General features: G+C 65.1%; 85 protein-coding genes (2 of these 85 only partly in view). 46 read left to right on the top strand and 39 right to left on the bottom strand.

What is annotated here, in order from left to right:
* The 9 genes from MRBLMS1_RS26835 to corA all read left to right on the top strand — a co-directional run.
* Positions 1-636, top strand: the 3' portion of a protein-coding gene (locus tag MRBLMS1_RS26835; RefSeq protein ID WP_485883304.1) for an FAD binding domain-containing protein. The gene continues 324 nt to the left of window position 1, outside the view; the window shows 636 of its 960 coding nt (coding positions 325-960); its start codon lies off the left edge, out of view; the stop codon is at positions 634-636.
* A 4-nt stretch (positions 637-640) separates the two neighbouring features.
* Positions 641-2,839 carry an aldehyde oxidoreductase molybdenum-binding subunit PaoC gene (paoC, locus tag MRBLMS1_RS26830; protein ID WP_485883302.1) on the top strand — a complete coding sequence of 733 codons (2,199 nt, stop codon included), beginning with the start codon at positions 641-643 and terminating at the stop codon, positions 2,837-2,839.
* A 123-nt stretch (positions 2,840-2,962) separates the two neighbouring features.
* Positions 2,963-4,600, top strand: coding sequence for a response regulator (locus MRBLMS1_RS26825; RefSeq protein ID WP_485883300.1), 1,638 nt, complete (start codon positions 2,963-2,965; stop codon positions 4,598-4,600).
* Entirely contained in the window at positions 4,597-5,625 is a 1,029-nt protein-coding gene (locus MRBLMS1_RS26820; protein WP_485883298.1) for an ABC transporter substrate-binding protein, read from the top strand. Before MRBLMS1_RS26825 ends, MRBLMS1_RS26820 begins: the two co-directional genes overlap by 4 nt.
* A gap of 10 nt (positions 5,626-5,635) precedes the next feature.
* Entirely contained in the window at positions 5,636-8,152 is a 2,517-nt protein-coding gene (locus MRBLMS1_RS26815; protein ID WP_485883296.1) for an ATP-binding protein, read from the top strand.
* Positions 8,153-8,288: 136 nt separating this feature from the next.
* Entirely contained in the window at positions 8,289-8,807 is a 519-nt protein-coding gene (locus tag MRBLMS1_RS26810) for a sigma-70 family RNA polymerase sigma factor (protein WP_485883294.1), read from the top strand.
* A complete protein-coding gene (locus MRBLMS1_RS26805) occupies positions 8,804-9,778 on the top strand; it encodes a FecR family protein (protein ID WP_485883292.1) in 975 nt (324 codons plus the stop codon). Before MRBLMS1_RS26810 ends, MRBLMS1_RS26805 begins: the two co-directional genes overlap by 4 nt.
* Before the next feature lie 94 nt (positions 9,779-9,872).
* Positions 9,873-12,245 carry a TonB-dependent siderophore receptor gene (locus tag MRBLMS1_RS26800; protein WP_485883290.1) on the top strand — a complete coding sequence of 791 codons (2,373 nt, stop codon included), beginning with the start codon at positions 9,873-9,875 and terminating at the stop codon, positions 12,243-12,245.
* Between the two features lie 107 nt (positions 12,246-12,352).
* Positions 12,353-13,339 (top strand): magnesium/cobalt transporter CorA, encoded by a 987-nt coding sequence (gene corA, locus MRBLMS1_RS26795; RefSeq protein ID WP_485883288.1) that lies wholly within the window; start codon positions 12,353-12,355, stop codon positions 13,337-13,339.
* A 9-nt stretch (positions 13,340-13,348) separates the two neighbouring features.
* Here corA and MRBLMS1_RS26790 read toward each other — a convergent pair whose 3' ends face one another.
* Positions 13,349-14,047: an alpha/beta hydrolase gene (locus tag MRBLMS1_RS26790; RefSeq protein ID WP_485883286.1), complete on the bottom strand. Its 699-nt coding sequence runs from the start codon at positions 14,045-14,047 to the stop codon at positions 13,349-13,351.
* A 230-nt stretch (positions 14,048-14,277) separates the two neighbouring features.
* Here MRBLMS1_RS26790 and MRBLMS1_RS26785 point away from each other — a divergent pair, with 230 nt between their 5' ends.
* A complete protein-coding gene (locus tag MRBLMS1_RS26785) occupies positions 14,278-14,655 on the top strand; it encodes a c-type cytochrome (RefSeq protein ID WP_485883346.1) in 378 nt (125 codons plus the stop codon).
* 22 nt (positions 14,656-14,677) lie between these two features.
* On the opposite strand, the gene MRBLMS1_RS26780 is transcribed toward MRBLMS1_RS26785, so the two are convergent.
* The 7 genes from MRBLMS1_RS26780 to MRBLMS1_RS26750 form a co-directional block, all read right to left on the bottom strand.
* Positions 14,678-15,523: a universal stress protein gene (locus MRBLMS1_RS26780; protein WP_485883284.1), complete on the bottom strand. Its 846-nt coding sequence runs from the start codon at positions 15,521-15,523 to the stop codon at positions 14,678-14,680.
* A gap of 35 nt (positions 15,524-15,558) precedes the next feature.
* A complete protein-coding gene (locus tag MRBLMS1_RS26775; protein WP_485883282.1) occupies positions 15,559-17,364 on the bottom strand; it encodes a PHA/PHB synthase family protein in 1,806 nt (601 codons plus the stop codon).
* 62 nt (positions 17,365-17,426) lie between these two features.
* Positions 17,427-20,924 carry a PAS domain S-box protein gene (locus tag MRBLMS1_RS26770; protein WP_485883280.1) on the bottom strand — a complete coding sequence of 1,166 codons (3,498 nt, stop codon included), beginning with the start codon at positions 20,922-20,924 and terminating at the stop codon, positions 17,427-17,429.
* Positions 20,921-22,063, bottom strand: coding sequence for an FIST signal transduction protein (locus tag MRBLMS1_RS26765; RefSeq protein WP_485883278.1), 1,143 nt, complete (start codon positions 22,061-22,063; stop codon positions 20,921-20,923). The genes MRBLMS1_RS26770 and MRBLMS1_RS26765 overlap by 4 nt, the downstream gene beginning before the upstream one ends.
* A gap of 14 nt (positions 22,064-22,077) precedes the next feature.
* Positions 22,078-23,136, bottom strand: coding sequence for an HD domain-containing phosphohydrolase (locus MRBLMS1_RS26760; protein ID WP_128139465.1), 1,059 nt, complete (start codon positions 23,134-23,136; stop codon positions 22,078-22,080).
* Between the two features lie 52 nt (positions 23,137-23,188).
* Entirely contained in the window at positions 23,189-23,692 is a 504-nt protein-coding gene (locus MRBLMS1_RS26755; protein WP_456149532.1) for a chemotaxis protein CheW, read from the bottom strand.
* Between the two features lie 60 nt (positions 23,693-23,752).
* Positions 23,753-24,655 (bottom strand): sensor domain-containing diguanylate cyclase, encoded by a 903-nt coding sequence (locus tag MRBLMS1_RS26750; protein WP_485883275.1) that lies wholly within the window; start codon positions 24,653-24,655, stop codon positions 23,753-23,755.
* A gap of 356 nt (positions 24,656-25,011) precedes the next feature.
* Here MRBLMS1_RS26750 and MRBLMS1_RS26745 point away from each other — a divergent pair, with 356 nt between their 5' ends.
* Positions 25,012-25,245 carry a hypothetical protein gene (locus tag MRBLMS1_RS26745; protein WP_034751303.1) on the top strand — a complete coding sequence of 78 codons (234 nt, stop codon included), beginning with the start codon at positions 25,012-25,014 and terminating at the stop codon, positions 25,243-25,245.
* On the opposite strand, the gene MRBLMS1_RS26740 is transcribed toward MRBLMS1_RS26745, so the two are convergent.
* Positions 25,242-26,144, bottom strand: a complete 903-nt coding sequence (locus MRBLMS1_RS26740; RefSeq protein ID WP_485883273.1) for a LysR substrate-binding domain-containing protein — start codon at positions 26,142-26,144, stop codon at positions 25,242-25,244. The genes MRBLMS1_RS26745 and MRBLMS1_RS26740 overlap by 4 nt on opposite strands.
* Before the next feature lie 125 nt (positions 26,145-26,269).
* Here MRBLMS1_RS26740 and MRBLMS1_RS26735 point away from each other — a divergent pair, with 125 nt between their 5' ends.
* A complete protein-coding gene (locus MRBLMS1_RS26735) occupies positions 26,270-26,920 on the top strand; it encodes a glutathione S-transferase family protein (RefSeq protein WP_456149535.1) in 651 nt (216 codons plus the stop codon).
* A gap of 18 nt (positions 26,921-26,938) precedes the next feature.
* Positions 26,939-27,964, top strand: a complete 1,026-nt coding sequence (locus MRBLMS1_RS26730; protein WP_485883271.1) for an LLM class oxidoreductase — start codon at positions 26,939-26,941, stop codon at positions 27,962-27,964.
* Positions 27,965-27,970: 6 nt separating this feature from the next.
* Here MRBLMS1_RS26730 and MRBLMS1_RS26725 read toward each other — a convergent pair whose 3' ends face one another.
* From MRBLMS1_RS26725 to MRBLMS1_RS26690, 8 genes are all read right to left on the bottom strand, one after another.
* Positions 27,971-29,257: a DUF445 domain-containing protein gene (locus MRBLMS1_RS26725; RefSeq protein ID WP_485883270.1), complete on the bottom strand. Its 1,287-nt coding sequence runs from the start codon at positions 29,255-29,257 to the stop codon at positions 27,971-27,973.
* A 59-nt stretch (positions 29,258-29,316) separates the two neighbouring features.
* On the bottom strand, positions 29,317-30,714 hold the full coding sequence (bcaP, locus tag MRBLMS1_RS26720) for a branched-chain amino acid transporter BcaP (protein WP_485883268.1): 1,398 nt from the start codon (positions 30,712-30,714) through the stop codon (positions 29,317-29,319).
* Positions 30,715-30,925: 211 nt separating this feature from the next.
* The gene (locus tag MRBLMS1_RS26715; RefSeq protein WP_485883266.1) at positions 30,926-32,713 is read right to left on the bottom strand and encodes an MFS transporter; all 1,788 of its coding nucleotides are present in this window, start codon (positions 32,711-32,713) and stop codon (positions 30,926-30,928) included.
* Positions 32,714-32,748: 35 nt separating this feature from the next.
* Positions 32,749-33,843 (bottom strand): N-acetylglucosamine-6-phosphate deacetylase, encoded by a 1,095-nt coding sequence (locus MRBLMS1_RS26710; RefSeq protein WP_128139456.1) that lies wholly within the window; start codon positions 33,841-33,843, stop codon positions 32,749-32,751.
* 3 nt (positions 33,844-33,846) lie between these two features.
* Positions 33,847-34,614 carry a DeoR family transcriptional regulator gene (locus tag MRBLMS1_RS26705; RefSeq protein ID WP_034751280.1) on the bottom strand — a complete coding sequence of 256 codons (768 nt, stop codon included), beginning with the start codon at positions 34,612-34,614 and terminating at the stop codon, positions 33,847-33,849.
* Positions 34,615-34,649: 35 nt separating this feature from the next.
* A complete protein-coding gene (locus tag MRBLMS1_RS26700) occupies positions 34,650-35,993 on the bottom strand; it encodes a D-tagatose-bisphosphate aldolase, class II, non-catalytic subunit (protein ID WP_485883344.1) in 1,344 nt (447 codons plus the stop codon).
* A 5-nt stretch (positions 35,994-35,998) separates the two neighbouring features.
* Positions 35,999-36,946, bottom strand: a complete 948-nt coding sequence (locus MRBLMS1_RS26695) for an ROK family protein (protein ID WP_485883264.1) — start codon at positions 36,944-36,946, stop codon at positions 35,999-36,001.
* A complete protein-coding gene (locus MRBLMS1_RS26690) occupies positions 36,933-38,081 on the bottom strand; it encodes an AgaS family sugar isomerase (protein WP_485883262.1) in 1,149 nt (382 codons plus the stop codon). Before MRBLMS1_RS26690 ends, MRBLMS1_RS26695 begins: the two co-directional genes overlap by 14 nt.
* A 347-nt stretch (positions 38,082-38,428) precedes the next feature.
* Between MRBLMS1_RS26690 and MRBLMS1_RS26685 the strand changes: the two genes are divergently transcribed.
* The 5 genes from MRBLMS1_RS26685 to MRBLMS1_RS26665 all read left to right on the top strand — a co-directional run bounded on the left by MRBLMS1_RS26685 (position 38,429) and on the right by MRBLMS1_RS26665 (position 51,274).
* The gene (locus MRBLMS1_RS26685) at positions 38,429-41,788 is read left to right on the top strand and encodes a TIM-barrel domain-containing protein (protein ID WP_485883260.1); all 3,360 of its coding nucleotides are present in this window, start codon (positions 38,429-38,431) and stop codon (positions 41,786-41,788) included.
* A 98-nt stretch (positions 41,789-41,886) separates the two neighbouring features.
* Complete coding sequence (locus MRBLMS1_RS26680; RefSeq protein WP_485883258.1) at positions 41,887-44,832, top strand: TonB-dependent receptor plug domain-containing protein; 2,946 nt, start codon at positions 41,887-41,889, stop codon at positions 44,830-44,832.
* Between the two features lie 493 nt (positions 44,833-45,325).
* Positions 45,326-48,367: a TonB-dependent receptor gene (locus tag MRBLMS1_RS26675; protein ID WP_485883256.1), complete on the top strand. Its 3,042-nt coding sequence runs from the start codon at positions 45,326-45,328 to the stop codon at positions 48,365-48,367.
* A gap of 66 nt (positions 48,368-48,433) precedes the next feature.
* Positions 48,434-49,825, top strand: a complete 1,392-nt coding sequence (locus MRBLMS1_RS26670) for a Gfo/Idh/MocA family protein (protein WP_200873015.1) — start codon at positions 48,434-48,436, stop codon at positions 49,823-49,825.
* Between the two features lie 129 nt (positions 49,826-49,954).
* Positions 49,955-51,274: a DUF3472 domain-containing protein gene (locus MRBLMS1_RS26665; protein WP_485883254.1), complete on the top strand. Its 1,320-nt coding sequence runs from the start codon at positions 49,955-49,957 to the stop codon at positions 51,272-51,274.
* Between the two features lie 10 nt (positions 51,275-51,284).
* On the opposite strand, the gene MRBLMS1_RS26660 is transcribed toward MRBLMS1_RS26665, so the two are convergent.
* Entirely contained in the window at positions 51,285-51,797 is a 513-nt protein-coding gene (locus tag MRBLMS1_RS26660) for a hypothetical protein (RefSeq protein WP_485883252.1), read from the bottom strand.
* Positions 51,798-52,072: 275 nt separating this feature from the next.
* Between MRBLMS1_RS26660 and MRBLMS1_RS26655 the strand changes: the two genes are divergently transcribed.
* Positions 52,073-52,714, top strand: a complete 642-nt coding sequence (locus tag MRBLMS1_RS26655) for a hypothetical protein (RefSeq protein ID WP_485883250.1) — start codon at positions 52,073-52,075, stop codon at positions 52,712-52,714.
* 73 nt (positions 52,715-52,787) lie between these two features.
* On the opposite strand, the gene MRBLMS1_RS26650 is transcribed toward MRBLMS1_RS26655, so the two are convergent.
* Positions 52,788-53,165: a SirB2 family protein gene (locus tag MRBLMS1_RS26650; protein WP_034751260.1), complete on the bottom strand. Its 378-nt coding sequence runs from the start codon at positions 53,163-53,165 to the stop codon at positions 52,788-52,790.
* Positions 53,166-53,249: 84 nt separating this feature from the next.
* Positions 53,250-53,696 carry a GNAT family N-acetyltransferase gene (locus MRBLMS1_RS26645; protein WP_485883248.1) on the bottom strand — a complete coding sequence of 149 codons (447 nt, stop codon included), beginning with the start codon at positions 53,694-53,696 and terminating at the stop codon, positions 53,250-53,252.
* 283 nt (positions 53,697-53,979) lie between these two features.
* Between MRBLMS1_RS26645 and MRBLMS1_RS26640 the strand changes: the two genes are divergently transcribed.
* From MRBLMS1_RS26640 to MRBLMS1_RS26630, 3 genes are all read left to right on the top strand, one after another.
* Positions 53,980-55,224 (top strand): MFS transporter, encoded by a 1,245-nt coding sequence (locus MRBLMS1_RS26640; protein ID WP_070305910.1) that lies wholly within the window; start codon positions 53,980-53,982, stop codon positions 55,222-55,224.
* A complete protein-coding gene (locus MRBLMS1_RS26635) occupies positions 55,221-56,606 on the top strand; it encodes a NarK family nitrate/nitrite MFS transporter (protein ID WP_139091861.1) in 1,386 nt (461 codons plus the stop codon). Before MRBLMS1_RS26640 ends, MRBLMS1_RS26635 begins: the two co-directional genes overlap by 4 nt.
* A 61-nt stretch (positions 56,607-56,667) precedes the next feature.
* Positions 56,668-57,360, top strand: a complete 693-nt coding sequence (locus MRBLMS1_RS26630) for a carbonic anhydrase (RefSeq protein WP_128139447.1) — start codon at positions 56,668-56,670, stop codon at positions 57,358-57,360.
* Positions 57,361-57,506: 146 nt separating this feature from the next.
* Here MRBLMS1_RS26630 and MRBLMS1_RS26625 read toward each other — a convergent pair whose 3' ends face one another.
* Positions 57,507-57,878, bottom strand: coding sequence for a hypothetical protein (locus tag MRBLMS1_RS26625; protein WP_034751248.1), 372 nt, complete (start codon positions 57,876-57,878; stop codon positions 57,507-57,509).
* Positions 57,879-58,123: 245 nt separating this feature from the next.
* Here MRBLMS1_RS26625 and MRBLMS1_RS26620 point away from each other — a divergent pair, with 245 nt between their 5' ends.
* The 9 genes from MRBLMS1_RS26620 to MRBLMS1_RS26580 all read left to right on the top strand — a co-directional run bounded on the left by MRBLMS1_RS26620 (position 58,124) and on the right by MRBLMS1_RS26580 (position 70,582).
* The gene (locus MRBLMS1_RS26620; RefSeq protein WP_139091859.1) at positions 58,124-61,822 is read left to right on the top strand and encodes a nitrate reductase subunit alpha; all 3,699 of its coding nucleotides are present in this window, start codon (positions 58,124-58,126) and stop codon (positions 61,820-61,822) included.
* 1 nt (position 61,823) lies between these two features.
* Entirely contained in the window at positions 61,824-63,374 is a 1,551-nt protein-coding gene (narH, locus tag MRBLMS1_RS26615) for a nitrate reductase subunit beta (RefSeq protein ID WP_034751243.1), read from the top strand.
* A 9-nt stretch (positions 63,375-63,383) separates the two neighbouring features.
* Entirely contained in the window at positions 63,384-64,052 is a 669-nt protein-coding gene (gene narJ, locus MRBLMS1_RS26610) for a nitrate reductase molybdenum cofactor assembly chaperone (RefSeq protein WP_485883244.1), read from the top strand.
* 27 nt (positions 64,053-64,079) lie between these two features.
* Positions 64,080-64,766: a respiratory nitrate reductase subunit gamma gene (narI, locus tag MRBLMS1_RS26605; RefSeq protein ID WP_128139446.1), complete on the top strand. Its 687-nt coding sequence runs from the start codon at positions 64,080-64,082 to the stop codon at positions 64,764-64,766.
* Between the two features lie 15 nt (positions 64,767-64,781).
* On the top strand, positions 64,782-65,528 hold the full coding sequence (locus tag MRBLMS1_RS26600) for a peptidylprolyl isomerase (protein WP_072453801.1): 747 nt from the start codon (positions 64,782-64,784) through the stop codon (positions 65,526-65,528).
* A 102-nt stretch (positions 65,529-65,630) separates the two neighbouring features.
* Positions 65,631-66,617 carry a GTP 3',8-cyclase MoaA gene (gene moaA / locus MRBLMS1_RS26595; RefSeq protein WP_485883241.1) on the top strand — a complete coding sequence of 329 codons (987 nt, stop codon included), beginning with the start codon at positions 65,631-65,633 and terminating at the stop codon, positions 66,615-66,617.
* Positions 66,618-66,662: 45 nt separating this feature from the next.
* On the top strand, positions 66,663-68,549 hold the full coding sequence (locus MRBLMS1_RS26590; RefSeq protein ID WP_235194215.1) for a type IV pili methyl-accepting chemotaxis transducer N-terminal domain-containing protein: 1,887 nt from the start codon (positions 66,663-66,665) through the stop codon (positions 68,547-68,549).
* Between the two features lie 24 nt (positions 68,550-68,573).
* Positions 68,574-69,236, top strand: coding sequence for a response regulator (locus MRBLMS1_RS26585; protein ID WP_034751227.1), 663 nt, complete (start codon positions 68,574-68,576; stop codon positions 69,234-69,236).
* Between the two features lie 134 nt (positions 69,237-69,370).
* Positions 69,371-70,582: an NnrS family protein gene (locus tag MRBLMS1_RS26580; protein WP_485883239.1), complete on the top strand. Its 1,212-nt coding sequence runs from the start codon at positions 69,371-69,373 to the stop codon at positions 70,580-70,582.
* Here MRBLMS1_RS26580 and MRBLMS1_RS26575 read toward each other — a convergent pair.
* The 9 genes from MRBLMS1_RS26575 to MRBLMS1_RS26535 all read right to left on the bottom strand — a co-directional run bounded on the left by MRBLMS1_RS26575 (position 70,579) and on the right by MRBLMS1_RS26535 (position 82,088).
* Positions 70,579-74,010 (bottom strand): response regulator, encoded by a 3,432-nt coding sequence (locus tag MRBLMS1_RS26575; RefSeq protein ID WP_485883237.1) that lies wholly within the window; start codon positions 74,008-74,010, stop codon positions 70,579-70,581. The genes MRBLMS1_RS26580 and MRBLMS1_RS26575 overlap by 4 nt on opposite strands.
* A 57-nt stretch (positions 74,011-74,067) precedes the next feature.
* Positions 74,068-75,759 (bottom strand): sensor histidine kinase, encoded by a 1,692-nt coding sequence (locus MRBLMS1_RS26570; RefSeq protein ID WP_485883235.1) that lies wholly within the window; start codon positions 75,757-75,759, stop codon positions 74,068-74,070.
* Between the two features lie 121 nt (positions 75,760-75,880).
* The gene (locus MRBLMS1_RS26565; protein ID WP_485883233.1) at positions 75,881-77,398 is read right to left on the bottom strand and encodes a response regulator; all 1,518 of its coding nucleotides are present in this window, start codon (positions 77,396-77,398) and stop codon (positions 75,881-75,883) included.
* A complete protein-coding gene (locus MRBLMS1_RS26560; protein WP_485883231.1) occupies positions 77,395-77,757 on the bottom strand; it encodes an Hpt domain-containing protein in 363 nt (120 codons plus the stop codon). The genes MRBLMS1_RS26565 and MRBLMS1_RS26560 overlap by 4 nt, the downstream gene beginning before the upstream one ends.
* Before the next feature lie 34 nt (positions 77,758-77,791).
* Positions 77,792-78,418 (bottom strand): response regulator, encoded by a 627-nt coding sequence (locus tag MRBLMS1_RS26555; protein ID WP_485883229.1) that lies wholly within the window; start codon positions 78,416-78,418, stop codon positions 77,792-77,794.
* Positions 78,419-78,491: 73 nt separating this feature from the next.
* Complete coding sequence (locus tag MRBLMS1_RS26550) at positions 78,492-79,406, bottom strand: HDOD domain-containing protein (RefSeq protein WP_485883227.1); 915 nt, start codon at positions 79,404-79,406, stop codon at positions 78,492-78,494.
* Complete coding sequence (locus MRBLMS1_RS26545) at positions 79,403-80,047, bottom strand: hypothetical protein (RefSeq protein WP_128139436.1); 645 nt, start codon at positions 80,045-80,047, stop codon at positions 79,403-79,405. The genes MRBLMS1_RS26550 and MRBLMS1_RS26545 overlap by 4 nt, the downstream gene beginning before the upstream one ends.
* A gap of 49 nt (positions 80,048-80,096) precedes the next feature.
* Positions 80,097-81,776 (bottom strand): methyl-accepting chemotaxis protein, encoded by a 1,680-nt coding sequence (locus tag MRBLMS1_RS26540; RefSeq protein ID WP_485883225.1) that lies wholly within the window; start codon positions 81,774-81,776, stop codon positions 80,097-80,099.
* A gap of 111 nt (positions 81,777-81,887) precedes the next feature.
* The gene (locus tag MRBLMS1_RS26535) at positions 81,888-82,088 is read right to left on the bottom strand and encodes a hypothetical protein (protein WP_456149560.1); all 201 of its coding nucleotides are present in this window, start codon (positions 82,086-82,088) and stop codon (positions 81,888-81,890) included.
* On the opposite strand from MRBLMS1_RS26535, the gene MRBLMS1_RS26530 reads away from it, so the two are divergent.
* Positions 82,087-84,528 (top strand): membrane-bound PQQ-dependent dehydrogenase, glucose/quinate/shikimate family, encoded by a 2,442-nt coding sequence (locus tag MRBLMS1_RS26530; protein ID WP_485883224.1) that lies wholly within the window; start codon positions 82,087-82,089, stop codon positions 84,526-84,528. The genes MRBLMS1_RS26535 and MRBLMS1_RS26530 overlap by 2 nt on opposite strands.
* Positions 84,529-84,629: 101 nt before the next feature.
* Here MRBLMS1_RS26530 and MRBLMS1_RS26525 read toward each other — a convergent pair whose 3' ends face one another.
* The gene (locus tag MRBLMS1_RS26525) at positions 84,630-88,115 is read right to left on the bottom strand and encodes a DUF748 domain-containing protein (RefSeq protein ID WP_485883222.1); all 3,486 of its coding nucleotides are present in this window, start codon (positions 88,113-88,115) and stop codon (positions 84,630-84,632) included.
* Positions 88,116-88,361: 246 nt separating this feature from the next.
* Between MRBLMS1_RS26525 and MRBLMS1_RS26520 the strand changes: the two genes are divergently transcribed.
* The 3 genes from MRBLMS1_RS26520 (at position 88,362) to MRBLMS1_RS26510 (ending at position 93,121) form a co-directional block, all read left to right on the top strand.
* Positions 88,362-90,506: a TonB-dependent siderophore receptor gene (locus MRBLMS1_RS26520; protein ID WP_070305883.1), complete on the top strand. Its 2,145-nt coding sequence runs from the start codon at positions 88,362-88,364 to the stop codon at positions 90,504-90,506.
* Between the two features lie 51 nt (positions 90,507-90,557).
* Positions 90,558-90,953 (top strand): DUF2946 domain-containing protein, encoded by a 396-nt coding sequence (locus MRBLMS1_RS26515; protein ID WP_485883220.1) that lies wholly within the window; start codon positions 90,558-90,560, stop codon positions 90,951-90,953.
* An 89-nt stretch (positions 90,954-91,042) separates the two neighbouring features.
* Positions 91,043-93,121 carry a TonB-dependent receptor gene (locus tag MRBLMS1_RS26510; RefSeq protein WP_485883218.1) on the top strand — a complete coding sequence of 693 codons (2,079 nt, stop codon included), beginning with the start codon at positions 91,043-91,045 and terminating at the stop codon, positions 93,119-93,121.
* Positions 93,122-93,265: 144 nt separating this feature from the next.
* On the opposite strand, the gene MRBLMS1_RS26505 is transcribed toward MRBLMS1_RS26510, so the two are convergent.
* The gene (locus MRBLMS1_RS26505; RefSeq protein ID WP_485883216.1) at positions 93,266-93,454 is read right to left on the bottom strand and encodes a hypothetical protein; all 189 of its coding nucleotides are present in this window, start codon (positions 93,452-93,454) and stop codon (positions 93,266-93,268) included.
* 259 nt (positions 93,455-93,713) lie between these two features.
* Here MRBLMS1_RS26505 and MRBLMS1_RS26500 point away from each other — a divergent pair, with 259 nt between their 5' ends.
* The 4 genes from MRBLMS1_RS26500 to MRBLMS1_RS26485 all read left to right on the top strand — a co-directional run bounded on the left by MRBLMS1_RS26500 (position 93,714) and on the right by MRBLMS1_RS26485 (position 97,683).
* Positions 93,714-94,451, top strand: coding sequence for an NYN domain-containing protein (locus MRBLMS1_RS26500; protein WP_485883214.1), 738 nt, complete (start codon positions 93,714-93,716; stop codon positions 94,449-94,451).
* A 118-nt stretch (positions 94,452-94,569) separates the two neighbouring features.
* On the top strand, positions 94,570-95,901 hold the full coding sequence (gene dsdA, locus MRBLMS1_RS26495; RefSeq protein ID WP_485883212.1) for a D-serine ammonia-lyase: 1,332 nt from the start codon (positions 94,570-94,572) through the stop codon (positions 95,899-95,901).
* A 20-nt stretch (positions 95,902-95,921) separates the two neighbouring features.
* Positions 95,922-96,824, top strand: coding sequence for a DNA-binding transcriptional regulator DsdC (dsdC, locus tag MRBLMS1_RS26490; RefSeq protein WP_485883210.1), 903 nt, complete (start codon positions 95,922-95,924; stop codon positions 96,822-96,824).
* A gap of 43 nt (positions 96,825-96,867) precedes the next feature.
* The gene (locus tag MRBLMS1_RS26485; RefSeq protein ID WP_485883208.1) at positions 96,868-97,683 is read left to right on the top strand and encodes a ferritin-like domain-containing protein; all 816 of its coding nucleotides are present in this window, start codon (positions 96,868-96,870) and stop codon (positions 97,681-97,683) included.
* 6 nt (positions 97,684-97,689) lie between these two features.
* Here the strand turns inward: MRBLMS1_RS26485 and MRBLMS1_RS26480 are convergent, their stop codons facing one another.
* A complete protein-coding gene (locus tag MRBLMS1_RS26480; protein WP_485883206.1) occupies positions 97,690-101,061 on the bottom strand; it encodes a hypothetical protein in 3,372 nt (1,123 codons plus the stop codon).
* Between the two features lie 264 nt (positions 101,062-101,325).
* Here MRBLMS1_RS26480 and MRBLMS1_RS26475 point away from each other — a divergent pair, with 264 nt between their 5' ends.
* On the top strand, positions 101,326-101,556 hold the full coding sequence (locus tag MRBLMS1_RS26475) for a hypothetical protein (protein WP_485883204.1): 231 nt from the start codon (positions 101,326-101,328) through the stop codon (positions 101,554-101,556).
* Here the strand turns inward: MRBLMS1_RS26475 and MRBLMS1_RS26470 are convergent.
* The gene (locus MRBLMS1_RS26470) at positions 101,510-102,625 is read right to left on the bottom strand and encodes a DNA topoisomerase IB (RefSeq protein ID WP_485883202.1); all 1,116 of its coding nucleotides are present in this window, start codon (positions 102,623-102,625) and stop codon (positions 101,510-101,512) included. The genes MRBLMS1_RS26475 and MRBLMS1_RS26470 overlap by 47 nt on opposite strands.
* Positions 102,626-102,717: 92 nt before the next feature.
* On the opposite strand from MRBLMS1_RS26470, the gene MRBLMS1_RS26465 reads away from it, so the two are divergent.
* Complete coding sequence (locus MRBLMS1_RS26465; RefSeq protein ID WP_046685558.1) at positions 102,718-103,101, top strand: YkvA family protein; 384 nt, start codon at positions 102,718-102,720, stop codon at positions 103,099-103,101.
* On the opposite strand, the gene MRBLMS1_RS26460 is transcribed toward MRBLMS1_RS26465, so the two are convergent.
* From MRBLMS1_RS26460 to MRBLMS1_RS26445, 4 genes are all read right to left on the bottom strand, one after another.
* Entirely contained in the window at positions 103,098-103,268 is a 171-nt protein-coding gene (locus tag MRBLMS1_RS26460) for a hypothetical protein (RefSeq protein ID WP_175444627.1), read from the bottom strand. The two genes, MRBLMS1_RS26465 and MRBLMS1_RS26460, sit on opposite strands and share 4 nt — an antisense overlap.
* 91 nt (positions 103,269-103,359) lie before the next feature.
* Positions 103,360-104,541 (bottom strand): serine hydrolase domain-containing protein, encoded by a 1,182-nt coding sequence (locus MRBLMS1_RS26455; RefSeq protein ID WP_485883199.1) that lies wholly within the window; start codon positions 104,539-104,541, stop codon positions 103,360-103,362.
* Positions 104,542-104,650: 109 nt separating this feature from the next.
* Entirely contained in the window at positions 104,651-105,946 is a 1,296-nt protein-coding gene (locus MRBLMS1_RS26450) for a cation:proton antiporter (RefSeq protein WP_485883197.1), read from the bottom strand.
* Positions 105,947-105,997: 51 nt separating this feature from the next.
* Complete coding sequence (locus MRBLMS1_RS26445; protein WP_485883195.1) at positions 105,998-107,113, bottom strand: mechanosensitive ion channel family protein; 1,116 nt, start codon at positions 107,111-107,113, stop codon at positions 105,998-106,000.
* 260 nt (positions 107,114-107,373) lie between these two features.
* Here MRBLMS1_RS26445 and MRBLMS1_RS26440 point away from each other — a divergent pair, with 260 nt between their 5' ends.
* Genes MRBLMS1_RS26440 through MRBLMS1_RS26430 form a run of 3 tightly spaced genes read left to right on the top strand, consistent with a single transcriptional unit; the run spans position 107,374 to position 112,244 of the window.
* Complete coding sequence (locus MRBLMS1_RS26440; protein ID WP_485883193.1) at positions 107,374-109,638, top strand: alpha,alpha-trehalose-phosphate synthase (UDP-forming); 2,265 nt, start codon at positions 107,374-107,376, stop codon at positions 109,636-109,638.
* On the top strand, positions 109,638-110,399 hold the full coding sequence (otsB, locus tag MRBLMS1_RS26435; protein ID WP_485883190.1) for a trehalose-phosphatase: 762 nt from the start codon (positions 109,638-109,640) through the stop codon (positions 110,397-110,399). Before MRBLMS1_RS26440 ends, otsB begins: the two co-directional genes overlap by 1 nt.
* Before the next feature lie 3 nt (positions 110,400-110,402).
* Positions 110,403-112,244 (top strand): glycoside hydrolase family 15 protein, encoded by a 1,842-nt coding sequence (locus MRBLMS1_RS26430; protein ID WP_456149575.1) that lies wholly within the window; start codon positions 110,403-110,405, stop codon positions 112,242-112,244.
* 66 nt (positions 112,245-112,310) lie between these two features.
* Here the strand turns inward: MRBLMS1_RS26430 and MRBLMS1_RS26425 are convergent, their stop codons facing one another.
* Complete coding sequence (locus MRBLMS1_RS26425; RefSeq protein ID WP_485883188.1) at positions 112,311-113,231, bottom strand: LysR family transcriptional regulator; 921 nt, start codon at positions 113,229-113,231, stop codon at positions 112,311-112,313.
* A gap of 118 nt (positions 113,232-113,349) precedes the next feature.
* On the opposite strand from MRBLMS1_RS26425, the gene mdcA reads away from it, so the two are divergent.
* Both mdcA and MRBLMS1_RS26415 read left to right on the top strand, forming a co-directional pair.
* A complete protein-coding gene (gene mdcA, locus MRBLMS1_RS26420) occupies positions 113,350-115,023 on the top strand; it encodes a malonate decarboxylase subunit alpha (protein ID WP_485883186.1) in 1,674 nt (557 codons plus the stop codon).
* Positions 115,023-115,343, top strand: partial view of a triphosphoribosyl-dephospho-CoA synthase gene (locus MRBLMS1_RS26415; protein ID WP_485883184.1) — the beginning only. 567 nt of this gene lie beyond the right edge of the window; the window shows 321 of its 888 coding nt (coding positions 1-321); it begins with the start codon at positions 115,023-115,025; its stop codon lies off the right edge, out of view. Before mdcA ends, MRBLMS1_RS26415 begins: the two co-directional genes overlap by 1 nt.

Below are 115,343 nucleotides of genomic sequence, written 5' to 3'. Positions count from 1 at the left end.
ACGGCGGGCAACCTGCTGCAGCGCACGCGCTGCCCGTATTTCTATGACACGAACCAGGCTTGCAACAAGCGCGTGCCGGGCAGCGGCTGCTCGGCCATAGTCGGCTTCAGCCGGCCGCTGGCGATTCTGGGCGGCAGCGATGCCTGCATCGCCACGCACCCGAGCGACATGGCCGTGGCCATGCGCGTGCTCGACGCCGGCATCGATACGGTGCGGGCCGATGGCAGCACGCGCAGCATCCCCATCGCCGACTTTTACCGCTTGCCGGGCAACACGCCGCACGTGGAAACTGTGCTGCAGCCGGGCGAACTGATCACCAGCGTGACCTTGCCCCCGCCCGTTGGCGGCACGCACGTCTACCGCAAGGTGCGCGACCGGGCCTCGTACGCGTTCGCGCTCGTGTCCGTGGCAGCCATCATTTTGCCCAACGGCAAGGGCAGGCTGGCCTTGGGCGGCGTCGCGCCGCAGCCGTGGCGCGTGTCCGCCGCCGAGCAGGCGATACCCGATGGTGCCGCCGCCGTGAGCGAACGCCTGCTGGCCGGCGCCCATCCCACTGACGACAATGGCTTCAAGGTGACCCTGGCGCAGCGCACGATTGCCTCGGTGCTGGCGCAAGCACAAGCGAAGAAAGGCTAGGGCCATGAAATTTTCGACACCGGCGACCACCAATCCCATCGACCAGCTGAAAATCGTGGGCCGCCCCACGGACCGCATCGACGGCCCCCTGAAAACCACGGGCACGGCGCCGTATGCATATGAACAGAACAAGGCCGCGCCGCATGCGGCCTATGGCCATGTCGTCGGCGCGGCCATCGCCAAGGGGCGCATTGCCTCGATCGACACCAGCGTCGCGCGGCGCGCACCGGGCGTGCTGGCCGTGGTCACGGCCGAGTCGGCTGGCAAGCTGGGCAAAGGCAAGATGAACACGGCAAAGCTGCTGGGCGGGCCGGACATTGAACATTACCACCAGGCCATCGCGCTGGTGGTGGCGGAAACCTTCGAGCAAGCCCGCTCGGCCGCACAGTTGCTTGACGTCAAGTATGTCGAGCAAACGGGTGCGTTCGACTTGGCCAGGGCCAAGGGCGGCGCCGCCAAGCCGAAGGAGGGCAAGCCCGACAGCAAGACGGGCAACTTCGCCGGCGCCTATGGCCATGCCCCCGTGCGCCTGGACGCCATGTACACGACACCCGACCAGTCGCACGCGATGATGGAGCCGCACGCCTCGATTGCCGCCTGGGAAGGCGACAAGGTGACGGTGTGGACGGCGAACCAGATGGTGGACTGGGGCCGCAGCGACCTGGCCCGTACGCTTGGCATACCGAAGGATAAAGTGCGCATCGTTTCGCCGTATATCGGCGGCGGCTTCGGCGGCAAGCTGTTCGTGCGCGCGGAAGCCTTGCTGGCGGCTCTGGGCGCGCGCGCGGCCCAGCGTCCCGTCAAGGTCGCCCTGGCGCGGCCCTTGATGATCAACAACACGACGCACCGGCCCGCCACCATCCAGCGCCTGCGCATCGGCGCCACGCGCGACGGCAAGATCACGGCCATCGGCCATGAATCGTGGTCCGGCGACTTGAAAGGGGGTCAGCCGGAAACGGCCGTGATGCAGACGCGGCTGCTGTATGCGGGACCGAACCGCATGACGGCCATGCGCCTGGCCGTGCTTGACTTGCCGGAAGGCAACGCCATGCGCGCGCCGGGCGAGGCGCCGGGCATGATGGCGCTGGAAATCGCGATGGACGAGATGGCGGACAAGCTGAAAATGGACCCCATCGTCTTCCGCATCCTGAACGACACGAAAGTGGACCCGGAAAAGCCGAGTAGGCCGTTTTCCCAGCGCCGCCTGATCGATTGCCTGCGCACGGGCGCCGTGGAATTCGGCTGGAAAGAACGGCAAAGCCAGCCCGGCACGCGGCGCGACGGCCGCTGGCTGGTGGGCATGGGCGTGGCGGCCGCCTTCCGCAACAACCTCGTCATGAAGTCCGCCGCCCGTGTGCGTCTTGACGGCAACGGTATCGTGACCGTGGAAACGGACATGACGGACATCGGCACGGGCAGTTACACCATCATCGCGCAGACGGCGGCGGAAATGCTGGGCGTGACCTTGAACAAGGTGGTCGTGCGCCTCGGCGACTCGGATTTTCCCGTCTCGGCCGGTTCGGGCGGGCAGTGGGGCGGCAACAGTTCCACGGCCGGCGTGTACGCGGCCTGCGTGCGCCTGCGCCAGGCCATCGCCGGCAAGCTGGGCTTCGATGAGAAAGAGGCGCGCTTTTCCGATGGGCAAGTGAGCCAGGGCGAGCGCAGCGTGCCGCTCGCTGCCGCCGCCTACCATGGCGACGTCGTCGCGGAAGACCATATGGAATACGGCGACCTCGATAAAAAATTCCAGCAATCGACGTTCGGCGCCCATTTCGTCGAAGTGGGCGTGGACGGCGACACGGGCGAAGTGCGCGTGCGCCGCATGCTGGCCGTGTGCGCGGCCGGCCGCATTTTGAACCCGAAAGCGGCGCGCAGCCAGGTGATCGGCGCCATGACCATGGGCGTGGGCGCGGCCCTGATGGAAGAACTGGTGGTCGACCAGCGCCGCGGCTTCTTCGTCAACCACGACCTGGCCAGCTACGAAGTACCCGTGCACGCCGACATCCCGCACCAGGACGTCATCTTCCTCGATGAAACGGACCCCACGTCTTCGCCCATGAAAGCCAAGGGCGTGGGCGAGCTGGGCATCTGCGGCGTGGCGGCGGCCATCGCCAATGCCGTCTACAACGCGACGGGGGTGCGCGTGCGCGACTATCCGCTGACGCTCGACAAGCTGCTGCGGGGGCTGCCCGTGACGGGCTGACATCTGCCTGGCGCCTGGCGCGCGTGACAATGCGTGTATTTTTGGTAATTTTCAAGTGCTATGCTCGGAACGCATGTTGCGGGGAAATTTCCGGTCCGCAAGGCCATGCCGCCAGGAGAATGCATGAACAGCTCATCAATGCCGCCGCGGTTACTGATCGTCGATGACGAGCTGGCGCATGTGCGCGCGCTGTGCGACACCTTGCGCGGCCAGGCATACGACACGACGGGGCTCGCTTCGGGCGAGGCGGCGCTGTCGCTGCTGGCCGTCGAATCGTTCGACCTGCTGCTGGTCGACCTGATGATGCCGGGCATGAACGGCATCGCCGTGGTGGAAGCGGCGCGCAAGATCGATCCCGACCTGGCCTGCATCATCATGACGGGCGAAGGCACGATCGCCTCGGCCGTGCAGGCCATGAAGGCGGGCGCGCTCGATTATGTCGTCAAGCCGTTCAAGGTGTCGGGCATACTGCTGATACTGGCGCGGGCGCTGGAAACGCGCCAGCTGCGCATCGCCAATGCGCGTCTGGAACTGCTGCTGCGCCAGCACACGGCCGAACTCGACGCCATGAACAAGGATTTGCAGCTGGCCCGCGAAGTGGCCGAGCGGGCGAACCAGGAAAAGACCAATTTCCTGTCCAGCATGAGCCACGAGCTGCGCACGCCGCTCAACGCCATCATGGGCTTTTCGCAGATGCTGATGTCCGATTCCATCCCCTCGACGGGGCAGGAAAAGAAAACCTTTGCCTCGCACATCTTCGGCGCCGGCCGGCATTTGCTGACCCTGATCAACGACATCCTCGACATCGCCAAGATCGAGTCGGGCAATATGTCGCTGTCGATGGAACCCGTGAGCCTGGCCGACATCTACCACGAATGCTGGCAAATGATGGAACCGCTGGCGCACAAGCGCGGCATCACCCTGACGTTCGTCGAAGCGGGCGGCGTGCATGTGCTGGCCGACCGCACGCGCCTCAAGCAGGTTCTGATCAACCTGTTGTCGAACGCAGTCAAGTACAACCGCGAACAGGGCGAGATCCACGTCGATTGCCAGCCCGTCGACGCGCGCCAGCTGCGCCTGTCCGTGCGCGACACGGGCGGCGGCATGAGCGCCACGCAGCTGGAGGCGCTGTTCCAGCCCTTCAACCGCCTGGGACGCGATGCGCGCGACGAGGAGGGCACGGGCCTGGGCCTGGTGGTCAGCAAGCGCCTGGCCGAAGCCATGCAGGCCAGGCTGGGCGTGGCCAGCACGCCCGGGCGCGGCAGCACTTTCTGGCTCGATATCGCCAGTTGCCCGGCGCGCCAGCCGCCGCAGGACAGTGCGCGCCTACCCGTCATTGCCCGTCCCGCCGAAATGCTACGGCTGCCGGACCGCAAGACGCTGCTGTATGTGGAAGACAATCCCCTGAATGTGACCCTGGTGGCGGGTTTGATCCATTTCCGTCCCGATCTCGACCTGCTGTCGGCCGGCGACGGGCAGACGGGCCTGGACATGGCGCGCCGCCACGTGCCGCAGCTGATACTGATGGATAGCGACCTGCCCGACATCAGCGGCACGCAAGTCATGCAGCTGCTGCGTGCCGATGCCCGCACCGCGCATATCCCCGTCATCGCCCTGACGGCCGTGGCCGGGCCCGGCGATATTCGCCAGGGACTGGCGGCGGGCTTTTACCGCTATCTCACCAAGCCGATCGACGTAACGGCGTTTTCCGAGGCCATCAACAGCGCGCTGGAGTCGGCCACGGCGCAGTGCAGCGCATGAGCGGCCTTGCACCGGGGCGGTGGATGGCCAGGCTGGCGGTCATCGCGCTGTTGCTGGCGCTGGTTGCCGTGGCCATCTGGCAGCTCCATGCCCGTCCCGCCGCGCCGCCCGGCCCCGTGGAAGTGCTGCGCCTGGCCGTGAATGCGGAATACGTGGGCAGCTGCCCCGTCCTGGCCGCGCACGGGCAGGGGCATTTCGCGCGCGAAGGCATCGACGCGCGGCTGCAGCCGTATTCCTCGGGCAAGGCGTCGATGGAAGCCGTGTTGCAGGGCAAGGCCGACCTGGGCACGGTTTCCGATATTCCCGTCGTGCTGGCCAGCCTGCAGAACCAGTCCGTCGTCATCATCGCCAGCATCTTCGAGGCCGAGCGCGACCACGGCATCGTGGGGCGCCTGGACCGCGGCGTGTCCACGCCCGCCAGCCTGAAGGGCAAGCGCATCGGCGTGACCCTGGGCACGTCCGGCCAGTTTACGCTGGACGCCTTTTTGAACCGCCAGAAGCTGCTGCCCACCGAAGTCACCTTGCGCAACTACGCGCCCGAGCAGCTGGCCGGGGCGCTGGCGCGGGGCGAGGTCGACGCTGCGGCCGGCTGGGAACCGTTCCTGACGGGCATGACGCATGCCATCGCGGGCAAGGCGGCCATCTTCTATGGCGAAGACGTGTATGCGGGCCTGTTCAACGTGGCCGGCACGGACGGCTATGTGCGCAGCCACCCGGCCACGGTGCGCAAGGTGCTGCGGGCGCTGATTGCCGGCGCCCGCTTTTGCCAGGATGAGCCCGACGCCGCGCGCGCCCTGTTTGCCAAGGCATCGGCCAGCGAGACGGCTCGCCTGCAGGCGGCCTGGCACGGTTACCGCTTCGGCGTCGTGCTCGACCAGGGCTTGCTGCTGGCGCTGGAAGACGAGGCGCGCTGGGCCATCAGGAACCGGCTGGCCGAGCGCGGCACCATGCCGAACTTCCTCGACGCCGTCTACCTGGACGGGCTGGAAGCCGTGGCGCCATCGGCCGTGACGGTCATTCATTGAGAAGGCCACCGTGAAAATCGTAACGCGTTTCAAGCTGGCCGAACTGTTTTGCGTGGTGCTCGTGGCCATCATCGTCGCCATGCTGTTTTCCACCACCATGGCGATGCAGCGCGAACTGGCGAAGAACAAGGCGGCGGCCGATATCCTGCAAGCCGTCACGTCGCTGCGCTACCTGTCGATCGAATATGCGTTGCACCATGGCGAGCGCACGCGGGCCCAGTGGCAGCTGCGCAGCGAATCGCTGTCATCGGGCCTGCTGGCCACGCCCTCCTTCAGCACGGACGAGGAGCGCGCGCTGCTGCTGAAATTGCAGGGCGACCTGGCCGGCGTGGGCGGCCTGTTCCACCTCTTTGTCGCGAACCACCGCGAGCTGGGGCAGGACCCGCAGCGGCGCGAAGTGCTGGACGAGCTGGAGTCGCGCCTGTCCGGCCAGATCATGGGCAAGGTGCAGGGCATGATTTCGGAGGCGATGCGGCTGTCCGAGTTGAGCAGGCAAGGCGTGCTGGAGGCGCAGCAGCGGGCCAACGTGGCCGTGATGCTGTTTGGCGGCATGATCATCGCGCTGGTGGCCGGCCTGATTTACTTCACCATCACCAGCGTCACGGGACCGCTGGAAAAACTGCGCCAGGGTACCCTGATCGTCGGCGCCGGCAAGCTGGACTTTTCGCTCGGCGTGCACACCAAAAATGAAATCGGCGACCTGGCGCGCGCCTTCGACGGCATGACGGAAAAGCTGCGCCGCACCACCGTCTCGCGCGACGAGCTGGCGCACACGAATGCGGCCCTGGAAACGCAGATCGCCGAACGCCAGCTGGCCGAGCGCAAAGTACATGAGCAGGTCGAACGCCTGAACCTGCTGCAGCAGATCACGCGCTCGATCGGCGAGCGGCAGGATTTGCGCAGCATCTTCCAGGTGGTCGTGCGCAGCCTGGAAGAGCAGCTGCCCATCGATTTCAGCTGTATCTGCCTGTACGAACCGTCGCAGCACGCGCTGCAGGTGACGTGCGTGGGCGTGCGCAGCGAGGCGCTGGCGCAGTCGTTCATGATGAGCGAACATGCGCACATTCCCATCGACGAGAATGGCCTGTCGAGCTGCGTGCGCGGCAAGCTCGTATATGAAGCCGACATCGCCGGGGTGGCGTTTCCGTTTCCGCAGCGCCTGGCGCAAGGGGGACTGCGCGCCCTCGTCATGGCGCCGCTGCTGGCCGAAAACACGGTCTTCGGCATCCTGATCGTGGCGCGCCGCGCCGCAAACAGCTTTACCAGCGGCGAATGCGAATTCCTCAACCAGCTGAGCGAACACGTGGCGCTGGCCGCCAACCAGGTGCAGCTCTACGGCGCACTGCAGCGCGCCTATGACGATTTACGCCAGACGCAGCAGTCGGTGATGCAGCAGGAACGACTGCGCGCGCTGGGGCAGATGGCCAGCGGCATCGCGCACGACATCAATAACGCCATTTCCCCCGTGGCCCTGTACACGGAATCGCTGCTGGAGACGGAAACCAATCTCAGTCCGCAGGGCCGGCATTGCCTGGAAGTGATCGAACGTGCCATCGACGACGTGGCCGCCACCGTGGCGCGCATGCGGGAATTCTACCGCCAGCGCGAGCCGCAACTGGCGCTCTCGCCCATCGATGCAAACTTGGTGGTGCAGCAGGTGCTGGACCTGACGCGCGCGCGCTGGAGCGACATGCCGCAGCAGCGCGGCATCGTCATCGCCCTGCGCACGGAGCTGACCGACGGGCTGCCCATGCTGCCCGGCAGCGTGGGCGAATTGCGCGAAGCACTGACGAACCTCGTCTTCAATGCCGTCGACGCCATGCCCGATGGCGGCACCCTGACCGTGCGCACGGCTAGCGTAGGTGCACCCGGCCAGCTGACGCGCCAGGTGCTGATCGAAGTGGCCGACACGGGCGTCGGCATGGACGAGAATACGCGCCGCCGCTGCCTGGAACCGTTTTTCACCACCAAGGGCGAGCGGGGAACGGGCCTGGGCCTGGCCATGGTGTACGGCATGATGGAGCGCCATGGCGCCAGCATCGATATCGTCACGGCGCCGGGGCAGGGCACGGCGGTGCGCCTGGCATTTCCCGCCTGCGCGGCGGATGCTGGGGAGCCGGCGCCCGACGCGGCCCACGCCGTGCCGCCGCGCCTGCGCATCCTCGTCGTCGATGACGACCCGATGGTGCTCAAGTCCCTGCGCGACATCCTGGAAATCGATGGCCACGACGTGGTGTCCGCCGATGGGGGCCAGGCCGGCATCGACAGCTTCCTGGCCGCGCGCGACCGGCACGAGGATTTCGAGGTGGTCATCACGGACCTGGGCATGCCCCACGTGGACGGGCGCAAGGTGGCCAGCGCCGTGCGCCAGTGTTCGCCGGCCACGCCCATCATCATGCTCACGGGCTGGGGCCAGCGCCTGGCGGCCGACAGCGACTATCCCGAACATGTCAACTGCGTGCTGGGCAAGCCGCCCCGGCTGAAGGAATTACGGCGCGCCCTGAATGCGGTCATCTCGACGGCTTAGCCTGCTGCGGCATTCCTTGTCCTTCAAGACCGCTGCTGCGTTGTCGGCGCCTGACAACAATGGCAAAATTGCGGGACATCCTCCAGTCCCTGCAATATAATGAGAATCATTATCATTAAAGCCGCCGGATCCGCTCTTGTCTGCCTTGCCTTTTCCCTCGAATGACGCCACCCTGGCAGCCGGCCTGTTTACGGGCCACCATGGCTGGCTGCTGCAGCGCTTGCTGTTACGCCTGCGTAACCGGGCGGAGGCGGAAGATGTCACATCGGAAACCTTTGTGCGCGTGCTGCATGCGGGGCGGCTGGCCGCCATCCGCGAGCCGCGCGCCTATCTCACGACGGTAGCGAAAAGCATCTTGCTGCAGCAATGGCGGCGGCGCGATATCGAGCAGGCCTATCTCGACACCCTGGCGCTGCTGCCGGACGCCGTCCAGCCATCGCCCGAGGAACGCGCCGTGCTGCTCGAAGCGCTGGAGCGGCTGTCGCGCGCGCTTGATACCTTGTCCGTCAAGGCGCGCAGCGCCTTTCTCATGAGCCAGCTCGATGGCCTCACGTATGCGCAGATCGCGGCGCAATTGGGCGTATCGGCCAGCATGGTGCGCCAGTACATGGCGCAAGGCTTGCGCTGCTGCCTGGCCGCCGCGGAGTTGGCATGAGCATGTCCCCTGCGGTACAGGACGCCGCCATCGGCTGGCTGGTCGAACTGAGTTCGGGCGAGGCGGACGCGGCCCAGCATCAGGCCTTCGCCCGCTGGCTGGCCGCCGATGCGCGCCATGCGGCCGCGTGGCACACCTTGGGGCAGGCCGTCGAGCACAGCGTCGGCCCGCTGCAGGCGGCGGGCGGGGCGGGGACCGTCGGGCAAACCTTGGCGCGCGCCGCCCGGCACGATCAGCAGCGGCGCCAGTGGCTGCAGGGCGCCCTGTGCCTGGCGGGCGCGGCGTTCGGCGGCGCCTGGCTGCTGCGCGGCAGCCCGTTCTTGCCGGACTGGAGCGCCGACCTGCATACGGCCACGGCCAAGCGGGGCCGCTACACGCTGGCCGACGGCAGCGTGCTGACTTTGGATGCCCGTTCCTCGGCCGATACGGACGTCACGCATGGACATCGCCACGTCACCTTGCGCCAGGGCCAGCTGCTGGCGCGCGTGGCGCACGCGGCAAATGCGCCATTCCTGCTGCGCAGCGCGCACGGCACGGTGACGGCGCAGGGCGGCGAACTGATGCTGCGGCGCGAAGCGCAGGGCACCGTGGCGCTGGCCGTGCGGGGCGATCTCGACGTGCGTCCGGCCGGCAAAGGACTGGCGCGCGTGCTGCGCCAGGGCCAGGCGGCGCGCTTCGACGCGGACCGGCTGACCATGCTGCCCGGCATGGCGCCAGGGCAGGCGACGGCGTGGGAGCAGGGCATGCTGGTGGCCGTCGACCAGCCGCTGGGCGAAGTGGTGGCCGCCTTGCGTCCGTACCGCCACGGCTACATCGACATCACGGCGCAGGCGGCGGCGCTGCGCGTATCGGGCAATTACTCGCTCGACGATAGCGGAGCGACCTTGCTGGCGCTGGCCGAAACCTTGCCCGTCACCTTGCGCCAGGGGCCCGGCGGCTGGTGGACGGGCCTCGATGTGAAGCGGGCCTGAATTATTTTTGCGCCGGCACTGTCACTTTTGGCGCGCCGCGACTCATACCTGGTGTAGCCCCACTTTTCCTTCACCACCAAGATAGAGTCCCAGCATGCCACCATTGTTGATGCGCCAGATTCCCCTGGCTGTAATGTTACTTTCCTGCGCCGTGCCCACCGTCCTGGCGCAAACGCCAGCGGCGCAAATGGCGCCAGCCACCGTGCGCTATGACGTGCCGGCCCAGTCCCTGAACGCCAGCCTGATCGCGATTGCCAGCCGTGGCGGCGTGCGCATTTCCATCGATGCGGATCTGGTGCGCGGCGCCAGCGGGGCGGCCGTGCACGGCGATTTCACGGCGGAGCAGGCCTTGCGCCGCGCCTTGCAGGGCACGCAGCTGGTCCTGCTCAAGACCGATAGCGGCGTCTATACCGTGCAAGCGGCGGCGCCACAGGCCGCCGCCCATCCCGAGGCAACGATGCCGGAAGTGGTCATCACCACCAATTACCTGGGCCAGGTGACGGAAGACACGGGTTCCTATACGACGGGCGCCGTCAGCACGGCGAACCGCCTGGTGCTGTCGCCGCGCGAGACGCCGCACGCGGTCAGCGTCGTCACGCGCCAGCAGATGGACGATTTCGGCCTGGTGCAGCTGAGCGAAGTGCTGAACCACACGCCGGGCGTGTACGTGCAGCACATCGACAGCGAGCGCACGATTTACTATGCGCGCGGTTTTTCGCTCGACAATTTCAGCTACGACGGCTTGCCGTGGACGCGCGACGCTTCGCTGAACCTGGGCGAGTCCCTGGCCAATATGGACCTGTACGACCGGGTCGAGGTGCTGAAAGGCGCGAATGCGCTGATGAGCGGCGCCGGCACGCCGGGCGCCACGGTCAATCTGATCCGCAAGAAGCCCACGCGTGAATTGCGCGCGCTGGCCGACCTGGCGGCTGGATCGTGGAGCAATTACCGTGGTATGGTTGACGTGGGCGGTCCCCTGGATGACAGCGGCAGCGTGCGTGCGCGCGCCGTGGCGTCCTATCAGGACAAGCATTCGTTCGTCGACCGCTACCAGCGCCGCTCCGAACTCGCGTATGGCACGCTGGAGGCGGACCTGTCGCCGCGCACCTTGCTGACCGTGGGCGCCGACTACCAGCACACGGTGCCGCGCAATAGCGACTGGGGCGGCGCGCCGCTGTTCGACGCGGACGGCAACCGATTCACCATGCCCCGTTCGTTCAACGGCGCGCCCACCTGGAGCACGCAGCAGACGCAAGCCAAATCCGTCTTCGCTTCGCTCGAGCACACCTTCGACAATGGCTGGCTGGCCAATCTGCGCCTGATCCACCAGGCCAACGCCCTGTATGCGCCCGTCGCCTACCTTGACGGTTTTCCGAAGGCGGACGGCAGCGGCACGTCCGTCACGGCGCGCCAGTACAACAGCGACGCCACCAGCAATGGCCTGGACGTGTACGCCAAGGGGCCGTTTACCTTGCTGGGCCGCACGCATGAACTGGTGGTGGGCGCGAACGCCTACCGCAAACAGTCGGACGACGTTTTCAGCCCGTATTCCTTCATCAAGGTCGATAACATTTACACCTACCGGGGCATAGTCGCTGAGCCGAAGTGGGAACTGGACACGGCGCGCGAAGTCATCCGCCAGAAGGCCGTGTATGCGACGGGCCGCTTTTCGCTGCCGCAGGGCGTGCACGTGATCGTAGGCGGGCGCCTGTCGTCCTACGTCAACCCAACGGCCGAGATCGATGAAGCGTCGATCTTCACGCCGTATGCGGGCCTGACGTGGGACTTCGCGCCTAACCTGACGGCGTTTGCCAGCTACAGCGACATTTTCAGTCCGCAAAACAGCCGCGACGTCGACAACAAGACCCTGGACCCCGTGCTGGGCAAGAATATCGAGGCGGGCGTGAAGGGCGTCTTCCTCAACGGCCGCCTGAACGCCAGCGCGGCCGCTTTCGAGGTGCGCCAGGATAATTTTGCCGAGTCTGTCGATGCCGTGAACAAGGTGACGGGCATGGACGCCTACCGCGCCATCGACGGCGTGCGCTCGCGCGGCGTGGAGCTGGAAGTGTCGGGCCAGCTGATGCCGGGCTGGCAATTGCAGGCCGGCTACACGCACAAGATCGCGCGCGACGCGGCCGGCAAGGTCAATACCCTGGCGCCCGAAGACCAGCTCAGCCTGTACAGCACCTGGCAGCCGATGCCGCGCCTGACGCTGGGCGGCGGCGCCCGCTGGCAATCGCATACCTGGCAGCAAACCCGGGCCGTGCGCGGCGGCACCACCACCGTGCACCAGGGCTCGTACGCCGTGTTCGACGCCATGGTGCGCTACCAGGTCTCCGATCGCCTGGCCCTGTCGCTCAACCTCAACAACCTGGCCGACCGCAGCTACTACGGCATCAGCACGGGCCGCAGGGTCAGCTATGGCGACCCGCGCAACGCGATGCTGAGCTTGAACTACCGCTATTGAGGTCGTGCGGGCCGGGCCGCCTTGACCCGGTCCACATGGCGGTACAGCGAACATGGTCTTTCCGCTATACTGGCCCCCCGATATTGCCGTCATTTTCCGAAAACACCATGGACTTGAGTACCCACGCCGCCGTCGTCAATTGCGAAGCGTATCGCGACGGCAGGAAGATCGCCCACTTCGACATCGACAAGGTGGGCGACTTTCTCGGCGACCCCGATTGTTTCGTCTGGATCGGCATGGCCAGCCCCGACGCCACGGCCATGCAAGCGCTGCAATCGGCGTTCGGCTTGCACGAACTGGCCGTCGAGGATGCGCAGGGCGCGCACGAGCGGCCCAAGCTGGAAGAGTACGGCGACACCCTGTTTATGGTGATGCATACGGCCACCCTGGACGGCGAGGCCATCGTTTACGGCGAAACCCACGTCTTTCTCGGCCCACGCTTCATCATCACGGTGCGCCATGGCCCCTCGGCCGGCTATGCGAAGCTGCGCGAGCGCAAGGAAAGCGTGCCCGAGAAACTGGCCAGCGGCCCCGGCTACGTGCTGTATTCCATCATCGATTTCATCGTCGACCAGTACCAGCCCTGCATCGACCATTTGCAGGCCCGCTTCCAGCACTATGAACTGCAGCTGTTCAAGCCCAGCCTCTCCGAAGACAAGCTGCAGGATTTCTACCAGCTCAAGACGGAGCTGCTCAAGCTCGATGCGGCCGTTAATCCCCTGCACGACATCTGTACCCAGCTGATCCGTTTCCATGGCGACATCGTGCCCAAGGAAAACCGCATCTATTACCGCGACATTCTCGACCACGTCAAACGGGTCACGCACACGGCGGGGCAGATGCGAGAGCTGGTCAATTCGGCCATGCAGGTGGCGCTGGGGCAAATCTCGATCCGCCAGAACGAGGTCGTCAAGCGCCTGGCCGCCTGGGCCGCCATCCTGGCCGTGCCCACCATGGTCTTCAGCCTGTACGGCATGAACTTCGAATTCATGCCGGAGCTGAAGTGGCGCGGCAGCTATCCGGCCGTGATCGCCGTCATCATCGCCGGCTGCTTCTGGCTGCACCGGCGGCTGAAGCGCGAGGGGTGGCTGTAGCCAGCAGGCTTAGTTGCCCGCCACCGCGCCTGCCGCCTCGAGTATCAGCGCCGCCACTTCGACGGGGCGCGAAGCCAGCGAGGCGTGGCTGGCGTTCAGCGTGATGACTTTCCGCGCATTCAGCCGCGCCGCCATGCGTTCCTGGTTGACGGGGGAAATCATGCGGTCGGCGCTGGAAATCTGGTACCAGCTTGGCTTATGCTTCCAGGCCGGGTCGCTGACGGTGTCGCCGAAGGTGCTGGCCAGCGGCGCTTTCTGCACCACGCCCAGCACGGCGCCTTCTTCCGCGTCGAGGTCCTGGCAAAAGCTGTCATGGTATTGCTCGGGCTTGACCCACAGATAGCCGTCGCTGTCGCCCTCGAGGCTGGCCGCGCCGATGGGCGGGTGTTCCTGCGTGATGCTGCCCGGGCTTTCGCCCGCGTCGGGCGCGAAGGCGGCGATGTAGACGAGGCCCGCGACATTCGGCGCATTGCCGGCCACGCTGATGACGGCGCCACCGTAGGAGTGTCCTACCAGCAATACCGGGCCATCGACTTGCGCCACCATTTTGCGCGTGCGCTCGGCGTCGTCGGCCAGCGACGTCAACGGCAGTTCGACGGCACGGATGGCCGTGTGGCCATGGCGCCGCAATTCGGCAATGACGCGGCTCCAGTGGGCGGCGCCGCCCCAGAAACCGTGGACGAGGACGATGGTGGCTTGCTTGCTCATGCGAATACTCCTTGTGGCGGTAGCGCCGACGGGGGCGACACAGGCCGCGCGGCCCGTCAGCAGGCAGCCACGCAGTGTCCAGCCTGGTTATTGTAGGCCGTTCCCCGGCTGCACGCATTGCTTATCGAATGAGCAATCCCGGTTAAAATATGATCTGGAGCGTTGCTGCGGCACTCACCGGGTTTGCCCAGATTCCGCTCCGATTGATATCCATAACAAACTACATGACAATGAAATTAGTATTCACCGCTACGCTGGGCCTTTTATCGCTGCTTCACACATCGACCTCCTTCGCGGAGAACGTCAATGGAAAAAATCTGTATATGCAGCGATGCGCCGTGTGCCACGGAGCGGAGATCAAGGGAACAGGGCCGCTGGCAAATAAAAGCAATCCCCGTACCCCTGATCTGACCACCTCCGCTTTCAGGAAACGGCTCAATGATTATCCGGGCGTGATCGTCTCGTCGGTCATCCTTCGTCCGAATGGCGACCTGATTCCGAAAACCTTGAAAGAAAATGGCGTCAAGATTGCGCCGCACGCTTGGAGCGTGAAGGATTTTCGCGATCTGAATCAATACATGAGCGGCGTGATTTTGAAAAATCGATGACACCATTCGACTGCACGGCCGCCTAGTGCGACACCAGCACCGGTAACGTCATCTCCTGTAGCACCGTGCGCGTGACGCCGCCCAGCAGCGCTTCGCGCAGGCGCATGTGGCCGTAGCAGCCCATCACGAGCAGGTCGCAGCTGCGCTGGGACGCCATGGCCAGCAGGGCCGTGCCCACGTCCTGGCCCGGCGGCGTGTCGTGCTGCACCACCTCGACGTTGACGCCGTGGCGCGCCAGGTACAGGGCCAGGTCGGCGCCCGGCTGCTCGCCATGCGCGGCCGGCTGGGCGTGCGAATTGACGACGGCCAGGGTCACCTGCCGCGCCCCTTGCAGCAGCGGCAGCGCATCGGTGATGGCGCGCAGCGCTTCGGCGCTGCCGTTCCAGGCCAGCAGCGGATGCTGCGCGATGCCCGCTGGCGCGGCGGAAGGGGCGTGCGGCACCATCAGCACGGGCCGGCCGCAATGTAGCATCAGGTATTCGGGCGTGCCGGCGATGACGCGCGACGGCGTATCCTGCGCATCCGTCTGGCCCAAGATCAGCAAGTCGCAATAACGGGCCTGCAGCAGCAGCGCGCCTTGCGCGTCGTCGTCGACGAAGCGCGTTTCGTAGGTTCCCAGGCCTTCTTCGCGGGCGATGCGCTCGAAGTCGTGCAAGGCCTCGCTGGCCTGGGAGCGCAGCGCCTGCATCTGCGCCGGCGCAAATTGCAGCGCGTTGACGCCGCCGCCATACGCGTAGCGCGAGATGCCGCTCATGGCCGAGCCGATCAGGTGCGCGCCTTCGGCAACGGCCAGGCGCACGGCCAGGCGGATGCGCTGGGCGCAGTGGCGGGAATTGTCTACGTGGACCAGCAGGGTGGTGTAGGGCATGGCGTTTTCCTCGGTTGTCGCTCGGTTGTCGGTAGTCAGGATTGCAGTACGTAGCGGCCCGGCGCATCGCCCAAGGCAGCCCCCATGGGCGGCGGCGCCACTTGCGCGTCGGAGTGCTGCGCCAGCCACGCCTGCCAGGCGGGCCACCACGAACCGTCGTGGTGCGGCACGTCGCGCTGCCAGCTGTCCGCGTCGATGTAGGGCGCGTCGTGGCGGTGCGTGGCCAGCTGGTAGCTGCGGCGCGGCTGGCCCGGCGGCGAGACCACGCCCGCATTGTGGCCGCCCGAGGTGAGCAGGAAGGTGACGTCCGTGTCGGTCAGCAGCTGCAGCTTGTACACGGAGCGCCACGGCGCCACGTGGTCCGTCAAGGTGCCGACGGCAAAGATGGGCGCGTCGATGTCGGGCAGGGCGATGTGGCGGCCCGCCGTGCGGTAGCGGCCTTCGGCCAGGTCGTTGTGCAGGAACAGACGGCGCAGGTATTCCGAGTGCATGCGGCAGGGCATGCGCGTGGCATCCGCATTCCAGGCCATCAGGTCGCTGTCCTGCTCGTCTTCGCCAAGCAGATAATGGCGCAGCTGGCGCGACCAGATCAGGTCGTTCGAGCGCAGCAGCTGGAAGGCGCCCGCCATCTGCTTCGTATCGAGGTAACCCTGCTTCCACATGGCCGCTTCCAGGAAGCTGACCTGGCTCTCGTCGATGAACAGCGACAGTTCGCCCGGCTCCTTGAAATCCGCCTGCGAGGCCAGCATGGTGAGGCTGGCCAGGCGCGCATCGCCATCGCGCGCCATCGTGGCGGCGGCGATCGCCAGCAGGGTGCCGCCCAGGCAGTAGCCGGCCGCGTGCACCTGCGGCGCGCCCGTGATGCGTACAACGGCGTCGAGCGCCTCCATCACGCCCAGCTGGCGGTAGTCTTCCAGCGACAGCTCGCGGTCTTCTTGCGTGGGGTTTTTCCAGGAAATCATGAATACCGTGTGGCCCTGGCCCACCAGGTAGCGCACCAGCGAATTGTGCGGCGACAGGTCGAGGATGTAGAACTTCATGATCCATGCGGGCACGAATACCAGGGGCGTGGCATGCACCTTGGCGGTCGTGGGCGCGTACTGTATCAATTCGATCAAGTCGTTGCGGTAGACCACCTTGCCCGGCGTGACGGCAACGTTCCCGCCCACCTTGTAGCGGCGCGTGTCGGGCGCGTACGGTCCCATGGCGGCGCGCTGCCAGTCTTCGGCCAAGTGCTGCGCGCCGCGCGCCAGGCTGACGCCGCCGCTCTCGAGGGCCGCTTGCTGCACCACGGGATTGGTCAGCATGAAGTTCGACGGCGCCAGCATGTCGAGCCACTGGCGCACGGTGAACGTGACGACATCCTCGTGGTGCGGCGTGACGCCGCGCACGCCCGTGGTGGCGCGGTGCCACCATTGCTGCTGCAACAAGAAACCCTGGTAGACGAGGTTGTACGGCCAGCGCCGCCAGGCCGGATCGTCGAAGCGCCGGTCCTGCGGCAGCGGCGCGATGCACGACGGCTCCCAGGCACCGCCGGCCATGGCCGATTGCAAGGCATATTGCTGCCAGCGGCCTATCTTCTTCCACGCTTCCTGCAGCAGGGTTTGCTGCTTCGTTGGCGCCAGCGCCAGGTGGCCGAGCCAGTCGGCATAGGCGTTGCCCAGCGCGGCCGGCGAAATGCCGCCCGTAAACTTGCCCAGCCAGGCGTTCAGCAGCAGGTCCAAGGTGGCGCCTTCCGGCGCGGTCTCCGGATAATCGGGCGCCGGCACGCCTTGCCAGGCGCTGCCCATGCGCTCATGTTCAACGTCGTGTTCCGCATGGCTCGGCTGCGTCTTGCTCATCCAGGGCTCCTGTCATTTTTTTACAGGATAGCAAGAGCTTGTTTAAAAAATTATGATCTACATCAAGTTTGGCCGGATGCGTGCAGCATGTGGCTTGCCGCCTGGATGGCCGTGTCCGTTTCCTGCACAAACAGCCGCAGCTGCCCTTCCAGCGCATCGAGCCGCGCCAGCAACGCGCCCTGCGGCGCCTTTGCCGCTTCGCGCTCGATGGCGGCGGCGATGGCGACGGCCGGTGCGGCGCGGAAATTGGCCAGCAAGCCGGCCAGGGTGTGCGCCTGCCGGCTGACGGTGGCCCGGTCGCCCGCGCGCAGGGCCGCGCGCAGGGCTTCCAGCTGCGCCGGCAAGCCGGTCAGGAACGATGCGCCGATGATGCCGATCACGTCGGCGTCGGCCTGGGCCAGCGCGGCGCCGTAGCCGAAGCGCGGCGTTTGCTTGTTTATCTGCAACACATGCTGCTCGATCAGGCTGTGGAAGGCAGCCGTGCGGAATGGCTTGGACAGGTAGTCGTCCATGCCGCCGGCGATGCAGCGTTCGCGGTCGCCTTCGAGGGCGCTGGCCGTCATGGCGATGATGACGCTCCTCGGCATGCCTTGCGCTTCGCGCGCGCGGATCTGCGCGGTGGCTTCGAAACCGCCCATTTCCGGCATTTGCAAGTCCATCAGGATCATGTCGAAATGGCCGGCGGCCTGGCAATCGAGGGCAATGCGGCCGTTTGCCGCATGCGTGACGCGGTGGCCCGCATTCGACAGCAGCACGGTGGCCAGTTCGCTGTTCATGGCGTTGTCCTCGACGAGCAGGATGTCCAGGCCCGGCATGCTTTCGCGTACGGCCTGGCGCGCCGCCACGGGCGCGGCGCTGGGCATGCCGCGGCAGGTGCCCAGCACGCTCATGGCGACGGTCAGCAATTCCTCGGGGTTGGCAGGCTTGAGCAGGTAGCCACCGATGCCCAGTTCGCGGCAGCGCGCCGCGTCGCCCAGGCTGCCGCAGGACGACAGCATGACGATGGGCACCTGGCTCCAGTGGGGCAGGGCGGCCAGCGCCGACGCCGTGTCGAAGCCATTCATGCCGGGCATGGCGAAGTCCATGATGATGCAGTCCGCCGGCAAGGCGCTGCGGCAGTGCGCCAGCGCCGCCTCGCCCGACTCGCAGGCGGTGACCGTGGCGCCGCTGTGCTCGAAGATACGGCGCAGGATGGTCAGACTGCTGGGATTGTCGTCCACCAGCAGGATGTTGCGCGCGGCCAGCGAGGCGCCGGGCGGCGGCGCCAGGGGTTGCTGCTCGCCGATGGGCAGGGCCAGGTCCACGGTGAAACAGCTGCCCTTGCCCAGTTCGCTCGTCAGGCCGATGCCGCCGTCCATCATCGTCACCAGGCGGCGCGTGATCGACAGGCCCAGTCCCGTGCCGCCGAAGCGCCGCGTGGTCGACCCGTCTTCCTGCTGGAAGGCGTCGAAGACGGCCTCCTGCATGTCGGCGGCGATGCCGATGCCCGTGTCGCGCACGCTCAGGCGCAGGCGGGCCACGCCATCGCCGCTGGCGCGCAGCTGCGCGCCGACGATCACTTCGCCGTGCGGCGTGAACTTGATGGCGTTGCCCGCCAGGTTGGTCAGCACCTGGCGCAGCCGGCCCGGGTCGCCGAGCAGGGTGTGCGGCAGCGCGGGATCGACGTCGAGCACCAGTTCCAGGCCGCTGGCCTGCGCCCGCATGGCGTGCGCGCGCATGGTTTCCTGCAGCAGCTGGCGCAGGTCGAAGGGGATGCTTTCCAGGGTCAGCATGCCCGCCTCGATCTTCGAGAAATCGAGGATGTCGTTGATGATGCACAGCAGGGCGTCGGCCGAGGCCTTGACGATTTCCAGGTATTTGCGCTGGTGGGCATCGAGCTCGGAATCGAGCACCAGGTCCGTCATGCCGAGGATGCCGTTCATCGGCGTGCGGATCTCGTGGCTCATGTTGGCCAGGAATTCGCTCTTCGAGCGGCTGGCCGATTCGGCCACTTCCTTGGCCAGCAGCAGCGCGCGTTCGGCCGCCTTTTGACTGGAAATGTCGACGATGGTGCCCACCAGGCCGTGCAGGCTGCCGTCGGACTTCAGCAGGGCCGCCTTGCTGCACAGGACATCGACCTGCCGCGTGCCGACGGTCAGCCGGTCTTCATACGACTGGTTGCCCCGGTCCTGCAGCAGTGCCAGGTCGTGCTGCAGCGCTTGCTGCGCCTGCTGCTGCGGCAGGATGTCGGCCACCGTCAGACCCGGAATGCGCGCCTGATCGAGCTGGAAGAAGGCGCAGAAGGCGCGGTTGGCGCGCAGGTAGCGGCCCTGCACGTCCTTCAGGTACAAGGGGATAGGGATGGTTTCGATCAGCGCATCGACGAAGTTGAGGTTGTGGCGCAGCTCGCGCGCCGCCTGGCGCCGCTCCGTGATGTCCGTCAGGCTGCCCGTGATGCCGGCCAGCTGCCCCAGGCCATCGCGTTCGGCGCGCGCGCACACATCGATCCAGCGCACGTCGCCGTCGCGGGTCACGTAGCGCGCTTCATGGCGCATGCTGTCGACCTGGCCGCCCAGCAGCTGGGACAGGCCGGCCGCGGCGCGCTCGCGGTCGCGCGGGTCGACGAATTGCAGCACGCTCTGGCCCAGGCTGTCGGCGGCGCCGAAGCCCGTGATGGTGTGCCAGGCGGGATTGAGGAAGGTCCAGGCGCCGTGCAGGTCCGTGCGGAAGACCACTTCGTTGAGGCTGTTGACGACGTTGCGGTATTCGCGCTCGCTTTTCGCGATGGTCTCGGCCATGCGCTTGCTGTCGCTGATTTCCGTGCGGATGGCAATGTACTGATACGGCTTGCCGGCCGCGTCGAGGAAGGGCACGATGGTGGCGTCGACCCAGTATTGCCCGCCATCCTTGGCATGGTTGCAGATTTCGCCGTGCCACACGTGGCCGGCCGTAATGGTTTGCCACATCTGCGCAAAGAAGGCGTCCGGATGCGCGCGCGAATTGATTAGGCGGTGCGTCTTGCCGACCAGCTCTTCGCGCGCGAAGCCGCTGATGGCGCAGAACTTGTCGTTGACGTAGATGATGACGCCGGCCGTGTCCGTGATACTGACGATGGCGTGCTGGTCCATCGCGAAGCGCTGGTTCTGCAATTCGATGCGGCGCAGTTCCTGTTGCGACACCAGCTCGGCCAGCAGCACCGACAGGCCTTCGATATCGTCCTCCTGCGGCAGGCGCAGGCCGGAATCGTTGTTGTCGAGCAGGCGCACGGCCGCCACGCGCAGCGACTGGATCACGCGGTTGCGGCTGGCCAGTTCCGTGCGCAGCAGGTCATTCGTCATGCTCAGTTCATTCGAACTCAGTTCCAGGCTGCGCGAGCGCAGGTCCAGGTCGCGTTCGGACTGTTCGTAGGCGCCGTCGATGCGCTGCAGCAGGGCTGGCAAGCCGGCCAGGAAACCGGCCAGTTCGGGCGGCGTGTCTGCCTGCCCGCACAGTGCTTGCGCCTGTTCCAGCAGGGTGGCGCAGGCGTCGTCCGATTCGATATCGCAGACGCGGTTCAACTGGCGTGCCAGGGTGCGGTTCATGCTTCGCTCAATACAGTCACGGTCATCGTCTGGTTGTGCAGCTGGCAGGCGCCATGCGGCTGGGCGATGCCGATTTCGCCGTTCGAGTAAAAGCCGGCGATGCAGGGCGCGCCGCCCAGCAGGTCGGCCACGGCTTCGACCTCTTCCTCGGCCCGGTCGCCCATCACCAGCTTGCGCCCCACGCAGCTGACCAGCAGGGCCAGCTGGTCGCCCTGCGCATCGGCGTGGGGCGCGACGCCGCGCGCGGCCGTCTCGGCCCCGTCGATCAGCCGGTTGGTACTGGAATGCATCAGCCTCAGGTAGCCGTCGGCGAGGATGTCGCCGGCCAGGGTCAGCGAACCTTGCTCTTCATCGATGGCGAGGATGGTGCGAAAGACATTGCTTTTTTCATGCGCGGCCGTGAGCATTTCAAACGGGAACAGCAGGCCTGAAGCGGGCAGGTCGCGCGCATGGTCGCCCAGGTACAGCTTGTAGATGTCGAGCGCCCGCGCGCCATCGAGGCCATACAGCACGTTGTCGACGCAGCGCGTCACCTTGCGCGCGGGGCCGAACGCTTCCCAGCCCGCATGGCTGCCGTAGCCGAGGCGGATGCGTTCGCCGTACAGGCCGACGGCGACGATGGTATTGTCGGCCGCGCCGCGCGGGCCCAGGGTCCACGTCTGGCGGAAGGCGCCGCCGTCCGCCGCCAGCCCGCCCGACACCGTCACGCCAGGCGGCAGGTTCGACTGCAGGCCCGCGATCAGGGCGCTGCCGTTGATGGCCACGCCCGTGCCCAGCATGAAGACGGCCGTCAGGCCACCGTGCGGCAGGGCCTGCGCCAGGCGCTCGCCCGTGTCGTGCGAATCGGCCATGTCGCAGATAACGGCGTCGGCAATCGCCACCGTGGTGTGGGCAAAGCGGATGGCCGTGATGACGCAGCTGTCGTCGTAGACGCGCTTGCCGGCGATCTCGCCTGCCGTGGAGCAGCCGGTGATGATGGCGCCGGGCAGCTGGCGGCGCAGCGCCGCCGTGAGGTCGGGCGTGGCAAAGTAGGGGCAGGCGCCGAAGACCAGCACCAGGTCGGGGCTCATGGCGGCCAGCGGCGCCAGGGCCGCATCGATGTCGGCACGGTTTTTCAGGATCAGTTGTTGCACGCGCATGGCAGGCTCCTCGCTTACAGTGGGTGGGCGTGTTGCTGGACGGGATCGGGCAGGCTGTCGCGGATGGCGAGCACCTCGTCCCAGGCGCCCAGGAAGGCGTCGAGGCACAGCGGGCAGAAATGGCTGCCCCGGTTTTCCTCGAGGTACTGGCGCGCCTGCGCCAGAGGCCAGGCCGGCTTGTACGGGCGCTCCGAGCTGAGCGCGTCGAAGACGTCGGCCACGGCGACGATGCGCGCCGACAGCGGTATCTGCTCGCCCGCCAGGCCGTCCGGGTAGCCGCTGCCGTCATATTTTTCGTGGTGGCCGCAGGCGATTTCCTCGGCCAGGCGGATCAGCGGCGAATCGCTGCCGGCCAGGATATGGCCGCCGATTTTCGCATGCAGGCGCATGATGGCCATTTCATCGGGATCGAGCCGCCCCGGCTTGAGCAGGATATGGTCGGGCGTGGCCAGCTTGCCCACGTCGTGCATGGGCGCTGCCTTGAGCAGCAGGTCCTGCCATTGCGCATCCATGCCCAGGTTCCTGGCGATCAGCGCCGAGTAGCGCGCCATGCGCATGATGTGGGCGCCCGTTTCCGGGTCGCGGAATTCGGCCGCCCGCGCCAGGCGCGTGACCAGTTCCATCTCCCTGGCCGTGACGTTGGCGATGGCCTGGGCCACTTCGTGTTCGAGCAGCTTGGCGCGGTCGGCCAGCATGGTTTGCGCCGTGCGCAGGGCCAGCAGGTTGCGCACGCGCAGGCTGAATTCGATGGTGTCGACGGGCTTGGTGAGAAACTCGGTGACGCCCAGCGAAAAGGCCTGCTTGCGCACGGCGCGGTCGTTTTCCGTGGTTACCATGATGATGGGGATGTCGGCCATGCCGCCCATCTTGCGGAAAATGCTGAGGAACTCGTTGCCCGACAGGCTGGGCATGCGGTAGTCGAGCAAGACCAGGTCCGGTACGTGCGATTCGCACCAGTACAGCGCATCGACGGGATCGCTCATGCAGACCGTCTCGATGCTGCTGGCCTTGCACGCCAGGGTCGATAGCAGGCTCAGGTTGGTGTCGTTGTCATCGACGATCAGGATGCTCATGGTGTCTCCGGCGGATGGCGGTCAGGTGGCGGACGGGACGGCGGTGGCTGGTTCAGGCCGCCAGCTCGCCCGTGGCGTGCATGCCCAGGCCCGCCAGCAGGCTGTCCATGTCGAGCACGATCAGCATGCGCTCGTCGAGGGCGCCGATGGCCGTCACGTGGCCGGCCATGGCCGAGCCGTGCAACTGCGGCGGCGGCTTGATCTGTGCCGGCGCCAGCGGCACCACGTCGGCCACGCGGTCGACCACGATGCCGGTGGCGCCATGCGCGAAGACGAGGATGATCACCACCGTCGAGGCATCGTACGCGGGCTCGGCCTGGCCCAGCGCGATGCGCAGGTCGACCAGCGGCACGATGCTGCCGCGCAGGTGGATGAAGCCCTTGAGGAAGGCGGGCGCGTTGGCGATGCGGGTGACGGCGCCGTAGCCGCGGATTTCCTGCACCAGGCCGATGTCGATCGCGTATTCCTCCTTGCCCAGTCCAAAGACCAGCAATTCGCGGGCGCGCGCTTGCGCCGGTTGACCCGCTGCCGCGGCATGTGTCGTGGTCGTTTCCATGTGCTTGCTCCTGTCAGGTGCTGCGTACTGCATGAGACTGCGAGAATCGCCGGGCGGGGTTCAAGCCTGCTCGACGCGGTTACGGCCATTTTTCTTGGCCTGGTACAGGGCGGCGTCGGCCTGCGTGAAGCCGGCTTTCCAGTCGCCGTCCGCCGGCAGCGGCGCCAGGCCGATGCTGATCGTCGCCGTGATGGGCGCGTGCTCGAACTCGACCTGCGCCGCGGCCACGGCAAGGCGGATGCGCTCGGCCACCTGGCGCGCCCTGGCCAGGTCCGTATGGGGGAACAGCAAGCCGAATTCCTCGCCGCCCACGCGGGCGACGACGTCGGCGGCCCGTGCCTGGGCCAGGATGATGGCCGCGATGGCTTGCAGCACGGCGTCGCCGGCCGCATGGCCATGCTGGTCATTGACATGCTTGAAGAAGTCGATGTCGGCGATGCCGATGGTCATCGGGTGGCCCGAGCGCCTGGAGCGCGCCGCCGTGCGCACGGCGTCAATTTCGAAGGCGCGGCGGTTGGGCAGCTGGGTCAGTGGATCGCTGAGGGCGATGCGCTGCAACTGCTGCCAGCGGGCCGCGTTCTGCTGTTCGATGGCCAGTTCGCGGCGCTGGTCGATGAAAAAGGCGCCCATGAAGTTTTCATCGTCGAGGGTGCCCAGGTCCATGGCCTTGAGCACGATGGGCAGCATCGTGCCATCGCGGTGGCGAATGGCGAAATGGCGCTTGTGGCCCAGCACCCGGGACTTCTTGTAGCCGGCCAGATATGCGCCGATCTGTGCGCCATGCTGCTCGCGCACGGCGTCGGGCAACAGCGCCTCGATCGGCTGGCCTGGCAAGCTGCCCACGGCATAGCCGCTCAGCGCATACATGGCGTCGTTCGCATAGCGGATGCGCGAGCCCGCATCGATGATGACGGCGGCGTCATCGGCGGCGTCGAGCAGGCGCAAGGCCAGGATTCTGTTCATCTGCTTGTCCCCTACAAAGAAGGTGGAGATGCCGGGCGGTCGAGGCAAAGAGGTCTGCCGAACCGCCTTGGGCGCTCCTTTATACTCATCATACATCAAATAAAAATGATTTCAACGAATATTGTGATTTTCATGATTTTATTTGGATTTTCGACACAGACAAATCCGTAGCCGAGTGGCATAAAAAGCAGATGGCGCGTCATTTCTCTCTATGACGAACAGAATTTTTGCCTTCGTTCTTTTTGCCGCCGGAAAGAAAAAACGATTTTTTCGTGAATTTATTTATTGTATTCGGTAAATTTATGTAGCAAAATGCAGTGAAGCAACACCATTCACTGTGGATAGAGGAGACGGACATGCATACGAAGATGTCGGCAAGAGGCAGCGTAGAGGCGGGCAAGGGCTATCCACACGGGGCGCAGGTGCGCCATGCATCGATGCAGCGCCTGAAGGCGATCGCTTACCTGGCCCTGCTGCTGGCCGTCGTGCCGGCCGCGGCCTGCATCGCCACGGGACGCGCCGGCATGCCGGCGCCGTTCAGCGCCATGTGCGGCGTGGTGTCGTGCGCGGCAGGCGAGCATGGACTCTAGCGCGCGGCCTGCGCCTCCTCGCGGATCCATGCCATGAATGCCTGGACGGCAGGGCGCGTGGCCGCGTCGGGCCGCGTCACCAGGTAGTAGGCAAAGCGCGCGGGCCAGGGCAAGTCCAGCACTTGCACCAGGCGTCCCGCGGCGATTTCCTCCTGCGCGTACAGCTGCGGCACCAGGGCCAGTCCCTGTCCCGCCTCGGCCGCGCGTATCAACAGAAAATCATCTTCGAAGGCCGAGCCGCGCAACGCCCGCGCTGGATCCGCGCTGCCGTCCGGGGCGCCATGCGCGGCCAGCCACAAGGGCCAGTCGGCGCGGTCCGTATCGTGCAGCAGCGGGTAGCGCAGACAATCGCCGGGCGTGGTGATGGGCGGCTGGCCTGCCATCAGGGCGGGGCTGGCGACGGGCACCAGCACGGGTGCCATTAACCGCGTCACCTGCAAGCCCGGATACTCTCCCAGTCCGTGGCGCAAGGCCACGTCGACCCTGTCGCGGCGCAGGTCGACCAGCGCCGATGTGGCTTCCACGCGCACCTCGATTTGCGGGTGGCGCTGGTTGAAGCGGCCCAGGCGCGGCACCAGCCACGCGGCGGCAAAGGTGGCGACCGTGCTGACGGTGAGCGTCTGGCGCCCAGCCATGTCTTCCAGCGCCTGGCTGGCGCCGGCGATCTGCGCAAAGGCACCCAGCAGGGTGGGGTGGACCATGGCGCCCGCTTCGGTCAGGCGCAAGCCCTGGCGTTCGCGCGTAAACAGGGGCATGCCGACCCGTTCTTCCAGCAGGCGGATTTGCTGGCTGACGGCGCCCGACGTCACATGCAGCGCTTCGGCGGCGGCCTTGATGCTGCCGCGCTGGCCCACTTCGACAAAGGCGCGCAGTGCCTGGAGCGGTAAAGGATGTTTCATTGATATAGTTTTTCTATAGTAAGACAGCAAAAATCATCGTTTCCATTCGCTGAAAATAAGAGCGAGGATGGCGGTGTTTGCAACGCTTATTTTACTTCAGTAAAACTATATCGACAGGATACTCCATGCACAGCATCACATCCCCGGCGGGTTCGCTTGAACTCTACACCGACAGCTCGCCCAACGGTTTCAAAGCCACGATTGCGCTGGCCGAACTGGGCTTGCCGTATCAATTGCGCCATGTGCGCATCGAGCAGGGCGAACACCGGCTGCCCGCTTTCATGGCCCTCAATCCGCACGGGCGCATTCCCGTGCTGGTCGACCACGAGACGGGCGTCACCGTGTTCGAGTCGGCCGCCATCCTGCTGTACCTGGCCGAAAAGACGGGGAGGCTGCTGCCCAAGGCACCCGCGCAGCGCTGGGCCGCCATCACCTGGCTGCAATTTCATACGGCCAGCATGGGGCCGATGCTGGGCCAGCGCGTGCATTTCGAGATTGAGGAGAGAGGCGCGAATGCGGCCGCCACGGCACACTTTCGCCAGCTTTGCGGCGCGGCGCTGGCCACCATGGATGGCCGCCTGGCGGCCAACGCCTACCTGGCCGGCGACGACTATTCCATTGCCGACATCGCCAGCTTCGGCTGGCTGCACATCGCCCGTATCGTCGGCTTCGATTTATCCGCCTGGCCGCACGTCAGCAGCTGGTACGCCCGCGTGGCGGCGCGTCCGGCCGTGCAGCTGGGCGTCACTATCCCCGCGCCCGCCACGGGCGCCTGATTTTTATCGAGGAACAGCATGAGCAATGACATCACGGAAGGCGCCTCGTCGCAGGCCTTCACGCAGCACCGCGGCTACCGGCGCATGTTCGCGCCCGGCGCGCTTACCCTCGGCATTTACCTGCCGCTGCGTTTTTACCAGGGCGACATGCGGGCGCTGGCCGGCCAGGCCGACCTGGTCGCCGCCATGGACAGGCAAGGCTTCGCCGCCGCCTGGGTGCGCGATATTCCCCTGTTTGACCCGCGCTTCGGCGATGCGGGCCAGCTGTTCGACCCGTGGACCTATCTCGCCTACCTGGCGGCGCGCACGGACTCGCTGGCCCTGGCCACGGGCAGCGCCATTTTCACCCTGCGCCATCCCATCGACCTGGCCAAGGCGGCCGCCAGCATCGACCAGTTGTCGGGCGGGCGCCTGGTGCTGGGCACGGCCTCGGGTGACCGCGCCAGCGAATTTCCCGCGTATGGCGTGCCGTACGATACGCGCGGCGAACGCTATGCGCAGGCCGTGCACCTGTTCCGCCAGTTGCTGCGCCCTGGCCCCGCGCATGTCAGCAGCCCGCTGGGCAGGATTGAGGGCCTCGAACTGCTGCCCAAGCCCGTGGCGGGCGCCATTCCCCTGATCGTCACCAGTTCCTCGGGCCAGCCTTTGGCATGGATAGGGCGCCACGCCGATGGCTGGCTGACGTATCCGGAAGCGACCGATACGCCGGACGGGCCGCGCCGGCTGGCGGAAAAGATCCGCGCCTGGCGCCAGTGCATCCCGGATGGCGGCTTCCGTCCGCACATGTGCAATGAGTGGCTGGACCTGGTGGACGACCCCGACTATCCGCGCACGCCCGTGCGCAGCGGCTATGTGCTGCGCACGGGGCGCAAGGGCTTGATCGATCTGCTGGGGGAATGGCAGGAAGCGGGCGTCAACCATGCGGCACTGGGCATCCAGCATGGCCAGCGTCCGGCCGCCGAGGTGCTGCAGGAACTGGCGCAGGAAGTGCTGCCGCATTTTCCGTCGCATGCGGCGCCGGCCAGCGCCGTGCCGCGCTGGTAAGTATGGCTAGAACGCCTGGCTGGCGGCGTAAATGAGCAAGCCGGCCAGGCCGCCCACGACGGTGCCGTTGATGCGGATGAATTGCAGGTCGCGCCCGATGGCCAGTTCGACGCGTTCGCTCATTTCTTCCTTGCTCCACAGGTCCAGGCGGGCGGCGATGAAGGCGCCTACCTCTCCCCGGTAGCGGCGCACCAACGATCCGCTGCCGGCGACGATGGCGCCGTTCAGCCATGCCCGCGCATGGTCGTCCGTGCCCAGCACCCGGCCCGTGTTGCGCGCCAGGCTGGCGATCGCTTGCGCCAGCACGGGCTGGTCCGCGTGCAGGTCGGCCAGCACGCGCGTGCTGATGTGCTTCCACACGTCACCCAGCATGGCTTGCACCGTGTCGCTGGCGACCAGCTGCAGCTGGTAGCGGCGCACCGTGTCCTGCCACTGCGGGTCGGCCTTCAGGTGCAGCGCGCTGTCGGCGATCCAGCCGGCGATGCGCTGGCGCAGCGGGTGCCCGGGATCGAGGCGCACGGTAAGGGCGAATTTTTGCAGCGAGGCGATCATGCGCGGCTCGTACGCCTTCACGGCTTTTTTCACGAGCACGTTCTCGATCTGGAAGGCGCCCAGCACGAAGTCGCCGATGGCCGCGTGGTGCGCCTCGTCGTCGAGGTAGGCGGCGCCGCGGTCGAGCAGGAAGTCCAGCAGTTGCTGCGGCTTGCCGTCGGCGATCAGTGCATCGATGCAGTCGGCCGCCACGTCCGACAGGTTCAATTGGCCCAGGTAGCCGCTGGCCTGCTCGCGCAGCAGGTGGCCCAGCTTGTCGTGGTCGGCCATGGCCAGCAGCTGTTTCGCCACGCCGGCGCTGGCCATGCCCAGCTGCCGCGCGTGGGCCTCGTCGGCCAGCCAGGCGCCCAGGCGCGCGGCGGGATCGGCCTGCGCGATGCGCTCGGCGATGCCTTGCTCGGTAATGAAATGGTTTTCCACGAAGGCGCCCAGGCTGCGGCCGATGTCGGCCTTGCTGTTCGGGATGATGGCCGTATGCCACAGGGGGATGCCCAGCGGGTGGCGGAACAGGGCGACGACGGCGAACCAGTCGGCGATCGCGCCCACCATGGACGCTTCGGCGAACGCTTCCACATAGCCCCAGGCCGGGTGGGCGCCGCGCTGCGAGCGGGCCACGGCAAAGACCAGAGCGGCCAGCAGCAGCAAGCCAACGGCCAGCCACTGCATGCTGCGCAGGCGCGCGCGCTTGAGCTGGTCCGTGCTGTGGTCCAGCTGTTTGATAAGGTCGGGGGAGCGTTGCATCGATGGCGGTCTGCGGGGTTGCGAGACCGCCATCTTACTGCGATGGCGCAGTGGAGGGATTACTGTTGCGGATGCAGCAGCGAACGGCGGCGCGCGTAGCCGAAGTAGATGGCCAGGCCGATCACGAGCCAGATGGTAAAGGCCACCCAGGTGACCCAGCTCAGGAAGGTCATCAGGCCCACGCACAGGATCACGGCCAGCGCCGGCACGTACGGCACGCCAGGGCAGCGGAAGGCGCGCGGCAAGTCCGGACGCTTCTTGCGCAGCACCACGACGGCGACGGAGACCATCGTGAAGGCGGCCAAGGTGCCGATGTTGATCAGTTCAGCGAGGATGTTGAGCGGAATCACGGCGGCGATCAGGCCGAACACGATGCCGACCAGCCAGGTGGCGAAGAACGGCGTGTGGAAGCGCGGGTGCACGGTCGACAGGCGCTTGGGCAGCAGGCCGTCGCGCGACATGGCGAAGATGATGCGCGTCTGGCCGAAAGCCATCACGAGGATCACGGTAGTCATGCCGAGAATGGCGCCCAGGTCGACGAAGCCGGCGATCCAGTTTTCGCCCGCATACTGCAGGGCCAGCGAGACGGGATGGTCGACGCCGAGGAATTTTTGATACGGCACGATGCCCGTCATGATGGCCGACACCACCACGTACAGCACGGCGCACACGGCCAAGGATCCTATGATGCCGATCGGCAGATCGCGCGACGGCTTCTTGACTTCCTCGGCTGCCGAGGTGACGGCGTCAAAGCCGATGAAAGCGAAGAAGACGAGCGCGGCGGCGCTCAGCATGCCGTGGTAGCCGAACGGCATGTAAGGCTGCCAGTTGGCTGGCTGCACGTGGCGCGCGCCGAAGATGATGAACAGCAGCACCACGCCCACCTTGATGGCGACCATGATGTTGTTCAGGCGCGCCGATTCACGCACGCCCCAGCCCAGCATGGCCGTCAGCAGCAGCATGATGACGAGGGCCGGCAGGTTGATGAAGGTGGTCACGCCAGGCAGGGCACCGGGTGCGGCCGTCAGGGCGACTGGCAGGGCGATGCCAAAGCCCGACAGCAGCGACTGGAAGTAGCCGGACCAGCCGACGGAGACGGCTGCCGCGGCCAGGCCGTACTCGAGCAGCAAGTCCCAGCCTATCATCCAGGCGGCCAGCTCGCCCAGGGTGGCATAGCTGTAGGTATAGATGGAGCCGGCCACGGGCACGGTGGAAGCGAATTCCGCGTAGCACAGAGCGGCGAAGCAGCAGGCGACGGCCGCCACGACAAACGACAGCGACAGGGCGGGACCGGCCGTCAGCGCGCCCGTGCCTGTCAGTACGAAAATGCCCGTGCCGACGATGGCGCCTATGCCCATGAGGACAAGGTCGAAGGGCCCCAGCACTTTCGCCAGACCTCCCGGTTTCTTGCTGTGGGCGATCATGTCATCCAAATTCTTGGTTCTAAATAAGCTCACTGTGTCTCCTGGTGGTTTTTGTCATGGCGCCATTGCCGCCTCGTGAGTAGCACGACGCAGCCAGATTCTAGCCCACGCGCCCTTGATTCCAGAAGGAAAACCGTACGGTGCCGTGCGCGCCAGCCCCGCAAACTTGTCCGGCAGGCAAAAAAACAGCCCCGGATGGTGGCCCGGGGCTGGAAAGGAGACTGCTACAGTTGGTTACTCTCGCTTACTTGGCAAAGTGCGCTTCGATCTCTTCCAAGGTCTTGCCCTTGGTCTCCGGCAACAAAAACGCGGCGGCCAGGAAGTACAGCACCGTGCAGCCGGCGCCGAAGAAGAACAGGGTCGAATAACCGTGCAAGCCGACGGTCGGCAGGAAGATGGCGGCGATCACCGTCGAGACGAACTGGTTGACGAGCAGGGCGATGCTCATGCCGTTCGAGCGGATGCGCGTCGGCATCAGTTCGGACAGGGCCAGCCACACGCACACGCCCGGTCCCACGGCAAAGCTGGACACGAACACGCAGATGGCGATCGCCACCAGCCAGCCGTGCGTGGACGAGGGCACGGGACCCAGGCTGGCCTTCTCGATGCGCAGCGGCGCTTCGCGTCCGGCGGCCGGATCGGCGAACGGGTTCAGGTGCAGCTTGCGGAAGAACGCGCCGATCACGCTGTCGGGCTGCACGGCGTCGTCGCGGGCGATCGTCACCTGGCGCAGCACGGGATCGTCGCTGCGCAGGCTTTTCACGTTGGTGAACGGGCCGTAGGCGTAGGCGATGGTCAGCTGCTGCGGCGTGCCGTCGGCCGCCGCACCCAGGGCCGTCAAGGCGGCCGCATCGAGCTGCAAGGCCAGGCCGTCCGCTTGGACCTGCGCGGCGATGGCGGGGCGCACGTCGGCCAGGTGGGCTTCGGCGCCGCGGAACAGCAGGCCGGCCGCCAGCAGCGAGACGACGATGCCGCCCGTGCCCAGCATCAGCAGGAACTTGCGGCCCTTGCGGTCGACCAGCAGCACGGCCACCACCGTCATCACGGCATTGAGTACTTTCAGCAAGACGTCCGCCATATTGGCCGAGGCGCCCGACAGGCCTGCCTGGTTCAGGATATTGACGACGTAGGCGAGGATGGAATTGATGCCCGTCGCCTGCGTGCAGGCGAGGATCAAACAAGCGAGCAGGAAGGGCAGCACGTAGCGGCGGCTCAGCAGCGGATCTTTCGCCTTGCCGCTGGCCTTGGCCGTATTCTCGGGCGTATCTTGCATCTCGCGCAGCTCGACGTCGGCGGCGGCGGGCAAACGCGTGCGCAGCAGCGACTGGCGCGCCTGCTCGATGCGGCCCCGTTGCGCCAGCCAGCGCGGCGACTCGGCCAGCAGCAGGGCGCCGACGGTAAACACGAGGCCCGGCGTCAGACAGACCCAGAAGATGCTGCGCCAGGCCTGGTCCTTGGCCGTGAAGATGGCGGCAATGCGGCCCGCTTCCGGCAACGCTTGCGCCGCCTGCGTGGCCGTTTCCACCGTCTGCGCCTGCATCAGGCCGATCAGGGCGGCCGCCACCAGGCCGATGGTCAGCAGCAGCTGGAACAGGGCGGCGCCGCGTCCACGCTGCTGCGCGGGCAGGCATTCAGCCAGGTACAAAGGCACGACGACGCCGATCAAGCCGCCGCTGATGCCTTGCAGCAGACGGCCCAGCAGCAGCGGCGTGTAGCCGTCGGCCAGCGCGATCAGCGGGATGCTGGCGCTGAACAGGGCGCCGGCCAGGAACATCACCCAGCGCCGGCCCAAGAGGTCGGCCAGGGCGCCGGCGAACAGCGACGACAGCACGGAACCCAGGAGCACGGCGGCGACGATAAAGCTCAGCTGCTGGGCCGTCAGTTTCCAGGCCACGGAGGCCGTCGATTCCAGGTAGGGCAGGGCGCCGGCGATGATGCCGATGTCTATGCCGTACAGCAATCCCCCCATGCCGGCAATAAATAGCAGGTAGCGCATGGCCCACACGGGGGCCTTGTGTGACGTGTCGTGCATGGTAACTCCGGGACGGGGTTGAGGTTGTGGATGGTCTAGCGGGTGGAAAGATCGATGGCCGCGCCTTCGACGAAGACGGACACTGGCTGTAATGTAGAATCGAGGACGACGATATCGGCCCAGGCGCCCGGCGCCAGTCGGCCCCGGTCGGATACGCCCAGGTAGTCGGCCGGGTACAGCGACAAGCGGTTCGAGGCGTCGGCCAGGTCCAGGCCCAGATCGACGAAATTGCGCAGGGCCTGGTCCATGGTCAGCACGCTGCCGGCCAAGGAACCCGTGGCCAGGCGCACGCAGCCCAGGCATTTGTAGACGCGCTGCGTGCCCAGGCCGTACTCGCCATCGGGCATGCCGGTGGCCGAAGTGGCGTCCGTCACGCCGTACAGGCGCGGGATGGCGCGCAGGGCCGCGCGCAGGGCGCCCTTGGCCACGTGCTGCAGGTCGGGGATGATTTCCGCATATTCAGCGTGCGCGAGGGCCGCACCCACCATGCCCGGGTCGTAATGGGTCATGCCCGTCATGCCGTTGTACAGGTGCGTGAAGCCGGACACGCCGGCGTTCAACGCCGCCACGCCTTCGTCATACGTGCCGGCGCTGTGGCCGATCTGCACGCGGATGCCCATCGCCGCCAGTTGCGGGATCAGTTCCAGGTGGCCGGGGATTTCCGGCGCCATGGTCAAGACCTTGATGGGGGCGATGGCGTGAAAGCGCTGCACCAGCGCGAGGCTGGCCTGCACGACGTCCGGCGGCTGCGCGCCCAGGCGGTGCAAATTCAAAAACGGTCCTTCCAGGTGCACGCCCAGCATGCGCGCGCCGTTGGCTGGGCGCTCGGCGATGACGCCGGCCAGGCCTTGCAGGGCGCGCAGGATCGACGGTTCCTTGGCTGTCAGGGTCGTGCCCAGCAGGGCCGTGGTGCCGTGGCGCGCGTGCACTTGCGCCACGGTGGCGCCCGCGTTCCCGCCTTCCATGATGTCGACGCCGGCCGCGCCGTGCACGTGCAGGTCGATGAAGCCGGGCAGGATGGTCAGCGCGCTGTCTGCGGCAGGGTCTTCTTGTATCTGGACGATGCGCTGGTCAAAGGTGATGGTGCCCGTGATCCAGCCAGATGGGGTAAGGATTCTGCCGCTCAGCATGTGTTATTCCGCTATAAAAAGTTCGATGCCCAGCTTTTGCAGCCCTTCGCGGTATTCCTGGCTGATGCTGGCATCGGTGATGACGGTATCGACCCGGTCCAGCTGCACGATGCGGTGCAGGCTGACGCGGCCGAACTTGGAGGCGTCCGTGAGGACGATGATTTTCTTGGCCCGTTCCACCATCTTGTGGTTCAGGCTTGCTTCCGCTTCGTGGTGGGTGGTCACGCCAAACTGCAGGTCGAAGCCGTCGACGCCCAGAAACAGCTTGTCGAAGCTGTAGGCCTGCAGACAGGTTTCCGCCTGGCTGCCCTGGATCGACAGCGACTGCTTGCGCAGCAGGCCGCCCGTGAGGATCAGGTCCACGCCGGGTGCGTCGGCCAGTTCCCACGCGATGTTCAGGCCATTCGTGGCCACCGTTACGCCGGTGGCGTCGCGCAGATGGCGCGCCAGCGAGATGGTGGTGGTGCCCGAGTCGATGATGATGTTGTCGCCCGGCTCCACCAGCCGCGCCGCATACGCGCCGATGCGCTCCTTCTGCTCGTGGTTGATGGCATCCTTCTGGCGTATCGTGTGTTCAAGCGGGGGCGTGCGCGTCAGGGTCGCGCCGCCGTGGCTGCGCGTGGCCATGCCTTGCGCTTCCAGCGCATTCAAGTCGCTGCGGATGGTGACCGCGGACACGCCGAGCTTTTCCACCAAGTCGGTCACTTGCACCGAGCCCTGCTGGGCAAGCATTTGGAGGATGGATTCACGGCGTTGGCTGGTATTTCGCATGGTGGCGGGCTCGGTAAAAAGTGAAAATACCGAGCTTAACAGATTGCCGCTTCGGCAATGACGGGGACTGCCGCATTGCGGTTGCAGGCGCGCGCATATTGCGCCAGCAAGCTGCCGATCTTGTGCTCGATCAGGGCCGGCGCCTGTGCCGGCAAGCTGCCCTGCACCACGGCCAGATACTGTTCCGGCAAATGCTGGCTCAACAGCGGCAGCGGAATGGCCACCGTATCCAGGTTGGCCAGCAGCTTGGCGACGGCGGCCGCCACTTCCGGTTCGCCCCAGTAATAGCGGCAACGGTCGCTCAAGCCGTAGCGGCGCATCAGGCGCTGCTCGTCCGGCGTGCCCAGGTAATGCTTGATCCAGTTCTTCGGCTTGGCCACCATCACGTCGTCGAGCACCTGCATCAGTTGCGAGGTGGCGTGCGCCGGCAGCAGTTCCTCCTCGATCTGGCACAGGGCGAACAGCGCTTCGCGCAGGGCGAAGGTGGCGGCCGGGCCCACTTTCAGGATGGCGAAATGGTCGCGCACCATGGCGTGCAGCGCCGTTTCGCGCTGGTAGTCGGTGGAATGGGCTTCGAACACGAGGCCCGGCTGCTCGGCAACGAAGGCCGAGAGCTCGGCGGCGGCATCGGCATCGTAGTGCTGGATGCTGCTCTGGTCGAAATCGACACCCGGCTGCACCACCATGGCGATGACGCGGCGCCAGGCGCCATGCAATTCCTTGTCGAGGAAGGCGCGGCGGTGCACGTCCAAGGTGCGGCGCGCCGCCTGCGGGCTGGTGACGGCGCCGGCCTGCGCCAGCGACGCTTCGCCGCCGGGAACCGGCACTTCCGTACCGATCACATAGACGGGCGGCGCGAAGCCGGCGGCGGCCGCTGCCTCTTCGGCGACGATGCACAGGCGCGCCGAACGGGCGGCCACGGTTTCATCGTCGAGCTGCAAGGGATCGTCCGCACAGCGCATGCTGCAATCGAGGTGGATCTTATGGAAGCCGGCCGACGCATATGCGGCGATCAGGGTTTCGGCGTGGTTCATCGCGGTGGCCGCATCGAGGTGCTGCCAGGCGTTCGGGCCCAGATGGTCGCCGCCCAGCACGAGGCGGCTGGCGGGGAAACCCTGTTCGCGGGCCAGTGCCAGCATGGTGTCGCGGAAAACGGCCGGCGTCATGCCCGTGTAGCCGCCGAACTGGTCGACCTGGTTCGACGTCGCCTCGACCAGCAGCACGGTGTCGTACTCGCTGGCCACGCGCATGGCGGCGCGCAGCACGCTAGGATGGCTGCAGCAGACGGCGTACAGTCCCACGCGCTCGCCGCGGCGGTGCGCCTTGATCACTTGCTGGATCGGGGACAGGGTAAAAGTCGGGTTTTCCGCTTGCTTCATCATGTTTACGCCTTTGTATGTTGTCGTATCAAAAGGGCCGCGCCGCGCGCGCCGCCGGCGTCGCCAAAGCGGGGCGGCAGTATCGGCGGCACGTGCACGCCGGGGAACAGATGGCGCTTCACGGCGGCCGGCAGCTTGTCGTACAGGTGCGGCAGCTTGGACAGGCCGCCGCCAAGCACGATGACGTGCGGGTCATAGGCCAGCACGAGGCCGGCCAGCGCGTGGCCCAGCACATCGAGGTGCACGGCCACCGTGCGCTGGGCCACGGCGTCGCCCATGTTGGCGCGGGCGACGATGGCCAGAGGCTCGGCGCCGTCGCCGCCGAAGTGGGCGTGGAGTTTGCGCATGGCGGGGCCGGAAACATAGCGTTCCAGGCAGCCCGCCTTGCCGCACGGGCAGTCGTAACCGGCCAGGCCATGCTGCGCGAGCAGGGTGGCGGGCAGGCTCCAGTGGCCCCATTCGCCGGCCACGCCGTTAAAGCCGCGCAGCAGCTGGCCGCCCACGCAATAGCCGCCGCCGGCGCCCGTGCCGAGGATGGCGCCGAACATGCTGGCGGCGTTGTCTGCCGCGCCGCCTTGCGCTTCCGACAGGGCGAAGCACTGGCAATCGTTGCCGATGGCGACAGGGCGCCGCAAGGCTTGCTGCAGGGTTTGCGCCACGAGGCGGCCGTTCAGGGCCGGCACGTTGGAGCTGAGCTGGCGGCCGCTGGCGCTGTCGATCACGCCAGGCAAGCCGATGCCGACGGGCGCCGTCGTGCCCAGCGCCGCGTCGCCGCGTGCCACCAGGCCGGTGATGGCTTGCACGAAGGCGTTGAAATCGTCGCCGGGTGTGGCGACCCGTTCGCGGAACACTTCTTCCAGCGCGCCGTCGCGGTCGGCAAAGGCGACCAGCTCCATCTTGCTGCCGCCGATGTCGATGCCGTGGTAGCCGGCTGTGTGATTAGAATTGGTCATGGCCATAGATGGTGACGCCTTGCACGACACGGTTGACGATGCCGCCGGCGAATGGATTGTCGGGACGCAGTTGCAGCAGCGCGGACTGGTGCAGCGCATATTGCTGCGCCATCAGCAGCCACAGCGGGGCCAGCCAGGCGTCGGGCCAGACCGGCGCATCGGCAGATAAGTTGACAGATAAGTCACCGCCGATACCGACAGTCAGGCACGTCTGCGCCACGCTGTCGCGCTGCAGTTCTTTCAATAGGTCGTCTTCGTACTGGCGCGCCAGCGGCTTGCTGCTGCGCAGCAGGATCACCAGGGACTCTGTGGTGACGGCCGATTTCGGGCCGTGGCGGAAACCCAGCGGCGTATTGGCCATCGCCATCACTCTCCCGCCCGTCAATTCCAGGATCTTCAATGCGGCTTCCTTGGCCAGCGCTTCCAGCGGGCCGCTGCCCAGGTAGACGACGCGCTGCACCGGTGTCGAACCCAGGTCCGCCACGGGCGCCGACCAGTCGCGCAAGGCCTGTTCGCCCAGCTGCGCCAGGGTGTCCAGGCGCGACAAATCAGTATCCTTGCCCAGCACCGACAGGGCCGCCAGCAGCATGCTGCTGAAACTGCTGGTCATGGCGAAGCCGCGGTCGCAGCTGCCTTCCGGCATCAGCAGGTTGTAGGTGTTGGCATCGTTCGCGCCCTGGCGCGCCAGCTTGCCGTCCGCATTGCAGGTGATGTTCAAAAAGCGCGCGCCGGGCACGACCTGGCGCAGCAGTTCCACGGCCGCCAGGCTTTCCGGGCTGTCGCCGCTGCGGGCAAACGAGACGAGCAGGGTGGGCGCATCCGCTTCCAGGTACAGCTCGTGGTGCGTCAGCAAAGTCGTGGTGGCGATGGCGCGGATCTGCGCGGGCCAGGCCGCGTTCAGGGTATCGACGACGATTTCGCCCACATAGGCCGAGCTGCCGGCGCCCGTCAGGATGACACGCTGCTGCGGATTGGACAGCGCGTCGCCCAGGAAGGCGGCCAGTGCTGCCTGCTCCTTGCGCAAGATGCCGGCCAGCGCGCGCCAGATGGCTGGCTGGTGGGCGATTTCCTCGGCCGTGTGCAGGCCGCCGATGTCGCGCCAGGTTTGAATGTCACGCTGAAGAAGGGTAGTCATGAGAGGTCAGTAAAGTGTTTGTTGGAGAAAGCATAAATACTAAATTTCGAAAAGTCAAATACGAAAGTAAAACGAAAGTAAATAGTTGGGCGGCTTGCGAAATAATGTCGTTTTAATGGCTCTGAAGCATGCTGCGGTGCAGCGAAAAAGCCAGTGGCGGCGCGGCCTGTCGCTGAAATGCCACGATAACGAAAGTATGTTTTGTAACATTTTGGTGAATCGTAAGATAAATGCGCCAATTCTGGGCATTTTATTAATAAATTGCCGCTTTAACTTTCTTTTTATTGACGATATTTATTTTTCTTCTTAAAGTATTTCCATCACTTCAATTTTCTGAAAGCCGCCTGATGAGACCTCTCCCGCTTCCCCGCCGCGCCCTTGCCGCCTGTGTCCTGGCCGCCCTGGCCGCCCTTGCCACCCTGGCCGCACCGGGCCTGCAGGCCGCACCTATCGGTAATCTGGCCAGCTTGAGTGCCGTGCATGCGGCCGACGTGGCCAAGGGCGAGGCGCTGGGCTGGGATGTGCGCAGCGATACGGGCGTGCAGCTGCGTATCAGCCTGCCGCAGGTGGACGTGCTGCGCATCCAGGCGGGCGGCAAGGCAGGCTTGACGGGGCCTGGCGACAAGGCCGCGCCCATCGTCGTGGGCCAGCCTGCTGCGCAGGTGGCCTACCAGATCAAGGAACAGTCCGACCATATCCTGATCAGTACCGAAGCCCTGAGCCTGCGCATCGACCGCAAACCGCTGCGCTTTACTCTTTTCCGCAACGGTGATGCGGTGCCGCTGTGGCGCGAGGTACAGCCGCTGTCGCTCGACGACAAGCGGGGCGTGCAGGTGCTTTCGAGCCTGCCGGGCGAGCGTTATTTCGGCGGCGGCCAGCAAAATGGCCGCTTCGAATTCAAGGGCAAGCAGGTGCCCGTGTCGTATTCGGGCGGCTGGGAAGAGGGCGACCGGCCGAATCCCGCGCCATTTCTCATGAGTTCACGCGGCTGGGGCATGCTGCGCAATACCTGGTCCGACGGCAATTACGATTTGCGTGACAAGGAGCAGATCTCGCTGCAGCACGCGGAAGGCCGCTTCGATGCGTATTTCTTCGTCGGCAAGGACTTGCGCGACGTCGTCGCCCGCTACACGGACTTGACGGGCCGCGCGCGCATGCTGCCCCGCTGGGCGCTGGAATACGGCGACGCCGATTGCTACAACGATGGCGACAACGTGAAAAAACCCGGTTCCGTGCCGAAGAACTGGACGGACGGCCCCACCGGCAAGACGCTGGACGTGGTGGAAACCGTGGCGCGCCAGTACCGCGAACACGACATGCCGGGCGGCTGGATCCTGCCCAACGATGGCTATGGTTGCGGCTACACGAACTTGCCGGAAACGGTGAAGGGCCTGGCCGGCTATGGCTTCCGCACGGGCCTGTGGACGGAAAACGGCGTCGACAAGATCGCCTGGGAAGTGGGCCAGGCGGGCAGCCGCGTGCAAAAGCTCGACGTGGCGTGGACGGGCAAGGGCTACCAGTTCGCCATGGATGCGAACAAGTCCGCCTACGACGGCATCCTGAACAATTCCGACAGCCGGCCGTTCCTGTGGACGGTGATGGGCTGGGCTGGCATCCAGCGCTACGCCGTGGCGTGGACGGGCGACCAGAGCGCCAGCTGGGATTACATCCGCTGGCACATCCCGACCCTGATCGGCTCGGGCCTGTCTGGCCAAGCGTATGCATCGGGCGACGTGGACGCCATCTTTGGCGGCAGCCCGGAAACCTATCTGCGCGACCTGCAGTGGAAAAGCTTTACGCCCGTCCTGATGGGCATGTCCGGCTGGGCCGCTGCCGAGCGCAAGCATCCGTGGTGGTTCGATGAACCGTACCGCGACATCAACCGCCGCTACCTGAAACTCAAGATGCGCCTCACGCCGTATATGTATACGCTCGTGCGTGAAGCGGAACAATCGGGCGCGCCGCTGGTGCGCGGTCTGATGTGGGATTATCCGCAAGACCCGGCCGCCTACACGGAAGCGTATAAATACCAGTTCCTGCTGGGCCGCGACGTGCTCGTGGCGCCTGTCTACCGCAGCCAGGCCGTCAGCGGCGGCTGGCGCAAGGGCATCCACCTGCCGCAGGGCACGTGGTACGACTACTGGGACGGCCGCCAGGCCACGGCCGACGCCAAGGGACGGGACCTCGATATGCAGGTGACGCTCGATAAACTGCCCGTGTTCGTGCGCGCCGGCGCCATTCTGCCCATGTATCCGGAAATGCTGTACGACGGCCAGAAGCCGAAGGACCAGCTGACCCTCGATATCTACCCGCACGGCGATTCCGACTACACCCTGTATGAAGACGATGGCAACACGCGCCAGTACCAGGGCGGCGCCTTCAGCCAGCAAGTCATCCGCATGCGCCAGACGGGCGCCGACGTGCAGGTCGACATCGGCGCCGTCGATGGCCAGTACCAGGGCCAGGAAGCGCGCCGCGGCTATGCACTGCGCATGCTGGCGGGCCAGGCACCGGCCGCCGTGCGCGCCGGCGAACGCCTGATCGCGGCAGCCGCCGGCCGTGCCGCCTACGACAAGGCGGCAGAGGGCTGGTTCTTCGACGCGGCGGACAGGCAAGGCACCCTGGACGTGAAAGTGGCGGCGCAGGATATCCGCCAACCTTTGATTTTGCAGGTTGCCGGCGCGCTGGCCGTAGCCAGAGTCGATGCCGACTTCCCGGCCGCTCCCGTGCCGGGCCGCGCCTTGCCGGCCGACGCCATGCAGGTGGTGGCGCGTCCTGCGGAAGAAAGCGGCTATCCGCTGGAAAACGCTTTCGATGGCAAGCCGGAGACGTGGTTCCGCACCGTGCGCAGCCCGTCCGTGAAAAGCGGCCCGCATGAATGGGTGATCGGCTTTACGGAACGGCGCCTGGTGGACGGCATCGAACTGGCGCCGCGCAACGACCAGCACTGGAAGCATGGCCAGGTGCGCGACTATGAAATCTACATCGGCGACAACAACGGCGAGTGGGGCGCGCCACTGCAGCGGGGCACCTTGAAGCTGCAGGAAGGCACGCAGACGATCAATTTCCCCGCCACGGCCGGGCGCTTGCTGCGCTTCCGCGTCATGAGCACGCAAAATCCGGAAGGCGATGGCGCGGCGTCCCTGGACCCGATGGTGACGGCGGCGCAGGCCGGGCCGGTGGCGCGCGCGTTCGACGTGGCGCTGGCGACCGACGTGGCGCCCGTCACCTTGTCCGCATTCCGCGTGCTCGAACACCGCGTGGCCGACGGCGAGGAAGTGCAGCGTTATCTGTCGGACCTGGCGCTGCCGAAGACTATCGCGAAAGACCGGCCAGCCGGCAAGGCGGCCGAAATGCGCATGAACGGGCTGTGGTTCCGCAAGGGCCTCGGCGTGGGACCTGCCAGCCGCATCGACTTGCAGCTGGCGGGCAACTGGAATTTGCTGCGCGCCGACCTGGGCGTGGACGATAGCTGCCGCAGCGCTGGCGGCTTGCAATTCCAGGTATGGAGCGGCGAGCGGCTGCTGTATGACAGCGGCCTGGTCACGGCTCCCGGGGTGGTCAAACCCGAAATCGACGTGCGCGGCCTGAGCCAGCTCAGTTTGCGCACCCTGGGCGCGCGCGGCGCCCACCCGGCCCAGGTCTGCGGCAACTGGGCCAATGCCGTACTCACCGGCACGGAAGGCGCGACAGTCAAGCCGCGCTAACTACTTCAATCATTTCACTAAAAAGAGCCCCTCTTCGGACCGGGGAGGGGCTCTTGCAACCTGACGAAAACAAATCACTTATAAAAAGGGAGTTGAGAATGCACTTGAAAAAAATGATGGCCGCGATGGTGGCGGTAGGGCTGGCGTCGACGGCGCTGGCGGCGGAGGAGGAGAAACTGCAGCGTGTCGAAGTGACGGGGTCCAGCCTGAAGCGCATCAACGCGGAGACGGCGTCGCCCGTGCAGGTGATCAACGCCAAGCAGATCGAGAACATGGGTGCGCTCACCTTGCTGCAGGTGCTCGACAACCTGCCCGCCGCCCGTCCGGCGCAGCAGGATTTCCGCTCGATGTTTACGGGTTCCGATGGCGGTTCGCAAGCGAACTTGCGCGGCATGGGCGCGCAGGGCACCCTGGTGCTTTTGAATGGCCGCCGCCTGTCGTTCTATGGCGCGCCGGCCGGTTTCCAGACCATGTTCGTCAATATCGATGCCATCCCCGCCGCCGCCATCGAGCGCATGGAAATCCTCACTGACGGTGCGTCGGCCGTGTATGGCTCCGACGCCGTGGCCGGCGTCATCAACGTGATCACCAAGAAGTCGTACCAGGGCCTGGAAGCGCGCGCCAACGGCGAGTTTTCACCGAGCGTGAAATCGTATGGCGAGCGCCAGGCCAGCGTGCTGTATGGCCTGGGCGACCTGGCCAGCGATGGCTACAACATCTACGGTTCCGTGAACGTCTACCAGCGCGACCGCATCGCGCTGGCCGACACCTGGCGCAAGCGCCCCTCGTATTTTTATGTGAACAATCCCAATTTCATCCCGAACATGCGCGTGGGCGTCGGCAGCGAACCGGGCGTGATGAATCCCGGGACCTTCTTTGTCTTCGACAAGGCGAAGAACAATGCGCGCACCCAGCGCGCCGTCAATGGCTGCAACACCAGCATCACCGAGGCGTCGGGCACGCGCTGCGTGTGGAATGCGCTGCCGAACCAGCTCGACACGGGCCCCACCTCGGAGCGTGCCACGGCCTACGTGAGCGGCCGGCTGAAGCTCGGTGGCGACATGGAGGCGTTCGCGGAAGGCGCTTTCACCCACATCAAGATGCGCGGCGAGAATGGCCCGTCCAGCTTCAATAGCGGCAGCACGAACAACTGGTTCGCGCGCAACACGGGCAATACCCTGAACACGTTTGCCACGCCTTTCCTGAGCCCCAACAACGTCTACCTGAAAGGCAAGCTCGATGCCGACATGGTGGCCAAGATGGGCGGCGCGGCCGGCTTGAATTACCTGCTGCAGGATGCGCAAGGCCACTTCGGCCAGAAGAATGTCGATGAAAACTACCGCGCGCTCGTCGGCCTGCGCGGCAGCATCGGCGGTGGCTGGGATTTTGAAACGGCGCTCAGCGTGGCGGGCAGCCATTCGACGCTGTTCCAGACGGCGAACATCAACATCAAGGGCTTCGAGCAGGCATTCGGGCCGTTCACGAAAGACCCCGTCAGCGGCCGCACGTATATCTCCGACAATCCCGCCTACCAGTTCGGCGAAATCAGCGAGGCGAATGCGGCGCTGGTGCGCGCCGCCTATCCAACCTTCGCCATCGAATCGTGGACCAAGCTGATGACGTGGGATGCGAAGGTGGAAGGCACCCTGTTCAAGCTGGGCGAGCGTGAAGTGCGCGCCGCCGTGGGCACCAACATCATGCGCGAGAGTTTCCTCACGCCCGGCAACGCGGATGCGGCCAATGGCCTGATCACGCAGCAGGGCGGTTCCTGGTTCGACGGACGGCGCACCATCGCGGCCGTGTTTGGCGAAGTGGTGGTTCCGCTCAGCGACACCCTGGAAGTCAACGCGGCCGCGCGCCTGGACAAATATCCGCATTTCTCGGCCAACCTGGCGCCCAAGCTGGGCGTGATCTGGCGCGCGCGGCCCGACCTGATGCTGCGCGGGACGTATTCGGAAGGCTTCCGCGCGCCCAACCTGGCTGAATCGGGCACGGGTGGCGTCTTTGCGCAGGTGGGCGGCATCCGTGACACGGTGCGCTGCGATGAAACGAATGCCATGGCGCGCGCGCTGATGAAGTCCAAGGTGGCGACGGATGCTGACCTGGGCAAGAGTTTGCTCAATTCGAACTGCTCCACGACGGTGGGCGGCCTGACGCCGCCGAACCAGAACCTGCGTCCGGAAAAGGCGAAGATATCGACCGTGGGCCTGGTGCTGCAGCCGGCCAAGGACGTGAGCATCTCCATCGATTACTGGTTCATCAACCGCCGCGACGAAATCGTGCGCCAGGACTTCAACGAGCTGTTTACGGAACTGGTGGACAAGTACGGCCCGACCCTGGCCGGCACGCCCAGCGCCATCCGCAACGACCTGACGGATACGGACCGGGGCAACGTGGCGGCGGTGGCGGCCATGTGCGCCAATCCCGCCAACGCGGGCGTGTGCGCGGGCGGCGTGCCCGGCTACTCGGTGGGCAACCTGGGCGGCTTGATCAACTCGTATTCGAACCGGGGCCGCACCCTGATGGATGGCGTGGACATCGATGCGCGCACGCGCTTTGGGCTAGGCGACTGGGGCAAGCTGAGTACCGGCATCGCGGCCACCATCCGCAAGCGCGACACCCACGACAGCGAAGACGGCAGCGACATCAAGGGCAACACCGTCGGCTACTACGATTCGCCGCGCTACCGCGCCACGGTCAACGCCGACTGGAGCTACCGCAACTTCGTCAGCAGCGTCTTCGTCAACTACTCGGGCAAGACGCGCTGGGCCTACGGTCCCTGGGACAAGGACAACACGCCGGAAAACTGCACGGCCGCTTCGGTGGCGCTGCCGGCCGGCCAGTGCAAGGGCGCGCCGTCGTACACGACGGTCAACCTGGCCTTCAGCTGGAAGCCGGTGAAGAACCTCGACGTGGGCCTGAACGTGAAAAACGCGTTCAACAAGAAGCCGTACTACGACCCGAACGGCTGGGAAGGCTACAACCATAGCCAGGACCTGTTCGGCCGCCAGTTCGCCCTGTCGGCCAGCTACAAGTTCTTTTAAAGCGTGACGCTGCCCCGGCCTGTCTATGCGGGCCGGGGTATTGCCATGAAAAAGAAAAGACAATATTCCGAAACGCGCAATACGAAAGATAAACGTAAGTTAAAGCAGATGGCCATGGCTGCTTTCGCGTTTTTCTCCCCGTTTTTTTGCGCCGATTCACGATTTCTGCTTACCTCGCTGCAGTCGCGTGTATCTGTCATACCACGATAACGAAAGTTGTAGGACGCATAACAGATTGAATCGAAAGATAAAATGCCTTTATTTGCCAGATTTGGCGATAAATTGCCGTTATAACTTTCTTTTTGTTGACGATACTTATTTTTCTTTTTAAAGTAATCCCAAGAAAACGAAAATTGGCCGATACGGACTGATTTCCCGGAAGGTGCAACTGCCTGGAGCTACCTTCCGACGACCACCATAAAAATTGCGTCCCCCCGGCTTCGCTCTGGAGCGGGAGGGCGCGCATAACCCTCGATATAGACGGAGAGACACCATGCATACCACCCGACTCAAATTGCGCGACATCAGCCGCGCCGCCGCGATCGTGATCGCCCTGGCGGCCGGCGTGCCAGGCCAGGCCTGGGCACAGTCGAACGCCACCAGCACCATTTTTGGCGAAGTGAGCGCGCCTGCCGGCGCCACCGTGGTGCTGGAAAACCTGGCGACGGGCGTGCAGCGCACACTGACGCCCGATACGTCGGGCCGTTATGTGGCCAACTCCATGCCGCCAGGCCGCTATGCGGTGCGCGTGCTGCGTGCCGGTTCGGTGGAAGCATCGCAGGAAGTCGAAGCCCTGATCGGCGCGGGCGCCGAAGCGAACTTCGGCCCGGCCAGCGCGGCCGGCACCGTGGGCCAGGAGCAGACCGTCGTGGTGAAGGCGTCGCGCAATCCGATCGACGTGTCGAACACGAACAATGGCGTGATCTTCACGGCCAAGGAATTGAAGGCGCTGCCGGTCGGCAATGACGTCGCCTCCATCGTGCAGCTGACGCCGGGCGTCTCGCGCGGCACCAACAGCGTGTATGGCAATGCGCCATCGATCGGCGGCTCGGGCCAGTCGGAAAACGCGTTTTACGTCAACGGCTTCCCCATCACGAACATACTGACCCAGGTGGGCGCGTCGGAGCTGCCGTTTGGCGCGATCTCGAACCTGCAGGTACTGTCGGGCGGCTATGGTTCGGAATTCGGCCGCTCCACGGGCGGCGTGATCAACATCACCACCAAGAGCGGCGGCAACAAGGTCGAATTCGGCGGCAAGGTCTCGATCATTCCCCGTTCGCTGAAGGGCGAGCCGGAAAACACCTATTACCCGAACACGGGCGCCAATCCCAAGACGGACGGCAACCTGCTGTACTGGAACCGCGACAATGGTAGCACCAGCAAGGTGGTGGGCCTGTACGGCAGCGGCCCGCTGATCAAGAACAAGCTGTTCGCCTTCGTGGCGCTGGAACAGACGCGCACGGACAGCCAGTCCGTTGCCGCCGCCGCCGACTCGGGCACGGCCCTGGCGCGCGGCTGGAGCACGAGCCAGAGCAAGGTGGACCGCATGATGGCCAAGCTCGACTACAATCTGACGGACGACCATCACTTCGAATACACCAAATTGTATGACCGCACGAAGACGGACAGCCAGGCGTATGGCTACAGCTACGCCACGCATGCAAGCAATGGCGTCCAGGCAGGCAAGGGCGAGACGACGGTCAACTGCTGCGGTTCATCGGCCGCGCCGGGCGCCAACATCGACATCTTCAAGTACACGGGCTACCTGACGGACAACCTGACCGTGACGGCCATGATGGGCGAATCGCGCACCTCGCACACCCGCACGCCGAACGGCTACAACCCGCTGCTGGCGCAAACCTCGTCGAATACCTCGACCCAGGTGCCTGGCCTGACGTACGCCAATCCGCAAACGGTGACGGGCACCCTGGTCGACCCATCGTCGGAAGACCGCCAGAAAGCCAAGCGCCTGGATCTCGAATACAAGCTGGGCAAGCACTCGCTGCGCGGCGGCATCGACCGCATCGACGTGGAATCGAAAGTGGGCCTGAGCCTGGCCGGCGGCCACCGCTGGAGCTATCAGCGCGCAACGGATCCGAACCGGGCCATCAACGGTGCCTTTGAAACGCCGGCCCAGGGCGGCGGCTACGGCGCGCAGGGCTATTACGTCAGCAAGGACTTGAACGCCAACCTGGCGCGCCCGACCAGCGTGCAATCGGCGCAATACATCCAGGACCATTACCAGGTCACGGAACGGGTGCTGCTGGACCTGGGCCTGCGCCGCGAACAGTTCACCAACTACAGCACCGATGGCGTGGCCTTCATTTCGCAGCGCAACATGATCGCCCCGCGCGTGGGTGCCACCTGGGATTACCTGGGTGACGGCACCCTGAAATTCTTCGCCAACGGCGGCCGCTACCACCTGCCTGTGCCGTCGAATTTGTCGAGCAACATGGCCAGCCCCTTCCTGGCCACCAGCGAGATGTACACGTACACGGGCATCGATCCCGTGACGGGCGCGCCGACGGGCCTGCACGCGATCAGCAAGCCGTATTCGGCAAACAATGCGTATGGCCAGAGCCGCGATGCGCGCGAAGTGACGGCCGTCGGCCTGAAGCCGCTGTCGCAGGATGAATTCTCGCTGGGTTTCGAACGTGCCCTGAGCAAGAAGCTAGTGGTGGGCGCCAGCGTCCTGTACCGCAAGCTGAACGACACCAACGACGACACCTGCGATGCGCGTCCGCTGCAAGCCTGGGCCACGCGCAACAGCGTCGACACGAGCAACTGGGGCGGCTTCCAGTGCGCCATCATCAACCCGGGCCGCGACAACAGCCTGATGGTGGACTTCGACGATGGCAAGGGCTTGCGCCGCGTGGATATTTCGGCGGCGGAGTGGGGCAATCCGAAACCGGCACGCACCTACCGCGCCCTGAACCTGTTCATCGAGCACCCGTACACGAATGGCTGGTACGGCAAGCTGACCTACACCTTGTCCGGCCTGAAGGGCAATATGGAAGGCCAGACGGACAGCATCGGCGGCGGCGACGTGGGCCTGACGGTCAGCGACGACCACAAGGAACTGATGTACAACGCGTATGGCTATCTGCCTGGCGACCACCGCCACGCGTTCAAGGCCTACGGCTTCATGCAGGTCATCCCGGACGTGACGGTCGGCGCCAACCTGTCGCTGACGTCGGGTGCGCCGCGCAACTGCATCGGCGCGCTGCCCGACAACCTGAAGTTCGAGAACGACTACGGCGATTCCTACTTCTATTGCGATGGCAAAGCGGCGCCGCGCGGCAGCCAGGGCCGCCTGCCTTGGCAAGCCCAGCTGGACATGAATCTGGCCTATACTCCCAGCGCCGTCAAGGGCCTGAGCCTGAAAGTGGACGTGTTCAATGTGTTCAACAGCCAGACCGTGACCCGCTACAACGAGACGCGCGAAGACCATGGCGCCATCGCCCGCAGCTATCTGCAGGTGGCCGGCCGCACGGCGCCGCGTTCCGTGCGCTTCACGGCGGAATACACCTATTAAACTGCAGCCGGCCTGCCGCGCGGCGGGCCGGCGACGATCATTACCAATGGAAGCGAGAAGAGACCAATGACGACACAAATCAATCGACGCAATTTCCTGTCCGCCAGCGCCGCGCTGGCCGGTGGCGCCATGACCGGCAGCGCACTGCTGCCTGGCGAGGCCAACGCCGCACCCGCCGCCGGCCGCGACAAGGTACGCCTGGGCCTGATCGGCACGGGCATGCGCGGCCAGGTGCTGCTGGCCGAACTGGTGCGCCGCGACGACGTGGAAGTGGTTGCGCTGTGCGATATCGAACCGATCATGCTGAAACACGCGCTGGGCCAGGTGGCCAAGGCTGGCAAGCCGCGTCCGCGCACGTATGGCGAAGACCGCGACCAGAAAGCGTACAAGCGCATGCTGGACGCGGGCGGCCTCGATGGCGTGATCATCGCCACGCCGTGGGAATTCCACGCCCCGATGGCGATTGCCGCCATGCAGGCGAAGATCGCCGTCGGCTGCGAAGTGGTGGCCGGCATCACCCTGCAAGACCACTGGGATGTGCTGAATACCCAGCTGAAGACGGGCACGCCGTACATGTTGCTGGAAAACGTGTGCTACCGCCGCGACGTGATGGCCGCGCTGCAGATGGTGCGCGCGGGCCTGTTTGGCGAACTGCTGCACCTGCAGGGCGGCTACCAGCACGATTTGCGCGCCGTGAAATTCAACAGCGGCAATCCGGCCAAGCCATATGGCGGCGGCGTGGAATTCGGCGAGAAGGGCTGGTCGGAAGCCCATTGGCGCACGCAGCATTCGGTCGAGCGCAATGGCGAGCTGTATCCGAGCCACGGCATCGGCCCGTGTGCCATGTACACCAACATCAACCGCGGCAACCGTTTTACGCGCATCAACGCCTTCGCCACCAAGGCGCGCGGCTTGCACGACTACATCGTCAAGCAGCCGGGCGGCGCGCAGCATGCGAACGCCAAGGTGAAATTCAAGCTGGGCGACGTCGTCACCACTACGCTGGCGTGCGAGAACGGCGAAACCATCATCCTGCAGCACGATACGAGCTTGCCGCGCCCGTACTCGCTGGGCTTCCGCGTGCAAGGCACGGACGGCCTGTGGATGGACTTGAACAATTCGATTCATATCGAAGGCGTCAGCAAGCCGCACCAGTGGGATGACTTCAAGGCTTACCAGGACAAGTATGAGCACCCGGTGTGGCGCAAGTACGCGGCGCAAGCCGAAGGCGCGGGCCACGGCGGCATGGACTTCTTCGTCATCCACGCCTTTGTCGAAGCGCTCAAGGCCAACGCGCCGATGCCGATCGATATCTACGATGCCGTGACGTGGAGTGCCATCACGCCGCTGTCCGAGCAATCGATCGCGGCCAACTTCCAGACACTGGACTTCCCGGACTTCACGGGCGGGCAGTGGAAATCGCGCAAGCCGATCTTCGCCCTCGACGGCAAGTACTAAGCCCCATCCGCCCGCTACCGCACCAGTTGCCGTAGCGGGTTTTTTCTGTCCCGATCCGTTTTTCAACCGCGGCGCAGGTGCGCAGGCCCGTGTTCGCCCGCCGCAAAGCCTCACCACCAGGAGACGTCGATGAAACACAGAAATGCAGTACTCTACGCAGTTCTTTCCAGCGCACCGTTGTTGCTGGCCGCCTGCGGCAGCGGTGGCGGGGGCAGTGCCGGCGCCACCGCGATCCATGCAGCGAGCAGCCTGCCGTCCGTGACGGGCACGCCGGCCACCGTGGCCCTGGCCGGCAATGCCTTCATCACCAGCGCCGACGCCAGCGCGCAAGAAATCATCAATGACAATGGCTTGGCTAACTGGACCAGCCCGAACACGGTGACCAGCGCGTATTTCCGCGTCGGTGCAGCCGGTCCCGTGACGGTGGCGCTCGACGCCAGGCTGGCCGGCAGCACCAGCAGCGTGGTGCGCGTGACGGTCAACGGCCAGCCCTTTGACGTGGCCCTGGCGGGAACGGCCAGCAAGACCTATGCGGTGGGCACGGTCAACGTGGCCGCGCCAGGCTACGTGAAGGTGGACTTGCGCGGCGTGAGCAAGGCGGGCGGCTATTTTGGCGACGTCTCGGCGCTGAAGGTGACGTCGAACGCCACGCTCAACTACGCGAATGACCCCGCCAACTACTACTGGTCGCGGCGCGGCCCGTCCGTGCACATGGGTTATACGGTGCCGGCCAATACCGAGTATTTCTATAACGAGATGACGATTCCCCAGGGCCAGGACGCCATCGGTTCCTATTTCATGGCCAACGGCTTTGGCCAGGGCTACATGGGCATCCAGGTGAAATCACCGAGCGAGCGCTGGATATTGTTCTCCGTGTGGGACGCCGACAATGGCGCCAGGACCACACTGGTCAGCAAGGGCGCCGGCGTGGTCGACAATGCGTTTGGCGGCGAGGGCACGGGCGGCCAGACCTATCTGTCGTATAACTGGGCGGCCGGAACGACGTACCGCTTCATCACGCGCGCGCGGCCCGACGGCAATGGCGGCAGCGATTACTCGGCCTGGTTCTTTGCGCCCGAGACGGGCAAGTGGCGCTACATCGCCACGTGGAAGCGGCCGGCGATATCCACGTATCTGACGGGCGTGCATTCCTTCCTCGAGAACTTCATCGACACGAAGGGCTACACGGAGCGCCGCGTCCAGTTCGGCAACCAGTGGGCCAGGAACGTTTCCGGGACATGGACCGAAGTGACGGCGGGAAGGTTCACCGGCGACGCCACGGCCACGAATGCGCAGCGCATGGATTATGCGGGCGGGCTGGAAAACGGCAAGTTCTACCTGCATAACGGCGGCTTCTTCGCAAATTACGTGCAGACCAGCCAGAACTTCACGCGCCCGGCCACGGGCCAGGCGCCGGCCGTCGATGTGGGCGCCTTGCCGATGCAATAGGCGTTGGTCCTTAGCCCGGTGGCTTGCCTACCATCGCGTCGATGCCGCGATAGTAGGTGAGCGGCCGGCCTATCGTCACGCCCATCAATGCCGCCGCCTGGATGATGTCGTCCGTGTCGCGCCGGTAGACGATCAGCGCATCCATTTCGTCGGAGCCGTTGCCGTCGATCTGGATCAGGTCATAGCCGCCTTCTTCCACGGCGCGCTGCGCCAGTTCCGTATCCAGCCACTCGAAATAGGGCAGCACGCTGCCGCCGCTTTCCTTGAGCAGTGCGTACGGGAAGTCGGGGAATTCGTCGAACATGTCCTGTATCTGTTCGTGCAATTCATCGATCTTGTCGCTCGACGCCATATGGCCGCCCAGCTGCGAGAGGAGTTCCAGCGCGTAGGCTTGCGCATCGCTGTCGACCCATTCCTCGCGCGGCGCGGAGGGAGCTTCGGTGATGGCGGCGACGGCGTCGTCGAGTTCCTCGCCTTCCAGATCACCGCAGGTCAGCTTGGTCAATAGTTCGGATAAGAGCATGGTTGCCTTTCAGGGGAGCGGCACGGCCACGGTGGCTGCCTTGTCGATGAAGTTGCCAATACTATCATTGCCGTGCAGCTTGCCGCGTTCCGCAGAAGTCGTATGGCGTCCTTTGACTACTTGTCAACTAGACATTTTCGTGCCAGGCGGATACACTGAAAATATTTCTAATTAGCAATATTTATCTGGACTCATGCAGGCACAGGCGCGCTTGCCGTCCTTTGCCCTTTGCCCATCACTTGTGACCCATTTCTTCATTTTATTCAGGATCATCCATGTTTGTCCGAACCACCATGCTGCGCGCGCTGGCGTGCGCCGTCTTGCTGTCTGCGCTGTTGTCGGCCTGTGTCACCGGCCGCAATAGCGCGCCTGCGTTTACCTACACGACACCCGACCTTGCCAAGGGCGTTGTCGTCGGCACAGTGTTCGAGAGCTCCGTCTTCGAGGCGCATGGCGCCAGGTTCGGCATCGTCAGCAGCGACCCTGCCGCCCTCGAGGGAAAAAGTCTGTGGTTATCCAGCCATGCTCCCGCCGGCCAGGTCGCCTTGCAGAATGTCTTGCCAAAAGTACCTACGGGCAAGGGCAGCACCTTTGCGCTGCAGCTGACGCCGGGACGCTACAGCGTCATCATCTGGCTGCTTGACTATGGATTCAGGTCCAGGTACTCCGAATCGTCGCCGAAGCCGATCGAGTTTGACGTCGTTGCTGGCAAGGTCATCTACCTGGGACGTCTGGATGCCAACCGTTTCCTGCAAGTGGCTTCGATACACGACAATTTCGAGGAAGATATCGCATACCTGAAGAAAAATCCCTTGCTGGCCAATGCCAGCATCGAGAACAAGGCGCTCGAGGTGCGTGAATGGTGGCTAGAGGACGCCCTTGGCAAGGAAATTCAGGAAAGAAACCGCGCCAAATAAGCACCTGCAGGTCGCGCCGCGCACGCGTCACTCTGTACTGCAGGCGCGACCCTGCGCTACATTTTTTGCTGCATCAGAGCGGCCAGGCCTGTTTGGTCACGGCTACGGCGACGATGTAGGCGAAGACCAGCACGGCGAGCGCGAAGGCGGCGCCGCGCACGGCCGGCGTCTTGCCCCGTTTCAGCGCGATGGTGCCCAGCACGATGTAGGCCACCAGTGCGCACAGCTTGGCGGCCAGCCAGGGCTGGCTGCCCGGCGACTGGCCGCTCCATACGGCCAGGGTGATGGCGCTGGCCAGCAAAGCCGTGTCGACCAGGTGCGGCAGGATTTTTACCCAGCGCTGCTGCAAGGCGGGCGAGGCACGCAGCATCCATGCGCCGCGCAAGAGGAAAAGCAAGCCGCTCGCGGCGGCGCAAGCCATGTGGAAATGCTTGAGGCTCAGATAGTCCATATGTCCATGCGGTCGTTATTCAAAGTAGCGCCAGCATAGCCGCCTTTGGCGCGCCGCGCCATACGCCGTCGGAGGGAAGCGCAATCAGCGGCACCATTTCATGTACACGAGCTCCGGGTCTCCCTCGTCGAGATGGTCGATCTGTCCGCTGCGCACGAAACCCGCGCTGGCGAACAGCCGTTGCGCGGCCAAGTTGGACTGGTTCGTCGAGGTGAATAGCTTCTCAGTTTGACACGCGGCTTCGGCGGCGGCCAGCAGGCCCACGCCCACACCGCGCCGCTGGTAGGCGGGCGAGACCACCACCAGCGAGACAAAGCCGTAATCGAAGAAATCGTCGCGCGTGAGGACATAGCCTGCCACCTGGCCAGCGTGGATGGCCACCTGGCAGTGCCCCTGGCCGACGGCGGCGCGCACGGCCTCGCCCCGGCTGGCGTGCGCCTGCGCATAGGCATCGCAGGCCAGCATGGCGTCCACATCGCCAGCCTGGGCCGCGCGCGTGATGATCCCGTCTGTTTCGTGAATGTCCTGCATGGCTTTCCTTTTTATCCAGGCGCCGAGTGTGCCAAAAATGCGTCCGTTTGTAAAACACCCGCCATCCAGGCTAGGTCCATACCCCGCCATCTAGTCACTTTTGCCGATACGGCTATCCAGATTGCCTTTCCAGAATCACCCTGTGGCCGATAGTGCCTTTCCCCTCTGCCACGTAAGCTGGTCGGGACGGCTGGCCAGACGGCCAGTGCATTCATGGAGAAACATCGTGGCTACCCTAGATGGCACTAAGAACAACAGTAGTAACAAGGCAGTCGAACCCGGCATGCGTCGCAAGCAGGCGTCCGTGCTGATCAGCAGCACCTTCGCATTTACCATCTGCTTTGCAGTCTGGATGATGTTTGCCGTACTGGGCATCCCCATCAAGACCAGCCTGGGCTTGACTGAAACACAATTCGGCCTGCTGGCCGCCATGCCCGTGCTGACGGGCTCCCTCGTGCGCGTGCCCTTGGGCATCTGGACGGACAAATACGGCGGACGCCGCGTCTTCTTTTGGCTGATGCTGGCCAGCGTGGTGCCGATCTACCTGATCTCCTACGCTACCGCCTACTGGCACTTCCTCGTACTGGGCATGTTCGTGGGCCTGGCGGGCGGCTCGTTTTCCGTCGGTACGCCCTACGTGGCGCGCTGGTATGAAAAGGAGCGCCGCGGCCTGGCGATGGGTATCTTCGGCGCCGGCAATTCCGGTTCCGCGCTGACCAAGTTCGTCGCGCCCGGTATCGTCGCTGCCTTCGGCTGGCAGATGCTGCCCAAGGTGTATGCGGTAGCCATGCTGGCCACGGCCATCATCTTCTGGCTGTTTTCGTACACGGACAAATCGCATCTGGCGCCATCGGGCGAAAGCTTCAGCGCACAGATGAAGGTGCTGAAGGATCCGCGCGTGTGGCGCTACTGCCAGTACTACTCGGTGGTGTTCGGCGGCTACGTGGCGCTGGCGCTGTGGATGACGAAGTACTACGTGGCCGAATACGGCTTCGACCTGAAACACGCGGCGCTGCTGGCCGCCTGTTTCTCGCTGCCGGGCGGCGTGCTGCGCGCCGTGGGCGGCTGGATCTCCGACAAATACGGCGCCGCGAAAGTCACCTGGGCCGTGATGTGGGTGTGCTGGGTGTGCTTCTTCCTGCTGTCGTATCCGCAAACACAGATGGTCGTGGAAACCGTCACCGGTCCGCTGGCCTTCCATATCGGCCTGTCGCCGCTGTGGTTCACCGTGCTGCTGTTCATCGTCGGTATCGCCATGGCCGTGGGCAAGGCGTCCGTCTTCAAGTTCATCGGTGATGATTTTTCCGACAACATCGGCGCCGTTTCGGGCGTGGTCGGCCTGGCCGGCGGCTTGGGCGGCTTCATCCTGCCCGTGATGTTCGGCGCCCTGGTGGACTTCACGGGCGTGCGTTCGAGCTCTTTCATGCTCCTCTACGGCACCGTTTGCGTCTCCCTCATCTGGATGCATTTCTCGTTCAAGCCGCTGCGCGCGGCACCTACCAACCAACTCGCAGGAGCTAAAGCATGAGCCGCTACATGATCAATACGTGGGAGCCGGAAACCCCGAGCTTCTGGCAAAACACGGGCAAGGCCACGGCCGCGCGCAATCTGTGGATCTCGATCCCCGCGCTGCTGCTGGCATTCGCCGTGTGGATGGTGTGGAGCGTGGTGGTAGTCAACCTGCCCAACATCGGCTTCACCTACAGTAACAACCAGCTGTTCTGGCTGACGGCCTTGCCTGGCCTGTCCGGCGCCACCTTGCGCATCTTCTATTCGTTTATGGTGCCGATCTTCGGTGGGCGCCGCTGGACGGCCATTTCCACGGGTTCCTTGCTGATTCCCGCCATCGGCATCGGCCTGGCCGTGCAGGATGTGAACACCGGTTATCCGACCATGCTGATCCTGGCCCTGCTGTGCGGCTTCGGTGGTGGCAATTTCGCTTCGTCGATGGCCAACATCAGCTTTTTCTATCCTAAGGCGAGCAAGGGCTTCGCGCTGGGCATGAATGCGGGCCTGGGCAACCTGGGCGTGTCGGTGGTGCAGTTCGTCGTGCCGCTGGTGATCACGTTTGCCGTCTTCGGCGCCTGGGGCGGCGACTCGCTCACCTGGGTCAAGAATGGCGTGAGCAAGGACATGTGGCTGCAAAACGCCGGTTTCATCTGGGTGCCGTTCATCGCGCTGTCGACCTTGCTGGCCTGGTTCGGCATGAATGACCTGGCGTCGGCGAAAGCATCGTTTTCCGAGCAGGCCGTGATCTTCAAGCGCAAGCACAACTGGCTCATGTGCTGGCTGTACACGGGTACCTTCGGCTCCTTCATCGGTTATTCGGCCGCGTTTCCGCTGCTGATCAAGATCCAGTTCCCCGACGTGAACCCGCTCGATTACGCCTTCCTCGGCCCCCTCGTCGGTGCCCTGGCGCGCGTGGCCGGCGGCGTGATTTCCGACAAACTGGGCGGCGCCAGAGTCACCCTGTGGTCCTTCCTCTTGATGATCGGCGCCGTGCTGGGCGTGCTGTACTTCATGCCGCAAGGCGGAGTGGGTGGCAGTTTCAACGGCTTCTTCTGGATGTTCATGCTGCTGTTCGCCGGCACGGGCATCGGCAATGCGTCGACCTTCCGCATGATTCCCGTGATCTTCCTGACGGAACACCAGCGCGCGGCGGCCGGCAAGGGCAAGGCGGTACAGGAGCAAGCCATCGTCGACGCCAACAAGGAAGGCGCGGCCGTCCTGGGCTTCACCTCGGCCGTGGCCGCGTATGGCGCCTTCTTCATCCCGAAAAGCTATGGCACCTCGATCGCGCTGACGGGCAGCCCCGACGCCGCCCTGTGGTGCTTCATCGGCTTTTATGTCAGCTGCATCGCGATCACATGGTGGTGCTATGCGCGCAAGAACGCGCCGATGCCTTGCTAGTCAGCGTCAGAACGCCGGGCGAGTCCTGCTTGCCTGGCGTTGAACACAGTAAGAGGTAGTCATGGAAGAACTGGAAAAATTCGTCAACGGCTTCAGTCTGTTTCAACAGCAGTATTTCAGCGAGCCGCAAACCCTGTACGACAGCCTGCGCGACGGGCAGCGGCCCTCGACCCTGCTGATCGGCTGCTGCGATTCGCGCGTCGACCCCATGCTGCTGACGGGCAGCGACCCGGGCGACATGTTTGTCGTGCGCAATATCGCCAACCTGGTGCCGCCGTGCACCCCGGACGCGCCGCCCGGCGTCAGTTCGGCCATCGAGTTCGCCGTCTGCAAGCTCGAAGTGGCCAGGGTCATCGTGCTCGGTCATGCGCGCTGCGGCGGCATCCGCGCGCTGCTGGAACCGCAGCCGCGCGCGGAAGGGCAGGAAACGGACTTCGTGGGCCAGTGGATGCGCATCGCCGAACCGGTGGCGCAGCGCGTGCGGCGCGAACTGGCGCACCGTTCGTCGGCGGAACAGCACCACGCGTGCGAGCTGGCCAGCATATTGCAGTCGCTGGACAACCTGCTCACCTACCCTTGGCTCAAGCGCAGGGTGGAGCAGGGCGTGTTGAAATTACATGGATGGTATTTCGACATCGATAGCGGGGCGCTGATGGCGTATTCGGCGCGCCAGCAGCAGTTTTTACCTCTGGTCTGTCCAATAGAAAGGGCGCGCCATTTGCATGAGCGCCCTTGGCCGGATGCAGGCAAGTAGGTTGGATTAGCGTAGCGTAATCCAACAGGGCGCCGTCAACAATGTGTCGGATTACGCGTGGCGTTGCCTCGCTAATCCGACCTACCTTGCTCTACATCAATCACGTAGGTCGGATTCGGCCGCAGGCCGTAATCCGACAAGTTCCGTCAACTAAAACGTAACAAATCCCCGCTGCGGTCAAACGCCAGCAGGCTGTCGATGCGGCCTTGCTCGATGGCCGTCACCATGGCGCGCAGGGGCGCCTCGCATTCCTGCGCGGCGGGCGGCTGGCCCTCGCGGCCCGCCAGTCCCGCCACGAAGACCACGTCCCAGTGCGTCTGCATCTGTTTCGACTCCTCCTTTAACGTCTCGAAGCTGTCCAGTTCCTCGGGCAGCTTGTCGGCGCACATCACGGGCGTGAGGGACTTGCCCTGGCCGCCAGGCTGGGCCTGCGCCTGGGTAAAGGTGAACAGCAGGCGTTGCGGCTGCTCCTGGTTGCGGGCGCTGCTCAGCAGGCTGGCGTAATCGGTAATCGGCATGATGCTCTTTCTCTGTGTTGAACGATGACGACAGGTATACCGCAGCTCCGCGTTGCCGCCCATAGGCAATAGTGACTATCCGGGTGACTACGCGCCTATGCATTCCTGGTGCCGGAAACCGACTTCTTGCCAATACCGCCGGGCACGGCGCATCGATAGACTGTTTGTATCGACGCTTGAGCCATCGTGCTTGCAGCGTTTTTTAAGACCTGGCGCCGCTGTCGGCGGCGCAATGTGGAGGTAGCATGAGTCACTTTCTGGACCGCCTGAAATTTTTTAGCAAGCCCGCCGAGCCGTTTTCAAACGGCCACGGCACCGTGGTCGATGAAGACCGTACCTGGGAAAACGCCTACCGCCAGCGCTGGCAGCACGACAAGATCGTGCGCTCCACGCATGGCGTGAACTGTACCGGCTCGTGCAGCTGGAAGGTGTACGTCAAGAACGGCCTGATCACCTGGGAAACCCAGCAAACCGATTACCCGCGCACGCGGCCCGACCTGCCCAACCACGAACCGCGCGGCTGCCCGCGCGGTGCCAGCTATTCCTGGTACGTGTATTCGGCGCAGCGCGTGAAATACCCGATGGTGCGCGGCCGCCTGATGGAAATGTGGCGCGAAGCGCGCAAGACCATGGATCCCGTCACGGCCTGGGACTGGATCAGCCAGGACCCCGTGCGCTCGCAGCAGTACAAATCCATCCGCGGCCTGGGCGGCTTCGTGCGCGCCACGTGGGAAGAATCGAATGAAATCATCGCCGCCGCGAATGCGCTGACGATCAAGAAATACGGCCCGGACCGCATCGTCGGCTTCTCGCCGATTCCCGCCATGTCCATGGTCAGCTATGCTTCCGGCACGCGCTACCTGTCGCTGATCGGCGGCGTGGCCCTGAGTTTCTACGACTGGTACTGCGACTTGCCGCCAGCCAGCCCGCAAGTGTGGGGCGAGCAGACGGACGTGCCGGAATCGGCCGACTGGTACAACTCGACCTATCTGATGGTGTGGGGCTCGAACGTGCCGATGACGCGCACGCCGGACGCCCACTTCTACACGGAAGTGCGCTACAAGGGCACGAAAACCGTCGCCATCTCGTCCGACTACGGCGAAATGGTGAAGTTCGGCGACATCTGGCTGGCGCCGAAGCAGGGCACGGACGCCGCGCTGGCGCTGGCCATGGGCCACGTCATCCTCAAGGAATTCCACTCGGAAGGGCAGAGCGCCTACTTCCGCGACTATGCGCGCCAGTACACGGACTTCCCCATGCTGGTCCTGCTCAAGGAACATAACGGCACCCTCGTGCCCGACTACTTCCTGCGCGCTTCGCACCTGGACAACAACCTCGACGAAACCAATAACCCGGAATGGAAAACCCTCGTCATCGACGAGACCACGGGTGCCATCACCGCGCCGGCCGGCTCCATCGGCTTCCGCTGGGGCGAGTCGGGCAAGTGGAACCTGGAACAGAAGGCAGGCGGCAGCGGCGCGCCCATCGTGCCGATGCTCTCCATGATCAACGACAGCGACGCCGTCACGGAAGTGGGCTTTGCCTACTTCGGCGGCAAGGACGCGTCCGACATGTTGCTGCGCAAGGTGCCGGTGAAAACCATCCGCCTGGCCGACGGCACGACGGGCCTGGTCACCACCGTGTTCGACCTGACCCTGGCCAACTACGGCATCGACCGCGGCCTGGGCGGCGAAAACGTGGCGGAAAGCTATGACGACGACGTGCCGTACACCCCCGCGTGGCAAGAGAAGCACACGGGCGTGAAACGCGCCGACGTCATCACCGTGGCGCGCCAGTTCGCGGAAAACGCGGACCAGACGCGCGGCAAGAGCATGGTCATCGTGGGCGCCGGCCTGAATCACTGGTACCACATGGACATGACCTACCGCGGCATCATCAACATGCTGATGATGTGCGGCTGTATCGGCCAGTCCGGCGGCGGCTGGGCCCATTACGTGGGCCAGGAAAAGCTGCGTCCGCAAACGGGCTGGACGCCATTGGCCTTCGCCCAGGACTGGGTACGTCCGATGCGCCAGATGAACGGCACCTCGTTCTTCTATGCCCACACGAGCCAGTGGCGCCACGAAAAGCTGGAAACGGGCGACATCGCCTCGCCATCGGCGGCCGGCGGCACGGGCGACCTGACCCTGCTCGACTACAACGCCAAGGCTGAACGCATGGGCTGGCTGCCATCGGCGCCGCAGCTGCAAACGAATCCGCTGGAAGTGGCCAAGGCCGCTGCCGCCGCAGGCCAGAAGCCGGCCGCGTATGCGCTAGACCAGATCAAGGCGGGCCAGCTGCAGTTCTCGTGCGACGACCCGGACAATCCGGCCAACTTCCCGCGCAATATGTTCGTGTGGCGCTCAAATATCCTCGGCAGCTCGGGCAAGGGCCACGAGTACTTCCTGAAATACCTGCTCGGCACGCAAAACGGCTTGCTCAGCGATGAAGACGACTGCCTCACGCCGAAACAGGTGAAAGTGCGCCCGGCCGCCGAAGGCAAGCTCGATCTGCTGGTGGTGCTGGACTTCCGCATGTCGACCACCTGTCTGTATGGCGACGTGGTGCTGCCGACGGCCACCTGGTATGAAAAGGATGACTTGAATACGTCGGACATGCATCCGTTCATCCACCCGCTGTCCGAAGCCGTGCAGCCGCTGTGGCAATCGAAGTCGGATTGGGAAATCTACAAGGGCCTGGCCGAGAAATTCTCGGAAATAGGCGGCGAGCTGCTGGGCACCCAGCAAGACATCATCCTCACGCCGCTGATGCACGACACGCCGGGCGAACTGGGCCAGCCTTTCGATCCCAAGGATTGGCGCGCCGGCGAATGCGAAGCCATTCCCGGCAAGACCATGCCGAACATGACGGTGGTCGAGCGCAATTACCGCGACGTGTACAAGAAGTTCACCTCGATCGGCCCGCTACTGGAAACCATCGGCAACGGCGGCAAGGGCATTTCCTGGAAAACGGGCCATGAAGTCGACGTCCTGCGCGGCATCAACCGCACGGTGCTGGACGAAGGCGTGTCGCAGGGCCAGCCGCGCCTCGATACGGCCATCGATGCGGCCGAGATGATTTTGTCGCTGGCGCCGGAAACGAATGGCCACGTGGCCGTGAAAGCCTGGGCCGCGCTGTCCTCCATCACGGGACGCGACCACACGCATCTGGCGCTGCCGCGCGAGCATGACAGCATCCGCTTCCGCGATGTGCAGGCGCAGCCGCGCAAGATCATTTCTTCGCCCACCTGGTCTGGCCTGGAAAGCGAAGAAGTCAGCTACACGGCCGGCTATACCAACGTGCATGAATTGATCCCTTGGCGCACCTTGACTGGCCGCCAGCAGTTCTACCAGGATCACCTGTGGATGCGCGATTTCGGCGAGGGACTGTGCGTGTACAAGCCGGCCATCAACACGAAGACGACGGAAGCGCTGCTGGGCACCAAGCCGAATGGCAACAAGGAACTGGCGCTGAACTTTTTGACGCCGCACCAGAAGTGGGGCATCCACTCCACGTATTCGGACAACCTGCGCATGCTGACACTGTCGCGCGGCGGACCGCACGTGTGGCTGTCGGAGACGGACGCGCAAGCTGCCGGCATCGTCGACAACGACTGGATCGAAGTCTTCAACGTCAATGGCAGCCTGACGGCGCGCGCCATCGTCAGCCAGCGCATCCCGGCCGGCATGACGATGATGTACCACGCCCAGGAAAAGATCATCAACGTGCCTGGCGCGGAGATGACGGGCAAGCGGGGCGGCATCCATAACTCGGTGACGCGCGCCGTGCCCAAGCCGACGCACATGATCGGCGGCTACGCCCAGCTGGCCTACGGCTTCAATTACTACGGCACGGTGGGCTCCAACCGCGATGAATTCGTATTGGTGCGCAAGATGAACAAGGTCGACTGGCTCGAAGGCCCGTTGCAGGAACAAGGAGCATAGTATGAAAATCAGAGCGCAAATCGGCATGGTGCTGAACCTGGACAAGTGCATCGGCTGCCACACCTGTTCCGTCACCTGCAAGAACGTATGGACCAGCCGCGACGGCGTCGAGTACGCATGGTTCAACAACGTGGAAACCAAGCCCGGCATCGGCTATCCGAAGCAGTGGGAAAACCAGGACAAGTGGAATGGCGGCTGGCGCCGCACGGATGCGGGCAAGATCGAGCCGCGCCAGGGCAGCCGTTTGAAGATCCTGGCGAATATCTTCGCCAACCCGAACCTGCCCGCCATCGACGAGTACTACGAGCCGTTCACCTACGACTACGAGCATCTGCAAAGCGCGCCGCTGTCGCAGACGCCGCCGACGGCCCGTCCGATCTCCGTGCTGACGGGGAAAAAGATGGAAAAAATCGAGTGGGGTCCGAACTGGGAAGATGACCTGGGCGGCGAGTTTGCCCAGCGCAGCAAGGACAAACTGTTCGACAACATGCAGAAGGAGATGTACGGCACGTTCGAAAACACCTTCATGATGTACTTGCCGCGCCTGTGCGAGCATTGCCTCAACCCGACGTGCGTGGCGTCTTGCCCTTCCGGCTCCGTGTACAAGCGCGAAGACGACGGCATCGTGCTGATCGACCAGGACAAGTGCCGCGGCTGGCGCATGTGCATCTCCGGTTGCCCGTACAAGAAGATTTACTACAATTGGTCGTCGGGCAAGGCGGAGAAGTGCACGTTCTGCTTCCCCCGCATCGAAGCTGGCCAGCCTACCGTGTGCTCGGAAACGTGCGTGGGCCGCATCCGCTACCTGGGCGTGCTGCTGTACGACGCCGACAAGATCGAGGCTGCCGCCTCCGTGCCGCAGGAGCAGGACCTGTACCAGGCGCAGCTCGACCTGTTCCTCGATCCGCACGACCCGGCCATCATCGCCGAGGCGCGCCGCCAGGGCATCCCGGACCTTTGGCTGGAAGCGGCCGTCAAGTCGCCCGTCTACAAGATGGCCGTCGAGTGGAAAGTGGCATTCCCGCTGCATCCCGAATACCGCACCTTGCCGATGGTGTGGTACGTGCCGCCGCTGTCGCCTATCCAGGCGGCCGCCGAATCGGGCAAGCTGGGCGTGAATGGCATGCTGCCGGACACCCAAAGCCTGCGCATTCCCGTGCAGTACCTGGCCAATCTGCTGACGGCCGGCGACCAGCCGCCTATCGTCACGGCGCTGGACCGCATGCTGGCCATGCGTGCCTACATGCGCAGCAAGACCGTCGAGAAGGTGGAAAACCTCACGGTCCTGAAACAGGTGGGATTGAGCAAGGCGCAGGTGGAGGACATGTACCACATCATGGCCATCGCCAACTACGAAGACCGCTTCGTCATCCCCAGCAGCCACAAGGAAATGGCCGAGGACAGCTTCAACGAGAAGGGTTCGTGCGGCTTCAGCTTCGGCAACGGCTGCTCGGACGGCACCAGCGAACCGACCTTGTTCGGCAAGAAAAAACACGGTTCGGCCATCTTCATGCAGATGCCGAAGTCGCGCAAAACGGCGCCAGGCGCTTAAGGAGCTGATATGGAACACGCTATGCATCACTACCAAGTCCTTTCGCGACTGCTGCTGTATCCGGAGCCCGAGCTGATCGCCCACCTGCCGCAGCTGGACGCCGCGCTGGCGGCCGTGCCGGAACAGCAAGCGCTGCTGCGGCCCTTGCTGGCACACCTGGAAAGCAGCAGCCTGATCGACCTGCAGCAGCAGTACGTGGCCACGTTCGACCGCAATCCGTCGCACTCGCTGCATCTGTTCGAGCATATCCACGGCGAATCGCGCGACCGGGGCCAGGCCATGGTCGACCTGATGGAGGAATACAAGCGCCATGGCCTGCAAATGGTGGGCGACGACTTGCCCGACTTCGTGCCGCTGTTCCTGGAATTCCTCGCGCAGCTCGACGAGGAAGCTTCGGCACCGCTGCTGGGCGACGCCGTCCACGTGCTGGCGCACATCGGCCGCAAGCTGACGGCCAACGGCAGCCCGTACGCGCCCGTCTTCACCTTGCTCGAACGCCTGAGCCCCGTGGCGGCGGAAATGCTGGCCGAACCGCCGGTGCGCGACATGGATGAAGCGCTGGAAACCTTCGGTCCCGGTGCGGACGGCGTCGAGCCCCTGCTGCGCCAAGGTCCGGCCCAGGTTCCGGGCGGCGTCCATCCCGTGCATTTTCACCCGCAGCCGCGGCGCGCCGCTTGAAGCGCGCCCGCATGAGGAGAGTACATCATGAGTAATTACTTGCATCAATTTGTGTATGGCATTTATCCATACATCGCGCTGGCCATCTTTTTCCTCGGTAGCCTGATCCGTTTCGACCGCGAGCAATACACGTGGAAGTCCGATTCCAGCCAGCTGCTGCACCGCGGCAGTCTGCGCCTGGGCAATATCCTGTTCCACATCGGCATCATCGGCCTGCTGTTCGGCCATGCGGCCGGCTTGCTCACCCCCGTCTGGGTGTGGGATACCCTGGGCGTGTCGCACAGCCTGAAGCAGGGCGTAGCCATGGCGGCCGGCGGCGTGATGGGCGGCCTGTGCCTGGCCGGCATCCTGATCCTGCTGGTGCGCCGCTTCAGTAACGACCGGCTGCGCGCCGTCACCACGGCCGGCGACAAGCTGGTGATGCTGTGGATCCTGCTGACCTTGCTGCTGGGCCTGTCCTCGATCTTCGTCTCGGCTTCGCACATGGATGGCCACATGATGGTCTTGCTGATGAACTGGGCGCAGCACATCGTGACCTTCCGCGGTGACGCCGCCAGCTTCATCGTCGATGCGCCGCTGGTGTTCAAGCTGCACCTGTTCATGGGCATGTCGCTGTTCGTCATCTTCCCGTTCACCCGTCTGGTGCACGTGTGGAGCGGCTTCGGCGCCATCGGATATCTGGGCCGCGCTTACCAGCTGGTTCGCCGCCGTTAAGAAAGGAGTCACATCATGGGAATCTCCGTCAATGGCATCGATATCGACGATGCCGACATCGCGCAGGAACTGCCGCATCACGACGGTGCCGGCAACCCTTTGAAGCAGGCCGTGCATGAACTGGTGCTGCGCCGGCTGCTGCTGGAGGAAGCCGAGCGCCTCGGCGTGCAGGGCGGCAGTATTGATGACCGCATCGAAGCGCTGTTTGCGCAGGAAGTGCGCGTGCCGCCCGCCGACGATGCGGCTTGCCGCACCTTTTATGCGCAGCGCCCGCAGCTGTTTTGCAGCGGGGCGCTGGTCGAGGCGCGCCACATCCTGTTCCAGGTGACGCCCGAGGCGCCCCTGGAGCTGCTGCGCACGACGGCGCAAGCCGTGCTCGACGCCTTGAAACTGGCGCCCGAGCGCTTCGGCGAACTGGCGGCGCAGTATTCGAACTGCCCGTCGGGCGCCCTGGGGGGCAACCTGGGCCAGCTGTCGCCGGGCCAGAGCGTGCCGGAGTTCGACGCGCTGCTGTTCCGCCTGGAAGCGGGCGCGCTGGCCGGCCATTTGCTGGAAACGCGCTTCGGCTACCACATCGTGCAAGTGCTGCGCCGGGTCGAAGGCCAGCCCATCGCCTACGAGGCCGTGCAGGCGCAGATCGCCGACCGCCTGTCGCGGGCCGCGTGGCAGCGGGCCGTGCACCAGTATCTGCACTTGTTGGTGGGGCGCGCCGAGATCGCCGGCATCGAGCTCGAAGGCACGGCCAGCCCGCTGGTTCAGTAGGTAGAAATGCGTAGGCCGAAAGGCGTAGGCCGCTAGGCCTTCTGGGGCACAGCCAGATCGTGCCCCAGCCTTTACAATCAAGTAAGAAACAGGAGTAGCGTCATGGGTAGCGTCAAGTTGCAGGACCGTTTTGGCCGTTCGATCGATTATGTGCGGCTGTCCGTCACCGACCGCTGCGACTTGCGCTGCAGTTACTGCATGCCCAAGGGCTTTCGCGGCTTCGAGGAGCCGAAGGACTGGCTGACGTTCGACGAGATCGAACGCCTGCTGGGCATTTTCGTTCGCCTTGGCACGCGCCGCGTGCGCCTGACGGGCGGCGAACCGCTGTTGCGGCGCAATCTGCCGGAACTGGCGCAGCGGCTGACGGCATTGCCTGGTTTGCAGGACTTGTCGCTGTCGACCAACGCCACCCAGTTGGGCAAGCACGCCGTGGCTTTGCGCGCGGCGGGCGTGGACCGCATCAACGTCAGCCTCGATTCGCTCGACCGCGCCTGCATGCAGCAGATCACGGGGCGCGACAGCCTGCAGCCGATTCTCGATGGGCTGATGGCGGGCAAGGCGGCCGGTTTCGACCCGATCAAGATCAATATGGTGGCCATGCGCGGCATCAATGACGGCCAGATCGAGGCCATGGCGGCGTTTTGCATCGAGCAGCAGTTCATCCTGCGCCTGATCGAAGCCATGCCCATGGGCAGCACGGGCCGCAATGCCAGTTATATGCCGCTCGGTCCCGTGCGCGAGCGCCTGGCGGCCCGTTTTGGCCTGGTGCCGCAGGCAACAGAGCTCGGCGGCGGGCCGGCGCGCTACATGTCGACAGCCGATGGGCGCTCGAGCATCGGCTTCATTACGCCCATGTCGCAGCATTTTTGCGCCACCTGCAACCGCGTGCGCCTGTCCGTCGATGGTACCCTGTATTTGTGCCTGGGGCAGGAAGAGAAATTCGCCCTCGGCCCCATGCTGCGCGGCGGGGGCACGGATGCGGAGATCGAAGCGGCGATCCGCGCCGCCATCGAACTGAAGCCGCAGCAGCATGATTTCAATACGCAGCCCGATAAAATTATCAGGTTCATGGCACAGACGGGCGGCTGAGGCAGTTTTGTATTTACACTCAAGGGCGGTATGAAATTCAAGGCGATGTTTTCCTCCTGGCAGAAGCTGTCGACCAAGATCGTCGGCGCGCTGCTGCTCATGCTGGTGCTGGCCTTGAGTGCCATCGGCTGCACCCTGTTCCTGTCCTGGCAGCTCGAAGGCAGTTCGGCCGCCATCAACGAGACGGGCCGGCTGCGCATGCAGACCTACCGCCTGACCCTGCTGCTTGCCAGCGACGCGCGCGAACAGGCGCGCCAGCAAGTGCTGCTGATCGACGAAACCCTGGCCAAGATCGGCCACGGCGACCCGCAGCGCCCCCTGTTCCTGCCCCCCAGCACGGCCATCAAGTCCGAATTCGAACGCATCGGCACGGCCTGGCGTGGCGCCTTGCGCCCGGCGGCCCTGGCCGCCGACTCCACCGCGCGCGCGCGCCAGTTCGAGCATGACGCCGACACCTTCGTCGGCCAGGTCGATCAACTGGTGCGCCTGATCGAGCATGATAGCGAACAGCGCACCTTCTGGCTGCGCGCCTCGCAGCTGATCCTCGTCGGCATGGCCGTCATCGGCACGGTCAGCATGATTTACCTGATGTTCATGCTCATCATCGAACCGGTCACGCGGCTGCGCCTGGGCATGCAGCGCATGAAGGAACGCGATTTCAGCGTGCGCCTGGCAGTGGAAAGCAATGACGAATTCGGCCAGCTGGCCAGTGGCTTCAACCAGATGGCCGACCGCCTGCAGGCGTTGTACGGCAACCTGGAAGAGGGCGTGCGCAGCAAGACGGCCACCCTCGAATACCGCAACCGCGAACTGGCGCTGCTGTACGAAAGCGCCGCTTTCCTGCAGCGCCCGCAGCCTCTGGAAGACATCTGCGGCGGCTTCATGCAGCGCATCGTCGATTATTTCGAGGCGGACGGCTCCACCGTGCGCGTGCTCGACGCCGAGCGGGGCAACCTGCACATGGTCGTGCATACGGGCCTGTCCGAGGAACTGGTGGCGTCCGAGCATTGCCTGAAGGTGGGCGACTGCCTGTGCGGCACGGCCGTCGAGATGAAGGTGGCGAAGGTGCACGACATGCGCCGCATCGACAAGGCGCACGAGCTGCGCTGCCACCGCGAGGGCTTTGCCACCGTCTCCGTCTTCCATATCCACGCGCACGAACAGCACCTGGGCTTCTTCAACCTGCATTTCCGCCATGCGCGCGTGTTTTCCGCGCGCGAGTTGGCCTTGCTGGAAACCCTGGGCCAGCTGCTGGGCATCGCGCTGGAAAACCTGCGCCTGGCCGCGCGCGAACGCGAAATGGCCATTTCCGAAGAGCGCAACCTGGTGGCGCAGGGGCTGCACGACAGCATCGCGCAAAGCCTCAATTTCCTCAACCTGCAGGTGCAGATGCTCGACGACTCCGTGCGCAACGCGCGTTTCGACGAGGTGGCGGGCATCGTGCCGGCCCTGCATGCGGGCGTGAAGGAAAGCTACGAGGACGTGCGCGAATTGCTGGCCAACTTCCGCAGCCGCCTGATGGAGGACGATCTGATCGGTTCCCTGCGCGCGGCCGTGGACAAATTCCGCCGCCAGACGGGCATCGACGCCGAACTGCTGGCCGATGTGGACGGCGCGCCGTTCCCCCGCGAGCAGCAATTGCAGTTATTATTCATCGTGCAGGAAGCGCTGTCGAACATCCGCAAGCACGCCCAGGCCAGCCACGTCGAAGTACGCCTCGCCGATCACCAGGACTTTACCCTGACGATCAGCGATAATGGCGTCGGTTTCGACGCTGCCGCCGTGCTGGAAAAGGGCGACAGCCATGTCGGCATCCATATCATGCGCGAGCGCGCGCAGCGCATCGACGCCACGTTCGACGTGCATGCCTGCCAGGGCGGCGGCACCACGGTCGAACTGCATCTGTCGCGCGAGCAGCGCCGCGCCGCCTGAGTAACTACCTGAAAGTATAAAAAAATGGAGACACCCGATAAACCGATCACCGTCATGCTGGTCGACGACCACGCGCTGTTCCGCAGCGGCATACGCTCGCTGCTGCAGCGGCATACGGATTTTGCCGTCGTGGGCGAGGCGGCCGATGGCGTGGAAGGCATCAAGCGCGCCATCCAGCTGCAGCCCGACGTGGTGCTGCTGGACCTGAACATGGCCGGCATGTCCGGCGTGGAAGCGCTGCAGCTGATGCAGCACGATTGCCCCGATACGGCCATCGTCATGCTGACCGTGTCGGAAGACGCGGAAGACCTGGCCACGGCCCTGCGCGCGGGCGCCTGCGGCTATCTGATCAAGAACATCGACGCCGACTACCTGGTGCGCGCCATCCGCCGCGCTGCCGCCGGCGAAGTCGTCATCGCCGAAGCGATGACGGGCAAGCTGGTGGCGCAGCTGCAGGCGGGCACGCGGCGCGAGGAACCCGTGTCGGAACTCGACAAGCTCACGCCCCGTGAAAAGGAAATCATCGATTGCCTGTCGCGCGGCGAGAGCAACAAGGGCATCGCGCGCACCCTCGACCTGGCCGAAAGCACGGTCAAGATCCACGTGCAGAACGTGCTGAAAAAACTCAACCTTACCAGCCGCGTGCAGGCGGCCGTGTACGCGGTCGAGCACCGGCAAGGCAAGTAGCCGCGTAGTTGGGGTCAGGCCCGCCGGGCCGGCCCCATGGCCGCTGCCATCCATTCTTCTAGTCCTTTTTGCCGATGGCCGCCATCGCACTTTTAAAGTAGTATATTGAATATATCTTTAAAAGAGAGCCCATCATGGCCATCACCCCGATCAGCGAACCATCTTCTCCTCCCGCCGCCGCCAGCGCCGCGCCCTGGCATGCCGGCCACGCCGTCTGGCAACTGGGCTTCCGCCCGTTCTACCTGCTGGCGGCCGTGTTTGCGGCCATCGGCATTCCCCTGTGGCTGGCCAGTTATGCGGGCTGGCTGACGGGCGGCCTGCAGGTGGGGCTGGGCTGGCACATGCATGAAATGGTGTTCGGTTTCGCGCTGGCCGTCGTCGTCGGTTTCCTCTATACGGCGGGGCGCAACTGGACGGGCTTGTCGACGCCGCACGGCGCCCAGCTGATGGCGCTGGTGGGGCTGTGGCTGGCCGGGCGCGTGGCCATGCTGTGCGGTCCCGGCCTGCTGCCGGCGCTGGTCGACTGGCTGTTCCTGCCGCTGGCCGCCTGGCCTTTGTACCTGGTGCTGCGCCGCTCGGGCAATACGCGCAACCTGTTCCTCGTCGGCTTGCTGGCCCTGCTGGCGCTGGCCAATGGCCTGTTCCATGCGGCCGTGCTGGGCTGGCTGCCGCTGTCGCTGTTTGTGCCCGTGCAGGCGGCCATCTTCATCATCGTGCTGATCGAATCGGTGATCGGCGCGCGCGTGATCCCCATGTTCACCCGCAACGGCGCACCGGGCAGCACGCCCGTGGCCAGTCCGAAACGCGCGCTGGCGGCCGTGGCCTGCATGGCGGCCGCCGCGATCGCGTGGCTGGCCGGCGCGCCGGCCTGGCTGACGGTGCCGCTGGCCTTCTGCGCCGCCGGCGTGTCGCTGGCCAACCTGCTGGCCTGGCAGCCGCAGCGTACGGTGCGCGTACCGTTGCTGTGGATTTTGCACCTGTCGTATGCGTGGATAGGCATCGGCTTTGCGCTGCTGGCGGCCGCCAGCCTGGGCCTGCTGCCGGCCAGCGCCGCCTTGCACGCGCTGACGGTGGGATCGATGGCGGGCCTGATCATCGGCATGATGACGCGCACTACCCTGGGCCACACGGGTCGGCCGCTCAAGGGCGGGAAGGCGGAAGCGGCGATGTACTGGCTGATCCAGCTGGGCGCGCTGGCGCGCCTGCTGGCCGCCGTCGGTCCCGCTTCGCTGTCCATGCCGCTGCTGCTGGCCGCTGGCGCCTGCTGGTCGCTGGCCTTTGGCCTGTATGCATGCGTGTATGCGCCGTACCTGTGGCGCGCCAGGGTGGATGGCCGCGAAGGCTAGGCTGGCAAGTTTGTCATTGGCACGGTCGCCTGGCCGGGCGGCGTCCGTGCCGTGAATGCGGCGGCGGCCTCGATGGCCTGCGCCAGTGCCTGTTCCAGTGCATCGAGGGCGGCCGACGCATCGTCGCCCGCGTGCAGCAGCTGTTCGGCTTGCTGGGCCGCGTGCACGGTGGCGGGCAGTGCCAGGCTGCCGGCCACGCCGGCCAGCTTGTGCGCGAGCGCGGCGGCGTCGGCGCGTGCATTGGCCGCCAGCAGCGCGCGCATGGCGCCCACCGTGTTGCGGTAGGTGCTGCCGAAGTGCGACAGGTGCTGGCGGTAGGGGGCTTCATCGAGCCACTGCTCCATGCCTTGCGCCAGGTCGATCACGGGCGCCGCGCCGCCTGTCCGCACGGGCATCGCCGCTTCGGCCACGACGGGCGGCAGGGCCGGCAGCCCTTGCGCATGGCGCCGGTGCGCGCGCGCGATCAGGGCGATGGTCTGCGGCACGTCGAACGGTTTGCTGATGAAATGGTTCACGCCCGCTTCCAGCGCCGCCGCGCGCTGCGTCTGGAAGGCCCCGGCCGTCAGCGCCACCACGGGCAAGTCCTGGAACTGCGGCAACTGGCGCAGCGCGCGCGTCGCCTGCAAGCCATCCATGACGGGCATCTGCACATCCATCAGCACGATGTCGACGTCGGCCGGGTGGGCCAGCAGCCAGTCCAGCGCCTGCTGGCCGTCACAGGCGAACGAGGGCAGGGCGCCCTGGTCGCACAGGATATGGTTGACCACGTCGCGGTTGATGTCGCTGTCGTCGACCACCAGCACGCGCACGCCGGCCAGCACGCGCTCGCCCAGCGCCCCATGACCAACGTCCAGGCCGGCCGCTTCGGCGCGCCGCTGGCGCGCTTCCATCGTCGCGTTGTACAGGCTGGAAGCCGTCACCGGTTCATTGAGGATGGCATCGGCCGGATTGGCCGGGTCCGTACGGCGGCGCGCGGGCGCTGTCGCCGGCGTGCCGCTGGCCGCCAGGATGACGATGGGGCAATCCTGCGGCGGCAGGTGCTCGCGCAGGGCGCGCGCCGTGGTTTCGCCGTCCATGTCGGGCATGCGCGCGGCCAGCACGATGACGCCTGGCCGCGCATCTTCGGCACAGGCCAGCGCATGCTCGAGCGCCGCCTGGCCGCCGGAGACGGCATGCACGCTCCAGCCCAGGCCCCGCGCCACGGCGGCCACGGCGCCACGCGTGTCGGCCTTGCCATCGGCCAGCAACACACGCAAGCCCTGCATGTCGGGCGAGGACGGGACGCTGGCGGCCATCAGCTGTAGCGGCACCGTGAAGCTGAAGGTGCTGCCCTGGCCCGTGACGCTGGTCAGACGCATGGAGCCGCCCATCAGGCGCACCAGCTGGCGGCAGATGGTCAGGCCCAGGCCCGTGCCGCCGAAGCGGCGCGTGGTGGACGTGTCGGCCTGGGCGAAGGCGGAAAAGATCGCTTCCTGCACTTCGGGCGCGATGCCGATGCCCGTGTCGCGCACGCTGAAACACAGCACTGCGGCGTCGCCGTCGCGGCTTTCCAGGGCGCTCGTCAGCTCGACCGTGCCCTGCGTCGTGAACTTGATGGCATTGCTGGTCAGGTTGACCAGCACCTGTTCCAGCCGCAGCGCGTCGCCCATCACCTGGTCGACGCCCTCGGGCAGCGGTCCGATGCGCACCTCGATCGGCTTGTCATGCGCCGCAACGCCCATGCTGGCGGCGATCTTGTCGATCACGTCGGCCAGGCGGAACGGCGCCTGTTCGATGGTCATGTGGCCCGCCTCGATTTTCGACACGTCGAGCACGTCGTTGATGATGCCCAGCAGGGACTGGCCCGCGGCGCGGATCTTGCGCGCCATCTGCAGCGCCTCGCCATCGAGGCCGTCGCGTTCCAGCAGCCAGGCCATGCCGAGGATGGCGTTGAGCGGCGAGCGGATTTCATGGCTCATGTTGGCGAGGAATTCCGCCTTGCTGCGGTTCGCCGCTTCGGCCGCGTCGCGCGCCAGCAGCATGGCCTCTTCGGCCTGTTTTTGCGCGCAGATATCCTGGGCAAAGATCAGGGTGGCCGGTCCATCCTTGAGCAGCACGCGCGTGGTGGTCTTGAACATGGGGATGGAAAGGCCCTGCTTGCCCAGGCCGAGGGCCTCGAACACCTGTTCGCTGGGCGAATCGGCCTCGATCAGCGCTTCGTTGGCGGCCAGCGCCGCCAGCGATGGCGGGGAAATCATGGCCGACCAGGGCAGGCCGTTCAGATTGTCTTCCATCGTATAGCCGTGCAGCTTGCGGTAGCGGGGATTCGAATAGATGAAGCGGCCGTGGCGCAGGATGGCGATGGCCACGGGCGCATCTTCGATCAGGGTGCGAAAGCGCGTTTCGCTGTCGGACACGGCTTGCATGGCCTGGCGCTCGCTTTCCTGTTCCGCATGCCAGGCGGCCTGCTGCCGGCGCCGCCGCTGGCTCCAGAACAGCAGGCTGGCCGCGGCCAGCGCCAGCACGGCAAAGGACAGGACGTAGCCGAGCGCCTGGCGCCGCAGCGGGGCGGCGATGGCCGCTTCTTCGCGGCTCAGGCCAATGATCAGGGCGCGGTCCATGCGCAGGGCCGTGGGGGCGATGGTCGCCATGGCCATGATGCGGGGGGCGGTGTGGGCGCCGGCGCCGGCAATTTCGACGCCGCTCAGGACGCCGGCCTGGTAGCCGCTGTCGCGAAAGCGCCGCAGGAAGCTGCCGGGGACGTCCATATTGCCGCCATTGGCAGTCCTGGCCGGGTAGTTGAGAAATTGCTGGCCGTCGCCATGCAGCACCACGGCCCACACGTCGGGGGCGTACATGGCGGTGCGGAACTTGGCCGTGAAGTATTCGGGGGCGAAGGTGGCCACCACCACGCCGGCAAAGCGTCCCTGTTTGTCCTGCACCATGCGCGACGCCGTGATGACCAGGTCGCCCTTGAAGGAATGGAAGGGCGCCGAGATGTACAGCATGCGCGCATCGGGGGCGTCGCGCGCCGTCTGGAAGTAGCCGCGGCGCGAAAAATCCTGGTTTGCCAGTTCCGCGATGTTGGTGGCGACCGCCTTCCCTTGCGCATCGATGACGAGCATGGTGCGCACGCCCGGCATGGCGTCGACCAGCGCGGCCAGGCGCCGGGGCAGCGCCTGCCCGGCGTCGGGTGCGGTGCCGGCGGCCAGATAGTCGCGGATCACGCCGCCCAGCACCAGGTTGGTCGCCGCCAGGTCGACTTCGATATTTTTTGCCAGCAGCGCCGTCAGCACGCTCAGGCGCTCGCGTTCGGCCTCGTCATGCCGCGTCGCTTCGGCCAGATGCGCGTAGGCGAGGGCGGCAGCGACGACCAGCAGCCCGAGAAGCAGGAACAGCCACTCGATCCATCGTCTGCGCAACGCCGCCGCCTCTGTGTGATAGCTCATGTGGCGATGCTATACCCGATAGGGATGGAGAACAACTTTTGCGCACAACTGGCGCAACTATGCATGTGATAGTGTGGTCAATTTGCCGCCCAGCGGCAGCCGCAGGCGGAAGACGGCGCCCTGGCCCGGCGCGGACGCGACGCCGATGCTGCCGCCCATCAGCGCGACGAGCTGGCGCGCGATGGCCAGGCCCATGCCGGCGCCGTCATGGGCGCGGCTCGGCGAGTCGTCGGCCTGCGAGAATTTGTCGAAGATCACGCCCTGCTGCGCCTGTGCGATGCCGATGCCCGTATCGCGCACCTCGATCTGCAGGTCCGCGCCGCTGTGCGTGACGTGCACGTCGACCCGCCCCGCAGCCGTGTAGCGGATGGCGTTATCGAGCAGGATGTCGAGCACGCGCACGAGGCGGGTGCGGTCGCAATCGATGCTGGACGGCGTGGCGGGCGCCACTTGCGCGGCCAGCTGCAAGCCCTTGTGCGCCGCGCGCGGCCTGTGCGGCGCCAAGGCCAGTTCCAGCAACTGGTCCAATGGCGCGGCGGCGGACTCCAGCCGGACCTGATCGTGCTCGAGCGCGCTCAATTCCATCGCCGCTTCGACCATGGACAGCAACTGGCGGCCGCTGTCCTGTATTGTTTGCGCGTAGGCGGCCTGTTCCGGCTCGCGCAGCTGCTCTTGCAGCAGCTCGGAGAAACCGAGGATGCCGTTGAGGGGCGTGCGCAATTCATGCGACATGTTCGACAGGAAGCGCGACTTGGCTTCGCTGGCGGCGATGGCCCTGGCGCGGCTGTCGACCAGGCGGCCGATCAGCAGCACCAGCGCGGCCCACGACAGCACGATCAGCAAGCTCGTGACGGCCGCCATCAGCAAGGCCTGGTTGCGGCGCGAGACGTAGTCGGCCAATACCGTGTCGCGGTCCAGCCCGACCAGCATGTACAGCGGGTAGCCGGCCAGTTTTTCAAATGCGTAAAAGCGCACGATGCCGTCGACGGGGCTGCGTTCGGTGAAGCCGCCCCGCGTTTTACCTTGCATCAAGGAAAATACCTTGCTGGCGCCGATATCCTGGCCGATGGTGTCGGCGGCGCCGACCCGGCGCGCGCGCACCACGCCGTCGCTGCCGACAAGCTCGGTGGAGCTGTTGTCGCCGAGGTCGACTTCGTCGTACAGGCGGGTAAAGTAATACGGGTCCATCGAGACCACCACCACGCCCTTGAACCGGCCATCGGCATGGTTGATGCGGCGCGTCATCTGGATCGACCATTTTTGCGATACGCGGCCCAGCACCGGCTTGCTGATATACAGTTCGCCGCTATCGCGCTGCATGTGTACGCGGATGTGCTCGCGGTCGGCCAGCCTGGTCGGCTGGAAGGGGCGGCTCGACAGCACCATGTCGCCCTGTTCGTCGACGATGGTAAACAGGTTGTACAGGGGGCCGGGCCTGAGGCCTTGCTGCAGGTCCGTTACGATGTCGAGGCCGCTGCCCAGCGCCTGGTAGCGGCTGCGCAAATACGTGGCCGCCTGGTCCGCCGCCTCGATCGTGCGGATCGCGTGTTCGTCGAAGACGCGCGCCATGCTGCGCGCATCGCGCCCGGCGCCGGCGATGGCAGTGTCGTAGGCGTGCCGCAGTTGCAGCACGGTGATGCTCCACAGCCCCGTCAGCAGGATGGCCATGAAGAGCGACAGCAGGGTGCGCGTATCCCAGCGTTCCCAACGCTGCCAGGCCATGGCATTCCAGTATCCGTGCTGTTGCATGCTGCCTCCGCAAGGGTTGTCATTCTGCGTGCGATTTATCAATTATAGCGAATATAATTGAATTTATCGAATAAAATGATTTGTATGCGGGAAGTGTTGTATTGAACGCCGGCTCTGGCGGCTAACGTGTCGCCGCCTGGCGCGTCAGCCAGCGCTCGACCATGTCGCGCAGCTGGCTGGCCGTAAACGGCTTGGACAGGTAATCGTCCATGCCGGCCGCCACGCAGCGCTGCCGGTCGTCCTCGGTGACGCCGGCCGTCAGGGCGATGACGGGCAGGCGCGGCGCGCCGCTGGCCGCTTCGCGGGCGCGCAGGGCCTCGCACGCCTGGTAGCCGTCCATGACGGGCATCATGCAATCCATCAGCACCAGGTCGTACTGCCGTTCGGCCAGCGCCTGCAGGCCCAGCGCGCCGTTCTCCGCCGTGTCGATGCTGTAGCCGCGGGATCCCAGCTGCAGGCACACGAGCTGGCGGTTCAGCGCCGTGTCCTCGACCAGCAGGATGCGCGCGCCCGGTTCCGGGGCGGGTGCAGGCGCGGGTGTGGATTCGGATGGCGCTGCTGTCTCTGGCTCCGGCTCCGGCGATGTGGCGGCCGGCGTCTGCGGCGCCAGCGTCAGGGCCAGGGCCGCCTCGTGCTCCTGGCGCCGCAGCAGGGACATGATCAGCGCGATGGCCCCGGCCAGCACGAGCAGGCTGACCACGGCCGCGCCGCCCATGGTGCGCAGCATGCGCCGCCAGCCCGCCAGGTAGACCTCGTCCGTCACGGTGACGTTGACGGCCAGCGGATAGTCGCGCACCAGCCGTACGCCGGCCAGGCGCTTGACCGGGCGGCCCTGCTCGGCTGCGCGCGGCGTGTCCACCTGCAGCACGCCATCGGTCTTGCCCTGTTCCAGCAGGCGGTAGGTGCTGCCCGTCAGGTTGCGCTTGCCCATCATGGCGGGCACGGCCGGCCAGCGGGCCAGCAGCGTGTAGTCACTGCGGTACAGGGAAAAGGCCGTGTGTTCGCCGATGCTGGTGCTCTGGAAGAATTTGCTGAAGAAATCGCACGACAGGCCGACCAGCACCACGCCCAGGAAACGGCCGTCCGGGCCGCTGATGCGCCGGCTGATATAGAAGGTCCAGGCGCCATTGCCCTTGTTTTGCACGGGCGCGCTCACATGCATGCCGCCGTGCGGGTGGCGCCGGTGGTAGTCGAAGTAGTCGCGCTCGCCGAGGTGGATGGACGGCGCGGGAAAGGCGCGGCTGAAGGCCAGCACGCCGGCATCGCTGCCGACGATCGATACCACGTCCACTTGCGGCACGCCGCCGATCTTGTGCCGCAGCATCTGGTGCATGGCCGGGGTGCCGACGGCGGCGGCCAGCGCCTGCGCGTCCGCGGGGGCTGCGGTTTCGATCTCGCTGCTGACGCTGTCGAGCACCAGGCTGGCCGCCGTCATGCTCTGCGCCGTGTTTTCCGCCAGCAGCAGCGACAGATTGGACAGGTCCTGTTTCCAGTCATCGACGGCTTCGCGGTGCAGCACCACGCCGGAGACGACGATGCGCAGCGCCAGCAGGCCCACCAGCACCAGGCCGACGATGGCCGCCGTGGTGCGCGGCCGGTAGTGGTGCACCAGGCGCAGGACGGCCTGGCGCGCGTTCATGCCTGCGCGCCCGTGTATTCGAGCATGCTGCGGCGTACTTCCTGCTCCACTGCGCCGATCAGCGCCGCCGTTTCGGCCAGCCATTCCGGTGCCGCCACGCCCTGATGGCGCACCAGTTGCTCGAGTGCCGCCAGGCGCGCCACGAGGGCGCCGGCGCCCAGCAGGGCCACGGTGCCGCGGAAGGTATGGCAGCTATGCACGATGGCTTGCGCCGCACCGCCGCGCACGGCCTGCTCGACGCGCGCAAACATGGCCGGCGACGTGTCGAGGTAGGTCTGCGACAGGGCGCGGAACATCTCCAGGTCGTGGCCGGTGGCATGGAACAGCACGGCAGGATCGATGTGGCGATAGGCTGGCATGGCGGCTCCGTGGCGAGGGGAAAGCGGTGGCGGGTCAGGCGGCCAGGCTGTTGCGCCGCGCATGGCCGGCGCAGCAGGCGCGCAGATAGCCGCGCAGTTCGTCGTAATTGACGGGCTTGGCAAAGAACACCACGCCTGGCGGCACACCGCCCCGTTCTTGCAGCTCTTCTTGCGTCAGGCTCGACAGCATGGCGATGTGCATGTCCGCCAGCAGCGGGTCGGCCAGGATGGTGCGGATCACTTCGTAGCCGTCGATGCCTTCCATGACGATGTCGGCCAGCAGGATGTCGGGCTGGTCGCGGGCGATTTCCATCAGCGCCTGGTAGCCGTTCTCGCAAAAGCGCAAGTCCGCCTGCAAGCCCCATGAACCGATCTGTTTTTCATACAGCGCGCGCTCGATCGGATTGTCCTCGATCACGAGGATGGACGGCGGGCGGCCCGATGGGGCGGGGCGGCTGGCGCGTGACGCGCGCTGGTCCTGGCCCGGCTGGCCGGGATTGCCCTTGTAGGCTTCGACGGCCGCGAGGGGAATGCGGCGGTGGCCGCCCTTGGTCTTCCACGCTTCGATCACGCCGGCCTCGACCAGTTGCTGCACTGAAGTGACCGAGATGCCGAGGATTTCGGCGGCCTTTTGGGTGGTGCAGACGTCTGCAGTGTGCATGATGGGCTTTATTGTCGCGATGAAGTTGAAGGGAATGATACGCAATCGGGCTCAAAAAATCAATTTCAACGAATTAGATGAATTCACTAAAAACCTGGCGTGCGGCTGGCCGGACTCGCGTGCGCGTACGGCAGGGGGCGAGATGGCTGTGCGGTTCCAGGATATCGCGCCATTCGCTCCACTCCGCATTGCTGTGGCGTAGCAGGGTTTCCATGTAGCCTGCGTCCAGGCCCAGTACCCGCGCCGTGGCCAGGGCTGGCTCGCGCGGCCCCGCGCCGTTGCGCAGTATCAGGTCGGCGAAGCTGCTGGCCAGCCTCAGCAGCTTCGCCAGGTCCGTCATGCGCCCGGCCCGTCCGAAGCCGGGCGGGGCGGCATGGCAGAGCACGGCGTCGCACAGGATGTCCGCCATGCCCCAGTCCCGCATGAGGATGGCCGACAGGGCCAGCTGGTGGTGGCCGAAGCGCTGTGATTCTTCGCCCAGCAGCCGGGCCGTGACGCCATTGCCGTACTGGCCCAGCAGTTCTCCATATTCCTGCGGATGCACGCTGGCCAGGGCCAGCTGGCCGCAGTTGGCCAGCAAGCCGCAACTGTACAGCTCATCGGCCGGCGCCAGCTGCAGCGCATCGCCTGCCACGCGGGCGGCGCACGCCATGGCCAGCGAGTGTGACCAGTAGCGCTGCGCGTCGAAGTGCGCGCACGTGGGCGCTGGCGGGGCCGGGATGGTGCACGCCTGGCGCAGGGCGGGCAGGCCGATGGCCGCCAGCATCGCGGCGCTGACGGCCGCATGCCTGCGCCCTCCCGGCGGCACGCCCGCATTCGCCAGGCCGATGAGCTTGCCGGTCATGGCCGGATCGCAGCCCAGCTGTTCCGCCAGTTCATCGAGCGCCACCTGCTGCTGGCACAAGGTGGCCAGCCAGTGGCGCCGCCAGGCGGGCGAAGGCAGGATGGCGCCGCCGGGCAGGCGCGCCAGGTCGATGTGCGCGCTCATGGCCGGCTCCCTACGCCGTTGCAGTCATCGGCCTGCGCCGTGCCCGCCGTCTGCAGGGCCGTGACGGCTTGCGACAGCGCATCGAGCGCCATCAGCAGTTCCGCATGCAGGCGGTGCAGGGCGCCGATATCGTTGGAAAAGCCCGCATGCACGGCCTGGCGCGACAGGGCCTGCAATGGGAGCAGGCCCATGGACTGGCTGCCGTCGAGAATTTCCTGTGCCAGCACTCTTGCCGGGGCGGCCCGCTCGCAGCGCAGCGCATGGGCGATGCCGGCGAGGCGGTCGCGCGTCTCTGCCACGAACAGGGCCAGAATCTCGCCCTGCAGGCGCCGGTCGTGGCCGAACATGGCGTCCAGGCGGGCCGCGTCGAACGGCGGCGTGTCCGGTGTCTTGGGCGCTGTCGACGGTGGTGCGCTGTCAGCCGCCTTGGCCGGCGGGACCGCTTTGCGCATTTGCAGCAGTGCGTGCAGATCGGCCGGCACCGCGCCGGCGGCCTGCGTGCGGTCGGCGTGCTGCCAGCGGGTGCGGCGCCAGAGCAGGGCGGCCAGCAGTAACAGCAGGCCTGCCAGCGCCAGCGCCGGGCGCATCAGCGAGAGATCTTCGCAGCGAAGGAAGGGGTGAATGGCGAGAAAGGAGTTCATGGCAGTGCTCCAGTGCGTTCTATGCGAGTGATCCTGCGTGATGGCGGGCCTAAAATACGTCCCAATCGCCCGAATCGGCGGTGGCCGGCGCCGCTTTCCTGGCCTGGCCTGCGGGGCGCGTGACGACCAGCTTGAGCGTCGCCTTGTGCTGTGCGGGCCGCCCGGCGGCCGGTGCGCGGGGCGCCGCGCCGGCCTGTCCCGGCGCCAGCTTGAAGGCGCCCACCACGCCGGCCAGCCTGGTTGCCTGCTCCTGCAGCGATTGCGATGCCGCCGCCGCTTCTTCGACCAGGGCCGCGTTCTGCTGCGTGACTTCGTCCATCTGCGTGATGGCGCGGTTGATTTCCTCGATGCCCGTGCTTTGCTCCACGCTGGCGGCCGAGATTTCGCTGACGATGTCGGTAACGCCGCGTACCGTATCGACCACTTCCGTCATGGCCGCGCCGGCCTGCTGGACCAGCTTGCCGCCTTGTCCCACCTGTTCCACGGAGTCGCTGATGAGTACCTTGATTTCCTTGGCGGCCGCGGCCGAACGGTGCGCCAGGTTGCGCACTTCGGTGGCCACGACGGCAAAGCCGCGCCCCTGTTCCCCGGCGCGCGCCGCTTCCACGGCCGCATTCAGGGCCAGGATATTGGTCTGGAAGGCGATGCCGTCGATGACGCCGATGATGTCGGCGATCTTGTTCGACGAGCTGTCGATCGCTTCCATCGTGCGTATCACGTCGCCCATCACTTGCCCGCCCCGCTGCGCCTTGTCCGAGGCGCTGATGGCCATTTGCTGGGCCTGGCGGGCATTGTCCGCGTTTTGCCGCACGGTGGCCGTCAGTTCTTCCATGGCCGAGGCGGTTTCTTCCAGCGAGCCCGCTTGCTGTTCCGTGCGCGCCGACAGGTCCAGGTTACCGGACGCGATTTCGCCCGAGGCCGTGCTGATGCTGTCCGTGCCGGAGCGCACTTCGGCCACGATGCGCACCAGGCTCGCGCTCATGTCCGCCATGGCCTGCATCAGCTGGCCCACCTCGTCGTTCGAGGTGGCGCGGGCCTGCACGCTGAGGTCGCCGTCCGCGATGGTGCGGGCCACGCCGATGGCGTCGGCCAGCGAGGCGGCGATGCGCCGCGCCAGCAGCAGGCCCATGCTGGCTACGAGCGCCGTCACGGCCAGGGACAGGGCGATGGCAATCCAGCGCGCGCTGGCAGCGGCGGCGGCGCCATCGGCCGCACCTTTGGCCGCCAGGTTTGCGTTGTAGCGGTGGTGGGCGGCGAGGGCGTCGACCAGTTCCTTGATGATGGGCTGGTTTTGCACCAGCAAGTCGCGCGCCGCGTCCAGTTCACCGGCCTTCGACAGCGCCAGCACCTTGTCGCGCACTTCATCGTAGCGCAGCAGCACGGCGCGGTCAGCGGCCAGCAGCGCGCGGTCCTGTTCATCGGTGATATCTTCTTTTTCATATTGGTCGAGCGCCTTGCCGACCGCCGCGCGCGCTTCCCTGATGCCCGCTTCCAGCTTGGCGCGTCCGGCCGCATCCTTGCTGGCCATGTGCTGCCAGACGGCCGTGCGCATCTGCGCGAATGGCACGAAAGCGTCGTTCAAGGTGAGCAGACTGGGTACCGTGTTGACAGTGGCATAGCTGGCCGCCGTGTACACGCGGTCCATCTGGTAGATGCCAAAGCCCGCCAGGGCGGCCAGCCCGAGGACGACGGAGAGGATCAAGGCGTACAGCCGTTTAGCGATGGTCATGATGGGCGCCGCTCCAATGAAGTGAATTCAAGAAAAATGTTTGGCTTGGGTGGTTTTTTCCATTTTACGATAAAAATTCGTTTTATTCGAGAAATTTGTTGTTGAATTATTTTATTCAATGATTTTCATTGAAAACATATGCTTATAGCGGGCTGGACGCTCAAGCCGTGTATAAAACGCCACACGGCGTATGGCCGGCGTTGTGGCGTGTGGCACGCTTTGGCGATTAGTGAAAAAATGGAATTCCTTGATCGCCATCAAATACGGTGCGCAGGCGCGTGCCGCCGACTGACTCTTGTAAAGGAGCATCATGACTGCCTCTGCCCGGCCTGGACCCTTGCTTGTCATCACCGCAGTCATCTTCATCTTGCTGGGCCTGGCGCTTGCCGGCGGCGGCGCCTGGCTCGTCAGCCTGGGCGGTTCCTGGTATTACGTCGTGGCCGGTATCGGCATGCTCGTCGCGGGCGCGCTCGTGTGGAAGGGGCGGCGCAGCGCCCAGCTGTTTCTCGCGCTGCTGCTGTTCGCCACCCTGATCTGGTCCGTGATCGAAGTGAAGTTCGACTGGTGGCAATTGCTGCCGCGCCTCGATATCTGGTTCGCCGCCGCCGTCTGGCTGCTGCTGCCCTTCGTCGACCGCCGCCTCGATCCGCCATTGACGGCCGGAGCGAAACCGCGCGACGCGGGCAAGAGCGCGCTGGCCGCCGCCGTGGTACTGACGGCTGCCGTGGGCGTGTTCTCGCTGTTTCAGGACTACTACACCTTGCATGGCGAAGTGCCGGCCGAGAACATGGCGGCCACACCGCAAGGCGATTTCGCGCCCGGCGTGGCGCCCAACGACTGGGCCGCGTATGGCCGTTCCGGCTATGGCGACCGCTATGCGCCGGCCGCGCAGATCACGCCGGCCAACGCGTCGCAGCTGAAACAGGCATGGGTGTACAACACGGGCGACTTCAAGGGCCCGAACGATCCGGGCGAGATCGCCAACGAAGTCACGCCGCTGAAAGTAAACGGCATGCTGTACCTGTGCACGCCGCATAACATCGTCATCGCGCTCGACCCGGACACGGGCAAGGAGATCTGGCGCCACGATCCGAAGATCAACCGGGACGCATCGACCTACCAGCACATGATCTGCCGCGGCGTCGCCTACTGGGACGTCAACGCGGGCCGCGCCAAGGGCGACCCGGCACCCGAGGCGGCCGGCATGGAATGCCCGCGCCGCATCCTCGCACCCACCATGGATGCCACCCTGATCGCCGTCAACGCGGATACGGGGGTAGCCTGCAAAAGCTTTGGCGAAAATGGCGTGATCGGCCTGTACCACGGCATGGGCATGAAGAAGCGGGGCTTTTTGATGCCGACGTCGCCGCCGGCCGTGGCGCAAAACGTGGTGGTGATGGCCGCCAGCGTCACCGACAACTTTTCCACGGAAGAGCCGTCCGGCGTGATACGCGGCTACGATCCCGTCACGGGCAAGCTGATGTGGAACTGGGATGCCTCGAACCCCGACGACACGGCGCCGATTGCCGATGGCAAGACCTACACGAACAATTCGCCCAATTCCTGGGGCGTGTCCAGCGTCGATGAAAAGCTGGGCATGGTGTACATCCCGATGGGCAATGAAACGCCGGACACGTGGGGCGGCAACCGCAATCCCCATGGCGAGAAATACAATAGCGCCATCGTCGCGCTGGACCTGGCGACGGGCAAGGTACGCTGGGTCTACCAGACCGTGCACCACGACATCTGGGACATGGATATCGGCGGCCAGCCCACCCTGGTCGACATCGACACGCCGAAAGGCAAAGTGCCATCCGTCGTGGCCACGACGAAACGCGGCGACATCTATGTGATCGACCGGCGCGATGGCAGCCTGGTCGTGCCGGCGCCGGAAAAACCGGTGCCGACGAACAACCCGGCTCCCGGCGACCGCCTGTCGCCCACGCAGCCGTTTTCGGCCCTCACTTTCTTGCCCGAGAAAAACATCAGCGAAACGGATATGTGGGGCACGACGCCGTTCGACCAGCTGGCGTGCCGCATCATCTTCCGCCAGCACCGCTACGAAGGGCCGTTCACGCCGCAAACGGTGGCCGAAGGCAAGATCAAGGGCGCCATCATCTCGCCGGGCCCGCTCGGTATCTTCGAGTGGGGCGGGGCGGCCGTCGACCCGGGCCGGCAATTGCTGCTGGTGAACCCCGACTACATGGGCTTTCTGGAACGCCTGGTGCCGCGCGCGCAAGCCAATGCGAAGGGCGGCACGGGCTCGGAAATGGGCTTGCAGCCGCAGACGGGCGTGCCGTTCGCCGTGGAAATCAAGCCTTTTCTTTCGCCGCTGGGCTTCCCATGCCAGGCGCCGCCGTGGGGCTATATCGCCGCCGTCGACTTGCGCACGATGAAAAAAGTGTGGATGCACAAGAACGGCACCACGCGCGACAGCGCCCCCGTGCCCATCGCCTTGCCGCTGGGCGTGCCCAGCCTGGGCGGCATCAGCACGACGGGCGGCGGCGTGGCCTTCCTCAGCAGCACGCTCGACTACTACATCCGCGGCTACGACGTGCGCAACGGCAAGACCGTATGGAAAGCCCGCCTGCCGGCCGGTGGCCAGGCCACGCCGATGAGCTATGTCTCGGACAAGACGGGCAAGCAATATGTCGTCGTCATGGCCGGCGGCCATGGTTCGCTGGGCACGAAGATGGGCGATAGCCTGGTGGCGTTTGCGTTGCCGGATGAGGCGGTGGAGAAGAAAAAGTAGAAAGCGGAGGGCAAGCACCTGGAAAGAGCTGGGGTCAGTCGCTTCGCGATCGGAATGCGCCCCATTGGTACGCATTCCCCCGACGGGTCTGACCCCAGATTTTATTGCGCCGCCAATCCCAGTTTCAGTCCCACCAGCTTGCCCGGCGCGGCCTCCGTTTTTTCCGGCGCACCGGCGCTGACCCTGGCCGCAGGCGTGCCGTCCTGCTGCAGGGCGGCCAGAATCGCCGCGCTGCGCTGGGTGCCCAGCTTGCTCAAGGCGTCGGCCGCCAGAGGCTGCTTGGCTTCCAGCTGCTCGCGCAAGCCGTTGTAGAAGGCGCCCGTGTCGGCCACTTGCGGCTCGCCTTCGATCAGCTTGCCCAGGCGTTGGAATACGGGGATTTTTGCCGGGGCCGGAGCGGTGGCGCTGGCGGATGCGGCCGCTGCCGCCGCTGTGGCTGGAGCGGCCGATTCCGCCGCCTTTTTCTGCTTGTCCAGCTCGGCCTTGCCGAAGCGTTCCGCGTACAGGTCGCGCAGGGCGCTTCGTATCTTGCGTTCACCCAGGTTCAACGGTCCCGGTTCTTCGCCCGCTTCCAGCTTGATGCCGGCCTTGGCGGCGACGGCGCGGCGCACGGCCTGGGCGCGCAGGGCGGCCGCGTCCGTATCGCTGTACTGGCCAGGCACGGCCAGCTTCAGCTGTTCGCGCTTGGCGAGGATTTGCGCCACCTGCTTGAGCTTTTCCCGCTCGGGCGGCAGCAGCACGGCGCTGCCCGCATCGAAGTCGATCGATTCGAGCTTGTCGGCGCTGATGCCCAGCAAGTTGCCCAGCGCGCGGAATGGGGCCGTGACGATTTTCGTCAGCACATTGCCCACGGCTTTCCAGATCAGGGCGCCATAGCTGAATTGCGGGTCGTTCATGTCGCCCGACACGGGCAAGCCCAGGTCGATGCGCCCGTCCGAGTCCTTGAGGATGGCCAGCGCCAGTTCCAAAGGCAGCTTCAAGGCGTCCGGGCTGTCGATGCGCTCGCCCAGGGTCAGCTTGTCGAGCACGATCTGGTTGGTGCCGTCGAGCTGGCGGTTGCGCACCTTGTATTGCAAGTCCAGCGAAATCTTGCCTTCTGCCACTTTGTAGCCGGCGAACTTCATCGTGTACGGCGAGGCGGACACCATGTCGACATTCTTGAAGACCACGTTCAAGTCCGTGTTGTCGGTCGGGGCGAACGGATTTAATTGGCCACGCACGCGGGCCAGGCCGAATTCGTCGATGCGGCCATCGAGTTCGATCTGGCTGCGCGCATCGCGCTTGGTCGACAGGCCCGTGACGACGCCATTGAGTTCATAGATCTTGGCGGCGAACTGGGGCCGCAAGCTGAGGTCGGCAAAGTCCAGCTTGGCGTTTTGCAGGCGCACGCGGCGCACGCGCACGGGGAAGGCGGCGTCGGCCGCCGGCGTGGCGGTGGCAACGGGAGCCGGCGCAGGTGCGGTGGCCGTGGCAGGCTCGGGCGCCTTGACCAGCAAACGCTGCGCGTTGAGGCTGCGGTCGTTTTCAATGATCAGCTGGGCGTTCGGTTCCACCACACGCAGTTCGGGGATGTCGACGAAGTCGGGGCCCACGCTGGCCGTCATCTTGTCGGCGCGCACGCTTTTCCAAGAGGCAAAGCGCTTGCCATCCGTTTCATTAAGCACGAGGCCGGCGATATCGACGCCGCCCACATAGCGGACCTTGGGCGCTTTCGGCGCGCCGCCGCCAGTCGTCAGGCGGCCGCTGCCGGAGAGCGACCCGCTTGCCAGTTTCAATTTGATATGCTGCGCCAGCAACGGTTGCACGGGCGCCAGGGTCAGCTGTTTTAAACTCAGCTGCGCATCGACGGCGCCCGTGCCCGGCACGAACTTGCCATTGGCCGTCAATAGTCCGCCTTCGCGCAGGCTTACGCCCAGCTCGAACGGCAGCGCCTGTTTCATGTCGTTGCTGACGTTTTGCAGCGACAAACGGGCATCCTGCAAGTTGCCCTTGATGCCCGTGCCCGCGTCATCGAAACGGGCGCCGAACTTGCTCAGTTCTACCTTGTCTATCTTGGTGGACCAGGGCGCGGATGGCGCATCCTTGGCAGTGTCGGCTTTGCCGGAAGCAAATACGGGCAGCTTTTGCGCAATCGCGAATTCTCCCTGGCGGTTGCGCGCCAGGTCGATCTGCGCGCCGCTGGCCGTCACGGCGCCCAAGTGCACGGTATGTGCGGCCAAGTCGATCTTGCCGTCGGTAAAGCCCAGTTGGGCCAGCTTGAACGGCGTTTTCGCGCCCCGTTGCATGGTGAGGTCGGCCAAGCCGAACTGTGCGCCATCGATGACGGTGGCCATGCCCGATGGACCTTGCTGCAAGCCCAGCTGCAAATTCAGCTGCAGCTGTCTGGCGCTCAGCTGCAAGGCCGGCGAGACGGTTTCATCGATGGCGGATATGTCCACATTGGCCAGCGCCAGCTGTTTCAAGTCCACCTTCCACTTGCCGGGCTTGGCTGGTGCGGCGGGCGTGGCGGCGGCAGATGCTGCTGGTGCGGGATTGCCGGGCAGCATCAGGTTCGCCACGTCGATCTCGCCCTTGCTGTCGCGGCGCACGGCGACCTTGCCGCCGACCAGGTTGACCTTGTCGACCGTGACCTTCTGGCCTGCCAGATCCACGTTCACGCCGGCGATGCCCAAAGTGTTCAGCGACGTAAAGGCGTCGCTCTTGCCACTTTGTACCAGCGCCAGGTTGCGCAAGGCGAGGCCCGCGCCTTTGACGGTCGCTTCCAGCTTGCCGTCCGCATAGGAAAAGGCGTAGGGCAGGCGCGCCGACAGCTTGCCGCTGGCGACAGTCGCGCGCGTATAGGCTTTCAAATACGCGGCCAGGCCGGGCAGGGAAGCGTCGTTCAGTATCAGTTCGCCTTCGCCACGGATGGGGCTCAGCGAGGCCGTGCCGCGCCAGTGCAGCTTACCGCCGCGCGCCGCATCGGCACTGAGGCTGTAGCTGCCGTTGGCGTCGGGCAGGGTGGAGATATTATCGAGCGTAAAGTTGATCGGCGTGAAGTTGTCCGCATAGCCGGCCTTCTGGTCTTGCCAGTCGACTTTGCCTTGTTCCAGCGCAAAGTGGGCGATGACGAGGCGCGGCATGCCGCCTTCGCTCTTTTCCGGATGGTTGCGTTGCCAGGTGGCCAGCACTTCGGCCAGGTTGAACTTGCCGTCCGGCGTGATCGTCAGCTGCGCTTGCGGCGCCGTGATGCGGATTTCCGCCAGGCTCCAGGCACGGCGGACGATGGATTTCCATTCCAGCTGCACGGCCAGGGCACCGATGGACAGCAGCGGTGCATTGTTTGCGCTGGCCGCTTCCTTGAAAGCGATCTTGTCCGCTTCCAGGCGCAGGGTAAACGGGTTGAAGCGCACGTCGGCGATGCTGGCCTGGCGCGCGAGTTCTTTTTCTGCAAATTTGGGTAACTGGTTTTTGATGACGTAGGGCACCAGCCAGAAGCCGGCCGCGCTGTAGGCGGCCAGGGCGCAGCCCGTGCCCAGGGCCCAGCGCTGCCAGCGTTTCCAGCGAAATGTTTTCGTCTGCACGCTTTTGTTGTCGATTGTGTTCACGAACTTACCTTTTAGTATCTTGTTAGGCGGCACGTCTTGCGCGCCGTGACTGTCAGTATGCCTCTTTGCGGCCTCGTCTGCAAAATCCAAACGTGTTCAAGTGATAACAGGCGCCAGAGGGAGCTAGTTTCTTTTGTAAAACTCACACAAACTCACCTTTTCTTGATAATGATTCTCATTATCGGTATCATGTCCGCTAACCGTAAGTTCCGCTTGTCCCCATTTTTCAATTGAAAGCCTGACGCCATGCCTGTTGCCACTCCCCGCACCCGTTTACTTCCAGTGGCGGCAGCCCTGTCGCTGGCCTTCGCTTCCCACGCCGCGCTGGCGGCCAATGCGGCCAGCGGCCAGGACGAGCCGACGGCTGGCGATGAGAAAGTCATGCAGGCAGTGCAAGTGACGGGCGCCCGCGCGCAAGGACTGGTGCCGCTCACCACGGAGGCGGGCAGTTTTCGGGGCGCCAGCATCATGGACGTGCCATCGACCGTCAACGTGATCACGCGCGAATTGCTGGAGCAGCAAGCCGTCTCCGGCCTGTACGACGCCGTGCGCAATACGGCCGGCGTGACGCGCCAGCAAAACGGGGGAGAGACGTGGGATCAGCTGGTGATACGCGGCATTGCCGTGGAAAACCGCACGAATTACCGCCTCAACGGCTCCCTGCCCATCATGAACTTCTCGCAAGTGCCCATGGAAAACAAGGAGCGGGTGGAAGTGCTGAAGGGCGCTTCGGCCCTGTACTACGGCTTTACGTCGCCGGCCGGCGTCGTCAACTTCGTTACCAAGCGGGCCGGCAGCCAGCCCGTCACCAGCATGGGCTTGAGCCTCGATGACCGTGGCAGTGCCGTGGCGAATGTCGACGTGGCGCGCCGTTTTGGCGTGCAGCAGGAATTCGGCGTGCGCATCAATGCCGCTGGCGGCACCCTCGGTTCCTACCTGGATGATGTCGGCAATGGCAACCGCCGCTTCCTTTCCACGGCGCTCGACTGGAGAGTGACGAACAAATTGCTGCTCAAGGCCGACCTCGAGTACGAGCGCCGCAGGGTGACGGAGCAGGCGGGCATCGCCTTGCCCACGGCCGTGAAAGGCGTGATCAGCTTGCCGCGTGCCGTTGATCCGCGCAAGCTGATCGGCCCGGACTGGTCGAATTTCGAAGCGCAAACGAAAAACGCGCAATTGCGCGCCGACTACGCCATCGCCGATGGCTGGGCCTTGACGGTGGAGGCGGGCCACTCGGAAACGGCGCGCGACCGCCGCCTGGCGATCTTCCGCCTGAACAACGCGGCCGCGCTGGCCACGGGCGCGGGCCGCATCACGGGCAATATCCAGCACAGCGTGATGACGTCGGACTTGCTGCGCGCGGAACTGGCCGGCAATTTCAAGACGGGTTCCATCGCCCACGAACTGACCCTGGGCGCGTCGCGCACGGACAAATCTCAAGATCCGATTTACCAGAGCAATTACACGATCGCCTCGCAAAACCTGTACAACCCAGTGCCCGTGACGACTGTCGTGTTCGGCCCCAAGCCGACGGCGCCGACGACGGCCGGGCTCGACACGCGCGACACGGGCTTGTATGCGCTCGACCGCATGGTTTTCAGCCCGCAATGGCAAAGCGTCATCGGCGTGCGCCGCAGCAGCTATCAAAGCGACCAGGGCGCCAGCCACTACGACGTCAGCAAGACGACGCCGATGGCCTCATTGATCTACAAGGCCATGCCCGAGCTGTCGTTCTATGCCTCCACGGCGCGGGGGCTGGAAGAGGGCGAAACGGGCCCGACGGGCACGGTCAACCAAGGCGTCAAGATGGCGCCTGGCGTGAGTAAACAAAAGGAACTGGGCGCGCGCTGGCTGACCCCTGGCGGCACCTTGCTGTCTGCCGCGCTGTTCGACATCACGCGCCCCGGCTATTACACGAATGCCAGCAATGTATTCACGTCGGACGGCGAACAACGCTACCGCGGCCTTGAACTGTCGACCCAGGGCAAGCTGACGCGCCAGTTGTCGTGGCAGACGTCGGCCCAGTTCCTCGATCCAAGCTTTGCGCACATCAACGCCGACTACAACGGCAAGGCGCCGGAAAACGCGTCGAAACGCACGGCCAGCGCCTTTCTCGCTTACGCGTTTGACGCCATGCCGGGCCTGTCCGTCAACGGCGGCGCGTATTACTACAGCGCCCGTCCCGTCAACGACCTGAACCAGGCCTTCCTCGGCGGCGTGAGCCTGTTCAGCGCGGGCGCCCGCTATGCTAGCCGCGTGATGGACAAGGCCGTTGTGTGGCAGTTGAACGTGGAAAATGCAGCCGACAAGCGCTACTGGGCCGGCGCCGGCACGCGCCTGGCGTCGGGCGCGCCGCGCGCGATCAAGCTGTCGATGAAGGTGGATCTATAAGGCTTGACTTGCGCGCTGTCCACGGGTGACCTGCGCTGATACAATGTTGCCATGTTCATCAGCAAAGGCAAGGCCAGCATCGTCCTGTGGATCGCGTGTATCGCCATCTTCCTGGCTACGCTCGCCCCTACGGTGTCGCGCGCGCTGACGGTCGCCAGCGGCCTGGCCGTGCCCAGCCTGGAAATATGCTCGGTGGCGGGCGGCATGAATATGCTGCCTGTAACATTCTCCACGGACGCGCCCGATACCTCCAAGAGCAGCATGCGCATGGGCGATTGTCCGTGCTGCAGCATGCATGCGGCCACCCTGGATATGCCCCCAACGACTCTCGTGCTCGCTTCCGGCGAGCTCGTCACGGGCTTGCTGCCCACGCTGTTCTACCAATCCGCCACACCGCTGTTCGCCTGGACACCTGTCCAGCCTCGCGGGCCGCCTGCCGCTTTCTGATCTGTCCCTTTTCCTGAACTGCCTTGCGCCGCGCGTGTCGTGCGCTTGCGTCTGTTTGTTTTACCTATACAGAATCTGAAAGCAGCACCATGAAACATTTCCCCTTATTGATTTCCCTCGCCATCGCCATGCCCGCCGTGGCGCAAACGCGCACTGAACAGGTCTTGCCCGAGATGAAAGTCATCGTCACGGCCATAGGCGACGGCTACCGTCCCGCCGCCGACACGGCGTTGATGTTGTCCAGCACGCCCGGCTACAGCGTGGCGGCCGGCGGCGGCGTGTCCGGCTTGCCGGTGGTCAATGGCTTTGCCGATGACCGGCTGAAAATACGCATCGACGGCATGGAATTGACGTCGGCCTGCGCCAACCACATGAATGCGCCGCTGTCGTATATCGATCCGCAGCAGGTGCAGCGCATCCGTCTGATCGCGGGCGTGACACCCGTCAGCGCGGGCGGCGACAGCATCGGCGGCACCATCGAAGTACAGTCGAACGCGCCTGTGTTCGCCCAGCCCGGCGCGGGCCTGCTCCCGCAAGGCAGCTTTGCCGTGTCGGGCCGCAGCGTCAACAACAGCGTGGCGACCAGCGTGAACGCGTCGGTCGCCAGCGACAGCTTGAGCGTCGGCTACAGCGGTGCCTACACGCGCGGTCACAGCTATGAAAATGGCCACGGCAACAAAGTGCTGGCCAGCATGTTTGAAAGCATCAACCAGTCCATCGTGCTGGCGGCGAAGCGCGATGGCCAGCAGCTGACCCTGCGTGCCGGCGTGCAGCACATCCCATACCAGGGTTTTCCCAACCAGTACATGGACATGACGGACAACCACGGCCAGTTCGCCAACCTCGCTTACCAGGGCACATTTGCCTGGGGCGTGCTCGATGCGCGCGTCTACTGGCAGCAGACGGACCATGAAATGGGTTTCTTTACCCCCGAGCGCAAAGGTTCGATGCCGATGATCACGCACGGGCGCAACACGGGCTATGCGCTGATGGCCAGCCTGCCGACCGCTGCAGGCGAGTTGCGCCTGGGCCAGGAGTGGCACGGCTTCCGCCTTGACGATTACTGGCCGGCCGTGCCCGGTTCCATGATGATGGGACCGCGCACCTATCTGAACATCAACGACGGCAAGCGCGACCGCACCGTGCTGTTTGGCGAACTGGAAACGCGCCACGATACGCGCTGGACGAGCGTGCTGGGCTTGCGCGGCGAATCCGTGCGCATGGACACGGGTGACGTGCAATCGTACGGCACCAACATGATGAACATGCCGGACGTGATGGCCGCCAGGGCCTTCAATGCGCGCAGCCGCAGCCAGCGCGACACGAATATCGATGCTTCCGCGCAAGCGACCTTCACGCCAGACGCGGCCAGCAGTTATGAATTCGCGCTGGCGCGCAAGGTGCGTTCGCCCAACCTGTACGAGCGCTACTCGTGGGGCCGCGGCTCGATGGCCATGACCATGACCAACTGGTTTGGCGATGGCAACGGCTATGTGGGCGATATCGATCTCAAGCCCGAGACCGCTTACACGGCGGGGTTCACGGCCGACTGGCATGGCGGCGGCGAGGAGGGCTGGTTCGTGCGCCTCAACCCGTATTACAGCAAGGTCGACAATTACATCGACGTCGACGTGCTGTCATCTTTCCACCCGTACATGAAAATGGGTGCGAACGGCAATTTGCTGCGCTTTGCCAACCACGACGCCAAGCTGTATGGCGCCAATGTGGCATGGCAGCTGCCTCTGGCCAGTAGCGCTCGCTGGGGCAGTTTCATGGCCACGGGCAACGCTGCATACACGCGGGGCAAACGCAGCGATGGCGGCGACCTGTACCGCATGATGCCGTTCAACGCCTTGCTGGCCGTCGAGCACAAGCTGGGCGCCTGGAGCAACCGCATCGAAACGAAGATCGTGGCCCGCAAGGACAAGGTCGACGCGCGCCGTGTCGAACCGGAAACGGGCGGCTACGCGCTCGTCAACCTGCGCAGCAGCGTAGCGCTGAGCAAGATGGCCAACCTCAGCGCGGGAGTGAGCAACCTGTTCAACCGCGCGTATGCGGATCCGCTGGGCGGCGTGTATTTATCGGGCTTGAAGGCGAACGGCGGCGCCTTGCAAGCATTGCCGGCCGAGGGCAGGTCGATTGATCTGGGGCTGCAGCTGAAGTTCTAAGGCGGGCAATCAGCGGGCGCCTTCCTGCGCAGATGCGGAAGGAAGGTGCCTGCTGGCATTGCCGCATCGGCGAGCGCTTGGGGTTTGTGACAATGTGCGCATGTTTTTTTCAGTGATATTCGCAGTGTATCCAGCACAGCGCCATCAATTTCCAGCACCGCTCTTTTTCCGTCGTGATCCCGTGAGGACGCGCAGCGCGGTGGCGATCGGCACCTTGTTCTTCGCGAGGTAGGCGGCGGCCGTGGCCGTATCGAGCATTTCCTGGAAAATAATGCCGACTTCGACCTTTTGGGCCGTCAAGTCGTCCTGCCTTGCGCAGTCGAGGATATCCATATTCGTAGTGGTGACTTTGTCATTCTTGGAGCGCATTTTTGCCTCGGTAGAAAAGAGAAAAATGTCTCCTTTTATTTGCCTTTAAGATAACTTATTTTTGTGACTTTGTGGAAATTTTTCTTTAATCGATAGTGCATTGAGGAATTAAATTTATCTATCATCAGAGACAAGCATCGGTTCTGGTATTGCTTGACGGAACAGTTGGCTGCATAGTGGGAACTGCAATCAAACGGCGGTTAGCTGATGAGGCCCAAAAATTATGACAAGTAATGCCAAACTGGCCGTCCTGATCGATGCGGACAATGCCCAGGCGTCGATCATCAAGGAGTTGCTGACGGAGGTATCGACTTTTGGTACCGCATCGGTGAAGCGTGCTTATGGAGACTGGACGACGCCCAATTTGAAGGGCTGGAAGGAAGTCCTGCATTTGATGGCCATTCAGCCGATCCAGCAATTCAGCTATACGACAGGAAAAAATTCGACGGATTCATCGCTGATCATCGACGCCATGGATTTGCTGCACTCTGAAAAGCTGGACGGCTTTTGCCTGGTATCGTCAGACAGTGATTTCACGCGCCTTGCAACACGGATTCGCGAATCAGGACTGGCCGTATATGGTTTTGGCGAAAGAAAGACGCCGCCAGCCTTCGTCGCCGCCTGCGACAAGTTTGTCTATACGGAGATCTTGCGGCCGGTGACACTGCCGCCTTTGGCAGAAAAGCAGCAAAAACCGCTACATGCGATGGCGCCTGTCTCCCTCGACGCGGATACGCGGGAAGTGCTGCGCAAGGCCATCATTGCCGCGGCGCGTGATGACGGTTTTGCCTCCTTGAGCAGCGTCGGCAGTCTGATCCTGAAAAATAACCCGGCCTTCGATCCGCGCCACTATGGCTGCCAGAAATTGAGTGAGCTGGTGCGCCGCCTTCCTTTCGTTGAAGTCAAAGAAGTTCAAAGCGAAAAGAATCCCGCCATGCATCTTTATATCAAATTGAAATAGGGAAGCAGCCGGGCCATCATGTCAGATGACTTCCCGTCACCCATTGCCTGATCATCCATCGTTTGCCAGCGGCGCCCGCATGCGGTCTAATCATGGTTTGTTCCTTCACGAGGTTGACATGCTGCCCACTTCCGCCATCGTCGCGCTGCGCGAAAAATTTCCCCTGATTACAGAACTGATGGCCTTGCAGCCCTTGAGCTGGTTCAATCCCGGCATTGCGCCGGCGGCCGAGGGCCTGAAAGACGTCGGCTTGACGGCCGATGACGTGGCGCAGGCCAGCGCGCGCCTGGCGCGTTTTGCGCCGTATCTGGCCAAGGCTTTCCCGGAAACGCAGGCCAGCGGCGGCGTCATCGAGTCGCCCGTCGTGCCGTTGCCGGCCATGCAGGCGGCGCTGGGTTTGGCGTTAGACATGACAAGCGGTCAGCTGTGGCTCAAGCAGGATAGCCATTTGCCCATTTCCGGCTCGATCAAGGCGCGCGGTGGCATCTATGAAGTGCTGAAACACGCGGAAATGCTGGCGCTGGACGCAGGCTTGCTGAAGGAGGGCGATGATTATAGCCTGCTGGCCAGCGACGCCGTACGGGCGTTTTTCGGCCAGCATGCGATCGCCGTCGGCTCGACGGGCAACCTGGGTTTGTCGATCGGCATCATGAGCGCGCGCCTGGGCTTTCGTGCCACGGTCCACATGTCGGCCGACGCGCGACAATGGAAGAAAGACAAATTGCGCAGCCACGGCGTCACCGTCGTCGAGTACGCGACCGACTACAGCGTGGCCGTGGAAGCGGGGCGCAAGCAGGCGGAAAGCGATCCGACCTGCCACTTCGTCGACGATGAAAACTCGCACGATCTGTTTCTCGGCTACGCGGTGGCGGGCCAGCGCCTGAAAGCCCAGTTTGCCGCAAAGAACGTCACGGTCGATGCCGAGCACCCCTTGTTCGTGTACTTGCCGTGCGGCGTGGGCGGCGGCCCCGGCGGTGTGGCCTTTGGCTTGAAGCTGGCCTTTGGCGACGATGTCCACTGCATCTTCGTCGAGCCGACCCACTCGCCATGCATGCTGCTGGGCGTGTACACGGGCTTGCATGATGGCATCAGCGTGCAGGAGATCGGCATCGACAACCTCACGGCCGCCGATGGCCTGGCCGTGGGACGCCCGTCGGGCTTCGTCGGACGGGCCATGCAAAGGCTGATCGACGGCTACGCCACCGTCAGCGATGAAGACCTGTACCGCTTGCTGGCGACGCTGGAGCAGACGGAGCAGCTGCGCCTGGAACCGTCGGCCGTGGCCGGTTTCGCGGGCATTCCTGCCGTGCTGGCCGCGCCGCAATACCAGCGGCACCTGGGAACGGCCACGCACCTGGTGTGGGGCACGGGCGGCAGCATGGTGCCGGAGCAGGAAATGGCCGCTTACGTGGCGCGTGGCCGCGCCTTGCTGGCGGCTGGCGCCGATTGATGCCGCCCGGCGCGCCGCGCATGGCGACGCTGACGGCCAGCCAGTTCGCCAACCTGCACACGTTTCTCGTGGCGGCGCGCCATGCCAGTTTCGCATTGGCCGCGCAGGAACTGGCGCTCACGCCCAGCGCCGTCAGCCACCGCATTGCGCGGCTGGAAGCGGGCCTGGGCATGCGCTTGTTCGAGCGCCTGACGCGACAGGTAAAGCTGACGCAGGATGGCGAACGCATCTTCGCCGCGCTGCAAATTGGCTGGGATGGCTTGCATGCGGCGCTGGCTGGCGGCGATGCGCTCACGGGCAGCATCACCGTGCATGCGCGCCCCTCCATCGCCCAATGCTGGCTCGTGCCGCGCCTGGCAGGCTTTACGGCGCAATATCCGGACGTATCGATCGATTTGCGCGTGGGGAACGACGCCGTCGACTTTCGCGCGGGCCAGGTTGACCTGGCCTTGCATTACGGCGACGGCAGCTTCCCCGGCCTGGCTTCGCGCAAGTTGATGGATGAATGGCTGGCGCCCGTCTGCAGTCCGGACTATGCGCGCGACCATGGCTTGCTTGATATGCCGCAACACTTGCGCGACGCGACGGTGCTGCACGACACCCTGGCCTGGCCCGCCTGCGCGCCCGATGCCGAGTGGCGGCTGTGGCTGAACGGGCAGGCGCCCGAGGTGAGTTTGCCCGCGCGCAGCCTGCGTTTCGACCGTGCCGACCTGTGCGCGCAGGCGGCCATCCACCACGCGGGCGTGGCCATGGGCAGGCGCCAGCTGGTGCAGCCGTGGCTAGATAGCGGGCAGCTGATCCTGCCGTTTGGCGGCTTTGCCTTGGCCAGCCCGCAGGCGTATTACCTCGTGCACAGCGGACGCGCCGCGCTGCCGGCAAGAGTGCAGGCCTTGTTTGACTGGCTGCTGGGCCAGGCAATTTGATACACTGCGCGCCTTGTTCAAGAACGCGCACGAAGGAAGCACCATGCACGCATCATCCCCACTGACCTCCACGCCGCCACAGGAATTGCGCGCGACTGCGCTCGCCTGCCTGCTCGAACCGGACCCGGCAACGAAGGTGGCGATGGTGGCGGCCATGGCCGAAGCCCAGCTTTCTCTCGATGCGCAAGCGCCTTTGGCGCCGACCGGCCCCGTGCCGGGCCGTCCCGAACGGCCGGAACTGGTGCCGCCGCGTCTGGTGGGGCGGCGGTCGATGATCACGCCGGAAGGGCGCGCCATGCTCGTGCACGCGCTCGCGCACATCGAGTTCAATGCCATGAATCTGGCGCTCGACGCACTGTGGCGCTTCCCGGATTTGCCTTTTGACTACTACACGGACTGGCTGCGTGTGGCAAAGGAGGAAGCCACGCACTTCGCCATGCTGCAGGCGCACCTGCAGGTGCTGGGCCACACGTATGGCGATTTTCCCGGCCACGACAGCCTGTGGGAAATGGTCGACAAGACGCGCGGCGACGTGCTGGCGCGCATGGCGCTCGTGCCGCGCACCTTGGAAGCGCGGGGGCTCGATGCGATTCCGCCGCTGCGCGCCAAGCTGGCGCAGGCGGGCGACATGGCCGCCGCCGCCATCCTCGACATCATCCTGCGCGATGAAGTGGGGCACGTGGAAATCGGCAACCGCTGGTATGGCTACCTGTGCGATCAAAGGGGCCTGGAATTGCGCGCCACCTATGCCGAGCTGGCGCTGCGCTACGAAGCCCCGGCCCTGCGCGGCCCGTTCAACCTGGAAGCGCGGCGCCGGGCGGGGTTTTCGGAGCTGGAACTGTCCGATTTGCCCGCCTGACCATGCTTATGGATGGGCCGTGATGCTGATGTGCCAGTGGCTCAGGTGTCCCGCCTCGATGTGCACTTTTGCCGGCTTGGTCCAGGCGCCAGCGCCGGGGATATGGTCGGTAGTGGCGGCGGAAAAACGCCCGTCGACGAGGGCCCGCTTGATGAAACTGGGGCCGATGTAGATGACGCGCGTGCTGGCCTGCGCCGCTTCCAGGGCCAGCATGGCCCGGTTTGCGGCGATCCACGCCAGCAGGGCTGCCAGTTTCGGCTTTTGCGCGGGGTTGGCCACCACTTCCGCCTTGGCGTCATTGATCAGATTTTGAATGGCTGCGCCATCGTTCTGGCCGCCCAGCGCGTCCGTGTAGCCGCCCGCGCCGTCCGCGTAGCGCAAGTCGATCTGCTGGCCGTCGCTGTGGCCGCTGTGGCCGAGGATGGAGCGGCCCGTTGCCGTCTGCGTCACGTGCTGGCCGCTGATGTCGTCGAAACGGTAAGCCTTGCCCGCCAGCCAGGCGATGGCCAGGCGCGTTGCCCATGAATCGCCGCCGGCATCGCGCGTGCCGTAGCGCCGCCCCGCCAGCGCCGTCTCGTTGTTGGCCAGGTACAAGGGAATGTAGGCCGTGTCGCCCTTGAACTCCACTTGCCCGCCTTCGGCCGGGTCGGAGCTGGCATCGACGTTATCGACGCTGCCCTTCAGGCGCACCGTGACGACGGCCTTCTTGTCGAGTTTGGCACCAGCAAAGGCAGGCAGCACCAGGCCGGGAAATTTTACTGTGCCGGCGGTCTTGGTATTCGTCTGGGACAATAAATTCTCCGTGCTGAAGGCGGGATTGCCGCCGCCCGACGATATGCCGATGTTGATTTCCGTAATCTTTGCCGTCGCCGGCGTGTAGTGCAATTCCAGCGGCAGCGTATGCGTGGCCGTGGCCGTTCCTTGCGACACGGCGACATACGGCCCCGCCAGATTGCCCGTCAGCTTGATCGGCTGCAGCACGGGGCGGGCGGCCTGGTTCGGCGAGCTGAACTTCGCCTGCGTCACCTTCAAACCCTTGCACGCGAGGCTCAATTCCACCGTCGTCACGGTGGCCAGGGCGCTGTCGCCGATATTCGTGGCGCTGACGTTGCCGCCCAGGTTCAGCGCGCCATTGCTGGTCTGCTTGCTGACGTCGACGCACTCCGTCCTGACGATGGTGCCTTGCGTGAAGTGCGACTGGTTGACGGCGCCTGTGGCGGCCAGGCTGACGCCGGGCAAGCCGGTCACGGCGTATGACCAGGTATCGTTGTACTGGCTTTGCGCCGTCGTGTAGGTGGGATACTCGGCCGTGCTGACGGTGATTTTCACGCCCACGTTTTTCGTGTCCTCGGGTACGGTGAAGGCGATGGGCGAGGTGATGGTCTGGTTTTGCGCGGCGGCAATGGCCGTGAACGTCTTGCTGTCCTCGTCATCCTGCGGCGTGGCGTCGCCCGCGGCGCGGGGGCTGGCGGGCAGGTCGCGCGCAGGCGGGCCGGCGCCATCCTGCGTGACGCTAGCGGCCGCATAGGTCTGCGCCCCGGCGCGCAGGGCCAGGCTAGTCCCATACGGATAGACGATGCCGACATTGACGTTGCTGCTGTTCTCAAAAACGACGGCGCTGACGCTGACCACGTTCGGGTGGACCAGGTCGTTCAAGGTCAGCTGGTAGGTATCGGGCAGTACGCCGTCGAAGTGGAAGGCGCCCGTGGCGTCGACCACGGCCACCTGGCGCTGGTGGTTGTTGTAGCCGGCCAATAGCATTTTCTTGCCGGCCAGTCCCGTGGCATTGCCGCCCGCCGGCGTGCGCAGCTGTCCTTGCAGCACGATGCCGGATTTGATGACGATCAAGGCATAGCTGGCCGTGAACTCGCCATCTTGCGAGACGAAATTGAGGTTCAGGTCGTAGCTGCCGTTGGGCAAGGATGCCAGCAGTTGTTGCATGGCCGTGGCGCCGATGCTGAAGGTGCCGCTGGCCGCATCGAACGTCCAGTAGGTCTTGAGGCTGATGGCCACGTCATTCGGGCCGGACAGCAGGCCGTCGCTGTCATCCTGCAAGGCCATGGGGGCAGCATCCACGAGGCGGAACGCGAGGCCGCCCGGCTGCAGGCGGTTGTTCGGCCCCAGTCCCGTGATGGCCAGCACGGGCGCCGTGGTCGGCACGCTGCCGTCGTCGCGTGGTTCCACATAGGTTTCCACGGCCGTGGGCAGTGCCGTCTGGATCAGCAGGTCCAGGGTCGTGACCTTGCCGCCCTTGCTGAGGGAAAATTGCGCGTGCTGGTCGACACCCGTGTCGCCGGGTGTGGAAAAGCGCAGGCTGCCGTCCTGCAGCAGCACGTCCGTGACGGCGCCGCTGGCCTTGACGCTGTCGGCGCCGTCGGGAAAGCCCAGCTCGGCCAGCGGCAGCACGACCACTTGCGCTGGCCGCACGGGATCGAGGACGATGCCGTCGCCGGTGCTGAAGGTCCACGTCAGGCCCGTGCTCTGGAAGGCGATGCTGCGCTCGATGCGCACGGTGATGGTGTCGGCCGGCGTGACGGTGGCGCCCGCGCCGATGCTGCCGGCCAGCACGTCGCCATCGATGATGGTGCTGCCTGCGGGCGCGCTGGCCAGCACGGCTTGCACGTTGACGGCCGCTTCGCTGCCATTGTTACGGATGTGCACGCGGTAGGTGTAGTCCCAGGCCGTGCGGTTGACGCGCTGCTCGGCCACTTTTTCCAGCAAGGTCACTTCCAGGTCGCCGGCGGCCTGGGTGGTGCCGCTGGTGGTCGCGGCGGCGGCCAGCATGACCTTCGGCGCGGCCGGCTGCGTGGGATCGTTCGGCCCGCCGCAGGCGCACAAGGTCAGCGCCAGCGCGGCGCCCGCCAGCTGCCGGCGCCGCAGGCAGGCCATGGCCAGTACGCCCGCCAGCAGCAGCCATGGCGTGGGCGGCAGGGCGACGGCGGCCGGCTGCGTGATGCCCGCCTCAAGCTCGATGAAGGAGACAGGGTCGAGGATGGAAAACGGCTGGGCGCCGGGGCTGCCCGCGCCCAGGTAATCGAAGGTGACGGAAAAGCCCGTGAGCGTGGCACCGGGGACGATGCCGCCGACCAGCGCCAGCGCGTCGAGGTAGCCGCTGGCGGGAATGGCGGGATCAGGCTGCACCACCAGCACGTCCCAGCCTGGTAGCGTGAAGCCGCTCTGCAGGTTGGCGTACTGGCCCACGCTGAAGAACAAGGTGAATTCCTCGATGGGCACGGCCAGGGTGGTGTTGCTGACCGTATAGTCGTAGCGCCACTGCGTGCCGCCCAGCGATGTTGCCGTGTAGCCGATGCTGGCGGCGTGCGCGGCGGACATTGCACATAGCAGCAGCGCCAGCAGCGCCTGTTTGATAAAGCTCATGATCGTTCCCCCATAGACTGGCGCCAAGCGTGCCCAGGCAGGAGGTCAAGCAGGAAGCGTTCCTGTATTAATTGTGCCGCAAAAACAAGGACTTGGCGGGAACGGGACGGAGCAGGTGTCAAATTTTCCGACACGGCACCTTATCGCTGAGCCTGTCAGCGCTGTCCTACCCATCTTGTCGAAACTGTCTGATTGTATGCCTTGCGGAAACACGCGATGATCGTGTTCATGCTGCAACAGCCAACCAGTCCGACGGAGTATGCGATGCAAAAGCCAGACCAGTCCATCTACGTGAACAAGCCATTCCTGCTGATCTGCCTGTTTACGTTCTCGACCCTGGCCGCCACCTTGATGAATACGGGCGAGGCGCAGCCGGACGATGCCGTGCCGGCCCCAGTGGCGCGCGATGCCGGTCACGGCGCCTTGCCGGTCTGCAGCAGCGACGCCCTTACGTTGTCGGCCCAGTGCCAGCCCCAGCCGGCGCGCCAGGCTTGACCGCTGGTTTGTTGCTGGCCTGCGCCTGCAGCCGCTGCTGCAGCAAGGCCAGCACGGCCGCTTCTTCCGGCGCCAGCGCCTGCAAATCGTCCTGCATCTGCTGCCGCGCCCGCGCCTGCATGCCTTCCAATAGACTGCCATCGAGATACGATTCCAGCACGGCCGGGTGCACATAGCACTTGCGGCAGATCGTCGGCGTGTTGCCCAGCTTCTTGGCCACGGACTCGATTGCCTGCACGATGTTTTTCTTCGCTTGCGCATCGGAATCGACCTGTTCGAACGCCTGCAGGGCCAGCGCGGCCATCAGGGTGCCGGACCAGGTGCGGAAATCCTTGGCCGTGTAGTCTTCGCCCGTTATCTCGCGCAGGTAATCGTTGACGTCGCCTGAACCGATGCCGTGGCGCACGCCATCCTCATCGACATATTGAAACAGTTCCTGCCCCGGCAGTTCGCGCATGCGCTGCAGCACCCTGGCCAGGCGCCGGTCGCTCAGGCGGATATCGTGGCGCACGCCGCTCTTGCCCTTGAAGTGAAAGGCCACGGCGCTGCCGTCGACCTGCACGTGGCGCGTGCGCAGGGTGGTCAGGCCGAACGATTTGTTCGTGCGCGCATATTCCTCGTTGCCGATGCGCATCATCGTCAATTCCAGCAGATGCACGATGGTGGCCAGCACTTTTTCACGGGGCAAGCCTGGCAGCTGCATGCCGCGCGCGACGGCGGCGCGGATGGCGGGCAGGGCGCGGCCAAAGCTGAGCATGCGCTCGTATTTCACTTCGTCGCGCACCTGGCGCCAGCGCGCATGGTAGCGGTACTGCTTGCGGCCCCGCGCATCGCGCCCCGTCGCCTGCAAATGGCCATTCGTGTGCGGGCAGATCCACACGTCCGTCCAGGCCGGCGGGATGGCCAGCGCCTTGATGCGCGCCAGGGTGGCGGCAGCGCGCACGATCTGGCCACCTCCGTCGCGGTAACGGAACTTGCCTGGCTTGCCGAATCGGGCGATGCCGCTCTGATGGTCGCCCGTGTAGCGCAGGCCGGCGGCGCGGGCCGTGTTGGTGGCGGATATTTCCATGGATATAGCGTACCTTGTACGCCGCGCACCCGCCGCGCCGTTATGCTAAGGTGCGCATTCGTAACGCCGTGCGCGGCAGACAGGAGCAGCAGATGTTTGGCAGAAAAAAGAATCTGGAAGAAGACCACGCCCCCCAGGCCGACAAGCAGTATGAAAAGAAATACACGGATGACAGCTTCTGGGACAAGGTCGTCAAGTTCGCCAAGACGGCGGGACGCGAAGTCATCGAGAAAGCCCTGTGGCTGTATTACGCGGCGCAGCAGCCGAATACGCCGCTGTGGGCCAAGACGGCCATCTATGGCGCGCTCGGCTATTTCATTTCGCCCATCGATGCGATTCCCGACATCACGCCCGTGGTCGGCTATGCGGATGACCTGGCCGTGCTGGCGGCGGCCGTCGCCACGGTGGCCACCTACATCACGGCCGAGGTCAAGGAACGGGCCGCCGAGAAATTGCGCGGCTGGTTCGGCGCCTAGCCTGCCGGAGCGGGCTGGCCCGGCTGGCCTTTGACGGCGTTGCGGTACTTGGCCCTGGCCTCGGCCTTCTTGACCGCCTCGTTGGCGATGTTCTGCGCCTTGATGCGGGCTTTTTCACTCTTGCTGCGCTGCTGCGCCACGTCCTTGTTGCCGATGCGGTTAGTCATGCCGGTCTCCTTGTTGAGTGTCAAATCTGACCAGCACAGCATACGTTCTTGCCCGGGCGCCACCGTGCGCCCGCTCACACAAGCGGCATGCCTACCGCGCTTGTGCGCCGCTGCCGCCATGGGCCAGCAGGCGCAGCACGACTTCTTTCTGGAATGAGCGGAACTCCTTGTCGGCGCTGACGTTGGCGAAGGCCAGCACGGCCGTCCTGCTGGCCCGGTCGACGCAGACGACGGACGCGGCGCCCGGGTCGCCGCCGCTGTGCGTGGCCAGCGGCCTGCCGTTGACGTCGCGCAGCAGCCACACCAAAGCCTGGCGCACGGATGAATCGGCAGGCACGACGGGGGCCGCTTGCGGGGCGAAAAACAATTGCAGGGTGGAATCTTGCAGGTAGCGGTGGCCATCGACCCGGCCGCCATTGCTGAAGATGGCCAGGAAACGGGCAAAGTCATGCGCCGAGCTGCGCAGCAGGCCGGCCGGCCAGTCCGGATAGCCGACGGGCGGCAGCGCTTGCAGGCCCGGTTCCTTGTGCGCATACGGCTGGGCAACGACGGCGCGCCGCGGCAAGCCGGCCAGATTCCACGCCGTGCTGTCCATGCCCAGCGGTTCGAACAGGTGCTCGTGCGTAAAGGCGTCGAGGCCATCGGGGTTCAAACGGCCCACCAGATAGCCGAGCAGGGCGATGCCGACATTGCTGTAGCGCCATTCCGTGCCGGGCCGGGCCGCGAACGACACGTCCGCGTCATACCAGGCGCCGCCGCGCGACAGGTAGCCCTTGACGAAGTCGCGCAGCGGTAACCGCGGGTCGCCCTGGACGGCAAACGTCGTCGTCTTTTCGTACACGGCGTCGGAAATGCCCGAGGTGTGGCTGAGCAAGTGCCGAAAGGTGATCGGCACGTCGGGAAACTTCGGATGCATGAGCGGGAAGTCCAGGTAGGCCGCCACCTTGTCGTCGAGCTGGAAGGCGCCTTGCTCCAGCAGCATCATGACGGCCGTGGCCGTGACGAGCTTGCTGACGGAGGCGACATGGAACACCGTGCTGGCGTCGGCCTTCTTGCCGGCTTGGATGTCAGCCCAGCCATAGCCGCGCGAGAAAATCGTTTGCTCGCCGCGCACCACGGCCACGCTCATGCCCGGCGTTTCCGTGCGGGCCAGGCCATCGCGCATGAAGCCGTCAAATGCCGTTTCCCACGCCAGCCTGGCCGGATCGGTGGCGCAGCCCGTTTGCAGCAGGGCCATCGAGACGCCCAGTCCCAGCACGCTTCTTCGTTTCATTGCTTCTCTCTTTTGCCATTTTTAATTATCTTAACAATATTTCCGCCCGCCATAGGGGCAATTGACAAAACATTGCTGCGGAGCAATGACAAACAGGCGCAGATGGCGCTTATTTGCGCCAGTAACGTTCCAGCAGCGGTTTGACCGTCAGGCCGTGGGCGACGATGGACAGGATGACGACGACCAGGGTGATGTCGGCCAGTTCGCGCGCCATGCCGTCCGCCAAGCCATGCGCGATGGCATAGCTGAGGTAATACAGCGAGCCGATGCCGCGCACGCCGAACCAGGCGGCCAGCCCGCGCAGGCGCATGCTGGTGCCCGAGGCCAGCAAACCGAGCATCACGCTGGCCGGGCGCGCCACCAGCAGCAGGAACAGCGCCACGCTCCACGCCTGCCAGCTCCAGGCGGCGGCCGTGACGGCGCCGCCCAGCAGCAGCACCAGGGTCAGTTCGGACAGGCGTTCCAGATGTTCCTTGAAGACGAGGGATTCGCCGCTGACGGTCAGCGTCACGTCGCTGTCGTGCGGCTTGGCGGCGGACACGGCATGGGTTTCCTCGGCCTGCAGCAAGCCGTGCCGGTCTTTCGGCGCGCCGGCCAGCCGCAGTTCCGTCTGGCGCAAGGCCACGCCGGCGAAGAACACGGCCAAAAAGCCCCACGCGTGCAGCCACGTGGACACGCCATACACGAGGGCGATCAAGCCCAGGGCCGCCAGGTCGTCCAGCATCGCGTGTTTCGGCTCCTTCGCGCGCACCTGCCAGCCCAGCCAGGCCAGCAGCGCGCCGCCGGCCGCGCCCAGGGCGATGGCGCCCGCGCTGGCCCAGACCAGATCGCGCCACAGCCAGGTGACCCCGTGCGGCCCCAGCTCATGCAGGCCCAGCAAGCCCAGACCCAGCATGACGAAGGGAAAGCCGCTGCCATCGTTCATGCCCGCTTCGCTGGTCAGCATGAAGCGCAATTGCTCGCGGTCGCCCGCATGGCGCAGCTGCACGTCGGTGGCCAGCACGGGGTCGGTGGGCGCGAGGATGGCGCCCAGCAGTATGCCCGCGCCCAGGGGCAGGCCCAGCACCAGGCACGCAAAGGCCGCCACCAGAGCCACGGAGATGGCCATCGACAGCCACGCCAGGCGCAGCGGCGCCAGCCAGCGCGCCAGGCTGAAGGGCACGGGCATCTTGACACCGGCGGAGAACAGGGAGATGAGGACGGCAATTTCCGTCAGGGTTTCCAGTAGGGGCGCTTGCTGCACCAGGTCGAACGAAAACAGGCCGAGGAACATGGGCCCCAGCAGCAAGCCCACGCCCAGGTAAGCCATGGCCGAGGTCAATGGCAGGCGCGCGATGCCATCGGCGCCCAGGCCACGCGCCAGCATCAGGCAACCGATCAGGATGAACCAGGCGGTGGTGCTCATGTGAACCATTGTAGCGGCGCGCGGGCAAGGGCAGCGCGCCGCAGGGTTTTTTTATGCTTTGTGCAGCGACACGCTGTCGTTCTGCGCCTGCATGGCGTGCAGCTCGATGGGGTCGTGCGTCGAGCGCAAGCGGGGCAGGCCGTGCGGATAGTGCGTCGTGATAAAGGCCAGCATCTGCTCGCGCACGAGGCAGCGCAATTCGAACGCCTTGCCTGAATCGACAGCGCTGATGAGGAAACGCACGCGCACGGCCCGCTCGTTCGAATCCGTCGCCTGCACGGTACAGACGCGGCCATCCCATTGGGGTGCCGCTTCGCAGATGCGCGTCAGTTCCGCACGCAGCGGCTCGATCGGGATGCTGAAATCGAGCCACAGAAAGACCGTACCCAGAATCTCCGAGGAGGTGTGCGTCCAGTTCTCGAACGGATTTTCAATGAACCACTGCAGCGGCACGATCAAACGGCGCTCGTCCCATACGCGCACGACCACGTAGGTACCCTTGATTTCCTCGACCGTGCCCCATTCTCCGTTGACGATCAGCACGTCGTCGATGCGGATCGGTTGCGAGAACGCAATTTGCAGGCCTGCGATGAAATTGCCGAGCACGGGACGGGCGGCAATACCGGCCACCAGGCCCGCCACGCCGGCCGAAGCCAGCAGGCTGGCGCCGATCTGCCGCGCGCCGGGCAAGGTCAGCAGCACGAAGGACAGGCCCAGGAGGACCACGATGGCGTGCGCGCTGCGCGTGAGCACGCGGGCCTGGGTGATCCGGCGGCGCGCGCGCAGGTTGTCGGCCGCATCGACGGGATTGATCTGGGAAATCGTGATGCTGAGCGACTCGATGCATTGCATGGCCAGCCAGGTCAGCGCGATGATCAGCGCCACGCTGGCCAGGTGCGACATGGCGACCAGGCCCGGCGTGTCGTCGGGTGCGCTGGCCAGCACCATGCGCAAGCCGAAGACGATCAGGCACAGCTGGCTGGCGCGGAAGGCCACGCGCGCGACGTTGCTGGCAAGCGGGTGGCCATTGGCCAGTCTTTTCAGCAGGCCGATGCCGGCCCGGTGCACGCCAATGGCAACCAGGGTGACGAGCAGGGCGGAAACGAGCACGGTCAGCGCCGAGCGCAGCGGGCCTCCCATCAGCGAGTGGAACGTGCTGAGATCCATAGGCGAAAACTCCTTGTTCTTAAATGAAATGGATGTCGGAAGCGGGTATTTTACGGGCAGATGGCGTAACGGGGAGGTGCGTTGCCGAACGGATAAGACCTGCGTCAACGTGGATACTGGAACCAATTGCTGCGCTGCGCCATGTCACGTTGACGTTTCAATACGGAAAGCAAACGGGCGTCGCCGCAGTGGAAACATAGTCATACTTGCCATGCTTTTTGTTTTTGCAAAGGAAAACGATGATAGTACGATCACTCCGAATGTCCTTGCGCTTCATCCTGCCACTGGCCCTGGTGCTGGGACTGTTTGCCTATATTGTGGTACCCCTGCTCGACAACATCACCCTGCGCTGGTATGTGCGCGACCTCGACAGCCGGGCGGAATTGCTCGCTGGAACCCTCCGGCCTTCGCTCACCGAATACCTGCCCGCGCAAGATACCACCCGCATCAGCGAACTGTTCCAGGGCGCCACGCGCGACGAGCGCCTGATCGCCATCGGCTTTTGCGACAATGCGGGCCATTTGCTGTACCAGTCCGCGCAATACCCCGCCTCCATCGGCTGCTGGAGCACGCCTTCCACGGGCGGCTTGTACAAATCCCTGGCGCAATTGCCGCAAGGGCAAGTCCACATCAGCGAAACGCCCGTGATGCAGGACGCATCCCAGCTGGGCCGCCTGGTGCTGGTGCAGGACATGAGCTTTGTCGAGCGCCGCAATACGGATACCAAACGTTTTATCTTTGCCTTCCTGGCCGTGCTGGCCGTGCTCATTTCCCTGATGACCGTGTTCGTGGCCCACCTGAGCTGGCGCGGCTGGCTGGCGGCCGTCAAGGACATCCTGCGCGGCGAATTGCTGTCGAAGAACAATCCCGCCGTTGCCGCCGCCGCACCGGCCGCCGCGCCCGCGCCGCCGCCGGAAATGCAGCCGCTGATCGGCGACTTGCGTGAATTGCTGCAGGAATACCATCTGGAGCGCCAGGGCGATAACGGCTGGTCGTCCGACTGGACGCCGGACAAGCTGCGCGCCTTGCTGGAAGCGGACTTGTCCGGCGACCAGGTGCTCGTGGTCTCGAACCGCGAGCCGTATATCCACACCAAAACAGAGACCGGTGTTGCCGTGCAGCGTCCCGCCAGCGGCCTGGTGACGGCCGTGGAAGCCGTGATGCGCGCCTGTTCCGGCACGTGGATCGCGCATGGCGCCGGTTCCGCCGACCGCGAGACGGTCGACAAGCTCGACCACGTGCCCGTGCCGCCGGACAATCCCAGCTATACCTTGCGCCGCGTGTGGCTGACGCAAGAAGAAGAGCAGGGCTATTATTATGGCTTCGCCAATGAAGGCATGTGGCCGCTGTGCCATATCGCCCATGTGCGCCCCGTGTTCCGCTCGTCCGACTGGGAGCAGTATGTGAAGGTCAACCGCCGCTTTGCCGACGCCGTGATCGCGGAAGCGAAGACGGACAACCCCGTCGTGCTGGTGCAGGATTACCACTTTGCCTTGCTGCCGCGCATGGTGCGCGAAGCCTTGCCGAAGGCGACGATTATCACTTTCTGGCATATCCCGTGGCCGAACTCGGAATCGTTCGGCATTTGCCCATGGCGCGAGGAAATCCTCGACGGTTTGCTGGGCAGCACGATCCTGGGCTTCCACACGCCATTCCACCGCAAGAATTTCCTCGAAACGGTGGACCGCTACCTGGAAACGCGCATCGAGCCGGAAGCATCGACCATTTCTTATGGCGGCGAGATGACGCAAGTCGAGGATTATCCGATTTCCATCGCCTGGCCGGAAGATAACCCGGACCAGCCCGACGTGGCCACCTGCCGCGCGCAAATCCGCAGCGAACTGGGCGTGACGCCCAACCACTTGCTGGGCATCGGCGTGGACCGCCTCGATTACACGAAAGGCATCGTCGAGCGCTTTCAGGCCGTCGAGCGCATGCTGGAACAGCAGCCTGGCATGGTTGGCAACTTTACTTTCGTGCAAATCGCCGCTCCCAGCCGCGCTTCGCTCGATGAGTATCAAAGTTTTGACGCCCGGGTGCGCAAGATGGTTGAGCGCATCAACCGCCGCTTCGGCAGCGGCAACTACGTGCCCATCCTGCTGAAAGCGGAACACCATGGCCAGGACGATTTGCAGCGCTATTTCCGCGCTTCCGAGGTCTGCATGGTGACGAGCTTGCATGACGGCATGAATCTGGTGGCCAAGGAATTCATCGCCGCGCGCGACGACGAGCTGGGCGTACTCGTGCTGAGCCAATTCACGGGCGCCGCGCGCGAGCTGCACGAAGCGCTGATCATCAACCCCTACCATATCGAGCAGGGCGCCGACGCCCTGTACCGCGCTCTCGTGATGCCGCCCGTGGAACAGCGCGAGCGCATGAAGAGCATGCGGGCCCGTGTGAAACATTTCAATGTCTACCGCTGGGCCGGGCGCATGCTGCTCGATGCGGCCCGTTTGCGCCAGCGCGACAAGGTCATGACCAAGATCGATGCCCACAGCCGCATCAAGCGGCGCAAGGGGATCTGATGGCGGAGATTCCCGACGATAGCGCAGCCTTGCTGCAACTGCTGAGTGCGCCCGGCAGCGCCGTCTTCTTCGACTTCGACGGCACCCTGGTCGACCTGGCGCCCACGCCCGACGGCGTGCGCCTGGAAACGGGCGTGGTCGATGCGCTGATGCTGCTGGCGCGCTGGCATGGCGGCGCGCTGGCCCTCGTTTCCGGCCGCCCCGTGGCGCAGATCGATGCCATGCTGGCGCCACTGATCTTGCCCGTGGCCGGCGTGCATGGCGTGGAGCGGCGCGGCGCCGATGGCACACGGCATGTGGCGCCCACGCCCGACGTATCGCTCGTGCTGGCGCATGCCCGTACGCTGGCGGCGAAGTACCCCGGCTTGCTGGTGGAACACAAGCGCGGCGCCGTGGCCCTGCATTACCGGCTGGCGCCGGAATTGGAGCAGCTGTGCCTGCAGGAAATGACGCTGGCCGTGCAAGCGTGCCCCGGTCTTTTGCTGTTGCATGGCAAAATGGTTCTGGAAGCCAAGCCGGCCGCCACGGACAAGGGCGGCGCCATTGCCGCCTTCATGGCCGAGGTGCCGTTCAAGGGACGTCTGCCTGTGTTCGCGGGCGACGATACCACCGACGAGGCAGGCTTTGCCTATGTTCAACAAATTGGGGGGCAGGGCGTGAAAGTGGGCAGCGGCCCCAGCGCCGCCAGCCTGCGCCTGGCCAGCCCGGACGTGCTGCGCACCGTATTGCTGGCCGCGTCCGTATCCCCGTTCAAGGAGTAGCCGATGACGACATCCTATGACACCCCCAGCGGTGCCCACGCATCCGCCGCCACTGCGCCGCCGGCGCAAGCGTCCCTCAACTGCGGCGTGGTGGGCAATTGCGCCTTCAGCGCCCTGATCGACCAGGCGGGGCAGGTCGTCTGGTCCTGCCTGCCCCGTTTCGATGGCGACCCCGTCTTCAATACCTTGCTGGACGACACGGAAAACGGCAGCGTGTGGGCGATCGACATCGAGAATTTTGCCCGCAGCGAACAATTCTACGAGCCGAACACGGCCGTGCTGCGCACGCGGCTGTACGACACGGATGGGCGCGGCGTGGAAATCACGGATTTCGCGCCCCGATTCCTCAGCCGCGACCGCATGTTCCGCCCGCTGATGTTGATCCGCCGCGTGCGCCCGCTCGACCACGCCGTGCGCATCCGGGTGCGCCTGCGCCCCCGCTACGACTGGGGCAAGCTGGCGCCGCAGGTCACGCAGGGCAGCCACCATATCCGCTACGTGGGGCCGGATCAGACCTTGCGCCTGAACACCGATGTGTCGCTCAACTATGTGCTGAGCGAAACGTATTTCGTGCTGGGCGGCACGGCCAACTTCCTGCTGGGCCCCGATGAAACCCTGGCCGGCGGCATCGACGAGACGGCGCGCATCTTTGAAAAGGAAACCATCAACTATTGGCGCACCTACACGCGCCGCCTGGCCGTGCCGCTGGAATGGCAGGATGTGGTCATCCGCGCCGCCATCACATTAAAACTGTCTTTATATGAAGACACGGGCGCCATCATTGCCGCCATGACGACGAGCATTCCGGAAGCGCCTGGCAGCAGCCGCAACTGGGATTACCGCTATTGCTGGCTGCGCGACGCCTTCTTCGTCGTGCGCGCACTCAATAGTTTGTCCGAAGTGGGCACGATGGAAGAATATTTGCGCTGGCTGACGAATATCGTCGCCCGCTCGAAAGGCGGCCACATCCAGCCCCTGTACGGCATCGGCCTGGAAGAGCAGTTGCCCGAATCCATGCTCGACCACTTGCCCGGCTACCGGGGCAATGGTCCCGTGCGCGTCGGCAACCAGGCGCAGGAACATTTTCAGCACGACGTCTATGGCAACATCGTCCTGGGCGCGGCGCAGGCTTTCCTCGACCACCGCTTGTTCCACCGGGGCGGAAAAGCCGAGTTCGCCGCACTGGAAGCCGTGGGCGACCAGGCCTTCAAACTGCACGCGGAACCGGACGCGGGCATGTGGGAGCTGCGCACGCGGGCCAGGGTCCACACCTCGTCCATGCTGATGAGCTGGGCCGCCTGCGACCGCCTGGCCAAGGTCGCCCATACACTGGGCTTGCCGGATCGGGCCGACCACTGGAACAGCCGCGCCGTGCTGATACGCGAGAGGTTGCTGCGCGAGGCGTGGAGCGAGGAGCGCCAGGCCTTCGCAGAAAGCCTGGGCGGGCGCGACCTCGACGCCTCCGTCCTGCTGATGGCGGAAGTCAACTTCATCGACCCCATGGACCCCCGTTTCATCGCCACCGTCGACGCGCTGGAAGCATCGCTGTGCGACGGCCCCTACATGCGCCGCTACGAAGCGCCCGATGACTTCGGCAAGCCTGAGACGGCCTTCAACATCTGCACCTTCTGGCGCATCGACGCCCTGGCGCGCATCGGCAGGAAAGACGAAGCGCGCAAAATCTTCGAAACGATGTTGATGGCGCGCAATCACCTGGGCCTGCTGTCGGAAGATACGCACCCGGTGACGGGCGAGATGTGGGGGAATTTCCCGCAGACGTATTCGATGGTGGGATTGATCAACTGCGCGGTGCGGCTGTCGGCGCCTTGGGATAGTGCGGTGTAAGCTCACCCCAAAAGCAAGTTCCGGGGTCGGACCCTCAGGGTCCGACCCCAGCCCTTCCATGGGTAATCATGCGCCGGCAGGCTCGCGCCGTCCATACAACCTGCACTCCGCCGCCAGCGCCAGCAAATTCGGGTCGCGCTCGCGGCTGCTCAGCATCAGCAGGGTAATCTGCTGGTGCGAGCCGTAGCGCGCGTCCAGCGGCAGCAGTTCGATGCGCGAGCTGAAGGCGCGCACGCGGCCCGGCAGCAGGCTGTAGCCGATGCCGCCGCTGACGAGGTTGATCAGCGAGAAGATGTCGCCGACCCGCATGGCCGTGTCGGGCACGAAGCCCGCCAGGTCGAACGCGTGGTTGAAGCTTTGCGAGGTGACGAAACCTTCGTTGAGAGTGACGAATTTGTCATTGCGCAGCTGCTGCAAGTCCACCGAGGCGGCGCCCGCATAGGGCGAGGCTAGCGGTGCGGCCAGGTAGACGTCGTCCTGGAACAGGGGCACGGCCACCAGCCCGGCATGCTGTTCTTCTTCCTGCACGCCGACGATGATGGCGTCCAGGCGTCCATCGGCCAGGCTTTGCAGCAGTTCGCGGTTCGAGCCCAGGGTCAGGTCGATGTCGAGACCGGGCCGGCGCAGCTTCAGGGCGATCACCAGCTGCGGGATGCAGTGCAGGGTCAATGAATACAGCGAACCGATCTTCAGGCGCACGGGGTTGATGCCCGACATTTCGCGCACCTTGCGCACGCCTTCCTCGCACTCGGCCAGCGCGCGCCGCGCCGATTCGGCAAAAGTGTAGGCCGCATGCAGGGGGATCAGGCTGCGGCCCTCGCGCTTGAACAGGGGACAGCGCAAGCCGTCTTCCAGCGAGTGCAGGGCGCGGTGCACGCTGACCGTGCTCTGGCCCAGCGCGTCGGCCACCCGCGCCAGGTTGTTCAATTCCATAAAGCTGAGAAAAACCTCGAGCTTTTTCAGCGTGATTTCTTCATTGATGGCCATGATCAGCGGATTATCGTGAGTTCATTAACTTCAGGGTAATGAACATGGTAGCAGGTTGATTGTCGCGGCCCCGTTTTCGCTCTATCGTCAGGGTTCGATAGCTTAATTCGGAGGCAAGATGTCAACCGCCACAGCAGCGCCAGCGCAGCGGCAAAAACAATGGGACACGCGGCGCACCGAGAAGCGCCGCCGCCTGGACGCCGTGCGCCAGTACGCGAACGGCCCCGTGCTGCAGCAGGGCGACATGGTCGCCGTGCTCGAAGCGCTGCTCGCGCCGGGCGACCGCGTCGTCCTCGAAGGCAATAATCAGAAGCAGGCCGACTTCCTCGCCCGCATGCTGACCCAGGTCAATCCCGACAAGATCCACCATCTGCACCTGATCATGCCCAGCGTCAGCTTGCCCGAACACCTGGACCTGTTCGAGCGGGGCATCGCCCGCAAGCTCGATTTCTCGTTTGCCGGCACGCAAAGCCTGCGCATCGCCCAGTTCCTGCAGGATGGCTTGCTGGAAGTTGGCGCCATCCACACCTACATCGAGCTGTATGCGCGCCTGTTCGTCGACCTCACGCCCAACGTCGTCATGGTGGCCGGCTACATGGCCGACCGCCAGGGCAATCTGTACACGGGCCCCAGCACCGAGGACACGCCGACCCTGGTGGAATCGGCCGCCTTCCGCGACGGCATCGTCATCGCCCAGGTCAATCAGATCGTCGACGACGTCAGCGATTTACCCAGGGTCGACGTGCCCGGCTCATGGATCGATTTCGTCGTGCAATCCGACAAACCGTTCTTCATCGAACCGCTGTTTACCCGCGACCCGCGCGTGATCAAGCCCGTGCACGTGCTGATGGCCATGATGGCGATTCGCGGCGTGTATGAAAAACACCAGGTGCAGTCGCTCAATCACGGCATCGGTTTCAATACGGCCGCCATCGAGCTGATTTTACCCACGTATGGCGAGCAGCTGGGCCTGAAAGGCAAGATCTGCCGCAACTGGGTGCTGAACCCGCATCCGACCCTGATACCGGCCATCGAGACGGGCTGGGTCGAGAGCGTGCACTGCTTCGGCGCGGAACTGGGCATGGAAGGCTATGCGGCCGCGCGGCCCGACGTGTTCTTCACTGGCCGCGACGGCTCCATGCGCTCAAACCGCGCCCTGTGCCAGCTGGCGGGCCAGTACGCGGTCGACCTGTTCATCGGCGCCACCTTGCAGATGGATGGCCTGGGCAATTCGTCGACTGTGACGAATGGCCGGCTGGCCGGCTTTGGCGGCGCGCCGAACATGGGCCACGATCCGCATGGCCGGCGCCACCCGACGCCGGCCTGGCTGGACCTGATCGAAACCGATGATCCGCTCGCGCGCGGCAAGAAGCTGGTGGTGCAGATGGTCGAAACGTTCCAGGATGGCGGCCAGCCGACGATCGTCGAATCGCTCGATGCCGTGGCCGTGGGCCAGGCCAGCGGCATGCCGCTCGCGCCCGTGATGATCTATGGCGACGACGTCACGCACGTGCTGACGGAAGAGGGCATCGCCTACCTGTACAAGGCCCGCTCGCTCGATGAACGCAAGGCCATGCTGGCGGCTGTCGCCGGCGTGACGCCGATCGGCCTGCGCCACGACCCGAAGACGACGGCCAAATTGCGCGCCGACGGCCTGATCGCGCTGCCCGAGGATATCGGCGTGCAGCGCGGCGCGGCGAGCCGTTCGCTGCTGGCCGCGAAAAGCATCGCCGACCTGGTCGAATGGTCGGACGGCCTGTATCAACCACCCGCCAAATTCAGGAGCTGGTAATGATTGCAATGAGCACAATGATGACGATGACACCGGTGCGGGAACGCTGCGCCACGTTGGGACGGCAAGTGCTGCAGGCGCTGCTCGACGAAGTGACCTTGACGCCGAAACCTGGCCTGGTCGACTTGCGCAGCCGTGGCGCCCACACGGACTTGAACTGGGCCCTGATGTGCCATTCGGCCTGCGTGCTGGAGCCCGTGTTTGCCGCCATGGCCGACGCCGGCGCGCAGAGTGAAGACGACGACTTGCTGCGCCAGTGCATCGGCGCCATCGGCCGCGATGGCGAAGCGCTGATGCTGGCAGCCACGGGCGGCGTGAAC

The organism is Massilia sp. LMS1-1-1.1 (assembly GCF_040815535.1).
GTDB classification, from domain to species: domain Bacteria; phylum Pseudomonadota; class Gammaproteobacteria; order Burkholderiales; family Burkholderiaceae_D; genus Janthinobacterium; species Janthinobacterium aestuarii.
This window is presented reverse-complemented; position numbering and strand designations above follow the sequence as displayed.

Excerpts from the sequence above, each read along its gene's own strand:
- MRBLMS1_RS26585 (WP_034751227.1), top strand. The coding sequence starts at position 68,574 with ATGGAGACACCCGATAAACCGATCACCGTCATGCTGGTCGACGACCAC.
- MRBLMS1_RS26530 (WP_485883224.1), top strand. The coding sequence starts at position 82,087 with ATGACTGCCTCTGCCCGGCCTGGACCCTTGCTTGTCATCACCGCAGTC.
- MRBLMS1_RS26680 (WP_485883258.1), top strand. The coding sequence starts at position 41,887 with ATGCACTTGAAAAAAATGATGGCCGCGATGGTGGCGGTAGGGCTGGCG.
- MRBLMS1_RS26715 (WP_485883266.1), bottom strand. The coding sequence starts at position 32,713 with ATGCACGACACGTCACACAAGGCCCCCGTGTGGGCCATGCGCTACCTG.
- MRBLMS1_RS26780 (WP_485883284.1), bottom strand. The coding sequence starts at position 15,523 with ATGCCCTACACCACCCTGCTGGTCCACGTAGACAATTCCCGCCACTGC.
- MRBLMS1_RS26575 (WP_485883237.1), bottom strand. The coding sequence starts at position 74,010 with ATGAGCTATCACACAGAGGCGGCGGCGTTGCGCAGACGATGGATCGAG.
- MRBLMS1_RS26555 (WP_485883229.1), bottom strand. The coding sequence starts at position 78,418 with ATGCACACTGCAGACGTCTGCACCACCCAAAAGGCCGCCGAAATCCTC.
- MRBLMS1_RS26635 (WP_139091861.1), top strand. The coding sequence starts at position 55,221 with ATGAGCCGCTACATGATCAATACGTGGGAGCCGGAAACCCCGAGCTTC.
- MRBLMS1_RS26660 (WP_485883252.1), bottom strand. The coding sequence starts at position 51,797 with ATGCTCTTATCCGAACTATTGACCAAGCTGACCTGCGGTGATCTGGAA.
- MRBLMS1_RS26770 (WP_485883280.1), bottom strand. The coding sequence starts at position 20,924 with ATGAACCGCACCCTGGCACGCCAGTTGAACCGCGTCTGCGATATCGAA.
- MRBLMS1_RS26705 (WP_034751280.1), bottom strand. The coding sequence starts at position 34,614 with ATGCGAAATACCAGCCAACGCCGTGAATCCATCCTCCAAATGCTTGCC.
- MRBLMS1_RS26695 (WP_485883264.1), bottom strand. The coding sequence starts at position 36,946 with ATGACCAATTCTAATCACACAGCCGGCTACCACGGCATCGACATCGGC.
- MRBLMS1_RS26710 (WP_128139456.1), bottom strand. The coding sequence starts at position 33,843 with ATGCTGAGCGGCAGAATCCTTACCCCATCTGGCTGGATCACGGGCACC.
- dsdC (WP_485883210.1), top strand. The coding sequence starts at position 95,922 with ATGGCGACGCTGACGGCCAGCCAGTTCGCCAACCTGCACACGTTTCTC.
- MRBLMS1_RS26630 (WP_128139447.1), top strand. The coding sequence starts at position 56,668 with ATGGAAGAACTGGAAAAATTCGTCAACGGCTTCAGTCTGTTTCAACAG.
- MRBLMS1_RS26440 (WP_485883193.1), top strand. The coding sequence starts at position 107,374 with ATGTCCTTGCGCTTCATCCTGCCACTGGCCCTGGTGCTGGGACTGTTT.
- MRBLMS1_RS26790 (WP_485883286.1), bottom strand. The coding sequence starts at position 14,047 with ATGAGCAAGCAAGCCACCATCGTCCTCGTCCACGGTTTCTGGGGCGGC.
- MRBLMS1_RS26670 (WP_200873015.1), top strand. The coding sequence starts at position 48,434 with ATGACGACACAAATCAATCGACGCAATTTCCTGTCCGCCAGCGCCGCG.
- mdcA (WP_485883186.1), top strand. The coding sequence starts at position 113,350 with ATGTCAACCGCCACAGCAGCGCCAGCGCAGCGGCAAAAACAATGGGAC.
- MRBLMS1_RS26625 (WP_034751248.1), bottom strand. The coding sequence starts at position 57,878 with ATGCCGATTACCGATTACGCCAGCCTGCTGAGCAGCGCCCGCAACCAG.
- MRBLMS1_RS26425 (WP_485883188.1), bottom strand. The coding sequence starts at position 113,231 with ATGGCCATCAATGAAGAAATCACGCTGAAAAAGCTCGAGGTTTTTCTC.
- MRBLMS1_RS26570 (WP_485883235.1), bottom strand. The coding sequence starts at position 75,759 with ATGCAACAGCACGGATACTGGAATGCCATGGCCTGGCAGCGTTGGGAA.
- MRBLMS1_RS26475 (WP_485883204.1), top strand. The coding sequence starts at position 101,326 with ATGCAAAAGCCAGACCAGTCCATCTACGTGAACAAGCCATTCCTGCTG.
- MRBLMS1_RS26735 (WP_456149535.1), top strand. The coding sequence starts at position 26,270 with ATGCACAGCATCACATCCCCGGCGGGTTCGCTTGAACTCTACACCGAC.
- MRBLMS1_RS26665 (WP_485883254.1), top strand. The coding sequence starts at position 49,955 with ATGAAACACAGAAATGCAGTACTCTACGCAGTTCTTTCCAGCGCACCG.
- MRBLMS1_RS26620 (WP_139091859.1), top strand. The coding sequence starts at position 58,124 with ATGAGTCACTTTCTGGACCGCCTGAAATTTTTTAGCAAGCCCGCCGAG.
- MRBLMS1_RS26655 (WP_485883250.1), top strand. The coding sequence starts at position 52,073 with ATGTTTGTCCGAACCACCATGCTGCGCGCGCTGGCGTGCGCCGTCTTG.
- MRBLMS1_RS26560 (WP_485883231.1), bottom strand. The coding sequence starts at position 77,757 with ATGCCAGCCTATCGCCACATCGATCCTGCCGTGCTGTTCCATGCCACC.
- MRBLMS1_RS26700 (WP_485883344.1), bottom strand. The coding sequence starts at position 35,993 with ATGAAGCAAGCGGAAAACCCGACTTTTACCCTGTCCCCGATCCAGCAA.
- narI (WP_128139446.1), top strand. The coding sequence starts at position 64,080 with ATGAGTAATTACTTGCATCAATTTGTGTATGGCATTTATCCATACATC.
- MRBLMS1_RS26825 (WP_485883300.1), top strand. The coding sequence starts at position 2,963 with ATGAACAGCTCATCAATGCCGCCGCGGTTACTGATCGTCGATGACGAG.
- dsdA (WP_485883212.1), top strand. The coding sequence starts at position 94,570 with ATGCTGCCCACTTCCGCCATCGTCGCGCTGCGCGAAAAATTTCCCCTG.
- MRBLMS1_RS26785 (WP_485883346.1), top strand. The coding sequence starts at position 14,278 with ATGAAATTAGTATTCACCGCTACGCTGGGCCTTTTATCGCTGCTTCAC.
- MRBLMS1_RS26600 (WP_072453801.1), top strand. The coding sequence starts at position 64,782 with ATGGGAATCTCCGTCAATGGCATCGATATCGACGATGCCGACATCGCG.
- narH (WP_034751243.1), top strand. The coding sequence starts at position 61,824 with ATGAAAATCAGAGCGCAAATCGGCATGGTGCTGAACCTGGACAAGTGC.
- paoC (WP_485883302.1), top strand. The coding sequence starts at position 641 with ATGAAATTTTCGACACCGGCGACCACCAATCCCATCGACCAGCTGAAA.
- MRBLMS1_RS26800 (WP_485883290.1), top strand. The coding sequence starts at position 9,873 with ATGCCACCATTGTTGATGCGCCAGATTCCCCTGGCTGTAATGTTACTT.
- MRBLMS1_RS26755 (WP_456149532.1), bottom strand. The coding sequence starts at position 23,692 with ATGGAAACGACCACGACACATGCCGCGGCAGCGGGTCAACCGGCGCAA.
- MRBLMS1_RS26485 (WP_485883208.1), top strand. The coding sequence starts at position 96,868 with ATGCACGCATCATCCCCACTGACCTCCACGCCGCCACAGGAATTGCGC.
- otsB (WP_485883190.1), top strand. The coding sequence starts at position 109,638 with ATGGCGGAGATTCCCGACGATAGCGCAGCCTTGCTGCAACTGCTGAGT.
- MRBLMS1_RS26740 (WP_485883273.1), bottom strand. The coding sequence starts at position 26,144 with ATGAAACATCCTTTACCGCTCCAGGCACTGCGCGCCTTTGTCGAAGTG.
- MRBLMS1_RS26480 (WP_485883206.1), bottom strand. The coding sequence starts at position 101,061 with ATGAGCTTTATCAAACAGGCGCTGCTGGCGCTGCTGCTATGTGCAATG.
- MRBLMS1_RS26460 (WP_175444627.1), bottom strand. The coding sequence starts at position 103,268 with ATGACTAACCGCATCGGCAACAAGGACGTGGCGCAGCAGCGCAGCAAG.
- MRBLMS1_RS26730 (WP_485883271.1), top strand. The coding sequence starts at position 26,939 with ATGAGCAATGACATCACGGAAGGCGCCTCGTCGCAGGCCTTCACGCAG.
- MRBLMS1_RS26640 (WP_070305910.1), top strand. The coding sequence starts at position 53,980 with ATGCGTCGCAAGCAGGCGTCCGTGCTGATCAGCAGCACCTTCGCATTT.
- MRBLMS1_RS26750 (WP_485883275.1), bottom strand. The coding sequence starts at position 24,655 with ATGAACAGAATCCTGGCCTTGCGCCTGCTCGACGCCGCCGATGACGCC.
- MRBLMS1_RS26510 (WP_485883218.1), top strand. The coding sequence starts at position 91,043 with ATGAAACATTTCCCCTTATTGATTTCCCTCGCCATCGCCATGCCCGCC.
- MRBLMS1_RS26775 (WP_485883282.1), bottom strand. The coding sequence starts at position 17,364 with ATGAGCAAGACGCAGCCGAGCCATGCGGAACACGACGTTGAACATGAG.
- MRBLMS1_RS26675 (WP_485883256.1), top strand. The coding sequence starts at position 45,326 with ATGCATACCACCCGACTCAAATTGCGCGACATCAGCCGCGCCGCCGCG.
- MRBLMS1_RS26445 (WP_485883195.1), bottom strand. The coding sequence starts at position 107,113 with ATGGATCTCAGCACGTTCCACTCGCTGATGGGAGGCCCGCTGCGCTCG.
- MRBLMS1_RS26505 (WP_485883216.1), bottom strand. The coding sequence starts at position 93,454 with ATGGATATCCTCGACTGCGCAAGGCAGGACGACTTGACGGCCCAAAAG.
- narJ (WP_485883244.1), top strand. The coding sequence starts at position 63,384 with ATGGAACACGCTATGCATCACTACCAAGTCCTTTCGCGACTGCTGCTG.
- MRBLMS1_RS26565 (WP_485883233.1), bottom strand. The coding sequence starts at position 77,398 with ATGAACGCGCGCCAGGCCGTCCTGCGCCTGGTGCACCACTACCGGCCG.
- MRBLMS1_RS26470 (WP_485883202.1), bottom strand. The coding sequence starts at position 102,625 with ATGGAAATATCCGCCACCAACACGGCCCGCGCCGCCGGCCTGCGCTAC.
- MRBLMS1_RS26685 (WP_485883260.1), top strand. The coding sequence starts at position 38,429 with ATGAGACCTCTCCCGCTTCCCCGCCGCGCCCTTGCCGCCTGTGTCCTG.
- MRBLMS1_RS26520 (WP_070305883.1), top strand. The coding sequence starts at position 88,362 with ATGCCTGTTGCCACTCCCCGCACCCGTTTACTTCCAGTGGCGGCAGCC.
- MRBLMS1_RS26500 (WP_485883214.1), top strand. The coding sequence starts at position 93,714 with ATGACAAGTAATGCCAAACTGGCCGTCCTGATCGATGCGGACAATGCC.
- MRBLMS1_RS26455 (WP_485883199.1), bottom strand. The coding sequence starts at position 104,541 with ATGAAACGAAGAAGCGTGCTGGGACTGGGCGTCTCGATGGCCCTGCTG.
- MRBLMS1_RS26805 (WP_485883292.1), top strand. The coding sequence starts at position 8,804 with ATGAGCATGTCCCCTGCGGTACAGGACGCCGCCATCGGCTGGCTGGTC.
- MRBLMS1_RS26550 (WP_485883227.1), bottom strand. The coding sequence starts at position 79,406 with ATGAGCGCGCACATCGACCTGGCGCGCCTGCCCGGCGGCGCCATCCTG.
- MRBLMS1_RS26450 (WP_485883197.1), bottom strand. The coding sequence starts at position 105,946 with ATGAGCACCACCGCCTGGTTCATCCTGATCGGTTGCCTGATGCTGGCG.
- MRBLMS1_RS26650 (WP_034751260.1), bottom strand. The coding sequence starts at position 53,165 with ATGGACTATCTGAGCCTCAAGCATTTCCACATGGCTTGCGCCGCCGCG.
- MRBLMS1_RS26690 (WP_485883262.1), bottom strand. The coding sequence starts at position 38,081 with ATGACTACCCTTCTTCAGCGTGACATTCAAACCTGGCGCGACATCGGC.
- moaA (WP_485883241.1), top strand. The coding sequence starts at position 65,631 with ATGGGTAGCGTCAAGTTGCAGGACCGTTTTGGCCGTTCGATCGATTAT.
- MRBLMS1_RS26645 (WP_485883248.1), bottom strand. The coding sequence starts at position 53,696 with ATGCAGGACATTCACGAAACAGACGGGATCATCACGCGCGCGGCCCAG.
- MRBLMS1_RS26430 (WP_456149575.1), top strand. The coding sequence starts at position 110,403 with ATGACGACATCCTATGACACCCCCAGCGGTGCCCACGCATCCGCCGCC.
- MRBLMS1_RS26540 (WP_485883225.1), bottom strand. The coding sequence starts at position 81,776 with ATGACCATCGCTAAACGGCTGTACGCCTTGATCCTCTCCGTCGTCCTC.
- MRBLMS1_RS26580 (WP_485883239.1), top strand. The coding sequence starts at position 69,371 with ATGGCCATCACCCCGATCAGCGAACCATCTTCTCCTCCCGCCGCCGCC.
- MRBLMS1_RS26745 (WP_034751303.1), top strand. The coding sequence starts at position 25,012 with ATGCATACGAAGATGTCGGCAAGAGGCAGCGTAGAGGCGGGCAAGGGC.
- MRBLMS1_RS26590 (WP_235194215.1), top strand. The coding sequence starts at position 66,663 with ATGTTTTCCTCCTGGCAGAAGCTGTCGACCAAGATCGTCGGCGCGCTG.
- MRBLMS1_RS26765 (WP_485883278.1), bottom strand. The coding sequence starts at position 22,063 with ATGCGCGTGCAACAACTGATCCTGAAAAACCGTGCCGACATCGATGCG.
- corA (WP_485883288.1), top strand. The coding sequence starts at position 12,353 with ATGGACTTGAGTACCCACGCCGCCGTCGTCAATTGCGAAGCGTATCGC.
- MRBLMS1_RS26465 (WP_046685558.1), top strand. The coding sequence starts at position 102,718 with ATGTTTGGCAGAAAAAAGAATCTGGAAGAAGACCACGCCCCCCAGGCC.
- MRBLMS1_RS26760 (WP_128139465.1), bottom strand. The coding sequence starts at position 23,136 with ATGAGCATCCTGATCGTCGATGACAACGACACCAACCTGAGCCTGCTA.
- MRBLMS1_RS26535 (WP_456149560.1), bottom strand. The coding sequence starts at position 82,088 with ATGATGCTCCTTTACAAGAGTCAGTCGGCGGCACGCGCCTGCGCACCG.
- MRBLMS1_RS26545 (WP_128139436.1), bottom strand. The coding sequence starts at position 80,047 with ATGAACTCCTTTCTCGCCATTCACCCCTTCCTTCGCTGCGAAGATCTC.
- MRBLMS1_RS26820 (WP_485883298.1), top strand. The coding sequence starts at position 4,597 with ATGAGCGGCCTTGCACCGGGGCGGTGGATGGCCAGGCTGGCGGTCATC.
- MRBLMS1_RS26515 (WP_485883220.1), top strand. The coding sequence starts at position 90,558 with ATGTTCATCAGCAAAGGCAAGGCCAGCATCGTCCTGTGGATCGCGTGT.
- MRBLMS1_RS26725 (WP_485883270.1), bottom strand. The coding sequence starts at position 29,257 with ATGCAACGCTCCCCCGACCTTATCAAACAGCTGGACCACAGCACGGAC.